The organism is Bdellovibrio bacteriovorus (assembly GCF_041888015.1).
GTDB lineage: Bacteria > Bdellovibrionota > Bdellovibrionia > Bdellovibrionales > Bdellovibrionaceae > Bdellovibrio.
On sequence record NZ_CP168968.1, the window covers coordinates 398,465 to 511,387 of the forward strand.

General features: G+C 48.9%; 112 protein-coding genes and 1 pseudogene (2 of these 113 only partly in view). 76 read left to right on the forward strand and 37 right to left on the reverse strand.

Going from position 1 to position 112,923, the window contains the following annotated elements; genetic code table 11:
• Positions 1–159, reverse strand: partial view of an ABC transporter ATP-binding protein gene (locus ACES2G_RS02005; protein WP_374001175.1) — the 5' portion only. It extends 1,308 nt beyond the left edge of the window; 159 of the gene's 1,467 nt are visible here — the first part of the coding sequence; its start codon is at positions 157–159; the stop codon falls past the left edge of the window.
• Positions 160–164: 5 nt separating this feature from the next.
• Positions 165–1,145, reverse strand: coding sequence for a BMP family ABC transporter substrate-binding protein (locus ACES2G_RS02010; RefSeq protein WP_347355983.1), 981 nt, complete (start codon positions 1,143–1,145; stop codon positions 165–167).
• Between the two features lie 260 nt (positions 1,146–1,405).
• Between ACES2G_RS02010 and ACES2G_RS02015 the strand changes: the two genes are divergently transcribed.
• A complete protein-coding gene (locus ACES2G_RS02015) occupies positions 1,406–2,122 on the forward strand; it encodes a Crp/Fnr family transcriptional regulator (RefSeq protein ID WP_374001176.1) in 717 nt (238 codons plus the stop codon).
• Between the two features lie 66 nt (positions 2,123–2,188).
• Here ACES2G_RS02015 and ACES2G_RS02020 read toward each other — a convergent pair whose 3' ends face one another.
• From ACES2G_RS02020 to ACES2G_RS02030, 3 genes are all read right to left on the reverse strand, one after another.
• The gene (locus tag ACES2G_RS02020) at positions 2,189–3,727 is read right to left on the reverse strand and encodes a phospholipase D family protein (protein WP_374001177.1); all 1,539 of its coding nucleotides are present in this window, start codon (positions 3,725–3,727) and stop codon (positions 2,189–2,191) included.
• 95 nt (positions 3,728–3,822) lie between these two features.
• Positions 3,823–5,403, reverse strand: a complete 1,581-nt coding sequence (locus ACES2G_RS02025; RefSeq protein ID WP_374001178.1) for a S8 family serine peptidase — start codon at positions 5,401–5,403, stop codon at positions 3,823–3,825.
• A gap of 206 nt (positions 5,404–5,609) precedes the next feature.
• Complete coding sequence (locus ACES2G_RS02030) at positions 5,610–6,008, reverse strand: hypothetical protein (protein ID WP_347355990.1); 399 nt, start codon at positions 6,006–6,008, stop codon at positions 5,610–5,612.
• Between the two features lie 129 nt (positions 6,009–6,137).
• Between ACES2G_RS02030 and tsaA the strand changes: the two genes are divergently transcribed.
• The 6 genes from tsaA to ACES2G_RS02060 all read left to right on the forward strand — a co-directional run bounded on the left by tsaA (position 6,138) and on the right by ACES2G_RS02060 (position 10,086).
• The gene (gene tsaA / locus ACES2G_RS02035; RefSeq protein WP_347355992.1) at positions 6,138–6,845 is read left to right on the forward strand and encodes a tRNA (N6-threonylcarbamoyladenosine(37)-N6)-methyltransferase TrmO; all 708 of its coding nucleotides are present in this window, start codon (positions 6,138–6,140) and stop codon (positions 6,843–6,845) included.
• A gap of 65 nt (positions 6,846–6,910) precedes the next feature.
• Positions 6,911–7,894: a 2-oxoglutarate and iron-dependent oxygenase domain-containing protein gene (locus tag ACES2G_RS02040; RefSeq protein WP_347355994.1), complete on the forward strand. Its 984-nt coding sequence runs from the start codon at positions 6,911–6,913 to the stop codon at positions 7,892–7,894.
• A 126-nt stretch (positions 7,895–8,020) separates the two neighbouring features.
• Complete coding sequence (locus ACES2G_RS02045) at positions 8,021–8,500, forward strand: hypothetical protein (RefSeq protein ID WP_347355995.1); 480 nt, start codon at positions 8,021–8,023, stop codon at positions 8,498–8,500.
• Positions 8,501–8,508: 8 nt separating this feature from the next.
• Positions 8,509–9,273 carry a hypothetical protein gene (locus ACES2G_RS02050; protein WP_374001182.1) on the forward strand — a complete coding sequence of 255 codons (765 nt, stop codon included), beginning with the start codon at positions 8,509–8,511 and terminating at the stop codon, positions 9,271–9,273.
• Between the two features lie 9 nt (positions 9,274–9,282).
• Positions 9,283–9,528 (forward strand): hypothetical protein, encoded by a 246-nt coding sequence (locus ACES2G_RS02055; RefSeq protein ID WP_347355997.1) that lies wholly within the window; start codon positions 9,283–9,285, stop codon positions 9,526–9,528.
• Positions 9,529–9,654: 126 nt separating this feature from the next.
• On the forward strand, positions 9,655–10,086 hold the full coding sequence (locus ACES2G_RS02060; protein ID WP_347355998.1) for a hypothetical protein: 432 nt from the start codon (positions 9,655–9,657) through the stop codon (positions 10,084–10,086).
• Between the two features lie 61 nt (positions 10,087–10,147).
• On the opposite strand, the pseudogene ACES2G_RS02065 reads toward ACES2G_RS02060, so the two are convergent.
• The 4 genes and pseudogenes from ACES2G_RS02065 to ACES2G_RS02080 all read right to left on the reverse strand — a co-directional run bounded on the left by ACES2G_RS02065 (position 10,148) and on the right by ACES2G_RS02080 (position 15,760).
• Positions 10,148–12,827 (reverse strand): annotated as a pseudogene (locus ACES2G_RS02065) (valine--tRNA ligase).
• A gap of 222 nt (positions 12,828–13,049) precedes the next feature.
• Complete coding sequence (locus tag ACES2G_RS02070) at positions 13,050–14,096, reverse strand: porin (protein ID WP_347356000.1); 1,047 nt, start codon at positions 14,094–14,096, stop codon at positions 13,050–13,052.
• A 105-nt stretch (positions 14,097–14,201) separates the two neighbouring features.
• Complete coding sequence (locus tag ACES2G_RS02075; RefSeq protein ID WP_347356002.1) at positions 14,202–14,537, reverse strand: rhodanese-like domain-containing protein; 336 nt, start codon at positions 14,535–14,537, stop codon at positions 14,202–14,204.
• A gap of 5 nt (positions 14,538–14,542) precedes the next feature.
• Positions 14,543–15,760: an MFS transporter gene (locus tag ACES2G_RS02080; RefSeq protein WP_347356004.1), complete on the reverse strand. Its 1,218-nt coding sequence runs from the start codon at positions 15,758–15,760 to the stop codon at positions 14,543–14,545.
• A gap of 29 nt (positions 15,761–15,789) precedes the next feature.
• Between ACES2G_RS02080 and ACES2G_RS02085 the strand changes: the two genes are divergently transcribed.
• On the forward strand, positions 15,790–16,944 hold the full coding sequence (locus ACES2G_RS02085; protein ID WP_374001183.1) for a hypothetical protein: 1,155 nt from the start codon (positions 15,790–15,792) through the stop codon (positions 16,942–16,944).
• On the opposite strand, the gene ACES2G_RS02090 is transcribed toward ACES2G_RS02085, so the two are convergent.
• The 4 genes from ACES2G_RS02090 to ACES2G_RS02105 form a co-directional block, all read right to left on the reverse strand.
• Entirely contained in the window at positions 16,941–17,234 is a 294-nt protein-coding gene (locus ACES2G_RS02090) for a DUF167 family protein (RefSeq protein WP_347356007.1), read from the reverse strand. The genes ACES2G_RS02085 and ACES2G_RS02090 overlap by 4 nt on opposite strands.
• 14 nt (positions 17,235–17,248) lie before the next feature.
• Positions 17,249–17,788 (reverse strand): DivIVA domain-containing protein, encoded by a 540-nt coding sequence (locus ACES2G_RS02095; RefSeq protein ID WP_374001184.1) that lies wholly within the window; start codon positions 17,786–17,788, stop codon positions 17,249–17,251.
• Between the two features lie 61 nt (positions 17,789–17,849).
• The gene (locus ACES2G_RS02100; protein ID WP_374001185.1) at positions 17,850–18,677 is read right to left on the reverse strand and encodes a pyrroline-5-carboxylate reductase family protein; all 828 of its coding nucleotides are present in this window, start codon (positions 18,675–18,677) and stop codon (positions 17,850–17,852) included.
• Between the two features lie 9 nt (positions 18,678–18,686).
• Positions 18,687–19,346 (reverse strand): YggS family pyridoxal phosphate-dependent enzyme, encoded by a 660-nt coding sequence (locus tag ACES2G_RS02105; RefSeq protein ID WP_347356011.1) that lies wholly within the window; start codon positions 19,344–19,346, stop codon positions 18,687–18,689.
• Between the two features lie 177 nt (positions 19,347–19,523).
• On the opposite strand from ACES2G_RS02105, the gene ACES2G_RS02110 reads away from it, so the two are divergent.
• Entirely contained in the window at positions 19,524–19,988 is a 465-nt protein-coding gene (locus tag ACES2G_RS02110; protein ID WP_347356013.1) for a hypothetical protein, read from the forward strand.
• Here ACES2G_RS02110 and ACES2G_RS02115 read toward each other — a convergent pair whose 3' ends face one another.
• Together ACES2G_RS02115 and ACES2G_RS02120 are read right to left on the reverse strand one after the other, a co-directional pair.
• Complete coding sequence (locus tag ACES2G_RS02115; RefSeq protein ID WP_347356015.1) at positions 19,989–20,846, reverse strand: polysaccharide deacetylase family protein; 858 nt, start codon at positions 20,844–20,846, stop codon at positions 19,989–19,991.
• Between the two features lie 74 nt (positions 20,847–20,920).
• Positions 20,921–21,496 (reverse strand): Maf family protein, encoded by a 576-nt coding sequence (locus ACES2G_RS02120; RefSeq protein ID WP_347356018.1) that lies wholly within the window; start codon positions 21,494–21,496, stop codon positions 20,921–20,923.
• A 28-nt stretch (positions 21,497–21,524) separates the two neighbouring features.
• On the opposite strand from ACES2G_RS02120, the gene ACES2G_RS02125 reads away from it, so the two are divergent.
• Genes ACES2G_RS02125 through ACES2G_RS02150 form a run of 6 tightly spaced genes read left to right on the forward strand, consistent with a single transcriptional unit; the run spans position 21,525 to position 28,310 of the window.
• On the forward strand, positions 21,525–22,433 hold the full coding sequence (locus ACES2G_RS02125) for a type II secretion system F family protein (RefSeq protein WP_347356020.1): 909 nt from the start codon (positions 21,525–21,527) through the stop codon (positions 22,431–22,433).
• Positions 22,434–22,435: 2 nt separating this feature from the next.
• Complete coding sequence (locus ACES2G_RS02130; RefSeq protein WP_347356234.1) at positions 22,436–22,783, forward strand: DUF192 domain-containing protein; 348 nt, start codon at positions 22,436–22,438, stop codon at positions 22,781–22,783.
• Between the two features lie 43 nt (positions 22,784–22,826).
• The gene (locus ACES2G_RS02135) at positions 22,827–24,440 is read left to right on the forward strand and encodes an FHA domain-containing protein (RefSeq protein WP_374001188.1); all 1,614 of its coding nucleotides are present in this window, start codon (positions 22,827–22,829) and stop codon (positions 24,438–24,440) included.
• Positions 24,440–25,582 (forward strand): FHA domain-containing protein, encoded by a 1,143-nt coding sequence (locus ACES2G_RS02140; RefSeq protein ID WP_374001189.1) that lies wholly within the window; start codon positions 24,440–24,442, stop codon positions 25,580–25,582. The genes ACES2G_RS02135 and ACES2G_RS02140 overlap by 1 nt, the downstream gene beginning before the upstream one ends.
• Positions 25,582–27,624, forward strand: a complete 2,043-nt coding sequence (locus ACES2G_RS02145) for an FHA domain-containing protein (RefSeq protein ID WP_374001190.1) — start codon at positions 25,582–25,584, stop codon at positions 27,622–27,624. The genes ACES2G_RS02140 and ACES2G_RS02145 overlap by 1 nt, the downstream gene beginning before the upstream one ends.
• An 8-nt stretch (positions 27,625–27,632) precedes the next feature.
• Positions 27,633–28,310 (forward strand): hypothetical protein, encoded by a 678-nt coding sequence (locus ACES2G_RS02150; RefSeq protein WP_347356235.1) that lies wholly within the window; start codon positions 27,633–27,635, stop codon positions 28,308–28,310.
• Here the strand turns inward: ACES2G_RS02150 and ACES2G_RS02155 are convergent.
• Entirely contained in the window at positions 28,307–30,118 is a 1,812-nt protein-coding gene (locus tag ACES2G_RS02155) for a sulfatase-like hydrolase/transferase (protein ID WP_374001191.1), read from the reverse strand. The two genes, ACES2G_RS02150 and ACES2G_RS02155, sit on opposite strands and share 4 nt — an antisense overlap.
• A 77-nt stretch (positions 30,119–30,195) precedes the next feature.
• Between ACES2G_RS02155 and ACES2G_RS02160 the strand changes: the two genes are divergently transcribed.
• Together ACES2G_RS02160 and ACES2G_RS02165 are read left to right on the forward strand one after the other, a co-directional pair.
• Positions 30,196–30,825 carry a MotA/TolQ/ExbB proton channel family protein gene (locus ACES2G_RS02160; RefSeq protein WP_347356030.1) on the forward strand — a complete coding sequence of 210 codons (630 nt, stop codon included), beginning with the start codon at positions 30,196–30,198 and terminating at the stop codon, positions 30,823–30,825.
• A 2-nt stretch (positions 30,826–30,827) separates the two neighbouring features.
• Positions 30,828–31,232: an ExbD/TolR family protein gene (locus tag ACES2G_RS02165; protein ID WP_374001192.1), complete on the forward strand. Its 405-nt coding sequence runs from the start codon at positions 30,828–30,830 to the stop codon at positions 31,230–31,232.
• A 39-nt stretch (positions 31,233–31,271) separates the two neighbouring features.
• On the opposite strand, the gene ACES2G_RS02170 is transcribed toward ACES2G_RS02165, so the two are convergent.
• On the reverse strand, positions 31,272–32,351 hold the full coding sequence (locus ACES2G_RS02170; protein WP_374001193.1) for an immunoglobulin domain-containing protein: 1,080 nt from the start codon (positions 32,349–32,351) through the stop codon (positions 31,272–31,274).
• A gap of 215 nt (positions 32,352–32,566) precedes the next feature.
• Here ACES2G_RS02170 and ACES2G_RS02175 point away from each other — a divergent pair, with 215 nt between their 5' ends.
• The 6 genes from ACES2G_RS02175 to ACES2G_RS02200 all read left to right on the forward strand — a co-directional run bounded on the left by ACES2G_RS02175 (position 32,567) and on the right by ACES2G_RS02200 (position 38,164).
• Positions 32,567–32,983, forward strand: coding sequence for a hypothetical protein (locus ACES2G_RS02175; RefSeq protein WP_347356036.1), 417 nt, complete (start codon positions 32,567–32,569; stop codon positions 32,981–32,983).
• Between the two features lie 203 nt (positions 32,984–33,186).
• Positions 33,187–33,774 carry a diacylglycerol/polyprenol kinase family protein gene (locus ACES2G_RS02180; protein ID WP_374001194.1) on the forward strand — a complete coding sequence of 196 codons (588 nt, stop codon included), beginning with the start codon at positions 33,187–33,189 and terminating at the stop codon, positions 33,772–33,774.
• 26 nt (positions 33,775–33,800) lie between these two features.
• Positions 33,801–34,658 (forward strand): CDP-diacylglycerol--serine O-phosphatidyltransferase, encoded by an 858-nt coding sequence (pssA, locus tag ACES2G_RS02185; protein WP_347356040.1) that lies wholly within the window; start codon positions 33,801–33,803, stop codon positions 34,656–34,658.
• Positions 34,642–35,649, forward strand: a complete 1,008-nt coding sequence (locus ACES2G_RS02190) for an aspartate-semialdehyde dehydrogenase (RefSeq protein WP_347356042.1) — start codon at positions 34,642–34,644, stop codon at positions 35,647–35,649. Before pssA ends, ACES2G_RS02190 begins: the two co-directional genes overlap by 17 nt.
• 56 nt (positions 35,650–35,705) lie before the next feature.
• A complete protein-coding gene (locus tag ACES2G_RS02195) occupies positions 35,706–37,073 on the forward strand; it encodes a CFI-box-CTERM domain-containing protein (protein WP_374001195.1) in 1,368 nt (455 codons plus the stop codon).
• Positions 37,070–38,164, forward strand: coding sequence for a hypothetical protein (locus ACES2G_RS02200; RefSeq protein ID WP_374001196.1), 1,095 nt, complete (start codon positions 37,070–37,072; stop codon positions 38,162–38,164). The genes ACES2G_RS02195 and ACES2G_RS02200 overlap by 4 nt, the downstream gene beginning before the upstream one ends.
• 33 nt (positions 38,165–38,197) lie before the next feature.
• Here the strand turns inward: ACES2G_RS02200 and ACES2G_RS02205 are convergent, their stop codons facing one another.
• Positions 38,198–38,455 (reverse strand): hypothetical protein, encoded by a 258-nt coding sequence (locus tag ACES2G_RS02205; protein ID WP_374001197.1) that lies wholly within the window; start codon positions 38,453–38,455, stop codon positions 38,198–38,200.
• 133 nt (positions 38,456–38,588) lie between these two features.
• Between ACES2G_RS02205 and truA the strand changes: the two genes are divergently transcribed.
• The 4 genes from truA (at position 38,589) to ACES2G_RS02225 (ending at position 40,810) form a co-directional block, all read left to right on the forward strand.
• Entirely contained in the window at positions 38,589–39,377 is a 789-nt protein-coding gene (gene truA, locus ACES2G_RS02210; RefSeq protein WP_374001198.1) for a tRNA pseudouridine(38-40) synthase TruA, read from the forward strand.
• Between the two features lie 110 nt (positions 39,378–39,487).
• Positions 39,488–39,928: a 50S ribosomal protein L13 gene (gene rplM / locus ACES2G_RS02215; protein WP_374001199.1), complete on the forward strand. Its 441-nt coding sequence runs from the start codon at positions 39,488–39,490 to the stop codon at positions 39,926–39,928.
• Between the two features lie 13 nt (positions 39,929–39,941).
• A complete protein-coding gene (rpsI, locus tag ACES2G_RS02220) occupies positions 39,942–40,340 on the forward strand; it encodes a 30S ribosomal protein S9 (protein ID WP_374001200.1) in 399 nt (132 codons plus the stop codon).
• Between the two features lie 197 nt (positions 40,341–40,537).
• Positions 40,538–40,810, forward strand: coding sequence for a hypothetical protein (locus ACES2G_RS02225; RefSeq protein ID WP_347356054.1), 273 nt, complete (start codon positions 40,538–40,540; stop codon positions 40,808–40,810).
• A 42-nt stretch (positions 40,811–40,852) separates the two neighbouring features.
• On the opposite strand, the gene ACES2G_RS02230 is transcribed toward ACES2G_RS02225, so the two are convergent.
• Positions 40,853–41,242, reverse strand: a complete 390-nt coding sequence (locus tag ACES2G_RS02230) for a hypothetical protein (RefSeq protein WP_347356056.1) — start codon at positions 41,240–41,242, stop codon at positions 40,853–40,855.
• A gap of 226 nt (positions 41,243–41,468) precedes the next feature.
• On the opposite strand from ACES2G_RS02230, the gene ACES2G_RS02235 reads away from it, so the two are divergent.
• From ACES2G_RS02235 to ACES2G_RS02245, 3 genes are all read left to right on the forward strand, one after another.
• Positions 41,469–43,298, forward strand: a complete 1,830-nt coding sequence (locus ACES2G_RS02235) for a hypothetical protein (RefSeq protein ID WP_347356236.1) — start codon at positions 41,469–41,471, stop codon at positions 43,296–43,298.
• Positions 43,299–43,309: 11 nt separating this feature from the next.
• A complete protein-coding gene (locus ACES2G_RS02240; RefSeq protein ID WP_374001201.1) occupies positions 43,310–45,613 on the forward strand; it encodes an ATP-binding protein in 2,304 nt (767 codons plus the stop codon).
• 136 nt (positions 45,614–45,749) lie between these two features.
• The gene (locus ACES2G_RS02245) at positions 45,750–46,331 is read left to right on the forward strand and encodes a hypothetical protein (RefSeq protein ID WP_347356059.1); all 582 of its coding nucleotides are present in this window, start codon (positions 45,750–45,752) and stop codon (positions 46,329–46,331) included.
• Between the two features lie 7 nt (positions 46,332–46,338).
• On the opposite strand, the gene alaS is transcribed toward ACES2G_RS02245, so the two are convergent.
• From alaS to ACES2G_RS02260, 3 genes are read right to left on the reverse strand one after another with little or no spacing between them, the layout of a single operon-like run.
• Positions 46,339–49,062 (reverse strand): alanine--tRNA ligase, encoded by a 2,724-nt coding sequence (gene alaS, locus ACES2G_RS02250; protein ID WP_347356060.1) that lies wholly within the window; start codon positions 49,060–49,062, stop codon positions 46,339–46,341.
• Entirely contained in the window at positions 49,049–49,513 is a 465-nt protein-coding gene (locus ACES2G_RS02255; RefSeq protein ID WP_374001202.1) for a regulatory protein RecX, read from the reverse strand. The genes alaS and ACES2G_RS02255 overlap by 14 nt, the downstream gene beginning before the upstream one ends.
• A gap of 23 nt (positions 49,514–49,536) precedes the next feature.
• Positions 49,537–50,697, reverse strand: a complete 1,161-nt coding sequence (locus ACES2G_RS02260; RefSeq protein WP_374001203.1) for a metallophosphoesterase — start codon at positions 50,695–50,697, stop codon at positions 49,537–49,539.
• A gap of 91 nt (positions 50,698–50,788) precedes the next feature.
• On the opposite strand from ACES2G_RS02260, the gene ACES2G_RS02265 reads away from it, so the two are divergent.
• Positions 50,789–52,477, forward strand: a complete 1,689-nt coding sequence (locus ACES2G_RS02265; RefSeq protein WP_374001204.1) for an AMP-binding protein — start codon at positions 50,789–50,791, stop codon at positions 52,475–52,477.
• A gap of 79 nt (positions 52,478–52,556) precedes the next feature.
• A complete protein-coding gene (locus ACES2G_RS02270) occupies positions 52,557–53,351 on the forward strand; it encodes a substrate-binding periplasmic protein (RefSeq protein WP_374001206.1) in 795 nt (264 codons plus the stop codon).
• Positions 53,352–53,358: 7 nt separating this feature from the next.
• Here the strand turns inward: ACES2G_RS02270 and trpS are convergent, their stop codons facing one another.
• Positions 53,359–54,354 carry a tryptophan--tRNA ligase gene (gene trpS, locus ACES2G_RS02275; RefSeq protein ID WP_347356069.1) on the reverse strand — a complete coding sequence of 332 codons (996 nt, stop codon included), beginning with the start codon at positions 54,352–54,354 and terminating at the stop codon, positions 53,359–53,361.
• Between the two features lie 358 nt (positions 54,355–54,712).
• On the opposite strand from trpS, the gene ACES2G_RS02280 reads away from it, so the two are divergent.
• From ACES2G_RS02280 to ACES2G_RS02310, 7 genes are all read left to right on the forward strand, one after another.
• Entirely contained in the window at positions 54,713–55,372 is a 660-nt protein-coding gene (locus ACES2G_RS02280) for a GNAT family N-acetyltransferase (protein WP_374001207.1), read from the forward strand.
• 57 nt (positions 55,373–55,429) lie between these two features.
• Positions 55,430–55,915, forward strand: a complete 486-nt coding sequence (locus ACES2G_RS02285; protein WP_374001208.1) for a phosphatidylglycerophosphatase A — start codon at positions 55,430–55,432, stop codon at positions 55,913–55,915.
• A gap of 1 nt (position 55,916) precedes the next feature.
• The gene (locus ACES2G_RS02290) at positions 55,917–56,402 is read left to right on the forward strand and encodes a CinA family protein (protein WP_374001209.1); all 486 of its coding nucleotides are present in this window, start codon (positions 55,917–55,919) and stop codon (positions 56,400–56,402) included.
• Between the two features lie 70 nt (positions 56,403–56,472).
• Complete coding sequence (gene recA, locus ACES2G_RS02295) at positions 56,473–57,603, forward strand: recombinase RecA (protein ID WP_347356078.1); 1,131 nt, start codon at positions 56,473–56,475, stop codon at positions 57,601–57,603.
• 222 nt (positions 57,604–57,825) lie between these two features.
• On the forward strand, positions 57,826–58,176 hold the full coding sequence (locus ACES2G_RS02300; RefSeq protein WP_347356080.1) for a DUF488 domain-containing protein: 351 nt from the start codon (positions 57,826–57,828) through the stop codon (positions 58,174–58,176).
• 171 nt (positions 58,177–58,347) lie between these two features.
• The gene (locus ACES2G_RS02305) at positions 58,348–59,091 is read left to right on the forward strand and encodes a 3D domain-containing protein (protein ID WP_374001210.1); all 744 of its coding nucleotides are present in this window, start codon (positions 58,348–58,350) and stop codon (positions 59,089–59,091) included.
• A 50-nt stretch (positions 59,092–59,141) separates the two neighbouring features.
• Positions 59,142–59,678: a DUF924 family protein gene (locus ACES2G_RS02310; RefSeq protein WP_347356084.1), complete on the forward strand. Its 537-nt coding sequence runs from the start codon at positions 59,142–59,144 to the stop codon at positions 59,676–59,678.
• Here the strand turns inward: ACES2G_RS02310 and ACES2G_RS02315 are convergent, their stop codons facing one another.
• The 3 genes from ACES2G_RS02315 to ACES2G_RS02325 all read right to left on the reverse strand — a co-directional run bounded on the left by ACES2G_RS02315 (position 59,679) and on the right by ACES2G_RS02325 (position 62,835).
• A complete protein-coding gene (locus tag ACES2G_RS02315) occupies positions 59,679–59,978 on the reverse strand; it encodes a hypothetical protein (protein ID WP_347356086.1) in 300 nt (99 codons plus the stop codon).
• Positions 59,979–60,002: 24 nt separating this feature from the next.
• Positions 60,003–62,225 (reverse strand): S8 family serine peptidase, encoded by a 2,223-nt coding sequence (locus ACES2G_RS02320; protein WP_374001212.1) that lies wholly within the window; start codon positions 62,223–62,225, stop codon positions 60,003–60,005.
• Positions 62,226–62,352: 127 nt separating this feature from the next.
• Positions 62,353–62,835, reverse strand: coding sequence for a glutathione peroxidase (locus tag ACES2G_RS02325; RefSeq protein WP_347356090.1), 483 nt, complete (start codon positions 62,833–62,835; stop codon positions 62,353–62,355).
• Positions 62,836–63,015: 180 nt separating this feature from the next.
• On the opposite strand from ACES2G_RS02325, the gene ACES2G_RS02330 reads away from it, so the two are divergent.
• Together ACES2G_RS02330 and ACES2G_RS02335 are read left to right on the forward strand one after the other, a co-directional pair.
• Positions 63,016–64,617, forward strand: a complete 1,602-nt coding sequence (locus ACES2G_RS02330) for a hypothetical protein (RefSeq protein ID WP_374001213.1) — start codon at positions 63,016–63,018, stop codon at positions 64,615–64,617.
• A 318-nt stretch (positions 64,618–64,935) separates the two neighbouring features.
• The gene (locus ACES2G_RS02335) at positions 64,936–66,150 is read left to right on the forward strand and encodes a hypothetical protein (protein ID WP_347356097.1); all 1,215 of its coding nucleotides are present in this window, start codon (positions 64,936–64,938) and stop codon (positions 66,148–66,150) included.
• Between the two features lie 12 nt (positions 66,151–66,162).
• Here the strand turns inward: ACES2G_RS02335 and ACES2G_RS02340 are convergent, their stop codons facing one another.
• Complete coding sequence (locus tag ACES2G_RS02340; RefSeq protein ID WP_347356099.1) at positions 66,163–67,350, reverse strand: aspartate kinase; 1,188 nt, start codon at positions 67,348–67,350, stop codon at positions 66,163–66,165.
• On the reverse strand, positions 67,347–68,342 hold the full coding sequence (locus tag ACES2G_RS02345; RefSeq protein WP_374001214.1) for a lytic transglycosylase domain-containing protein: 996 nt from the start codon (positions 68,340–68,342) through the stop codon (positions 67,347–67,349). The genes ACES2G_RS02340 and ACES2G_RS02345 overlap by 4 nt, the downstream gene beginning before the upstream one ends.
• Before the next feature lie 221 nt (positions 68,343–68,563).
• On the opposite strand from ACES2G_RS02345, the gene flgF reads away from it, so the two are divergent.
• The 12 genes from flgF (at position 68,564) to fliW (ending at position 78,645) form a co-directional block, all read left to right on the forward strand.
• Positions 68,564–69,379: a flagellar basal-body rod protein FlgF gene (gene flgF, locus ACES2G_RS02350; RefSeq protein ID WP_347356102.1), complete on the forward strand. Its 816-nt coding sequence runs from the start codon at positions 68,564–68,566 to the stop codon at positions 69,377–69,379.
• Between the two features lie 61 nt (positions 69,380–69,440).
• Positions 69,441–70,226 carry a flagellar basal-body rod protein FlgG gene (gene flgG / locus ACES2G_RS02355; protein WP_347356104.1) on the forward strand — a complete coding sequence of 262 codons (786 nt, stop codon included), beginning with the start codon at positions 69,441–69,443 and terminating at the stop codon, positions 70,224–70,226.
• Between the two features lie 3 nt (positions 70,227–70,229).
• Entirely contained in the window at positions 70,230–71,159 is a 930-nt protein-coding gene (gene flgA, locus ACES2G_RS02360; RefSeq protein WP_374001215.1) for a flagellar basal body P-ring formation chaperone FlgA, read from the forward strand.
• Positions 71,156–71,911 carry a flagellar basal body L-ring protein FlgH gene (locus ACES2G_RS02365; RefSeq protein ID WP_374001216.1) on the forward strand — a complete coding sequence of 252 codons (756 nt, stop codon included), beginning with the start codon at positions 71,156–71,158 and terminating at the stop codon, positions 71,909–71,911. Before flgA ends, ACES2G_RS02365 begins: the two co-directional genes overlap by 4 nt.
• Positions 71,904–72,911, forward strand: coding sequence for a flagellar basal body P-ring protein FlgI (locus ACES2G_RS02370; RefSeq protein WP_374001217.1), 1,008 nt, complete (start codon positions 71,904–71,906; stop codon positions 72,909–72,911). The genes ACES2G_RS02365 and ACES2G_RS02370 overlap by 8 nt, the downstream gene beginning before the upstream one ends.
• A gap of 308 nt (positions 72,912–73,219) precedes the next feature.
• Complete coding sequence (locus ACES2G_RS02375; RefSeq protein WP_374001218.1) at positions 73,220–74,002, forward strand: rod-binding protein; 783 nt, start codon at positions 73,220–73,222, stop codon at positions 74,000–74,002.
• A 37-nt stretch (positions 74,003–74,039) separates the two neighbouring features.
• Positions 74,040–74,369, forward strand: a complete 330-nt coding sequence (gene flgM, locus ACES2G_RS02380) for a flagellar biosynthesis anti-sigma factor FlgM (protein ID WP_347356114.1) — start codon at positions 74,040–74,042, stop codon at positions 74,367–74,369.
• Positions 74,370–74,517: 148 nt separating this feature from the next.
• Positions 74,518–75,048 carry a flagellar protein FlgN gene (locus ACES2G_RS02385; RefSeq protein WP_374001219.1) on the forward strand — a complete coding sequence of 177 codons (531 nt, stop codon included), beginning with the start codon at positions 74,518–74,520 and terminating at the stop codon, positions 75,046–75,048.
• A gap of 97 nt (positions 75,049–75,145) precedes the next feature.
• The gene (flgK, locus tag ACES2G_RS02390) at positions 75,146–76,555 is read left to right on the forward strand and encodes a flagellar hook-associated protein FlgK (RefSeq protein ID WP_347356117.1); all 1,410 of its coding nucleotides are present in this window, start codon (positions 75,146–75,148) and stop codon (positions 76,553–76,555) included.
• A gap of 3 nt (positions 76,556–76,558) precedes the next feature.
• Positions 76,559–77,641: a flagellar hook-associated protein FlgL gene (gene flgL, locus ACES2G_RS02395; protein WP_347356119.1), complete on the forward strand. Its 1,083-nt coding sequence runs from the start codon at positions 76,559–76,561 to the stop codon at positions 77,639–77,641.
• A gap of 60 nt (positions 77,642–77,701) precedes the next feature.
• Positions 77,702–77,929 (forward strand): carbon storage regulator CsrA, encoded by a 228-nt coding sequence (gene csrA, locus ACES2G_RS02400; protein WP_041869353.1) that lies wholly within the window; start codon positions 77,702–77,704, stop codon positions 77,927–77,929.
• 188 nt (positions 77,930–78,117) lie between these two features.
• On the forward strand, positions 78,118–78,645 hold the full coding sequence (fliW, locus tag ACES2G_RS02405; protein WP_374001221.1) for a flagellar assembly protein FliW: 528 nt from the start codon (positions 78,118–78,120) through the stop codon (positions 78,643–78,645).
• Between the two features lie 48 nt (positions 78,646–78,693).
• On the opposite strand, the gene ACES2G_RS02410 is transcribed toward fliW, so the two are convergent.
• Both ACES2G_RS02410 and ACES2G_RS02415 read right to left on the reverse strand, forming a co-directional pair.
• Entirely contained in the window at positions 78,694–79,620 is a 927-nt protein-coding gene (locus ACES2G_RS02410) for a hypothetical protein (RefSeq protein WP_347356122.1), read from the reverse strand.
• A gap of 91 nt (positions 79,621–79,711) precedes the next feature.
• On the reverse strand, positions 79,712–80,935 hold the full coding sequence (locus ACES2G_RS02415; protein WP_347356124.1) for a DNA recombination protein RmuC: 1,224 nt from the start codon (positions 80,933–80,935) through the stop codon (positions 79,712–79,714).
• Positions 80,936–81,052: 117 nt separating this feature from the next.
• On the opposite strand from ACES2G_RS02415, the gene menA reads away from it, so the two are divergent.
• Genes menA through ACES2G_RS02435 form a run of 4 tightly spaced genes read left to right on the forward strand, consistent with a single transcriptional unit; the run spans position 81,053 to position 84,382 of the window.
• The gene (gene menA / locus ACES2G_RS02420; RefSeq protein WP_374001222.1) at positions 81,053–81,940 is read left to right on the forward strand and encodes a 1,4-dihydroxy-2-naphthoate octaprenyltransferase; all 888 of its coding nucleotides are present in this window, start codon (positions 81,053–81,055) and stop codon (positions 81,938–81,940) included.
• Complete coding sequence (locus tag ACES2G_RS02425; RefSeq protein WP_374001223.1) at positions 81,937–82,929, forward strand: hypothetical protein; 993 nt, start codon at positions 81,937–81,939, stop codon at positions 82,927–82,929. The genes menA and ACES2G_RS02425 overlap by 4 nt, the downstream gene beginning before the upstream one ends.
• Positions 82,905–84,068, forward strand: coding sequence for an AMP-binding protein (locus ACES2G_RS02430; RefSeq protein ID WP_374001225.1), 1,164 nt, complete (start codon positions 82,905–82,907; stop codon positions 84,066–84,068). Before ACES2G_RS02425 ends, ACES2G_RS02430 begins: the two co-directional genes overlap by 25 nt.
• Positions 84,065–84,382, forward strand: coding sequence for a (2Fe-2S) ferredoxin domain-containing protein (locus ACES2G_RS02435; protein ID WP_347356132.1), 318 nt, complete (start codon positions 84,065–84,067; stop codon positions 84,380–84,382). The genes ACES2G_RS02430 and ACES2G_RS02435 overlap by 4 nt, the downstream gene beginning before the upstream one ends.
• A gap of 2 nt (positions 84,383–84,384) precedes the next feature.
• Here ACES2G_RS02435 and ACES2G_RS02440 read toward each other — a convergent pair whose 3' ends face one another.
• Positions 84,385–86,307 (reverse strand): hypothetical protein, encoded by a 1,923-nt coding sequence (locus ACES2G_RS02440; protein WP_374001226.1) that lies wholly within the window; start codon positions 86,305–86,307, stop codon positions 84,385–84,387.
• Positions 86,308–86,461: 154 nt separating this feature from the next.
• Here ACES2G_RS02440 and ACES2G_RS02445 point away from each other — a divergent pair, with 154 nt between their 5' ends.
• Complete coding sequence (locus tag ACES2G_RS02445) at positions 86,462–87,121, forward strand: hypothetical protein (protein WP_347356135.1); 660 nt, start codon at positions 86,462–86,464, stop codon at positions 87,119–87,121.
• Positions 87,122–87,135: 14 nt separating this feature from the next.
• Here the strand turns inward: ACES2G_RS02445 and ACES2G_RS02450 are convergent, their stop codons facing one another.
• The 3 genes from ACES2G_RS02450 to ACES2G_RS02460 form a co-directional block, all read right to left on the reverse strand.
• Complete coding sequence (locus ACES2G_RS02450) at positions 87,136–87,747, reverse strand: L,D-transpeptidase family protein (protein ID WP_347356137.1); 612 nt, start codon at positions 87,745–87,747, stop codon at positions 87,136–87,138.
• Positions 87,748–87,900: 153 nt separating this feature from the next.
• Complete coding sequence (locus tag ACES2G_RS02455) at positions 87,901–88,356, reverse strand: YkgJ family cysteine cluster protein (protein ID WP_347356139.1); 456 nt, start codon at positions 88,354–88,356, stop codon at positions 87,901–87,903.
• Positions 88,357–88,365: 9 nt separating this feature from the next.
• Positions 88,366–88,794: an acyl-CoA thioesterase gene (locus tag ACES2G_RS02460; protein WP_347356140.1), complete on the reverse strand. Its 429-nt coding sequence runs from the start codon at positions 88,792–88,794 to the stop codon at positions 88,366–88,368.
• Between the two features lie 92 nt (positions 88,795–88,886).
• Here ACES2G_RS02460 and ACES2G_RS02465 point away from each other — a divergent pair, with 92 nt between their 5' ends.
• The 6 genes from ACES2G_RS02465 to ACES2G_RS02490 all read left to right on the forward strand — a co-directional run bounded on the left by ACES2G_RS02465 (position 88,887) and on the right by ACES2G_RS02490 (position 94,985).
• Complete coding sequence (locus ACES2G_RS02465) at positions 88,887–89,840, forward strand: polyprenyl synthetase family protein (RefSeq protein ID WP_347356141.1); 954 nt, start codon at positions 88,887–88,889, stop codon at positions 89,838–89,840.
• Complete coding sequence (locus ACES2G_RS02470) at positions 89,840–90,907, forward strand: prenyltransferase (RefSeq protein ID WP_347356143.1); 1,068 nt, start codon at positions 89,840–89,842, stop codon at positions 90,905–90,907. The genes ACES2G_RS02465 and ACES2G_RS02470 overlap by 1 nt, the downstream gene beginning before the upstream one ends.
• On the forward strand, positions 90,889–91,641 hold the full coding sequence (locus tag ACES2G_RS02475; RefSeq protein WP_347356238.1) for a class I SAM-dependent methyltransferase: 753 nt from the start codon (positions 90,889–90,891) through the stop codon (positions 91,639–91,641). The genes ACES2G_RS02470 and ACES2G_RS02475 overlap by 19 nt, the downstream gene beginning before the upstream one ends.
• A complete protein-coding gene (locus ACES2G_RS02480) occupies positions 91,619–92,788 on the forward strand; it encodes a hypothetical protein (protein ID WP_347356145.1) in 1,170 nt (389 codons plus the stop codon). Before ACES2G_RS02475 ends, ACES2G_RS02480 begins: the two co-directional genes overlap by 23 nt.
• A 23-nt stretch (positions 92,789–92,811) precedes the next feature.
• On the forward strand, positions 92,812–93,705 hold the full coding sequence (locus tag ACES2G_RS02485) for a SpoIIE family protein phosphatase (RefSeq protein ID WP_347356147.1): 894 nt from the start codon (positions 92,812–92,814) through the stop codon (positions 93,703–93,705).
• 140 nt (positions 93,706–93,845) lie between these two features.
• Positions 93,846–94,985, forward strand: coding sequence for a citrate synthase (locus tag ACES2G_RS02490; protein WP_374001230.1), 1,140 nt, complete (start codon positions 93,846–93,848; stop codon positions 94,983–94,985).
• A 94-nt stretch (positions 94,986–95,079) separates the two neighbouring features.
• Here ACES2G_RS02490 and ACES2G_RS02495 read toward each other — a convergent pair whose 3' ends face one another.
• Positions 95,080–96,807, reverse strand: coding sequence for a hypothetical protein (locus ACES2G_RS02495; protein WP_374001231.1), 1,728 nt, complete (start codon positions 96,805–96,807; stop codon positions 95,080–95,082).
• Positions 96,808–97,051: 244 nt separating this feature from the next.
• Between ACES2G_RS02495 and ACES2G_RS02500 the strand changes: the two genes are divergently transcribed.
• On the forward strand, positions 97,052–98,569 hold the full coding sequence (locus tag ACES2G_RS02500) for a murein L,D-transpeptidase (RefSeq protein WP_374001232.1): 1,518 nt from the start codon (positions 97,052–97,054) through the stop codon (positions 98,567–98,569).
• Between the two features lie 5 nt (positions 98,570–98,574).
• Here the strand turns inward: ACES2G_RS02500 and ACES2G_RS02505 are convergent, their stop codons facing one another.
• Both ACES2G_RS02505 and ACES2G_RS02510 read right to left on the reverse strand, forming a co-directional pair.
• Positions 98,575–100,275, reverse strand: a complete 1,701-nt coding sequence (locus tag ACES2G_RS02505; RefSeq protein ID WP_374001234.1) for a hypothetical protein — start codon at positions 100,273–100,275, stop codon at positions 98,575–98,577.
• A gap of 90 nt (positions 100,276–100,365) precedes the next feature.
• On the reverse strand, positions 100,366–101,040 hold the full coding sequence (locus tag ACES2G_RS02510) for a response regulator transcription factor (RefSeq protein ID WP_347356156.1): 675 nt from the start codon (positions 101,038–101,040) through the stop codon (positions 100,366–100,368).
• A gap of 137 nt (positions 101,041–101,177) precedes the next feature.
• Here ACES2G_RS02510 and ACES2G_RS02515 point away from each other — a divergent pair, with 137 nt between their 5' ends.
• The 11 genes from ACES2G_RS02515 to ACES2G_RS02565 form a co-directional block, all read left to right on the forward strand.
• Positions 101,178–101,576, forward strand: a complete 399-nt coding sequence (locus ACES2G_RS02515; RefSeq protein WP_347356158.1) for an HIT family protein — start codon at positions 101,178–101,180, stop codon at positions 101,574–101,576.
• Positions 101,577–101,592: 16 nt separating this feature from the next.
• The gene (locus ACES2G_RS02520) at positions 101,593–102,144 is read left to right on the forward strand and encodes an inorganic diphosphatase (RefSeq protein ID WP_347356159.1); all 552 of its coding nucleotides are present in this window, start codon (positions 101,593–101,595) and stop codon (positions 102,142–102,144) included.
• Between the two features lie 2 nt (positions 102,145–102,146).
• Entirely contained in the window at positions 102,147–102,389 is a 243-nt protein-coding gene (locus ACES2G_RS02525) for a DUF1653 domain-containing protein (protein ID WP_347356161.1), read from the forward strand.
• A 9-nt stretch (positions 102,390–102,398) separates the two neighbouring features.
• Positions 102,399–103,421 carry a nitronate monooxygenase gene (locus ACES2G_RS02530; protein ID WP_347356162.1) on the forward strand — a complete coding sequence of 341 codons (1,023 nt, stop codon included), beginning with the start codon at positions 102,399–102,401 and terminating at the stop codon, positions 103,419–103,421.
• Between the two features lie 151 nt (positions 103,422–103,572).
• Positions 103,573–104,907, forward strand: coding sequence for a hypothetical protein (locus ACES2G_RS02535; RefSeq protein ID WP_347356164.1), 1,335 nt, complete (start codon positions 103,573–103,575; stop codon positions 104,905–104,907).
• A 39-nt stretch (positions 104,908–104,946) separates the two neighbouring features.
• Complete coding sequence (locus ACES2G_RS02540; RefSeq protein ID WP_374001236.1) at positions 104,947–106,032, forward strand: imelysin family protein; 1,086 nt, start codon at positions 104,947–104,949, stop codon at positions 106,030–106,032.
• Positions 106,033–106,044: 12 nt separating this feature from the next.
• A complete protein-coding gene (locus tag ACES2G_RS02545; protein ID WP_374001237.1) occupies positions 106,045–107,553 on the forward strand; it encodes a di-heme oxidoredictase family protein in 1,509 nt (502 codons plus the stop codon).
• Between the two features lie 351 nt (positions 107,554–107,904).
• Positions 107,905–109,641 (forward strand): ATP-binding protein, encoded by a 1,737-nt coding sequence (locus tag ACES2G_RS02550; RefSeq protein WP_347356168.1) that lies wholly within the window; start codon positions 107,905–107,907, stop codon positions 109,639–109,641.
• A complete protein-coding gene (locus ACES2G_RS02555; RefSeq protein WP_347356170.1) occupies positions 109,638–110,405 on the forward strand; it encodes a chemotaxis protein CheW in 768 nt (255 codons plus the stop codon). The genes ACES2G_RS02550 and ACES2G_RS02555 overlap by 4 nt, the downstream gene beginning before the upstream one ends.
• Entirely contained in the window at positions 110,402–111,964 is a 1,563-nt protein-coding gene (locus tag ACES2G_RS02560) for a chemotaxis protein CheB (RefSeq protein WP_347356172.1), read from the forward strand. The genes ACES2G_RS02555 and ACES2G_RS02560 overlap by 4 nt, the downstream gene beginning before the upstream one ends.
• An 8-nt stretch (positions 111,965–111,972) precedes the next feature.
• Positions 111,973–112,923 carry the 5' portion of an aldehyde dehydrogenase family protein gene (locus tag ACES2G_RS02565; RefSeq protein WP_374001239.1) on the forward strand. It continues 435 nt past the right edge of the window, so only the first 951 of its 1,386 coding nucleotides appear in the window; it begins with the start codon at positions 111,973–111,975; the stop codon falls past the right edge of the window.

Genomic DNA, 112,923 nt, shown 5'->3' on the forward strand with positions numbered 1-112,923 from the left:
CATCCCGAACAGGATTTTCATAGCAGTGGATTTGCCGGCGCCATTTTCACCGACAATGGCATGGATGGAGCCTCGGGCGACGGACAAGGAAATATCAGAGTTGGCGCGAACCTCGCCAAAGTATTTACTGATTCCCTTGAATTCAACTGCAGCGGTCATGAAGATTACTTTTTCTTGTAGTAGTCGGGAACTGGGATCTGGCCAGCGATAATCTTCTTTTTGATCTCTTCGACTTTTTTCTTCATGTCGGGTGTGATTAGCTTTTCGTTGTATTTATCCAGTGTGTAGTTCACGCCTTCGTTTTTAAGACCGTAGTGAACCACCCCGGCGGTGAACTTGCCCGCTTGGGTTTCTTTGATTGTGTCATAGACCGCGACATCGACAGCTTTCATCATGCTGGTCAGAATGATGCCCGGCTTGATCCAGTTTTGATTTGAATCAACACCAATGGCGAATTTCTTTTTTTCTTCTACAGCATCAAAGACGCCAGAATTGGAGGCACCGGCAGCGACAAAGATCACATCACTGCCTTTGGCGATTTGTGCCAGGGCCAGCTCTTTGGCTTTGGCGGGATTGTTCCAGGCTTCGCCGGTGACGCCGACATAGTTTTCTGTGAAGTTGATTTTAGGGTTTACGTATTTTGCCCCAGCGATATAGCCCATGGAGAATCGACGAATCAGCGGAATGTCCATGCCGCCCACAAATCCGACCGAGTTCGTTTTGGAGGCCATGGCCGCCAGCGCGCCAACGAGGAAAGATCCTTCATGTTCTTCAAAAAGCAAAGAGCGAACATTAGGTGCTTTGACATCACTGTCGACGACAGCAAATTTCACTTTTGGGAATTGCGCAGCTACTTTTTTAACAGCGTCCTGTTGCGCGAAACCAATGCCGATCACCAGATCGAAGTTTTTACGGGCAAAAGCGCGATGCAGATTTTCAATGGCATTTGTATCAGTGGCTTCGACGTATTTCAGATCGATTTTCAAATCTTGCTCTGCTTTTTTCGCTCCAAGATAAGCCGCAGAGTTAAAAGATTTATCGTCTTTACCGCCTTTATCGAGAACCAGACCGACCTTAAGAGTGTTTGCGTGAGAAAGCGTGTTGCATGACAAGATTAACAAGGTCGTAAGAATACTTTTAACCATGCGTCGGACTCCATTGAACCTCTTTTAACAGGGCGTAATCTGTGGAATAAGAGGTTGAAATTACGAAAAAATTCCAGTTTTGAGTTGGGCTGAAATTAGGGGACGTGTCTCTGTGAGTCAAGTCAAAAGCATGTCAGGATCGTCGAGGAGAGGCCGTTACAAGGTTGTTATGTCGAAATTTCAATTAGGAGGCTGTATAATACCAGTTTAGGATGGCCTCAACAAATAACCCAACGAAGAAAGCTCGGAGGTATTAGAGTATGGAATCTCAGACAATACTCAACGGCGGAGTAAACTCCCTTGGTTTTATGGGTGGTCAAAACCTAAACATTCCGAGTACTTCAAACGTTCCCTACGAAGTCATTCATCTCAAGGAAGAAGAGATGATTTTCAAAGAAGGCGAACCGGTGAAGGGTCTTTATTACGTTCAGTCAGGATGTGTTAAAGTTGTTGTTAACCGTTCACATGCACGCGGCCGCACGACGACCAACGAATATGTGACGAAGCTGGTTTCCCCAGGGGAGTACTTTGGTTACAAAGCCCTTGTGAAGGGAATTCCAACACAAAGTCATGCAAAGGCTGTAAAATCGACAGTTCTTTGGTTGTATCCGCGTGAACTTATTCAGGTGGCCATGGCGCAGGCAAGCCCGCTGATTAAGTTGCTTTTGAATCAGGCTGTGAATGATCTAGAGTCTTTTGAAACCACCAGTCAGTTGCACTATTTGGCATCTGTGCAAGAGCGCATTGCCTACCAACTGGTATTGTTGGCTGACAGATTTGGTGTGCAAACGCCAGCTGGAGTCTCTCTGAACCTGAAACTGACAAGAAATGAGTTTGCTCAACTTGCCAGCACGATCAATGAGTCTTTATCTCGTCATTTGACAGAGTTTAAAAATGAAGGCCTGATTGATTTGAATGGCAAAGAGATCATCATCAAAAACAAAGATGGTTTGATGAGAAGATCTGGAAACTTCTAGTCTGTCGAAAATCTATCTGCTGACAGAATCTTTGAACCCCGAGTTGAAGCTCGGGGTTTTTTATTTTTAAAGCCAGGATTCGGGAATGAAAATGGCACTGATGGCGGCTTTAAACCGTTTCCACCAAGTCGTTTCAGGATCTGAAAAATAAGTATGTTCCTGATTCCCTTCGCGGGTTTTCCATTCTAGCTTTTTGCTGCCGCTCAGAACCACCTCGTAGCTATCTTCGGAAAGATCTTCCATAAAACGCTCTGCAACGGCTTTGGCGAACTCGGGGCTTTCTACAACGACACCCATTTCACTGTTTAAGGTTACGGAGCGAGGATCCAAGTTCATAGAACCGACGAAAACCTTTTTTCGGTCAAAGATGAAAACCTTCCCATGCAGACCTGAACTGGAAAAACTGCCGACAATTTTCTTTTTCTTACTTTTCTTTCCACTGGGCGTGGGCTTAAGTTCAAAAAGTTTGGCTCCGTTTTTAAGCAGGTCTTTGCGATAGCCCTTATAACCAGAAAAGACGGTGGCAACATCACTGGAAGCCAGTGAATTGGTCAAGATGACGGCTTGAACTCCTCGTTCATGAAGACTGCCGAAAAAATTCACTCCCTTTTTGCCGGGGATAAAGTACGGTGATACCAGCAAAAGTTCTTTCTGGGTTTCAGCAATCAATGGAAAGAGCTGGTACGGCAGATGTTCTTCTTTGACGTCTTCGACTTTACTTAGTTTGGCCGGGGGATCAATGATGACTTCCGCTTTACCCCAGAACAGCTTCAGAGGTTCCTTGGTGAACTGACGAACTATGGGTGTGTCTTGCAGAGCCTCGGCATATCGTGTGTCTTCGGCCTCTTGGACGGCGGCTGCGACATCTTGGCGAAGAAGATCAAGGTCGGCGGAGGTTGGTTGGAAGCTATTCAGTGCAGTGATGGGATAGGCGATTTCACTGTTCCAGTAGGTGTCGAATTCCTGCGAAAGGCTTTGCACGACGGGGCCAAAGGTCCACAAGTCGAAATCACCAAAGTTCATTTCATCGCTGGCATCGAAATATTCGTTTCCGATATTTCTTCCCCCGACAATGCCGGTCTGATTATCCACGATAAAGACTTTATTGTGCATGCGGCGATTGACGGTCGAAAATCTGACAATATCAAATATCTTCCATGATCGGCTGGCGAAAGGGTTCGCCATGCGAACTTCGATGTTGGGATGTGAATCCAGAATGACCAGCATTTTTTCATAGCGGGCCTGATTCAGATCATCCAAAAGAATACGGACTCGCACGCCACGGTCCGCGGCAGTAAGAGCTGAATGAAGCATCAGGCGCCCGGTCAGATCGTTTTCCCAGATATAGTATTGTAAATCCACAGTTCTGTCGGCGACAGCGACCGAGGCCATGCGGGCAATAAAAGCCTCTAAGCCGGAGCTGAGCGGGTAAAACGCGGATTGCCCGGGGTGATCTTTTAGCTGTTTGTCGATAGCATCGCCAAGTCGAGTTGTGGGGTCTGGTGGCAGGGCGTGGGATTCTTTGCGATTTGTATTGGGAGGCAGAGTTGCACAACCCATCATCAAACCAAGAAACAGATGAATATAAAGAAATTTCTTTAACACAAAAACCCCGCAGCCTTGATAGACTACGGGGCTTTGTTTAGACACTCAAATTAATACTTTATGCAGCAGCCATAAGACTTGCTGGTGTCAGTCACCTAGAGATGAAAATTCTTTCCATTCACGGGAGTAGGACGGCAAAGTCCCGCTTCCAGTGGGCGTTGGAAGACCTCTACGGCGCCAGCTGGAATCATCGCTCTGCGAGGATAGATGGCATAGCCACCTTGAGGCATCGCCACAATCATGTCGTTCAAAAGATTTCGGCGAAGTTGCGTATTCAAAAGAATCGGATCAAAGGGAACCATCACACGAATGGCAGCCGTTGTTTGCACAGGCACACCACCACGGCCGACAACATCACGGATTTGTTCAGGCAGGGGGTTGAAGGTCACGTCCACAAAGCAGTTCGGACCAGTGGGGCCGAAACCCAAAAGATTCAAAGACAGGCCTCGTTGTTCCCAATTGTGCTTGGAGCTGACGGCATTCAGCAGATCCACACGAGTCATTCGCGGTTCGCGGGACTTTAAAAGCCCCAGGCCCGCAGCGACAATCGCGGCTGAATTGGAACTGCCACGGTATTCAGTGCCATCTTCCAGTTTCACAGAAGAAGGCGCCAAAAGATCGGGCTTGTCTCTGAAGAAGGATGTTGAAGAACGATCAGAGTCACTCGTGCCGACAGTAATTACTGTGGGATTGTCTGCGGGATTCAACAATGTTTCACCGCGTGAGTGAGAAGGCATCACCAAACCTTCACCATCAACTGTGATACGCAATTGATCACGCTGAGTGAAGTTGTTGGAACGATTTTTCACGCGCAGGAAATAAAGACCTGGCTGCAAATCCATAGAGATGATTTCGCGTGGATATTTAGAGAACCCCGGCCGAGCTTCATTGCGGTTGTCCGATTGCTTTAAGGCGCTATTTTGAATCACATTCAGCATGTCGTCGGTCAAAGCCAGATCCAGATCTTTACTGGTGCCTTCTTCAACATCGTCTTTGAAGTCATTCCAGGAAAGAACAATTTTCGCAGAGCACTTCTTGCCAGCCGCCGCCTGACAGCGCAAAGCCAGGGCATTGTTTTGATCTGGCATCTGTACCCAGTTGTCGTGACCTGTTGTGATTGGACTATTATAAGTGGTCAGCGCAAAGTTCCCCGCTGCATTCACCCAGATCACACCAGCACGCGTGGCACGATTGACTTCCGCATTGATAAAACCACCGCCATCAAAGTTGCCACCGTATTCCCAAACTTCGGAATAAAGAACCAGGTCATACTGGCGTGCAATCACATCATCGATGGCCGCTTTGAAATTGGAAAAGCCAAAAGCATTATAAAGCGTCAGCTCCGGCATCCACTGTGCGGCCTTCATATCGTTGGTCATCATGGAAATCAGAATCTGCGCCATCTTCAAGCCATGCACGACTTGCAGATTTTCAGGATTGGCAACGGGACCTGCCACATAACGAGTCCCCGCAGGCAAGGTCTTGCCGATTTCTTTTTCATACCCAAAGAAGCCTTTGTCTAGGACAGCAACCTTCAGCTTACGCCCAGGATTCTGAGCCGAGTAGAACGGAGTAAAGCCCAAAGAATTTTTCAAAGAATCAGTATTGGCAAAAGGCTTAGACGCAAAAGCTGTCGTCAGACCAAGCATCAAAGCGCAAAAAACAAAAACTTTCATAAAAGTTCCCCCTATCACCATCTTCGAAGTGCAAGAACCAGGACTTACTTCAGCCCTTAGGAATGGGGATCTCCGCTGGAATCGACCTCCAGCCAGCGGACGCGTTGACCGCTCAAAGAGCGGGCAGGCTGGCGAGGGCAGGAGCCCGTGTCGATGCAAGCGGAGATCCCCATTCCTAAGGGCGGCCAGGAAGGCCGCCGTACGCTTTACCAATAGTAGTTAGAGTAATAGTAGTAGGAATAGTAACCGTAGTTGTACGTATAGTAGGGTGTGTACCAGTTGCCGTACCAGTAAACATAGCTGTAGTAGCTGTAACCACTGTAGAAGTACCAGCTGGAAGCGCCACCGTCTTGATCAAGCTCGCTGCGCACGTTGGCTGCTTGCTCGAAAGAACCTGTTTGTGCCAAAGCCTGTGCTTGAGCGTTGCTAGTCACGGCTGTTTCAGAAGCCAGGACTGCTGTTTGATTGTTGCGGTTATCCACGCGGATCACGACAGTGCCGTTCATGGATTGGTTGGTGACGGAAGACTCGTTGTCCAGTTCACCTGCAAATGCAAAGCTTGTTGCTCCCAAAGTCAGAGCAGCTACCAAAATAAGCTGTTTCATATTTGAAGCCTCCTAATGGCTGTTTGTTTTGCCTCTTTCTTATGCTTTCAAGTGCTCATGTCATCTGAAAACAGTCTGTAATTCGAAAGTCCTTGACGCGCAATGTTCCGCAAAGGTACGGGCTAGCGTATGGAACCGATTGGCTACTTAGAGTCCTGCTTTAAAGATAAATTTGGAACGCCGCGACAGCCTGGCTTGGTAAAGCAGGCTCAGGCGCGCTTGAAGATTCGTGCGGATCTTCAGCCCGAAGAATCTTTGCAAGGGCTGGAGGGCTTCAGTCATGTGTGGCTGATCTGGGTTTTCCATCAGAACAAGGTTGCTCGCTTCCATGCGAAAGTGCATCCGCCCCGCTTGGGTGGGGAAAGTATGGGGTTGTTTGCGACTCGCACGCCTCATCGTCCAAATCCCATTGGTTTGTCTTTGGTAGAGCTGGTGAGGGTTGAAAAAGACGGTATTGTCGTTGCGGGTGCGGACCTGGTGGATGGCACACCAATCTTGGATATCAAACCCTATTTGCCGGAAGTTGAAGCGATTCCCAATGCCAAAACAGGCTGGCCTGCCGAGATTGCCAAGAACCCTATCGAAGTGACATTTGACGACAAGGCCGAGCAACTTTTACAGGAATGGCAAAGTCAGAATCCCGACAAGGCCTTGCGAGAAATTATCGAAGAGACTTTAAAATTGGACCCGCGCCCTGTGGTGTATCGTGGTTTTGAAGAGGGACAATCCCCTTATAGAAGCTCGCACGCGGTTCGTTTGTTTGATGGCGATATCCATTTCAAGTTTGAAAGCCCCACTCACGTGAGAGTGCTAGATATTCTTTTTATGCATAATTAGTTGCTGTTGCCTTTTATTTGCGCAGCAGGCTACAGTCCGAGCTGAACCAATACAAGGGAGGAATCGTGAGAACAACGGAAACTGCTTCTCATTCTGAAAACAGCACTCTTCGTAAAGTGCCAACATTGAGCCTTGCAAGTTACACCAAAGGAACTGGAGCTGAACGCTCTGAGTTCATCGACAAGCTTTTCACAGGCCTGAAAGAATACGGCTTCATCATTCTTAAAGATCACAACGTTCAAGCGGCAGATCTGCACAAAGCCTACGACATTCTTAAGAATTTCTACGCTCTTCCCACTGAAATTAAAAAATCCTATATTTCTCCAAAGGCGGGCTTCCAGCGTGGTTACACACCATTTGGTCAAGAGCACGCCAAAGATTCCCCGGTGATGGACTTGAAAGAGTTCTGGCACGTGGGCCGTGAGCTTTCTGAGGGCAGCGCTTTGAAAGCGGTTTACCCTGCCAACGTATGGCCGTCTGAATTGCCGGAATTCCAAGCTCACTTCTCCAAACTGTATGCCGCTTTGGAAGAGGCGGGCGATGTGATGTTGGAAGCATTGACGATGCCTTTGGAAGTTGAAAAAGACTTCTTTGCCAAAATGACTAAAGATGGAAACTCCATCCTGAGACTTTTGCATTATCCACCAATTCCTGAAGGTGTGGACCCTCGTTGTGTTCGCGCAGCGGCTCATGAAGACATCAACTTCATTACAATTCTTCCAGCTGCGACCGCTTCTGGCTTGCAACTGAAAGACCGTGACGGCACTTGGTTGGATATTGACTCTGAACCAGACACTTTGATCGTGGACGTCGGTGATATGTTGGCTCGTCTGACGAATGATGTTTTGCCTTCCACCACTCACCGCGTGATCAATCCGCAAGATGGTACAAATCAAAGTCGTTATTCCATGCCGTTCTTCATGCACCCGCATCCGGATGCAATGCTAAGCTGCTTGCCGTCTTGTAAAGGGACAGGCGCGAAGTACCCTGATATTACTGGTCAGGATTTCTTGATGCAGCGACTGCGTGAGATTGGCTTGCTGAAGTAAGCCCAAACTTGTCACCACAGCTGAAATGACTTCAAGAAAGGGATCTGAAAAGATCCCTTTCTTGCGTTTTGAACCTGTCGCCGAATAAAAAGAAGTCACTTCACGAATTTCACATGAGGGGGAATCATGCGATATTTGATGTTTGTGGTGATGCTTCTGGCGGTCTTATGGTCAGCGGAAGGCTATACGATGACTCCTCCTTCAGAGGGGCAAATGAGTTTCCGTATCCAGTCTTTGGGAGAGCAAGGATATGAATATTCATCTCTATGGAATCCTCTGACCCAGGTGGCTCTTTTGCGTATTGGCCTGGTGCTGTCGACGGCGGATGCAGAGCTGATCAATCAGTCCATTTCTTTCGGGACCGCCACTGAAGTTCTTTTTGAATCCAATGACCCTCAAGCCAGTAAATCCTGTCAGCAGGTCAGTCAGTGGCATTTTGAATATGAGCCCGGATTGCCCAATTATCTGATGTACGTGGCGTTGAAGGGGCCGGGCTGTGCGGTTGTGGCCAAGTACTTTGATAATCTGCAGGTTCAGTTCAAATTCCGAGGAATTTCACTGCCACAGTTTGTACCCATTGACGTCTCTGTCCATATCAGTCGATAACTGAAGGTATGAATAAGAAATCAGCTTTGTTTTTAGGTCTCATCGTCGCTATCGTTCTTATTGTCTCTTACTGCCACAGGCAAAGGGATGCGGGGCAAGAGGGGGCGGAGCTTGCGCCAGAAACTCTGGGCACTCCGGCTTCGTCGGCGTCTGATGCAAAAGCAGCGGTTAAGGCAGAGCCGCCTCCAATGGAAGCTCCGTCAGCGCCGGCAGCGACAGGCTTTTTACCGACAGAGATGGAAGATCCCCAGAAGTTTGAGCTGTATCAGCAAAAAATCAAAGAAATGGGAACTTGTCTGAATATGATCGTGAAGCCATTGGATCCTGGTGTGGAGGTGAACTTTGATACCTTCAATCAGTCTATCAATGCGGATTTGGGAGATGTCGTTACTCAGGATGAAGAGTGGGTGGCGACGGATCTTAGAACCAAAGACGGAGAGCTTCGTCGTCTGTATCTGGAACGTGTTGGTGATCCTGAGGGCTCGCGTTCACTTCAGTATTTCTCTTACGCGGCGGATGGGTCTCGCAAAGAGCTGCCACTTTCCAAAGAACAAAAAATCAATCCGTCTGAAACGTTGTTGGCCAGTCTGGAAGCTGATGGTGAAGTTGTCGGGCGTTCCATGTCGCGCAGAATTTTCTATCAAAATGGGGACGATCTTTTGTTGGTGGAAAAAAACGGGAAGATTTTTTCTTTCCAGTTGATGCACGACGGGGCGACCTACAGCTGCACGGGGGCTGATAAATCCGCGACCTTCCAATGTCAGTGTAAATAAGGGTGATCTGTGGACATTCAAGATTTGCCCTTGGATCAGTTGGATCTTTCCTTTGATGGCTGGAGTCTGGTTGCTGGCTTGCTTTTTAGCTTGATCGGCTGGTGGCTGTATCGCCAGGGGAAGTATAAAGATGAAAAGCGTTTTAAATATGTTGGTGTCGCTTTGATGGTGTATCCCTACTTTGTGCGGGGAGCTCTGATGAACTGGGCTGTGGGCTTGCTCTTGTGTGGGTATGCATATTACTGGTGGGACTAAAGGTCCCGGATGAAATGTTGAATTACGAGATGGGGCCTTTTGCTTTAGCAAAGGGCCCTTTGCTTTCTTGTTCAGGTGTCGGCTGACTTTTAAAATAGAGGTTGTCCCGCAAACAAGGAGGTTTTTATGCAGCCGTCGAATCGTTGGCGACGAGACGATTCTCGCAGAAAAGAGCCAGAAAGAGATTACGGCGAATTCATAGATGAATATGATTCGCGGACACCTCCTCCGCCTCCTCAGAACAGATATGTACGACCTCGCCGGGAATCTCAAGTTCCAGAGGACTATGCTAATTACCGGGATCGCAGCGACCCTCGATCATCAGCGGATTCGGGGGAGCTAAAACAAGCACTCTGGGATTCTTTTGAGGCTGAACGGCAGAAGAATGGTTATAGCCACTCCTATGAGGCTTCTCATCCGCAACTGGATCCTCACTTTGACCGTCATTTTGACTACCGATATGGCAGTGATGATATTGACTTCGACAGTCGGGAAGAACGGGCAGAACCACGTCGCAAACACCGTCGTCCTTCGCGTCGGGCACGCAGAGGCTACTGATTTTGGGCAAAAAAAATCCTCCGTGACGTCAATCGCGGAGGATTTGTGTTTTTTTAGGGCCTTACTGGAACCGGGTCAAAGCATCGCGCAGTGAATCCAACTGAACTTTGGATTGCGCCAACAAAGCTCGGTCTGTCGCAATGACGTCTTCGTCTGCATTTGCCACGAACTTTTCATTGGAAAGCTTGCCTGTCAGCAGACCGATATCTTTGGTCAGCTTTTCGATGGATTTGTTGATGCGTTTGATTTCCTCATCAAAGTCCACAAGGCCTTCCAATGGAATGATCACTTTCACGCTGGCATCTTTTACCACGACCGGCGCAACAGCACATTTCATCATATTGCCTTCGGCTCCGATTTCCATATTTTCAAGGCGACCCATGGTCATCAAAGCGGTGCGGTTGTTACCCAGGATCTTTTGAGTCTGATCATTGGTCACACCGAAACGCACATTCAGTTTCACCGCCGGGCTGATGCGGTTTTCACCACGAATGTTTCGGATGGCGGTGATAACTTCCTTCACGATATCAATTTCCAAAGCAGCTTGGGTCGAGCCCAGGCTTAGGAAGTCCTTATCGTTACGCACATTTGGATATTGATCGGTAATGCACGCTTCGCCTTTGATTGGCAGCTTCTGGTAGATCTCTTCAGAAATGAACGGAGTAAACGGATGTAACAGGCGGGTGATGCGATTCAGAACCTGAGCGATCACCAACTGTGTTGCAGCCTTTTCTTCAGCATTATTGCCATTTAGAATCGGTTTTGTGAATTCGATATACCAGTCACAGAACTGATTCCAGATGAACTGATAAAGCGCCATGGAAGCGTCAGAGAATCTTTCCTGCTCCATCGCTTCTTCAACTTCTTTGGTCACTTCAGCAAGCTTTGTAATGATCCACTGGTCAAACACACTGATGTGCGCCTGATTTGGCAGAGCTTTCACGCCTTCAGCAGGAACCTTGAAATCAGACAGGTTGGAAAGGGCGAAACGGGCCGCATTCCAGATCTTATTCATGAAGTTGCGATAGCCTTCCAGGCGCTGTTCACTGAATTTGAAGTCTTTTCCAGAGAACAAGTGCGCAGCAAAGGTGAAGCGCAAAGCATCGGCACCGTGCTTTTCGATCATTTCCACCGGATCAATGGAGTTACCCAAAGACTTGGACATCTTGCGACCTTGAGAATCGCGCACCAGACCGTGGATGTAGACTGTGCGGAATGGAACGTCTCTTTGGAACTCCAGACCCATCATGATCATACGAGCCACCCAGAAGAAGATGATATCGTGACCTGTCACCAGGTAGCTGGTTGGGTAGAATGTCTTCAAGGTTTCAGTTTCATTTGGCCAGCCCATTGTGGAGAACGGCCACAATGCAGAACTGAACCATGTATCCAGAACGTCGTCGTCCTGATGCAATTGGGTGCTTCCGCATTTTTCACAAGCTGTCACATCCGTTTCAGCCACTGTCTGATGGTTGCAGTCAGCACAATACCAAACCGGAATACGGTGGCCCCACCACAATTGACGGGAAATACACCAGTCTTCGATGTTATTCAGCCAGTGCAGGTAAACCTTGGTCCAAGACTCAGGCTCAAAGCGGATGGTGCCGCTTTCAACCACGCGTTTTGCCGGAGTCGCCAAGGCTTCCATTTTTACGAACCACTGTTCGGACAAGAAAGGCTCAACAACCGCGCCGGAACGAGAGCAGTGACCCACAGAGTGAACGTGAGGCTCTTCCTTTTCCAGAAGGTTCTGGGCTTTCAGATCTTCCAGAATGCGCTTGCGGGCTTCTTGAACTTTCAAGCCCTGGTAGGCACCCGCGTTTTCATTCAAATCTGCTTTTTTAGTCAGAATGTTGATGAATTCCAGATTGTGGGATTTTCCGATTTTATAGTCGTTGAAGTCGTGAGCCGGAGTGATTTTCACCACGCCCGAACCGAACGCCTGATCCACATAAGTGTCAGCGATGATTTTGATCTTTCTGTTGATCAAAGGAATCACCACATTCTTGCCAATCAAATGCTTGTAGCGTTCGTCGTCGGGGTGAACGCAAAGGGCAGAATCCCCCAGCATGGTTTCAGGGCGTGTTGTTGCCACGGTCAGGAAGCCAGAACCATCTTCCAAGGGATAGTTGATGTGATACAAAGAACCTTTGATCTGCTTGTGTTCAACTTCCAGATCCGAGATTGCCGTTTCCAGAGGACCGGACCAGTTCACCAGACGCTGACCGCGATAGATCAAACCTTTTTTGTGCAAAGACACGAAGACTTTGCGAACCGCTTTGGAAACGCCTTCATCCAATGTGAAGACAGCACGGTCCCAATCACAGGAATCGCCCAGACGGCGCATTTGGCCATAGATGCGGTTGCCGTACTGGTGTTTCCAGTCCCAAACCTTTTCCACGAATTTTTCGCGGCCCAAGTCATGGCGAGTGATGTTTTCTTTTTTTCAATTCACGTTCAACCACGGATTGAGTCGCGATCCCCGCGTGATCAGTCCCTGGCAACCACATGGTGTTGTAGCCATTCATTCTTTTCCAGCGAATCAACATGTCCTGGATCGTGTGATCCAAGGCGTGACCCATGTGCAGGAAGCCCGTGACGTTTGGGGGAGGAAGGATGATAGAAAATGGAGGTTTGGTGGATTGATCTTCGGCTTTAAAGTAGCCGTTTTTTTCCCACCATTCATATGTGCGCGATTCAACATCTGCGGGATTGTAACGATCTGATAACTGTTCTGACATTTGTAAAGACCTCTGCAGGTTTAAGGACATGAAATCCCTGAGTTTTTAACCCTTAGAGACTAACAAATTCAAGCTTTTTGGGATAGGCCAAATGAAGGAATCTGGGTCAAAGTGCCCGTGAAGGCATGGATCATGAGGAGCGGTGCGAAATAGGGGCGTAGGTTGAAATAAAAAAAGGGAGGCGTGAAAGCCTCCCTCGATCTAAGTCTATGTTGTCAGGGACTATTTCAGGAAGTCCGCCATCAAGCGAGCACCCAGAACGACCTCTTGAGAAACCGGGTCGTTGCCGCCAGCATCCAGTTCTTCTTTTTGGTAGTTGTAGGCAAGGTGGTAGCGGAAGTTTACGTCAGTGTATGGTTTGTACTCCAGAACCGCGCCGTAGCCCATGAACTTGTTGGTAACGGAAGTAGCTGCTTCCAATTTCTCTTCTGAAGAAACCACTTCAAGACGAGGTGTCCACTGCTCCCAACCAGAGTAAGCAAACTTTGCCACGATGGATGTCACAGTGTCTTTGTCGCCAGAAGCATCTTCTTTGAATTCAGACATCAGGTAATCCAAGGAAACCATAACCGGCTTAGCGTTCCACATCACGCCCGCTGCCATGAACTGATTTGTGTCGCCATCAGCAGGACCGTTCATTGTGTGATAAGACAAGTTGGTCATCAAAGACTTGTCCATGAATGCGCCTCTCCAGATCGCACCGTACATGGATTGGTTTTGATCCATTGGAGTTCCCGCTTCCTTGAACTTTTCGTTTGTGCCCAAGATGTGAACAGTCTGGTCTCCGAAAGTGAATGTTCCCTTCGCACCAGTCATATATAGAAGGTCCGCAGTTCCAAATACGCCAGCTGCCAAATTTCCATTTGGACCTTTGCGAGTGTAGAACTGAGAGGTCAAGTAAAGGTCTGCGCCGCTTGTTGCGCCTTCAAAACCACCGAATTCAGTGTTGAAGCGACCTGCTGACAGAGAGAAGTATTCAGACATTTTGTGAGTCAGGAATGCATACTCTACGGCAGTTTGCGCACTGTCAGTGTTCAGGCGAGTGGCATCCTTGTTGAAAGCCAGACGTACACGGAAGGAAAGATCATCGTTGGCTTTACCCTGATAATCCAAGCGACCTGTTTTGAAGTAGAACTTCGTGAAGTCTTTCTGAGTAGAGTCAGTGTATGTTGTGGAGTTGTAGTCAGCACGCAGATCCAAATTTAAAGAACCGGCGTGAGCGGTAGAAGCCACTGTCGTTGCAATAGCTGCGATCAAAAACTTTTTCATTGGTACATCCTTGTTTAAAGTTTTAAGTTTTGATGTAGCTAGTATGTTACAAACTGCAGGAATCAACAACAAGGCTTTAACAAAAGCCATGGCTTCTATGTCAAATTATTGCTGACGTTCTTTTAGCAGGCCTTCCATGCCACCTTTGACAAAGAAACTATTAATGAATCCGGCATCTTCAAGCTGCGTGACCACCCCGGGGCTGGATTTTTCATCCTTATCCAAAACAACAACGGCGAAGTGCGGCGGAAGGTTCTTGGACTTTACCGATTCCAACACATTGTCCATCTGACAGTGGAGACTGATATTGTCCAAATGCATCTTGGTCACACTTTTGTACCAACCGGACAGGTCCGCTTGATCAAGAATAACCAATAAAAATGGTGTGCGTGTTTGGATCAGATTGTCGAATTGAAAGTAACCAATAGAGTTGAATTCCATAGTAATTATCCTACGCGCCCGTGTTCAGGAATGAGTTTGTAAATGATAATAACGATCGCAAGTCCGGCGAAGGCCATGACTCCGGAGGCCCAGAAAGGCGCTGTGATTGCAACGGCCCCATAAAGAGCTCCGCCCAGTGCCGGGCCTAAGATGCGCCCCAAAGAAGCCATGCTTTGTGTAACTCCCATCGCAGCCCCTTGCTCTGAAGAATCCGAAAGCAGACTGATGCTTCCCAAAGTGGATGGATTGGCAAGACCGTTACCCAAAGACAGCAGTGTCATGGTGATGGCCATGCCAGTGATGGAATCCACTACCGCAATTCCGGTCAGGCCCATTGCTAAAAGCAGGATTCCCAAACGTAAGACCTTGCGCTCGCCCCATTTCGGCAATAGACGGCGTACCAAAAAACCTTGAGTGAAGATGATGATCAGTCCGATATAGGCAAAGCCGAAGCTGACCTGCTTTACATTCCACTGATATTTTTCTCCCATGAAAAGAATCAAAGTGGCTTCCATGGAAGACATCGCCAAAGAGCTGAGCAGGAATATGACCATCAGGGGGCCGACGGTTTTTCTGTTCAGATACTGCCACATAATTGAAAAGCGTTTCTTCTTGGCCGCGGATTCACTTTTTTCACTTAAGGATTCTTTTAGGAACTTGAGTCCGAACAGGAAGTTGGCAAAGCAAAGGGCTGCCACCCAGTACGAGGCAAAGGAAGTGTCAAAATGAGGTGCAGAGGAAATGTGCTGACCCCATACGGCCAAGCCTCCGCCCAATGCCGGGCCGAAGACAAAGCCCAAGCCGAAGGCGGCACCAATCAATGCCATGCCCTTGGAGCGCTCATGCTTGGGAGTGATGTCAGAGATATAAGCCGACGCCGTGGAAAGGCTGGCTCCAAAGAACCCGGCCAGAAGACGTGCGACGAACAGCCATTCCAGCGAGCGTGCCCAGGCGAACATAATGTATGAAAAGGTTTCGCCAACCAGGCAGAACAGCAAAATGGGGCGACGGCCATAGCGATCACTGAGGCGGCCCCAGAAAGGGGAGAACAAGAACTGCATGAGTGAATACACTGAAAGCAGCAAACCTGTTTCAAGGGCCGTAGCACCGAAGTTGCGGCTGAGGATAGGGAGAATCGGAATAACTACACCAAAGCCCACTAAATACAGGAAAACAGTGAAAAAGATGATCGCTAGCTGTGATTTGTTTGATGTCGCCGTCATAGGCTTGTTAATATTAGGAAGTTATGAAAATGGCAAATAATCTTCAGCGGTGGGCGATTGTCTTCCTAAGTATTTTTTCGATTTCATTGCCAGCTCTGGCTGTGGATAACTACAAGGAATTCCAACGGGATCGTTGGGATTTTGAGGCATCAGCGAATTACTTCCATTCTGAGGCCAATTATCCGTCTTCTGGCGGGGGCAGCCAGAGTTTACCCAGTGGAAATAGTTTTTCATTATTGGACTCGTCTTTTGGAACTCGTTATACCCCTAAAAAAAACTGGTCTGTTTTTGGCTGGGGAACGGTTTCCAATGCGGAAAGTAAAGATTCTGTTGCAAGTCGTGCGAACAGCTCTTTGAGCGAGGCGGCTGTTGGGTTTGATTTCCTGATGTATTCAGACATGTTCCAGTTGATTCCTGAAGTCATCGCGGTCATGCCGTTTGAGGAAGTGGATCCTGCTTCGGATACCGTGTTGAACTCCGAAGGGGTTTTTGAGGTTCGCTCCCGTTTGATCGCTCAAAAGGATTTTGGAGCCATGCGTGGCTACGGCTGGTTGGGGTTCAACTTCCGTGGCGGTGGCCGTTCGTTTCTGATGCCGTGGGGCGTGGGAGCGCAGTTCAAAATGAATCGTTTCCGTTTGGGTGGCGAATTGTTCGGATATCAGAGTGTTTCGGACGACACGACCGATGTGACAGCAGCGCTGCGCACCTCTTATATTAGCGGGGTCAATGCGGGCTCGATGAAATTCTATGGGGTGAAGCCCAATCTTATGGATTCGCAGCTTTATGCGACCTGGTTGATGACGCCAAATTGGACATTGCAGGTCAATGGTGGAACAACTCTCACTGGTTCTAATGCCGCTGCCGGTTTTCATGTGGGTGGATTTTTGCGCTACAGCTTCGACATGAGTGAGGGTTATTCAGAGCAGGAGTACGTGGCTCCGGTCGCCAATCCCGTTCCGAATTACCGTTCCAATATGTATGAAGAAAGCGAAATGAGTTCCGAGAAAAAAGTTCGCCGCTTCCAGGAGCAGCTTAATGATGGTGTGGATCAGAATCTGTTCAAACCACGCCCGACCAAGTCGAAAAAACGTCCGCGTGTTCAGCCGGATCAGTTGCAGCAGCAATTGGACGATACGGAATTCCAAATTGAATTGAAATCCAATAAGAAGCAAAGACGTCGCTAAAGTTGACGGGGAATTTTCAGAATGCCCCGGACAGTTTCTTCCGACAGGCCGCTAAGTTCGACAACCTTGTGACGGCCAGTATCGCCCTTGATCAGTAAGACATCTCTTTTCGGAATATCAAAAAGATCGGACATGAATTCAATCAGGCCTTCGTTGGCGCGGCCGTCAATGGGGGGAGCTGTGATTTTAATTTTGATTTCGCCGTTGTGGGGTCCCACAACTTCGTTTTTGGAGGCTTTGGGCTGAATGAAAAGGTGGAGTCGGACTCCACCTTTTGTTGATTCAATCATGAAAGGAACCGGAATTACTCTGCAGAAAGCGGAGAAACGTTAGGAGAGCGGCCTGCATTGCCATTTCCATTCACCATGTTGTGATTGGGAAGCTGTGCTTGAGGCATGTACTTCTCGCCTTGTTCCAGCAGGGACAGGTGAGCTTGTGCCAAAGCTTTCAGGTTGGCTTCAAACTGCATGCGCGCGCGTTTTAGATCAGTGACTTCCTGATACATTTTTTTCAAGGAATCACGAGAATCGCGAGTGATGATTTCTGCTTTCTGTTGAGCATCAGCAATAATCAACTTCGCTTCGCGGTCAGCATCCTGACGCAGGCGATCTGCCATTTGAGTGGCCGTGGCGATAGTTTCTTTCAAAACCTGATCGCGCTCTTTGTATTCCATCAAGGAAAGTTCTTTTTCGCGGATGGCTTCTTTCAGAGTGTTGCGCTCTTGAATCAGAGCTTCCATTTGTGCCGCGATCTGCTGGAGGAAATCCATAACCTCGTCAGCATCGAGTCCCATCATCTTTTTACCAAAAGACTTGTGAGCAATGTCGATAGGAGTAATTCTCATCTTGTTCCTCCTTGAACAAATATGAATTAAGGATAAAGGCCGAGTCTGTATCCGCGCAAGGTTATTTGATTTCCCGGGCCATTTCTTTGTTTCTCATCGCGGCCTTTTCAAAGCTAATGCGAAGAGCGCGTTCGATCTCGAGTTCTCTCATGGACTGAAGTCCAGCGGCCGTGACACCTTTTTTGGAGGTGACGCGAGCCTGAAGGTCTTCAACTCCTTCGCGGGCTTGTGCGGCCAGAAGGGATGCTCCCACAAATGTTTCAATAGTCATGAGGCGGGCCTCTTCGGCAGAAAAGCCATGCTCTTCAATCCAGTCCTGCCAATACATCATCATCTCAAAGACGAAACCGGTTCCGCTGGAGCAGGAGACCATCAGGGCTTCAAATTGATCTTCGTCACCGACATGGATAACGCGTCCAAGTGGGGTGAATAGGTCCTCAACCGTTGCTTCCAGCCCACCATCTTCGTCATCGTTTAATAGATAGCCAATCACGCCACGACCAATCAAGGATGGAGTGTTGGGCATCACACGAGCCAGGCGCGCACCTTGAACATAGCGTTCCAGCTTTTCCATGCGAATTCCGGCAGCAACACTGATAACGATTTTGTGTTCATCAAAGCTGCGAGTGACGGGTTCCAAAGCGTTCAAAAGATCCTGCGGTTTAATGGCAAGGATAATGATATCGCATTTTTCCACCAGTTCATCATTACTCAACACCGGGTTGATATGATAGGTCTCTGCGAGTTTGTGAAGTTTTCCTTCGGAGCGGTTGGAAGCGTAAATGTTTTTGGCAGGCAGGCCTCCTTCGATGAGACCTTTAATCATGGCTTGCGCCATATTTCCTGCCCCGAGAAAGCCGACTTTTTGCGATTTCAACAAGGGATTCATATAGTGATCCTACCCTTTGGCGGGGCGTTCGCCAAATAAAATAGTCCCGAGCCGTACGATTGTTGCGCCTTCCTCAACAGCAACAGGATAGTCGTGGCTCGTGCCCATTGACAGCTCGGTCAGTGGATGAGTTTGAAGATCCGTCATTGTTTTAAGTTGGTCACGCAGCTCGCGCAGCTCCACAAAGTAAGGACGTACCTCGGCCCCGGTTTCGGTTAACGGGGGCATGGTCATAAAGCCGAATATCCTTAAGTGGGGTAGTTGAGTCAGCGGTGTCCAGTATTCCAGGATTTTTGTCTTTGAAAAACCTTCTTTGGATTCCTCCAGTGCCAGGTTGACCTGAATCAGAATATTCTGCTGAACGCCTTTGTTTTCACACTGGCGACTGAGGGCCTGCGCCAGTTCTAGCGAATCCACCGAGTGAATAAGATGAAAAGCCCCGACCACCATCTTCGCTTTATTTTTTTGTAAATGTCCGATCAGGTGCCATTCGATATCTGGCAGATCGGCAAGAGTCTTTTGTTTTTCCAAAGCTTCCTGAACATAGTTTTCACCAAAGCGCCGCTGTCCTTTGTTGTAAAGATCGCGAATTTTATCTGCGGGCTGCAGTTTTGAGACCGCAAGCACCTGGGCCGGTTGAGCTTTCTGAATAATAGCCTTTAATTCCATGACTATTTCATAGCAGAAGCCGATTCTTTTTGTCCATATAAATACCATAGCTACTTTTTTGTTGACGATGTGTGAAATAGTGGTAGAATATGATGCATGAGACGCTCCTCCCGAAGAGCTACAACCCGGATAGATGACCCCCGACTGTTTTCTCTAAAGCAGTTCGGGGGTACGCTTTTGAAGAAGAGCCACGCGAAAACAGCGCGGCCTCTTTCTTTGAAAAAGGGGATTCATGTGGCCCTGCATTCTGAGCAGGCGCGTGACGAATGGTCTTTGAAGGCCGTGAGAAATCGGCGACTTATTCAGCGGGTCGTGAAAAGTCAGGCTAAAAAATATGAGATTTCCATTCGTGAGATTGTGACTCACGGGCAGGATTTGCACTTACTTATCAAGCTTAAAAACAGATCTTCCTTCGCGCCCTTTATTCGCGCGGTCAGTGGTATGTTAGCCTTGCTGATCACCGGATCAGGCAAGACGAGGGCGTTGAAAAAGAAATTCTGGGATTTCCGGCCATGGACGCGGATTGTGGAATTGCTGAATGAAGTCTCTGTTGCCAGCGAGGTCGGATTGATCCGGCATCTTCAGTACATTAAGGTGTTGCCGGGTCTTTTAGGAAGACCCAGCGTTCTTGAATCCTCGTGATTAGCGATTCAGTTTTGGGAAGATATTGCGGTCATCCAAAGTAACAAAGCGATAGCCTTTTTGTTCCAGCATGGTCAGCAGGCGATCCAGGCTTTGTGCGGTATTCCTGTGCACATCGTGCATCAGCAAGACACCACCTTGAGTTTTTGCCACTTCACGCATAACGTGACCGGCATAATCCCGGCGCAGGCTGTCGGGTGTTTGGCAGGTTGCGTTTTCTTTGTCGGTTACATAACCATCAGCATAAGCCCAGTCGCAGGTATCAATGTCCCAGCCTGTGATGTGATAGCCCAGTGATTCAATCAGTTCATTGGCAGAACAAGTGGAATTTCCATACGGATAACGGAAGTAAACCGGTTGGTCGAATGAACGCAACAGACGGTCCGTGGCGGAAACCTCGGATTGCGCTTTGGATGAACCCACATCGTGGAAGTTCGGGTGGCTGTAAGAATGGTTTGCGATGTGGTGACCTTCATTCACAACACGTTGAACCAGTGTCTCATTGCCTTTGATGGCACTTCCCAACATAAAGAAAGTGGCTTTGACGTTGTGAGCTTTCAGAACTTCCAAGATCAGTGGAGTTGTTGCAGGGTTGGGGCCGTCATCAAAGGTTAGTGCGATAGTTCCGCGAGTGACGGGATCAGGAAGTTGAATGGCATATTTGCACTTGTTGCGCGGCTTGAGCACATCCCAGATGCCCCAGGTATCATCATAGTCCTGCATGCGTTTCAGACCTTCTTCGGCCTGAAGTTCAATAAGTTCTTGAGCGGAAGGGGCTTGTGGCAAAACTTCCTGAGCTTGTGTGGTTGCGGCAGCCAAAGTCAGCGCTGCCAGAGCAAAAGAAACGGAACGTTTCATGAACGACCTCCGGTGGAAAATGATGAGCCACCATACCAGAGGTTTGTGCTGCTGCCCCAGAGAACTCTGAGCGTTTAAATTTTGGACAGTAGTTTTTTCACCGCTTCGACAGGCAGGCCAACGACGTTGTCGAAGGGGCCGTCGATTTTCTCGACGAAGGCTCGACCCTGGCCTTGAATTCCATAGGCTCCGGCTTTATCCATCGGTTCTCCGGTGTCAATGTAGGTCCAGATTTCAGCATCACTCAGATTTTTGAAATAAATTTTGGTCGTCTCAACATGAGACAGCTCATTGCCGGTGCTGGACTCGACCACGCACACGGCGGTGAGAACTTCATGATATTTCCCAGACAAAAGCCTGAGAATTCGGAAGGCATCCTCGCGATCCTGGGGTTTCCCCAGAGGGCCACCCCCAAAAATCACCTCTGTATCGGCTGTAAGCACGATAAAGGGCTCTGTGCGGCTGGCCTTTAGCAGAGGCAAAGCAGCCCTCGCCTTACGACGGGCAATATCTAAAATCTGCTCGTTTACATTCAGGTTTTTATTGGGAATTTCCGATATTTTAACTGGCACCACGTCGAATGAAAAACCAGCTTCACTAAGCAGCTGTTTTCGGCGCGGGGACTCTGAGGCAAGGATTAAGGGCTTCATAGGAATACTTGAACACGAAGAGGCGAAAATGGGAAGTGCAGAGTTAATGCTGATTCTGGGATTGCTGCTCGCAGGAGTTGCGGTCTTCCTATTTGTCAGTTCGATATTTGCAAGCAATTCCGACAAGCAGCAGTTGTCGTGGGCGAATAATGATGAGCCGGTGAAATCCAAAAATCCGGTAATCAACTTCTCGCGTCCGTTGGTGCATCAGTTCACTTTGCAGCACGCGATGAAGATTCGCAGTGAGTCCTATCGCAAAAAAGTCAGCAAATATATCAAAACCTCGGGCCTGTCTTCAGAGCTGAACGAGGATGAGTTCATTGGCCTTCAGCTTCTGTGGGGAATCATGTTCCCGATCTTCCTGATGATTATGAACTTCTCGTTGCAGCTGGGACTGTCTGTTCCCGTGGTGATCGGGATGGGGTTGATTGGTTTCTATCTGCCGCAGATTCACGCTAAAGGTGAAAAGAAGCGTCGTGAGCTTTCGGTGCGTGCGGATCTGCCGTTCTTTATTGATCTTCTGGCTCTCTCCGTAGAGGCCGGGTTGGATTTCTTCTCGGCGATTCAGAAGATCGTGGATAAAGCGCGCGGCACGGACAGTGTTCTGGCTGATGAGTTTTCAATTGTTTTGAAAGATATCAAAATCGGTTCCTCGAAATCTCAGGCTTTGAAAGAGATGGCGGAACGACTGGACATGAATGAGGTTACCAGCTTCGTGGCGGTCTTGGTGGATGCCGAGGCGACCGGGGCCAGTATTTCTCAGGTTTTGAAAGATCAGTCTGTGCAGATGCGTCTGGAAAGATTCGTTCGTGCGGAAAAGGCCGGAGCCCAGGCGTCCCAGTTGATTCTGCTTCCGCTGATGCTGTTTATTCTGCCAGCGGTTTTCATTGTCGTCTTTGGGCCGGTGGCAGTGTCCTTTATGTATGGTGGTAAATAGTGATGTTTAAACTGATGAACACAACCACAAATCAGACCCTGATCGCGGACTTGGAAGTGGCATCCACTTTCCTAAGTCGCGGCAAAGGGCTTTTGGGGCGGGAGGATCTTCCAGCCCATCAGGCGTTGTGGATTCATCATTGCAACAGCATTCACACGTTCTTTATGAAGTTTGCCATTGATTGTGTGTTTGTGGACAAGAACCTGAAGGTTCGGGCCATCCGCAAGGATGTGCGACCTTGGAGATTGATTTTGCCAGTGTGGGGAGCCGCATCTGTGATTGAAATGGCAGCGGGAACCGTCAGCAAAGTGAACGTCAGCGTGGGAGATCAACTTTATGTGGGCGCTTAGGATCTTGACCGGCCCGCAAGCCGGCTCAGTTGTGGAATTGAAGATGGGGAAGAACCTCATCGGTCGGGCTCCGCAATGTGATATTAAGCTTTTAAGTCCGGGTGTTTCCAAAGAACACACCGAAGTTGCAGTTTACAAAGACAAGATTGTGATTACGGATTTACGTTCCAGCAACGGCACTTACTTAAACGGTGTCCGTATGCAAAGTGGTGTGATGCGCTTGGGGGACAAGCTGGGAATTCATGATGTGATCGCAGATGTGATCCCATCGCCAGAAGCCCGTCCTCAGCGTCCGGCTCAGACTAATGCGCCAGCGCCGATGCCTTACTATGGCGGTGGGGCGGCTCCACAGATGCCACCGGCAATGCCGATGGGAATGCCGGAACAGCAGCCTATGGGGATGCCTCATGGAATGCCACAACCGATGGCGGGAATGCCGGGAATGGCTTCGCCGGGAGTGGCGCCTGCGCCAGCCTTCCAGCAGGGGGGATTCCGTGGCTTGATGGATAAGCTCAATGACTATATGGACCGCGTGGCTTTGCCAGGGGTTTATCGTCTGCCACAGTTTGTGGAAATGAAGATGGTCCTTTTGGGCTTTGTGGTTTTGTTTATCTTCTCAACGACATTGCTGTCGATGATCCCGATGGTGCAGATCACCCGGGCCAGTATTATCAATGAAAGTAAAAGACGTGCAGCCTCCATCGCTCGTACGGTGGCAACGTTGAATCAGTCGGCGTTGATCCAGAACAGCTATTCATCATTGACGACCAACGCTGCTGAGGCCGAGGACGGTGTGAAGCAGGTTCTGATTGTACAGCAGGCAGATGGAATGATTCTGGCACCAGCCTCCCGTGCGGGAACAACACCGGATCTTCCGTTTGTGCACACCGCTCGTCGGGAAATGAGACCGCAGGCTGTGGAGGTGGATTCTTCCACCATTGGTGCCAGCTTCCCCATTGGCTTGTTCGATCCGAATACGGGCGAACAGTCTGTGAAGGCGCATGCCATTGTGCTTTATGATGTGGGCAGTCTGGCTTTCGATGACGGTCGGGCCATCAGTTTGTTCATGCAGACTTTGGTGATCGCGTCTTTGTTGGGTCTTTTGATTTATTACTTTATGTATAAGCTGATCGAGTATCCGTTGGTGGCGCTCAATGCCCAGTTGGATACAGCCATGCGTGAAAAGACAGACAATACGGCTGTGGATTTCCAGTTCCCTCCTTTGCAAGCGTTGATTGGTAACATCAACAGCCTTCTGACTCGCTATATTCACGGTGACAATGACAGCGGCTCAGGGGGCGCGGGCTTTGTTAATAAAGACGGGGAAGCGGAAAATCTGGTGCAAATCGTGGGCTTCCCGTGTGTGACTATCTCTAAAGAAGGCCGCATTGTGGCCTGCAACCCATCCTTCCTGGCGGTCGCACGTGCGGAAATGGCACAACTGCAAGGGCAGCCTTACAAGGCTATTCCAGATGCGGCTCTTCAGCAGAATATTGAGGGTCTGATGCTTCGTTCGCGTGAAAACACACGTGGCATTCACACGGATCAACTGGAGTTCAGCGGACATCTTTGCATTTTAAGCTGTCAGGCCATGTGTACCGGGCCTGAAGTGGATTACTTTGTGATTACGGTATCACCAACTGAAGGAGGCTCTTGATGAGTGCAGCCCCTTCAATGAAAGATGCCTTGAAATTCGATATTGAGATCATCAAAGGGCCTCATAGCGGTGTGAAGCTTTCGTTCTCGAAGGCGTCCGTGTCGCTGGGGCGTGGTCCGGAAAATGACATTGTTCTTTCCAGCGACCCGCGCGTCAGTCGTCAGCACGCGGAAATCAAACAGCGTGGCAATGAATTTGTGCTCGTCAATCTGAGTCAGAAGAACTTCGTGATGGTCAATGGCCAGAACGTACAATCCGAGCCGTTGACCAACGATTCGGTGATTCAGATTGGTGAGACAGAAATTCTGTTCCGCGCAGAAGTGCCGGAAGTTCGTGCGACCCCAGCTCCGGTGGCGGCAACGCCGCCTCCGCCGTCCTTCCTGACGCCGAATCCGGTTCCGACGCCTGTGGCGACACCGCGTCCGCAGCAGATGCCGGCTTATCAGCAGCCTCGTCCAATGCCTTCGATGCCAAATCCGTCCATGCCTCCGGCACAGCCGATGGGTTATGGCGGGGGTTACACGCCACCGCCGTCAGGTGGTATGGGTGGGCCGACTATGGGTACAATGGCGCCGCCTCCTGTGGGTGGTGGTTTGTTGTCAAATCCGAAGGTTCGCTTCTATGGAATCGTGGCGGCGATTGGTTTTGCGGCCTGGTTCTTCCTGTTCTCGGGGGATTCCAAGCCGAAAAAAGATGCCAATGCTTTCAGAACTTCGGCTTTGTCGATGGCTGACGTGGCAGAGGCTGAAAAACGTTCGCAGGAACTGTTGACAGTAAAAAAAGAAAAGTATGATTCCATCCAGTATCGTCGTGCGCAGGAAAACTTTATCAAGGGCTTCCGCGACTTCCAGCAGGGTCAGTATGCCCGTGCGCGTGAAGCGTTCCAGGTGGTGTTGAATCTGGATCCGGATAACGAGCTGGCGAAGCGCTATTTCCATTTGTCGAAGATTAAGTTTGATGAGCTGGTGAAATTCAACATGATTCAGGGCAACCGTTACCGAGAGAAAAAGAACTGGAGAATGTGCCAGTCCAATTATTCCAACGTGATGACAATGCTTCAGCATCGGAAGGATGATCCTTCCTTTAAGGAAGCTAAACAGTATTATGAAGAATGTACTTTGAACCTGGAGGGCAGATACTAATGGCACTGCTTCGGGTTCGCCTTCGTGGCAAGACAGTTTGTGAAGTAAATTTAAGTGAAGACCGTTCTTACGTGGCAGGCCGTAAAGAGGATTGTGACATTGTGTTGCAGCCGGAAAAAGGCATTTCGCGAGAGCACTTTAAGGTCTTTAATTCCGGCGGAACCTGGAATGTGGAAGTGGTTTCCCGCTATGGAGAAGTGGTCTATAACGGCGAGCAGGTTCAGCAGTTTGCTTTAGAGCATGGCAGTCAGTTCTCCGTTCCTCCCTATGAGTTTGATTTCCTCAATACAGTGGCGGAAGCCCCGGTGTATGAGGAGCAGCAGCCCGCAGTACCGACAGGTGAAAACCTGCCGGCTTTGACGGACGCCCATGCAGAATCCTTTGAAGGCAGTGATGAAAAAACCATGATCGGTGTTGCGCCCACTGCGGCCTTCATCAAAATTGTGGACAGTCAGAACGAAGCCAAAGAAATGATCCGTCTGGATGCCGGGGATTCCTGGGTGGCAGGGCGGGATCCATCCTGTCATATTCAAATTCGTGACCAGCGGGTCAGTCGTCGGCAATTTGAAATTCGCCGGGCCGGTTCCCAGTATGTGATTCTGGATTTGGGCAGTGTGAACGGAACGCTATTAAACGGAAATCCCATTTCCTCCACGGATATGACACCGGTTAAGAGTGGTGACGCTATCAGTGTGTTGGAAAATTATCTTTATTTTGAATTGCACGATGCCAGCTTCCAAAGTCGTATGGAATTGGTCAGTGTGGCGCCACCTAATCCTTTGGTGCCGACCTCTCAGGAAAGTCTGCCGATGGAATATCAGCAGCAGTCCTATGAGATGGCTCCTTATCAAGGGGCGATGCCACCCATGCCATATCAGCAGCCGATGCAATATCCTGGAATGGGTGCCTCCATGCCAGGACAACAACCGTATCCTCAGGCCGCTGCCGGGAAGTTTGACTTCCAGAAGCACCGTCCAAAAATGATCATCGGTGCCGTGGTGCTGGTGGCCGTGGCTTATCTTTTCAGTGGCAATGAAACCAAAGCACCTCCGGCGCAACCGGGCCAGGGAATCGCCGCACCAGGCTCGCCTGCGGATCTGTTTGCGAAGTTGAAGCCTGAACAGCAGGCATTGGTTCGTCAGCGTTATAAGGATGCTAAAAACCTGTACATGCAGGGTAAGTATCAACTGGCCCAGGATGAAATCATCAAGATTCAGGAGCTGGTGCCGGACTATGAAGACATCCGTGAAATTGAGCGCTTGTCCAAAGAAGCAATTTTCATTCAGGAACAGCAACGTCGTCAGGCGGAGATTGAAAAGTCCAAGATAGAGGCGGAAGAAAAAATTCAAAAGCAGGTGGCGGAATGTCAGAAGAAGATCAATCCGATGATCACTGCTGCGGAAATCGAAGACTGCCTAAGTCCGGTGCTGCAGTTCAATCCTGAGCATCCGCGTATTATGGATCTGAAAGCCCAGGTGGACATGCTGAACGCACAACGCGAAGCCAAAGAAGCGGAGCGGGCAGCTTATCAGGGCTTGGTTTCCAGAATGAAGGGCCTTTATGATCGGGCCCAGGCTGTTCATAAAAAAGGAAAGCCATTGGATGCTATCGCTGCCTATGAAAAGGTGATTGATGCGCAATTGCCGGACCCGAATGGCTATAAAGGGCAATCCAAACGAACGATTGCTTCGATTCGTCAGATGATGAATTCGAAGACCGCGACGCTGCAGACGGAAGCAGAAAAATACTATCAGGCTCAGAACCTGAAAGGTGCGATTCAGTCTTTGCGTAAGGCCCGTTCTTTGGACCCTACCAATGATGAACTGCCAGATCGAATTGAGCGCTATGTCGGAGAGTTGCGTAAGCAGATGATGACTCTTTATCAGGAAGGTATTCTTGAAGAAAGCTTCGGGAATGTCGATGGTGGTGAGGCCAAAGCTGGCGCCAAGGATAAGTGGAAAAAGATTCTGGAAATGGATATTCCTGATGGGGAATACTACAAAAAGGCCTATATCAAGCTTAAGAAATACGGAGCCCTGTAGTCGTGAAAATGCAAGAGCGGTCCTATAGCACCAAGATTTTGCGCCCGAAACCGTTAATTCATCGTGAAGAGGATGGAAGCCTGATTGTGGTAGCCACCTCTTGGGGGCAGCCTGAACATGCCGGGCGTGCCTTGGATGAAGTGGTGAAGTATGTCAGTTCCGCCAAAGCCGACGTGGAAGTGACGTCTCCGTTTGAATTTCTGACTTGCCTGACAGATGAAGTGAACTATGTGCGCACGGGCATTCTGATTGCCAATGATCTGCTATACAGGGGCGAGAATCGCGCCGAATACTTTTCGGGTGTGGAACTGATGGCGATCTTCAAGCGAGGATCGCAGTTGGCATGGGCTCATGTGGGCTGTCCCAGTTTATTTATTCAAAGAAAAAATCAAAGATTGCAGCCCCTGTCTGTGGGACTGGATTTATCCAGTGAATCGGAGTCCTCGCAATTGCCACCTTTGCCAGCGCAGCTTTTGGGGTTGGATCCAACTTGCTATATTCATTGTGGGCATACGTCGGTGAACGAGGGGGATCGATTGGTTCTTCTGGCCAGCAGTCGTGTGGCGACCACCTTGTGGACCCGCGAAGGCAACTCTTTGGATCTGTCTTCAGTTACGACCGGGATGATTCAGGAAAACCCTGAATCACCGTTCTGGTTGGGGTTGATAGATGTGGATGCCGACTAAAGGTCTTCTACCGTCAGATTCTTATAAACCTGACTGCGCAATTTGCTGAATTCCGGAAGGCTTAACGCCAGTTCTACCCGTGAAGGGGCAAACACATTGTCACGGGATGTATCCCAAATAAGACCGGCAGCGATATTCGTGCGCTGAATTTGTTGATCCAGCATGTAGTTTTTAAACGAACGTTCAAAGCGCTTTTTCTGGGTATCGCGCGACAAACCTCGCGCATCCGCCCGAATCCAGTCAATCCACTCCAGGAACAAAGGGTCCCCGCAGTTTTTCAGGTTGTCGGTATTGATGGACTTGGCTGAAATCAAATCAAAGCAAGAATCTGAAACTTTGGCATTTTTGGTGCCCAGATTTTTTTCAGCAATGAACTGCCATGTGGACACCTTGTTTTTGCTGCCCAGGTGTTTCAATGTTTCCCAGTCTTTTTGATTCAAGGCGATCTGTGCTGTCCAGTTTAAAAGATCCAGGCTGCCGGGCTGAATCTGCAAAAGGCGTTTCAGGTCTTTCAAAAGTAAAGCTTCCTGATCCGGGCGCATCCAGCGCGAGAACGGCAGACTTAGCTTCGTGGTCCACTCTGAAGCCAAAGGGAAAAATGCAGGAAACTGATTTTTGTAAAGCAAGGATTGCAGGCGTTGCGTGGTGGGAAGAATGCTTTCCTGCAGCAGGGGCAGTGGGTTGGTTTCAAAGCGATCCACCAGTGTGTTGTACAGACGCGGTTTTTCGTCATTGATCAGCAGAACGTGATTGGAAATGGCCGCTGTTTTTAGTGGGCCGGCCTTGCGCCACAGGGCCCAGCCGGACTCCAGCAACAAGGGGCGGTCTTCAGGCCAGTTGGCATTGGGACTTTTCAGAACTTCGACCAAAGACAGCGCAGGGAATGCAGACGAGGTTTGGTCGACAATGCTTTCACCCAAAAGATGGAAGACGGTGCGACCCACATCCACCAGGCTGACATTCTGGTCAATTTTCCAATGAATGGCTTCATCGCGTTTTTGTTTTTGCGAAGGCTTGATGAACAGGGCCACCTGGGTATTTTCACCATGCAAATTCATGGTGCTAAGTTCCTTCGGGCGATCATTGCCGGTGTGTCCATTCAAACCAACAAGCAGGATTGTGGTTTTATCCCAGCGTCCACTGCTTTTCAGATCCTGAAAAAGCTCATAGAGGCTTTCATCCAATTCATCCAATTGGCTTTCAAAGCTAAGATTGCGGGTTTCGCCCAGGTCCGTAATCGTTTCTGTCGTGGTGAAAAGCAGATCCGGAATATAGATCACGCTAAAGAAGGCCATGCCAGCAGCATCCTGATGGACCCATTGTCGAAAGGCATCCGCATTTTGTTTAAAAGGACGGATTAAACTGCGGAATGACGGCACAATATTGTCGTCGAAAAGCTCAAACCCCTGATTTAAACCCGTTCGGCGAAAGACGGGAGCCCCTCCAGAAAAGAAGCTGGTGCGATAGTCCTGATCCAAAGCGACTTCGGACGCCACTTCAAATTCGGCCGCCAGACCCGGACCGCCATTGTGACGAACCTTGTGTTGATAGGGATAAAGTCCAGTCAGAAGCGAGGTCAAAGCCGGGACGGATAGGGGGGAGGGCGAAAAAGCGTGGGTGAAACGCACGGACTCTTTGCAAAGCAATTGAAAACCAGACCTCTCGGGGGCTTCTTGATTGCAATTGACGTCGCTGATGGTCAATTCATCAACGGCAATGATCAGAATGGATTTCCTGTCGTGTGTCTGGCAAGAGAGCTGGACCAAACTCAGAAGGAGCAGTGTGAGAGTTAAAATGATTTTCCGCATACCTTGACCGTATGTAATGGTTTTAGTGATAATGGATCAATAATTTTGCGCAGTCAAAGATTTGGAGGAAATCACCCATGCTCACGGAAAAAATATTTACAGTTGCCCACTTGGCGGATCAGGTCGTTTTGTGGATCTTGCTTGTTCTCAGCGTCCTGAGCATCGGCATGATTCTGGAGCGCTACTTTGCTTTGAAGAAAATTTCCGCTGAGTCTCAGCGAGTTCGCGCACGCATCAAGCTGGCGTTGCAAAGCAACAGCCTGGAAGATGTTGAAGATCTTGCGAAAGATCCGAACTCTATTGAAGGTCGCGCGGCGGGTTACGCTTTGAAACATATGAAAGATGCGGGAAGCAAAGGTCTTTCTGAAATCTTCAATACCTTCGCGTTGACCGAGCGTCCAGAGCTTGAAAAGTTCCTGGGCTTCCTGGCAACGGTCGGCTCCAATGCGCCGTATATCGGATTGTTCGGTACGGTTTTGGGTATCATGAAAGCCTTCAACGACTTGGCGACGGCTCCAGAAGCTGGTCAGCAGACCGTGATGGCGGGTATTTCCATGGCCCTTGTTGCAACGGCGGCGGGTCTGTTCGTGGCGATCCCGGCGGTAGCAGCTTACAACTATTACAGCAAACAGGTTCGCGGCGTATTCCAGAACCTGGAAAGCGTGAAAGAGTTGTGCTTGGCTTACGCTAAGAAAAAAGGTGTATAACAATGGCAATGAATAACAGCGACAATAATGAAGCCATAGCGGACATTAACGTCGTTCCGCTGGTGGATATCATCCTTGTGGTGTTGATCATCTTCATGGTGACAGCGCCCATGTTTATGAAGCCCACTATCAATGTGAATCTGCCAAAAGCAGCCAGCGGTGATCAGACTGCGCCAAGCAAGTTGAATATTGCTTTGACGGCAGACGGTCGAATCAACCTGAATGGAAGCTTTGTTTCTGAAGAAGACGTTCGCTTGAAAGCGACAGATGAAGTCGGTAAGAACGCGGATGTACAGGCAATCATTTCAGCGGATAAAGACGTGCCCCACGGAAAAGTGGTGGGCCTTCTGGACATCGTCAAAGGTGCCGGAGTTAAAAAGTTCGCAATCAGTATTGATAAAAAGTAGAAATAAAAAAAGGGCTCTTACAAAAGAGCCCTTTTTTATTTAGTTGTTATTGCTGTAGGGTTGTTGGACCCATTTACATGTATTGCCTATGAGCTTCAGTTTGTTGTTACGGCATTCAAACTGAACTTCCCCGGTATACTTCCACAACGAGTTATCCGCGTAACGATCCCCATAGTCGTAGTCATAGTTAGGATTCGTGGTTGGGACATGAACTCTTGGAATGGTCGTTCGGCAACTCATCCAGGTTTTATCCAGATACTTAAGGGCCGGAACATCATAGCTGCTCAGCTTACTGAAGCTCGGTGATGGGAACAGGGCATTGTAGCGGTCATAGCTTTGATGCAGCAGGAACTTCCCGCGAGGTCCGTCGAAGTATTCAGTGAAATAGTTGTAAGCCTGATCGTAACTGGCATTGGTATAGGTGAAGTAGCGACCAGCAGGACATCCTACGGCGGGCTCGAGAATCGTCACGCGGGCCAAATTACTTTGAACCGATTGATTGCGGGCGTCCTTGACCACAACGTGGTAGGTGCCTTCATTGTGCCAGCTGTCTGCAGAGTCTGAATAGAAGTTGTAGTGACCCATGCCATTGGTGATAGCTTGGTTGTTGTGATACCACTGAATAGTATAAGGAGAAGTTCCTCCACTGAAGGTCACTTCAAGCTGGAAGCTGCCATTTTCCATAACGCTGACGCTGCTTGGATGATTGACGATCTTAAGAGGGCCATCACCACCGCCGTTGCCTCCGCTTGAGGAGCCGCCACCGCCGATATTGATTCCTCCACCGGATGAGCCTCCTGACGAACCGCCACCACCGATGGTTACAGCTCCTCCGGAAGAACCTCCAGAGCCAGGGGCGCCACTGCCACTAGAGCCGCCGCCCAAATTAATACCGCCACTGCCGCCGGGGCGCGAACCCCAAATGGAAGAATTGCCGTTGGAACCTTTGGAGCCGGACGAAGATGAACCTTCGCCAGTTTCTTTTTCGCAGTCTGTGCCACTGCCGCAAAGAGAGTTCGGTGGCGCACAGTTTTGAAAACTCACGATGGTGAGTGAAGCGACAACAATCGCCGAAAGAACTCGAAAATTTCGAATTTTTCGCAAAATACGTCCGTTCATGTCACCATCCCCTTTAGTGCCTAGACTTAAATACGGAATAATCATGGAAAAACTAAAGCGAAAGTCTGGTTTTTTGGAGTTTTTCTCAAAACGACACAGCTAAAGTCTGGCGCTGAATTTCCGATCAAAGAACTATGTTTAAACGTCAACCGTCAGACACACAATTTCTCATTGTGACATTTGTTTTGGTGCTCTTTTTGGGGGTGCCAACCTTTATGAATTTGACGGAGGAAGACGTTGGGCTTCCCGAGTTGGCGGCGGCAGGGCGTGGACCTTCTTTGACCGGGGGGCGAACACCGGCCAGTGTGCCAGCGCTTGCAAATAAGGTTTCTTCAGCGATCTCTCATCTTGCACAGATTGACTTGCGTTGTGCGAAGAAGGCCCAGAGCCCTTTGCGGGTTGAGGGCAGCTATGTCCAATTTGAGGGTAAAAACTGTCTTCGCGATAGAACCCTTGAGATCGTCAATAAAAGCAATGGCTATACGGCCTCTGTTTTCTTAAAAGGCACTGACAAATACCAAACCGATTTGATTCAACTGCAGAAGGGCGACAACGAAATTACGATTCGTTATCATGATGGCCCAGGAAAAGCCGTTGAAGAGGTTGTGCTGGTTCATTCCAATCAAATTTAAACCATAAAATACAAACACTTAATGCGATCGGCTAGAGTAAGATCAATTAAATTGATCTTGCCTCTGTCTGCCTTTAAGTTAGCCCCCGTCCCACGATAACCGTGCGGATAGTGATGGACTTGTTGATGCTAATTGAAGGAATAACCCAACCTGTGGACTTAAAAAAACGCTCGGACATTCATTATGCTCGTAAAATTTGGCATATGTCCGGAGTCTTCGCGATGTTCCTGGCTTATGTTTATTTGCCACCTGCGGTATCCATGGCCATTCTTTTGGTCGCGTGGTCTTTGTTTGTTCCATTTGATTTCCTGCGTTTGAAATACCCAGCCTTGAATGATTGGGCAATGCATGCGTTCAAGCCGATCATGCGTCAAAGCGAAGTAAAAAAGCTGGCGGGTACCACCTTCCTTTTGAGTGGTGTTTTGATCGTGGACGTTTTGTTCCCAAGATCCATTGTTGCATTGACCTTGTTGTTCCTGGCTTTTGCGGACCCTATCGCAAGCTATTTTGGAATCTTGTATGGCAAAGATAAAATCTTTGGCCACAAATCCATTCAGGGTTTCATGGCGGCGTTCTTTGTTTGCGCTGCAGTGACTTTCATTTATTTAATCTACCACAACTATCTGATGGATCGTCTGATCGTAGTCAGTTTGTTCGCAGGTTTGGTGGGCGCTTTTGCAGAGCTGATTCCTATCGCAAAGCTTGACGACAATTTGACTCTTCCTCTGATGAGTGCGGTGGGGTTGACCATCCTGTTTTATTTCTTTGGATTTTTCTCTGCGCTAGGATAATGTCTGTCCTATTAAAGGCGGATATTATGGCTACTGAAACTCACATTGATAAAATTGACTCCGAAGACGCCAAGGCTCAGCGCTTGGCAATGTACATTTATATCCTTCCAAATCTGATGACGACAGGAAATCTGTTCTCAGGTTTCTTTGCTGTTATTCAATCCATCAAAGGCAACTATCTTTACGCAGCTTACGCGATTGTTGTGGCGGCGGTCTTTGACCAGTTGGATGGTCGTTTGGCGCGTTTGACCCGTTCCACAAGTAAGTTCGGTGCGGAATACGATTCTTTGTGTGACTTGGTCAGCTTTGGCATGGCACCGGGTGTGTTGTTGTTCTTGTGGGCTTTGCAACCATTTGGCCGTTTGGGCTGGGTGGCGTGCTTCCTGTTTGTCGCTTGCGGTGCGCTTCGTTTGGCGCGATTTAACGTTCAAGCGAACGTGGTGGAAAAGAACTACTTCCAAGGTCTGCCAATTCCGATGGCGGCTGGTATCGTGGCGTCTTCCGTTCTGGCTTTCCAGGACTTGGAGTTGGAACCACTTGGTAACTACGGTTTGTTGATTATGACGATCTTGCTGGCTTTGGTAATGGTCAGTAACTTCCGTTTCCGCAGCTTTAAGGATTTGGACTTGAAAGAGCGTTTGCCTTTCCGTTATTTGATCCTGGGCTTGGGTGTTCTTGTTGTTGTCGCACTTCGTCCTGAAGTGATGTTGTTTGTTCTCTTCATGGCTTATGCTGCTTTGGGTGCTGTTTTTGGTGTCTTCAAGCTCGGAAAAAATATCCGTAAGATCAAGCCAAGTGTTTACGCTCCGGCCTCTGTGCATGAGAGCGACCTAGTCCTCGAAGACGAGGAAGAAGAGGCAGCGAAAGATGAAAAGAAAACTTAAAGTCGGTGTTGTGGGCGCGACCGGAATGGTCGGCCAAACGTTCATGAATATCCTGGCAGAGCGCGACTTCCCTATTGCAGAGTTGCGCCCTTTTGCATCTGAAAATTCCCTGGGTAAAAAAATTGAACTGCAAGGTCAGCAATGGCCGGTGCAGGTTCTTAAAGACGGCTGCTTTGACGGTCTGGATCTGGTGTTCTTCTCTTCCGGGGATGATATTTCCGCAGAGTGGGCACCCAAGGCTGTTGCTGCCGGGGCTTTTGCGGTGGATAACTCTGCGGCTTTCCGCATGGACCCGAACACTGTTTTGATCGTTCCGGAAGTGAATGGTCATTTGGTGAACAAAGACTCTAAACCACAGATTATTGCCAATCCCAACTGCTCGACCATTCAACTGGTGGTGGCGTTAAAGCCACTTCATGAAAAGTTTGGCTTGGAAGAGGTGCGTGTTAGTACGTATCAGGCCGTCAGTGGTGCCGGTCAGGGTGGATATGATGAACTGATGGATCAAACCTCCAATCATCAAAAGGACCATGAGCCAAAAACATTCCCGCACACAATCCTGTTCAACTGCATTCCTCAAATCGGGTCTTTCAATGATCAGGGTTATTGCAGTGAAGAGGTGAAGATCATGAAAGAGACCCGTAAGATTCTGGGTCAGAATGATCTGAAGGTGTCTGCTTTCACCGTTCGTATCCCGGCATTGAATGCTCACAGTGAATCGGTCTGGGTGACCTTGAAGAAGTCTGTCGGTCACGACGAAGTGACAGCCGCTTTGCAAAGTCAGGATGGCATTGTTGTGCAGGACGAGCCGAAAAAGAGTCTTTATCCGCTAGCTCGCGATGTGTCTGGCAAAGACCCGGTTTACGTGGGTCGTATTCACCGTGATATGGAGAATCCGAACATGTGGCTGATGTGGGTGGTGTCTGACAACATCCGCAAAGGGGCGGCTCTGAATGGGATTCAGATCGCTGAAAAGATTTTCTTCGACTAAGGTCTGGGCGGGGTCCATTTTTTGACTTCCGGACCTTAGCATGGTTCGATTAAAGGATGAGACTCTTTCCATGGACGGGAATTCACAATTATAAGTCTTGGGCTCTATCCACGTTAGTGGGTGGTCTGCTTTTTTCAACTTCCAGTTTTGCGACAATCACACTGGTTTCGGCTGAGGGTGCATCACACACGGACTTTTCTGTGGCGGCGACTCCGAAGCTTTTCGCAGGCTTTGCTGGCAGTTGTACTTCCTCCGATGTTACCAAAACATGTGACAGTTGTTCCGGCGAGGCGGTCGGGGGCAGCAAGCTGTGGCCCTGCAATAAGCGTAATGCGTATCCCACTCTTCGCCTCACCATTCGTATTCAGTCCAGTAACACTTCGGTGGCGGTAACGGATGCGGTTTTTAAAATCAACGACACGACTTTCACGCCGAGTGTTTCCCCAACCATGACAGATGGTATTTTGACAGCGCAGATTCAGTGGTTTGAGCTTTGTCGCGCGATGGGCACAGACAACGAAAACTGTACCAAAAGTTTTTCCGGTGAATTTGCGCTTGGGTTCAAAACCACTTCTGATTCCACAACCACGAACGATCTTTTGACCTTCAAGGTCTATGGCCGTGCGATCACAGCAGGGCAGGATCTGGTTTATCAGGACTGCCCCGCTGAAGACTCGCAAGTGACACCGGGTTCAGGTTATTGCCATTTCTCAGTTTATCGTGGTGACGCCAAGATCTATGCAGATCAGTTGGGCCGCGCCGATGGGTACCCCGCAACGACAGCTGCGGGTATTGAATATACAGGGCCTGTGTTCTTCTTCCGTAAACAGCTGCAAGGGGAAGATGACAATACCACCATTGCGAATATCACCAATGCCTCGGACATCATGCAGTTGATTTCTCCTGAACAGGACAACCGCATTGATGGTCTGGAAAATGAAGTGCGCTATTGCATGGTGATGGCGAACCAGGATCAAACAGGAATTATCTCTTTCTATACGCCGCTGCCGGGAACCTCTGGCGGGGTGACGGCCACAGATCTGTGTGCCACGCCGTCGCAGGTTGTGGGACTTTTGGATGACAAGCACTGCTTTATTGCAACGGCGGCGTTTGGCAGTGAAATGGCTCCTGAGGTGCAAAGCTTCCGCGACTTCCGCAACAAATATTTGCTGAGCAACTCTGTCGGGACGAAGTTTGTGAAACTCTATTACAAGCACAGTCCTTTTTATGCTGGATGGATTTCTGACAATGAATTTGCCAAGACGGCCGTTCGTGCGGCTTTGTGGCCGCTGCTGTTTTTCGCCCGCTTGAGTGTGGCTTTTGGATTGTGGACGACGTTGCTTGTTTTGACTTTGGCGGGAGCTTCCGCTTACGGAATGTATCGCCGTTGGTTCCGAGTTCGTAAAGTAAGAGGTGTATTGTGAAATCCTGGCATAAGCACTTTGTCGTTTTGCTGGCGGTTTTAGCCTTCCACGCAGCAAAGGCCCAAGAAGAGTCCGCGCCGCAGGAGCCTCCTTTCGTACAAGAAGAGAGTGAATTTGAAACGCCACCACCAGCGGATGATCTTTTCACAAGTGAAGCCGAATCCGTCGAGAATGAAATTCAAAGTGCTTCACCGGAAAGCAAAAAAGAAACTGTTAATTTGAACGAACAAAGTCCGGGTGAATCGAAGGCTGAAGAAGATCTTCTGTTTGAAGAGGAAGCTTCCCCGGTTGTAGAGGAAAAACCATCTGCACCCGCAGAGCCAGCTTATGAGGTGGCTCCGGTCCAAAAGACTCCGAACGTGGAAGTGGTTCGTCGTTCAAAAAGTGGCGGAGTTGAATACATTCAGCATCCTCAGGCCGCAAAGGGTTTGATGACCATCACAAAAGATGGTGCCTATATTTACCGTGTGAAGCCTGCGGCCGGATCCAAAGAGTCCGGTACGTTCCGCGTGGGAATGATGGATCCTCCAAAAATTCAGTCTGCGGATGGTGTGACTGACTTTAGCTCTATGTATGGCAACTCTTCTCAGCCGTTGTTCATGTTTGATTATGAATGGAAGCCCTTTAACTCATTTGGCAGTTTGGGACTTCAGGGTGGGATTGGGGTTATGTACGCCACTGGGCAGGGACGCTTTATTATTCCAGACCCGCAGTTCCCGGATCAGCAGGCGAAGGAAGAATACACGTTCCTGGCTATTCCCATCAGTCTGGGGGGCATCTATCGTCTGGAGTGGGGGCATCGTCAGTGGGTGGCTCCGTACATTTCAGCGGGTGGAACTTATATTGGTATTGCTGAGATTCGCGATGACGGCAAATCCCCTTCGTTGGTGGGAACGCCGGGCGTTTATGGGGCCGGTGGATTGTTATTCAATGTTTCGGCGATGAGCCGGGATACGGCGTTTACACTGAGTTCTGAATACGGCATCAAGAATCTGTGGATTTCTTTAGAGTATCGTCAGTTGCAGACATTCACGGATGATGTGGACTTTTCGTCGGGAATCGTCGCCGCCGGTGTGACGGTGGACTACTAAAAGAAAAGGGGCCGAGGGCCCCTTTTTTATTTCTTACTTGTTAACACAAGTTGCAGTGTAGATGGTTCTAGCGTGACGGTGAGTAACTGCCTGATAGCAAGTTTGACCTTGAGTGCTGCAGTTCGCGCGAACATAAACCTGATTGTTATTGTCGTAACCCATAACGTTGTTTTCTTCACACCAGCTGATGAAATCAACGTAGAAATCGTCTGGACGGGACTGGTTAACTTGGGAAGTTTGAGCCATTGCGGAACCGGAAACCAACAGCAAAGCAGCGATCAAAGCTTTCATTTTATTCTCCTGATAAATATTGAAAATTAAGGCGTCCAGAGAAGTACGCTTTTCACCGCGGGATTGCAATGCCCCGTGAAAATTGGACAGGGTGAGGTTGCGGGACAGAAGGGAAACTGATAGGTTCCCGCGCATGACGACAAAAGTGCGCTTTACCGTTGCATACGACGGAACAGGATTCTGCGGATGGCAGAAGCAAAAACCCGAAGACCAGGTTTCGGTCGCTCAGGTTATTGAAGAGGCCTTGTCCAAGGTCTTCAATGAAAAAATCACATTATTTGCCTCGGGACGAACGGATGCCGGGGTTCATGCTCTGAATCAGGTTTGCCACTTTTCTACGCATCGCAAGATGGACCCGGCGAAGAAGTGGGACCTGTGTTGGGCTTTGAACTCTCATTTGCCACCTTCCATTGTGGCGAAGAAGGCCTGGATTGCCCCGGACGACTTTCATGCTACTTTGTCGGCCACGCATAAGACCTACCGATATCTTATAGTGAATAAGCCTCGTCCCAGCGCCCATTTAAATCGTTATGCGGACTGGATCCGCTTGCCAGTCAATATCGAACATTTGCAGGAAAGTTCAAAATATCTCTTGGGAAATCAAGACTTTAAGAGCTTCCAATCGGTCGGAACCCCGGTTCAGGACACCATTCGTGAGATCTATAAGGCGGACTGGGAGTGGCGTAAGCCCGGAGTCATGCAGTTCACGATCACGGGCAGTGGTTTCTTGAAGCAAATGGTCCGCAATATTGTGGGGACCTCATTGTTTTTGGAGCGTAAGGGACTAGACCCCTCTAAAATGCAGGAGATTATTGCGGCTCAGGACCGCATGAAAGCGGGGCCTCCGGCTCCGGCTCAGGGTCTGTACCTGATGAAGGTTTATTATCCTCAGGACCTTGACAATAGGTGTATAGAACTTTAAAACATCCCTTCCCGCAAAATAGTGTAAGAGCCCGTTGTTAAACTCAAACATATTTTTGCCGAGCAGGCAGACGGTAAAACTGACTGTTCAAAATGAAACTGGAGATTCTAATGAAGACTTTCAATGCAAAAGCAGATGAAGTTGAAAGAAAATGGTGGATTGTCGATGCCGCTGGCCAAAAAGTTGGTCGTGTAGCAACTCACGTAGCGACTATCCTTCGTGGTAAAAACAAAGCTATCTACACTCCGAACGTTGATACTGGCGACTTCGTTGTTGTTATCAACACGGACAAGATGGAGCTTTCTGGAACTAAGTGGCAGGATAAGAAGTACTACTCTCATACTCGCTTCTTCGGTTCTATGAAAGAGATGACTGCAGCTCAGGCGAAAGAGAAAGATTCTACTTTCATCATGCACGAAGCTGTTCGCGGAATGCTTCCTACAAACAAGCTTTCTCGTCACGTTATCGCGAAAATGAAGACATACACTGGTGCTGAGCATCCTCATGCAGCTCAAAAGCCGGCTCTTTATACACTCCCTTCTAAGAAATAATCGGAGATAGAACATGGCAGCAGCAGATAAATTCTACTATGCAACTGGAAGAAGAAAAACAAGCTCCGCGCGTGTTTTCTTGAAACCTGGTAAAGGTACAATCACAATCAATGGTAAAAAATCTGACGACTATTTGACTCGTATGCAGTCTCAAATGGTTATCGTTCAGCCTTTGGACCTTTTGAATCAACTTGGCAAGTTCGACGCTAAAATCACTGTTTCTGGTGGTGGTGAGTCTGGACAAGCTGGTGCGATCCGTTTGGGTATCACTCGTGCTTTGATCGCTTTCAATGCTGAGTTCAAAGGAACTCTTAAGAAAGCTGGATTCGTTACACGTGATCCTCGTATGGTTGAGCGTAAAAAATACGGTAAAGCTGGTGCACGCCGTAGATTCCAATACTCCAAGCGTTAATTTGCTCGGACTCAAGATCTTCGGATTTTGGGAATGGAAGAAAAGAGGGAGCTTTCGAGCTCCCTTTTTTTTTGTCTTTTTTGATTGTCCTACATTTGTTCTGTCATAAAGTTTAGTTTACAAATCTCTTCTAATTGTAATTTTACTCTCATTGCAAGCCTGTCATCCCGATGTTACTCCGTTTGGTAGGGGGCCATGTGAGAGCGATTATTCTGTCTGCACTGCGAACCTGTACCGGCCCAATACTTTCAGTTGTGATTTTATGGTCTATTCCTGCGAAGGCAGGCAAGGTTGAATCTGTGCAAGAGCTGCTGATGGAAACTTGTAAAAAGAAAGTAAGCTACGAGCAGGCGTTGGTTTTAGTTCATCCGCTTTATCTGACCTGCGTTCCGGGTACGAAGATAAAGGTCGTGGAAAGATGTCAGGTTAAGTGTCTGAAGCCGAACTCTGGGGCTGTGATGGGAAGATAAAAAAAGGCGCCTGTTTGCAGACGCCTTTTGAAGTTCAGCAAATTACTTTGTGCAAGACAAAGGATAGATGTTGCCGTTCGCAGCTAGGAAGCCACCGAAGGTGCCATCGTTTTCAAGACCCAGGCCCAAGAAGCCCGTGTTCACAATAACACCGTCAACTTGTGCAGACTTGTCAGTCAAAGCCATTAGGTTCAGGAAACCATTTTGGATTTGTTGTGCAACGGTGCCTTTATCCATTTGAGAGAAAAAGACAGCTGTCTTTGCACGCTCAACCAAGTTAACCACAACGAAGTCAACAGACTGATCATCAGCCAAATCAACAGTCAAAGTCACAGAGTTGTTTTCGGAAGGAACAACACATTTCATGATTGTTGTGTCCGCCATTGCGGAAGAACCCATAAGAACCAAAGCAGCCATAATAAGCTTTTTCATTAAAACCTCCTATAAGGTGATCGGGGGGAGGCTATTTCAGCGTATGAAGGCTTGCAATCCAAATGCATCGCACTATTGAGGTATGACATTAATAAAATTCCACACTTGGACGCAGATCTTACCTAGCATTTGGTCTGAGTTGCCCCTGATTTAAAGGACAGACTCGCGTTTCTTGATTACCCTATGTGTTAAGGAAAATTTGCAGAAGGAACGTTACGTGAAACTTATGCTTTCATCTTTGATCGTCATTTTCGCCTGCTCTCTTTCATTTGCTCAGGAAGCAGTGTCTCCTGCCACAGCAGCGCGTGAGGCGTCACCTCCAGTTGAGCCAAAGCCAGAGGCCTCTAAAACAGAGTCAGAATATTCCAAGCCGTTGTTCTTCTCGGTCATGGATCAAGAAGTGAAAGTTAAAAATCCAGTTGTTGAATATGATCTAAAAACTTCAAAAGGTAAGCAGATGGATATTGGCGGCGTCACTTTCAATAGTGAGTCGTTGGTGGCAAAGATGGAAGGCTCCAGTCTGGTCGTGAATTGGAACCATGATCTGGTTGCGGGCGGAGATCTTTCTGTTATCAGCCAACAGGGAAAAGAGTTGTGGAAGCAACGAGTGCAGGGAGCGGGTGCCTGGAAGTCTGCAGAATTGAGTGGCAGTAAGGCTCCGCAGTGGAAAGACGGAGAAAGATTCCGTCTCTGTCTGCGGGCGGAAGCTGGCAAAGGCTATTCCAGTATTTGTTCTCAGTGGTATGGCGTGGAGATCAAAGAGGGGCAAGCACACATCGGCGTGACAAAGTCAGAAGCCACAGCCCGCGTGATTTTCCAGAATGAAGAAAAGAAGCTGCAGGGTTCAGAAGAAGTTGCCGTTGGGGCTCCGGTTCAGTTCCTGGCAACATTGACATCAGATGCAACCTACGAATTCGTATCTGAACCCGTTGCGCCTGTTATGCGTGACATGATCGAGTCCGAGAGCGCAGGTCAGGTGACGCTGACGGGTGAATTACCGCGTCCTTTGAAGGTGGAATCTAAACTTGTGCAAGGCGAACAGTACGGCACTGTCACTCGTATCCTGGGTTTTGAAAGCACGATTGGTGCTTCCAATGACCTGTGGCAGGCGGATCTGCCGCAAAAAAATTCCCGTCTTGTGATCCCGGGAAAATCCGGTGGGGTTTTTGTTTATGGCTTGGAAATTACCGATCCTCCCAAGCAGAAAGACCGTCGCTTTATTTCTTACCGGGCCCCGAAAGGGACGTACTCTTTCCAAGATCAAATCCCTGTGCGTGACATCGAAGATAAGGTGACGACCTGGAATTTTGAGGTGCCTCAGAAGTTTGCTATGAACACAGTTCATCTTGATGTGCCGGGTGAAAAATCAAATCATAAAGCATATATGGAAATCTACCGCGCTGGCGCGGGTGAGGCGAGTCTGCGTTTGACCGGAGTGGTGACCAGTGACAGTGACTATGTGGTTCTGGGGGAAGGGCACGTTTCCTGGTGGTTTAATGATCTGTTTGACTGGCAGAACTATTATCTTTCCAAACAGCGTTGGGGAGTCAGTGCGAAGTACTTTACCTCTTTAACCAAGCTTCCGGCTGCAACAGCGGGTGGCAGTTCTGAAGATGTGAGTCTGAATGTGGCCGATGTGGATTTGCGCTATCGTCTGACTCCGGGGTTGTGGGAAAAGGATGAAACACTGGGGTTGATTATGGCGTATGAAGCCATGACCTTGGGCGACAGCAGTGTTCCCAAGATGGGTGTGGGCCTGTTCTGGGCGCGCTCAATGCCTCGTGCGATTGATTATTGGTTCTCGAAGCTGCCATTCATGAATTATCCGAAATGGGTTGATATGGAATTCATCAAGTATGTGTCTTCCATGGACAGCGATATCACGTTGGGTGATGACTATGTTTTGAACTTCCACGGAAAAGTTTTGTGGACGTCCAGCTTCTTCGGTGAAGCCGGTTTCGGTTTGAAGAACTACTACTTCGAGAAAAAATCAGACGGATCGGGAGCGAAGTTGACAACATTCTATGGAACGGTGGGGTTAGGGCTTAATTTTTAAGCTGAAGGTTGATGAAAAAGAAGCTCACCTTTGTCCATCTCTTTTTATTGAATCAACTTGTGACCACTCTGGTGCTTTTAACAGTGCTGGGGGTCTATGGGACTCACTTATTTATTCAGGAACAAAGAGCATTGCGTGAGCGCATGGAGCCCGCTTCGGTTCGCGAAGTGGAGCGTATGAATCATGACTTCGCTTCTTTAGAGGCCAACGTTCTTCGACTGAAAAGCATGGTGGAGCTGTTTGATGTTATGCCGAAGGGCACGCGCATTGATAAGTTCCGGCAGTTTGCCTCTTCCACGATTGCCACTCACAGCAGCCAGTTCAACGCCTATGTGGCCTTGGGGCCGCAACTGGCCGATGAATACTTCGGAAAAAAAGCCTATGTCTATGTCCTGCATCGGGACTTTTCCCTTTTTGCCAGCCCTCAGTACAATGAACCATCCACTTTTATTGCGGAAGTTTTTTCCGAACCTGGATATGACCGCGATCCCGATCAGCAATGGTGGTGGCTGAACGAAAAGAATCAGAACGTCAATTACTCTGATTTCTATTTCGATAAAGGTTACATGGAAAAGGTCATGTTCAGTACCACGACAGGCATTTATAAGGCTGGCAGGCTGGCGGCCGTCGTCGGGATTGATACACTCGCTGGTGATATCGCCCATCGACTGGGAAGCTTTAAGCTGGGGGAAACCGGCGGTGCCGTGATCGTTGATGAACACGGGCGCCCGGTTCTGCCTTTGATTGCCAAAGATCTTCCGTTGTTGGGCTATCGGTATCTGCGCGCTTTAAGTCAGGACGAATTCAAGTCGATGCCGAAGTTGTCGCAGAAGGTTTTCAACATCCAGGCTCAGAAACAAATTCAGGAGTTTCCCGGGGCTGACGGAAAAACCTATCTGACATATTCCAATCCCATCAAGGGCAAGTCCTGGCATCTGGTGATCTATCAGGAAAAATCGGAAGCCTATTCCGGATTGTACTTCCGTTTATTCTTCTTCGGGTTTGTGGCTCTGGTCACTTATGGTGTCTTGACTGTGATGGTCTGGATGACCGGAAACTATGTGATCAAGCAGGATAAGAAGGCACTGGCGCAGTTCCAGGAATCCCGGGACCGGGCGGAGGCCGCGACTCGTGCCAAGTCCTTGTTCCTTTCCACCATGAGTCATGAGATTCGCACACCTTTAAACGCCATGCTGGGTTCGGCGGAATTACTGAATGAAACTTCGCTGGGGTATGAACAAAAAGAGCTACTAAGTTCTTTGCAGAGTGCTGGTGAAACTCTGCTAAGCATGCTCAATAATATTCTGGATTATTCTAAATTTGAATTCGGCAGAATGCAGATGGAAAGCCGCGAGTTTTTGCTGAGCGATCTGGTGCGTGAGGTTCAGGCCCTCATTGCAACAGCGGTTTTGCGCAAGAATCTGCAGTTTGTGTTTCACCCGCCGGAATATGATCGTTGGATTGTGGGCGATTCGCTGCGCTTAAAGCAGGTCTTGATGAATCTTCTGGGGAATGCCGTGAAGTTCACAGATCGTGGGGTCATCGAGCTGACCATTCAGCCTTATCCTGCGACGGAAGACGGCCGGGAAGTGATTTTCTTTGAAGTCAAAGACACCGGCATTGGAATCGCCAAAGAAAATCTGAAGAAAGTCTTCGATGAGTTTGGTCAGGAGGACTCTTCGGTCACCCGACGCTTTGGAGGCACCGGTCTGGGTTTGAGTATTTCTCAAAGGGTGGTGCAGTCCATGGGGGGCGAGCTTTACTGTGAAAGTCGTCAGTTTGTGGGATCGCGCTTTCACTTCTCTTTGCAATTTGCCTCGCGCAAGGCGGAGCTTTGGAGCAGTCGTTTGTCTATGGATATGAGTGCGACCAAGCTCACAGTTGCGGATAATAACCCTGTGGCGTCGGACAATGGACGTCGTACGGTTCTGATTGTGGACGATATGGAGGAAAACCATACGCTGCTGAAGGCCTATATCAAGCGTCTGGATTTTGTGACCACGGACTCAGCCTACAATGGATTTGAGTGTCTGGAAATGTGGGAAAAGAATCACTATGACCTGATCTTCATGGACGTGCAGATGCCGAAGATGTCGGGATTAGATACCATTCGCAAGCTTCGGGAAATCGAAAGAGTTCGTGGGCTTCGCCGAACTCCGGTGGTGGTGATTTCGGCCAACAGCTTTACAGAGGATATTGAAAAAAGTCTGATGGCTGGTGCTGACGAGCATTGTGGCAAACCGGTGCGCAAGCAGACTGTTCTGGAGATCGTTCAGAAATATTGCTCTCAAAATGCGGAAACCGTTCAGGTCTAATATAAGCGCCTTTGTAAAAGTGAAAACTATCAAGACAGCGTTAAGTTCCTAACAGCTATTCCCGATATTACTTAGGTCTGAGCCCGGAATAGATTTTGCCTCTATTCATTTTGAAACGGGTAAAGAGGGGGAATTCATGACTAAGCGTTTGGCAGTGCTGACTGGAGCTATCTGTCTCATTGTGGGATTTCAGAATTGCAGCCAGAGTGCGCTTCAAACATCTGAGATGGCATCGATGAACGATGTGTCTGTTATCGTTCCTCCTGCGGCAGGAGGAAGCTCCTCTTCCGAGGCCAGCAAAGTCACCTACATTGAAATTCCCAATATTTCTGAAGACGGGGCGGTGTCCGCCAAAATTTCAGAAGTCAGTATGTATCGTCTGGTGATTGCGACCGAGTCTGGCAAAATCCATCTGGTGGATGACGCCAATAATATTTTGCAAGAGCGCTGTTTGGGATCTGCTAATCTGGCAGAGCTGAAGACGATTTTGAGTGGCTCATCTGTTTGTGCGGCCCCGGTGAAATCCGCAGATATTTGTGCGATGAAATACACGCCCGCGTATGCTGCTTTGTATGCGAATGAAAAGCGTGTGAATCTGGGGGAAGAAAAAGATTCCTGCGGTCGTGGCCGTCAGGATTTGTGCGGAGGACTGGCTGATGTCTTCCAGGCTTACGTCGCTCATGTCCGCGCCAATTGGGCCGACATGAGCTGCGAATAGCCGGGTCTTAAAGACCCAGCATTGATTTTACTTTACCGAAGGCTTCGTTCATCTGGGCACGATTTGGTGCCGCCCCCTGAGCGAAGTCAGGGCGACCGCCCCCTTTACCACCCATAATGCCAGCAACTTCCTTCAAAAGATCTCCGGCTTTGGTTTCAGAGGAGATCTCTTTGGAAACGCTCACGATGATCGGGTGACTGTCATCACCCTGACCAACCACAACCACGATACCAGACTGGATCTTGTTTTTCAGATGGTCAGTAACCTCTGCAAGAACCTGACGGTCATCCAAAGGAACATCTGCCAACACCAGTTTCGCAGACGCGCCAGATTTGGTTCTGAAAGTCATGGCTTTGGCAGCAAGTTCGTCAACGTTCACCTGTCCGCCTTGCAGCTTCTTCATTTCTTTTTCAAGCTGCTTCACTTGATCTTTCAGGGATTCCACACGATTTGCCAATGTGGCTGTTTCGCCAGTGGTTTCAAGATGCTTGATATAGTGCGGGCTTTTTTGGAAGCCGGCAGCAGCCAAGGCATCATCCAGGTGAGTCACAGCACTCATCATATACTTAAGGGCATGGTCCGCAGTGATGGCTTCGATACGGCGAACACCCGAGCTGACGCCCGCTTCAGAAACGACTTTGAACAGGCGGATTTCTGAAGTGTTCTTTACGTGGGTACCGCCGCAAAGCTCGCAAGAGAAATCACCCATGGTCAGAACGCGCACGTCATTGGCGTACTTTTCGCCGAACAAAGCCATCGCACCTTTTTCAAGAGCAGCCTTGTGGGACATCATCTCGGTTTTCACCGGATTGCAGCGGGCGATCTGTTCATTCACAAGATCTTCGATCTTTTTGATTTCTTCCGAAGAAACCGGTTTGTTGTGAGTGAAGTCAAAACGGGTTTTCTGGGAATCAACCAAAGAGCCGGCTTGAGTCACGTGAGTGCCCAGAACCTTGCGCAGGGCCGCGTGCAACAAGTGAGTTGCAGAGTGGTTCGCAGCGATGTTGCGTCTTTCAACGGCATCAACTCCTGTAAGAACCGTCGCGCCCACTTTGAAGGAGCCATGTTCGATTTCAACATGATGAAGAACGATATCGTCGATCTTGGTGGTGTTGCCCACGCGGGCACGGTTGGTGTCCTGCATGATATAACCCACGTCACCGGACTGGCCGCCGCCTTCGCCATAGAAAGTCGTGGCATCCAGAATCATCAAACCGGTATCACCGGTTTTCAGCTCCTGAACTTCGGCCTGACCATTGGAAAGACCCATGACTTTACCGTCACCGATGGTGCCTTCATAACCCAGGAAGGTCACAGTTTTGCCGGACTGAAGATAGTCTTTGGCAAACTTGATCATGTGCGCTTCATCAGCACCCATGGATTTACCTTTCCAGGAGGCTTTGGATTTTGCGCGGTTGTCTTCCATTTCCTTTTCAAACGCGGCTTCGTTCACTTCGACGCCTTGTTCGTTGGCGATCACGCGAGTCAAGTCCGCAGGGAAGCCGTAAGTGTCGTACATGCGGAAAACCACTTCGCCGGAAAGTTCTTTAATGCCTTTGGCTTTTGCTTTGGAAAGTTCATCCGCCAGAATTGCAGTCCCTTTATCCAAAGTGGCGATAAAGCGATCTTCTTCGTCACGGATGGTGTTGATGATGTGGTCACGGCGTGTTTTCAATTCCGGATAAACAGACCCCATACTTTCGATCAAAGCTTCCGCCATACCAGGCAAGAACGATTTGTCAGCAGAAAGCTTGCGACCGTAACGGATCGCACGTCTCATGATACGACGAAGAACATAGCCACGGCCTTCATTGGATGGCAAAGCGCCATCGGCAATCAGGAAGGACGTCGAACGGCAATGATCCGCCAATACGCGAAGAGCCGACGTTGTTTCAGCTGCCGCAGGGTTTTTAGCCAGAACTTCTTTGTCTGTGATGTATTCAACGCCACCGATTTTGCATGCCAGTTGAATCATCGGCTGGAAGAGGTCGGTGTCGTAGTTGTTAAACACACCCTGCATCGCCGCTGTCATACGCTCCAAACCGCCGCCTGTATCGACAGAAGGTTTTGGCAGGGGCGTCAGTGTGCCCGGAGGGTTTTCAAAGTACTGCATGAAGACCAGATTCCAGATTTCCACGAAACGGTCTTCACCGGCTTCGATGCCTTTGAATGGATCGGAAATAGTACCGGCTTTCGGGCCGTGATCATAGAAGATCTCAGTACAAGGACCGCAAGGACCGGTGTCACCCATTTTCCAGAAGTTGTCTTTGTCGAAGCGGAAGATGCGCTCGCGCGGAACACCTTCCTGGTTGTGCCAGATGTCGGCAGCTTCATCGTCAGAAAGGTGAACGGTCACGTAAAGCTTTTCTTTGGGGATCGCCAGTTCCTTCGTCAGGAATTCCCACGCAAAGTGAATGGCGTCTTTCTTGAAGTAATCACCGAAAGAGAAATTCCCCACCATCTCAAAGAAAGTGTGGTGACGGGCTGTGAATCCGACGTTTTCCAGATCATTGTGCTTACCACCTGCACGAACGCATTTCTGTGCAGTGACGGCGCGGCTGTAGTCTCTTTTCTCAAGACCCAGGAAGGTGTTCTTGAACTGATTCATACCGGCGTTGGCGAAAAGCAACGTGGGATCATTTTCAGGAATCAGGGAAGAGGACGGGACCACTTTGTGTCCGTTCTTCTCGAAGTATTTGATAAAGGCGTTTCTGATCTCAGAGCTTTTCATAAATAACCTTTCTTACGGTCTCAGAATCGAATCCACGGGAAGCCAGCAACCGGCCCACACGAGCTTTTTCCTCTCGGGAAAACTTGTGGTCTTCGTCGTACTTATTTTTGACAATCGCCAGCGCCTTTTCAAGCTCCAAAGCACGATCTGTCTCAACAGCGGGAAGACCTTTTTCCTTGAGGTAGTTGTTAATGTAATAGATGCCCTTGTTGCGGCGGTGAAGCATGTCGGCCAAACGATGGGCCAGGTCCACCGGGTCGCCCAACCAACGATTGTCTTTGGCGAACTCGATGGCTTCTTCGATAATATCCCCGACGTCTTCTTCGTCCGAGAACTTGTCGCGTAATTTGGTGCGCAGTTCTTTTTCGGAATGGTCCCGACGCGCGATCATGTCCATGACCTTCTTTTTGGCAGCTTGTCGGGTTTTCAGGGGATCTTTCTCTCGGGACATAGGGGAAATTAATACCCCGTTTTTTATTCCTTGCGAAGGATAATTTCAGTCAGCTCGCAATAAGTTCCCAGTCGCAACTGGGGTCCCCAATAGCCGGTGCCCTGATTGACATAGAGCTGCATGTCGCCAATGCGGTAAAGTCCCTTATTGTAGCGCTGAAAGAATACGATTAACAGGTTCCACGGGAAGAACTGTCCGCCATGGGTGTGTCCGGAAAGCTGCAAGTCCACCCCCAGCTTTTCGATGTGTTTAGCCAGCGCTGGCTGATGGGACAAAAGAACCTTAAAGCTGTCCGGTTTTAGTTGGCTTTGCACCTTCACCAGATCCGGCCCTTCTTCCTTGAAATGGTTGGCGGCGGGGTCGGGAATACCAATCATCTGCAGCTCGGCTGATCCCAGGCGAAGGGATTCGGCCTTGTTGATCAGGACCTGGAATCCGATGTCGCGGAAAGCCTGCAGACTCTTGGTGGCGTTCCAATAGTATTCATGATTTCCCGGGACATAGTAGATCCCATGTTTGGCATGAAGACCTTTGAGAATCTGAAACTCTTCGGTGTGTTTTTCAACGAAGCTATCCAGAATGTCGCCGGTAAATACGATCAAATCAGGCTTCAGCTTGTTGACCTGACTTACCAGCTTTTTGACCAGTCGAACCGGCAAGCTGGGGCTGATATGCAGATCCGTGATATGAACAATACGCAGATTTTCCAGATCAGCAGGAAGGTGGGTGAAGCGAAGAGGGACAGTCTTATTGAAAGCCCCTTTTCGCACAATCAAATGGCCCACCAGAATAAACAACACCGGAAGTCCCATCAAAGTGGTGGTGGCTTGGGAACTATACAGAGTTTCCAGAGATAAGGTGGCGATTGAAATCTTGTCCAAGAATGCAAACACATCCCTGAGAATGACCAGAGAGATCAGGAAATTGATATAGGCCATAACCGTTAAGGCCCCGTTCATAAAGCGGTCCCGCCAAGGATTGTGGTCCAGGCGTCTTTCCCGCAGAAGGAGCATAAAGCTGCCAATCACCAAAGCGAAAAGAAATGCCAGGAAGCTGACAAGCAAAGTGGTGCCCTGCCACGAAAAGTTCGTGAATCGAGTTAGCTGGTGAGAAACATAGACGAAGATCACAAGAACAAAGGTGCTGATGACAGTGCGAAAAATTCCCATAGGATTTTTTAACATGCACCCCTGCCTTTGCACAGTCCAATGTAGAAACACACGTCGGCGAGTCGAGTTGGAAGTGCTAACCTTAAAAAAATCTCTGGAGGTTTGCATGAGCTTTCGTAATGAATTTGAACAGGCGAGGGATTTTTTAATCCTGCATCGCTCGGATTATGACTATGCCTATAAAAACTTCCGTTGGCCGCGTTTGGAGGAATTCAATTGGGCCCTTGATTACTTTGACCCTATGGCCACGGGCAACAGTAAGATCGGCTTGTGGCTGGTGGATGAAGTGGGGCGGGAAAAGAAGTTCAGCTTTTCGGAACTTTCACATCGGTCTAATCAGGTCGCGAATTTTCTGCGAACATTGGGGTTGCAAAAAGGGGATTCCATCTTTCTGCTGATCGAAAATGAGGTGGCTTTGTGGGAGATCATGCTGGCAGCGATGAAGATAGGAGCGGTGCTGGTTCCCAACAATCCACTTTTGTCACAACAAGAACTGAAAGATCGTTTGGATCGCGAAAAAATCAAGATGATTGCCACCACCAAGGCCCATACTTCCAAATTTGATGTGATTTCATCCGGGGTGATTCCGGTGGTGGTCGACGGCGAGGAAGAGGGCTGGGTTCAATATGAAAATGCCTATCTGGAAAGTTCTGAATTTGAAACTCAGGAAAAAACCAAAGGGACAGACCCGTTGTTCCGTTATTTTATTTCCTCCAACGGGGTAAAACCGAAGCTGGTGGAGCACAGCCATGCCGGCTTTACGGCTGGACATCTTTCAACAATGTACTGGATTGGTTTGCGTCCTGGGGATGTGCATCTGGCCATCAACTCGACAGGATGGGCAATGCATGATTGGAACTCGTTCATAGCACCATGGAATGCCGAGGCGACGATCTTTGTGTTTAAGGAAAAACGATTCAACGCACGCCTTTTGTTGGATGCGCTTGAGGAATATCCGATCACGACATTGTGTGCGCCACCGACAGTATGGCGATTGCTGGCTCAGGAAGATCTGGAAGCCGTCGAAGTGCATCTGCGCGAAGTTGTTAGTACCAGTGAGGCATTAACTGCCGACTTGATTGGGAGGATCCATAATGCGTGGGGGCTTTTCCTGCGTGATGGCTATGGTCAGACCGAAACGGCCATACTGATTGGTGTGCCACCGGAGGAAAAAGAAAGTTTTGGCACGGCCGGGAAAGCCATGCCAGGCTTCAAAATCCTGCTGCTGGATGCGCAAGGGGCCGAGACTGAAAATGGGGAAATCTGTGTGGATATATCTGCCAGCCCTTGGGGATTGATGAGTGGATTGGACAGTTCGCAAAAATACTACCACACCGGAGATTCGGCCTATCTGGATGCGATGGGGAACTATATGTACTGTGAGCGAATTGATGGACTGTTTAAGTCTTCGGGATATCGAATCAGTCCGTTTGAGCTGGAGTTTGTCCTGAAGGATTTTCCGTCCATTCGTGAAGTGGTGGTTATTCCCAGTCCCGATGCCATTCGTGAGTCGGTGCCTAAGGCCCTGGTGTCGGTAGTAAAAGGTGTTGAGCCAACTAAGGAGTTGGCTTTGGATATTATGAACTTCGCTCGGATGCGGCTGTCTCCATTCAAACGTATTCGTCGTTTGGAATTTATGGAGATTCCCAAGAATGCGGCAGGAGAAACTTTGCGTTCTGATTTGATTCTGATGGAGCGACAGAAGCGTCAAGGCGGTGAGCGAGCGCCTTATGAATTCTGGGAAGAGGACTCTAAAATCAGTATCTCAGACACCTGGGCGCAGGAATTGCCGTAGTCTGTTTAGTAGAGTTACAATCGCGCAAGCGTTGGGTGTTTTACTGCGCTCAAGGCTTGCCCAATGTTAAGATGACAGAGTGAAACGGGCTTTTGCTATTTTATTTTTTCTTGTTTTCTGCCAGTCGGCACAAGCATCCTCCAAAGAGTGTGTCCGCCATTTTCGTCTTGGAGTAAATAGCTACAGTCCTCTGTATGAAGTTCAGTCTGATGGAACTGTCAGTGGGTTGACACATGATCTGCTTGCAGAGGTTTCTTCACGCATGGGCTGTGTGTTTTCTCAGATCCCGATGGATTCGCCGCGAATATTGGAGGATTTTAAGCGCTGGAGATTGGATATGGTGGCGTTTCTGGCTCCGCTGGATGAATTGAAGTCCGTCGGGGAGTATATTCCTTTGTATCAGGCGGCACGAAAGTTGATCGTTGCCAAAGCATCGTATGATAAAACGCGAAAGCCAGAGAACTATCTGAATGATCCCAAGGTGAAGTTTGGAAGTCAGATTGGGCCGCGCTTTTTCCTGGGAGATGAGGAAGAAAAGAAGTTGATGGGGCAAGGGCGTTTGATTGCGTTCCCTAATCCGGGGACGGCTTACAAACAATTTGTGGCAGATCGGATTCAGGCGATGTTTTCAACCCCGATTATCCATTCGCACTATCAAAAGGAAATTCCGGAGCTGACGACGAAGACGGTGGCTATTCCGGATCCCAGTCATCCTTTGACGATGGGCTTTTATTTATCGTCAAGACGGATTTCAAAGTCGGAGGCTGATAAGATCAGAAAAGTGATTCGGGAGATGAAACAAGACGGGACACTTCGTAAGATAGTGTCCCGCTATGTGGATAGTGAAGATATGATTTATTACCGGAATCTGTAGGCCGGACTTACAGACCTACACCCATCAAAGCTTTCATTTCTTTCAAGGTCTGGCGGGTTTTTTCCTGAGCTTTCAGGGAGCCCTCTTTGCAGATTTTCAAAACCGCTTGCGGGTCTTGAGCGTACTGAGCACGACGTTCACGCATTGGTGCGATGATCGTGTTCAGAACTTCAGTCAGGCGCACTTTCAAAGTGCCATCACCCAAACCGCCGCGCTGATAATGTTCTTTCAAAGCAGCGACTTCGTCTTTTCTTGGATCGAAAACATCCAGGAAGCTGAAGACCACGTTGCCTTCCACTTTGCCCGGATCTTCAATTTTAAGATGTCCCGGATCGGTGTACATCTTCTGAACTTTCTTTTTGATCACATCGGCATCGTCAGAAAGATAGATGGCATTCCCCAGGGATTTGCTCATCTTCGCTTTGCCATCAATACCGGGCAGACGGCCGGCAACGCCAGGCATGCCTTTGACCGGCTTGAAGAAATCCGTTTTGTAAACATGATTGAAACGCTGAGCGATTTCATTGGTCTGTTCGATCATTGGATTTTGATCTTCACCGGCAGGAACCAGATTGGCTTTGAATCCAAGAATGTCGGCCGCTTGGCTTACGGGATAAGTCAGGAATCCTGCAGGCAAAGATTTTTCCAGATTCTTCTGCTGGATTTCAGTTTTCACGGTTGGATTTCTTTCCAGACGTGCCACGGTCACCAGATTCATGAAGTAAGTGGTCATCTCGAACAGCTCAGGCAGTTCAGACTGAACAAAGATCGTGCTTTTTGCAGGATCAATACCGGCCGCCAGATAATCCAACGTCACCTGTAAGATATTATCGCGAACCTTTGTCGTGTCATCGTAGTTGTCAGTCAAGGCCTGAACGTCCGCGATGATGATGTATTGATCGTGCGAATCCTGAAGATCCACGCGGTTTTTAAGAGATCCAACGTAGTGACCAAGATGGAGGGGACCTGTTGGGCGGTCGCCCGTAAGAATGATTGGTTTCATAAAAAATTTATAACATTAACAGGAGAGACTGGGAACTGTTGTGTAGAAAGAAAAATAGGTCGGCCCCGAGAGTCTTAGAGGTGAAACCAAACATTTCAGTTTCCGGCGTTTGATCTACAACTGGAGAGCTATCAAGGTATCTACAAAGTAGACCAAGCCAGCCAACAGAATCATCCAACGAATCATGGGGCCTCCGTGAAGGCAGTATGCGAAAAGGACTCGGAGAAGTCGAATTGCTAATTTTGATGGAATCCATAAGTTTTTCGCACTGAGTTATTAAGGCGGAGTTGAAAGCTACTTGAAAATATTTTTGGTTGGTTTGCAGTTGAGTCTTTTTTTCAGCAGGAACTTGCTTGTTATGAGGTCAAAAAATAGGACTTTGGGTATGCAGGCCGAGTGTTTTGAGATCTATAACAATCAAAACGGGCACACGTACTCTTTCCGCCCATTTTCCATCGAACGTGATTTTGATGTCTACTCCAAGTGGATGAATCAGTCTTACGTATCGCAATGGTGGAGCTTGGCCAAATCTTCCGCTGAATTAAAAGATCACCTTGAAAAAGAACTCGCCGACAAACATCAGAATCTTTTTATCGGTTTCGTGGATGGAGTTCCGGTCAGTTATTGGGAACGCTATTGGTTGCAACAGGATATTCTGGGGCGCTTTGTGGATGCTCAGCCTTTTGATCAGGGATTGCATTTCCTAGTTGGTGAAAAAGAGTACTTGGGGCGCAAATTCACTCCATCGTTGATTGCGGCTTTCTTGAAGTTCCTTTTTCAGGATCCGCGCACGCTGCGAGTTTTTGGTGAGCCTGATATTAATAATCGCATGGTGCTTCGTTATGCCGAAGCAACCTGCTTTGAAATGCAGGGCGTGGTCGAAATGCCGGAAAGATCCTCGGCGGTGATGGTCTGCCGTCGCGAACAATTTTTCGCGAAATACTCTGTCAAGCCGGGCGAGCTGTGGAAGCCATCTTTGCGTGAGTCTGCGGGCTTTGCCCAGGAACTGCGCCTTTAGCTCTGACGCTTCTCATTCTGCATTGCAAGGCCTACGGGTCCGGCGTACCTCATCGTTATGATGACCAAATTCCTGATACAACTTGCGACTCTGTTTGGTGTGGGCCGTTTTCCTAAAGGGCCGGGCACGATGGGCACCTTGGCGACCATTCCGATTGTCATTCTTTTGAGCAAACTGGGCCCGATCTATTATATGGGGGCAGTGATTTTGCTGCTCATAGTCGGAATCGCGGCCTGCGAAGCTTATGAGCAAGCCAAAGGCGGTCATGATCACAAAGAGATCGTAATTGATGAGGTTTTAGGTTTTCTGATTACCATGGTTTGGCTGCCTTTGACATGGCAGGCCATTTTAATCGGTTTTGCTCTGTTCAGATTGCTGGACATCACAAAGCCTTTATTCATAGGATATTTAGATAAGAAGATCCAAGGAGGTCTTGGAGTGATGGTGGACGATGTGGCCGCGGGGATAATTGCGAGTCTCATCATGCAAGTTCTCTACACTCAAACCAACTGGTTGGGCGCTCAAGTGATGGTGATCAATTAAAATGTCACCTAACAACGAGAAGCTTCAAGAACTCATTCGATCCCTTCGCGACCAAAAACTCACAGTGGGTTTTGCGGAAAGTTGTACTGGAGGTGCACTTTCCGCTTTTTTAACAGAGCAACCAGGCGTGTCCGACATCTTTTTAGGCTCTGTGGTTTCTTACTCTAACGAGGCGAAGGTGGATCTTCTGGGGGTCCGTCGAGACACTCTCATGCAAGAGGGTGCGGTGAGCGAGACAGTCGCTCGTCAAATGGCGCACGGAGTGCGTCGACAGCTTAAAACTGATTGGTCTGTGGCAATCACAGGGATCGCAGGTCCGACAGGTGGAACACCGTCAAAGCCAGTGGGCACTGTATGCATTGCCATCGCTGGACCGGGTTTTGAAGACTCCAGAAAAGAACTCTTTTCAGGTGATCGCAAATCCATCCAGATGGCTTCGGTGGACTACGCAGTGGCTTGGCTGAAAGAAGTTCTCGACAAGAAATAGTAAAAGGCCCCCGGCCTGAATTTTAAACAATAAAAGTGTCGTGACAGAAGTCACGAGAGAGGGACGACAGATGGCAAACGCTACTGTAGACAACAAAGCAAACTCAGAAAAAATCAAAGCCCTTGAATTGGCTGTTTCGACTATCGAAAAGCAATTCGGTAAAGGCTCTATCATGCGTTTGGGCGCGAACGATTCTTTGGTTAAAGACGTTGAAGCGATCAGCACCGGTGCATTGAGCTTGGATATCGCTTTGGGTATCGGCGGTCTTCCAAAAGGTCGTATCTGTGAAATCTATGGACCAGAGTCCTCTGGTAAAACAACTCTTTGCTTGTCTGTAATTGCTCAAGCTCAGAAAAAAGGCGGCGTTGTTGCTTTCGTCGATGCCGAGCACGCTTTGGATATCAACTACGCTCGTAAACTGGGTGTGAACACAGAAGATCTTTTGATCTCTCAACCAGACACTGGTGAACAAGCTTTGGAAATCACTGAAACTCTTGTTCGCTCTGGCGCGATCGACGTATTGGTTGTCGACTCCGTAGCAGCCTTGGTTCCTCGTGCAGAGATCGAAGGTGACATGGGTGATTCTCACGTTGGTCTTCAAGCTCGTTTGATGTCTCAAGCTCTTCGTAAATTGACTGCGGCGATCAACCGTTCCAACACTCTTGTTATCTTCATCAACCAAATTCGTATGAAAATCGGTGTTATGTTCGGTAACCCTGAAACAACAACGGGTGGTAACGCTTTGAAATTCTACTCTTCAGTTCGTTTGGATGTACGCCGTGTGGGCGCGATCAAAAACGGTGAAGACGTGACTGGGAACCGTACTGCGGTGAAAGTTGTGAAAAATAAAATGGCTCCTCCGTTCACAAAAGTTGAATTCGACTTGATGTACGGTGAAGGTATCTCTGAAGAAGGTGACCTTCTTGACCTGGCAGTGACTGCGAACATGGTTGAAAAATCCGGTGCGTGGTTCTCTATCAATGGCGAGCGCATGGGCCAAGGCCGTGATGCTGCGAAAAACTTCCTGAAAGAACACCCAGAATACATGGTTGAACTTCGTAAGAAGATCCTTGCGGCGAACGGTATCGGCAAACTTTTGGTTGATACCAACGGCAACAACGGTGAAGACCACGAAGGTACAGAGCCAGCCATCGAAGCCGAAGATGCAGCTCCGAAAAAAGGTAAAAAAGGGAAACACTAGTCTCGCACTAGCGGCAGAGCCCGGCTACCCAGAGGAAGCTGAGGTTCGGCCCCGCCAGCAGAGCTGTAGCGACGGCAGTCGCGCAAGCTGAAGCAAATCCAAAACCCACTTCTAAAAAGAGTGGGTTTTGTTTTTTCTCCATCCCAAAAGGTACCTGCTTACTTTTGCAGAAGCTTTGCGTAAAATGATGCACAGTTTATGCGAAAGTGAGCAGGTACCTTTATGATTAAGATCAAAAGAGTCTATGAAGCTCCCAGTCGGGACGATGGTTATCGAGTGTTGGTGGATCGTTTGTGGCCACGGGGAATTAAGAAAGAAAATTTGAAATTCAGCGAATGGCCGAAAGAAATCTGCCCCAGCACGGAACTTCGCAAGGAGTTCGGACACAAGCCGGAAAAATTCTCAGAGTTTAAAACAGAATATAAGAAAGAACTGAAGGTGGCGTCGGCGCAGGATAAGTTGGCCGAGCTCGCCGAGCGTGCACAGACTCAGAACATCACTTTGTTGTATGCGGCTCGCGATGAAAAGATCAATCACGCCAATGTATTAAAAGAGATTTTGGAAAAGTTCTGATCTCTTTTTCTGGTCGTTTTGAACCTTGTGATTTTTTAATTTTTCCCCAGCGAGATTAGGGCAAATTAGTGGGTTGAGCAGGCGTTTATTTACAGTTCAGCCCAAGCGCACCTTGTTATGTCTTTTGACGTAGTTGTGAAGGAAGTGCCGTGGATTTGTTAGTATGAGCCGATGATCAAGGTGGTTTTGGGACTCTTACTAGTAATGGGCGCAAAGGCTCAGGAAGCGGGCTTCTTTGAGCCGCCTATGCCTCCGCCGTTGCCGTCGCCGGTAGAGCCGACATTTCTAAATCCAACGATCTATTATAAGCCTATTATTAAGTATGATGTGGATCGCTGTGATGATGAAACTCGCGTTGAAATGCGTTCGCCAGAGGATAAAGTTCTGACACGTTTGTGTGTGAAGGATTTTAATAACTGTGTGATGCAAGGGGCTTGCTACGTTCATGATGAAGATGGACGATTCAGGTCCTTTAATTACTATGCCCGAGGTGAAGACGGTGTGCCGCGCTTTAAAGAGGTGGACATGCGAAAATGCCCTTATGGGTATGGCATGAGGAACGTGTGTTTGGACCCTTATCACACGGTGGCGGCAGATCTCAGTATTTACAAAATGGGGGATGTTATCTTTGTGCCTCGGTTGGAAGGCCAAAAGATGCCCGATGGAACAATTCATGATGGGTTTTTTGTCGTGCGCGATGCGGGAGGAGCTATCAAGGGGCCGGGACGATTTGATTTTTATACCGGCTTTACAAGACCTTTTGTTCCTGAAAACACTTTCAATCGTCTGGGGTTTGCCAACATCAAAAACAGCTTCCCTTACCGAATGGCGACTGAAGAAGAAGCTGTCTGGGTGCGGGAGAACACCGGGTATCCCGGAACCAAGAAAGTTGTGCTGTTGCCCCCGCACCGATAAAGTCCGAATGCGTCTGGACACGGAGGCTGGCATCGGCAATGCTCGCAGCTATGAAAGCAAACACGGTTATTTCATTTTGGTTTGAAGAGATTGATCCGCAACTTTGGTTTGTGAAGGACGATGCCTTTGATCAGCTTTTGCGGGCTCGCTTTACAGCTTTGCATGAAAGCGTCTGCAAGGGGGAAACTTACTTGTGGCGGCAAACTCCTGAAGGGCGCTTGGCGGAAATCATCGTGCTGGATCAGTTTTCCCGTAATATGTTCCGTGGCACCCCGAAAGCTTTTGCCAGTGATGCTCAAGCATTGGCTTTGGCGCAGGAAGCTGTTTTGCTAGGGGACGACATGGAACTGCCGGTGCGACAGCGTGGGTTCTTGTATATGCCTTATATGCACAGCGAATCGGCTTTGATTCACGAAGAAGCGATGAAGCTGTTTGCTCAGGAAGGATTGGAGAACTCTTACAAGTTCGAGATCGCTCATAAAATCATCATCGATCAGTTTGGGCGCTATCCACATAGAAATGCCGTCATGGGGAGAGAGTCCACGACGGCAGAGTTAGAGTTTATGAAAGAACACGCGGGCTTTTAATTAAGGCCCGATATCTTCTTCCAGGTCCGCACAATGAAGGCGGCCTTGATTGACACTAATGGCTCTGATGCCGCCAGCGTCTTCAACCATCTGCAGATCGCCATCCATTGTGCCATCGCTGTTGATGGTGATAAGTTCCCGTTCGCTGCCTTTTTGGATGTCAACGATACGCTTGGTATCTTCGATCTGCTGAATCACGCTGCAACCCTGGCTGTTTACAAAAATGCGAAGCTCGCTCTCGCTGTCAGCCTGGGCTTGTACTCCCGCCAGAATCAGGGCGGCGATAAAGATCTTTTTCATGGAAACTCCTTTTTTATTTTGTTTTTATCTGTATTCCAAAGATTCCAGGCGGGACTCAAAATAGTCGGTGACTATCAAAGAACTGCCGCGAGCTTTCAGCTCCAGGATTTTATTTCTTAGTCTTTCCAGCATGGGGTCGATATTCACGTTCAGATTTTTTTGATCCAGCATCTGAGTCTGAACAATTTTTTCCAGTCTGTTTACTTCCAGCAGCAGGTCTTTTTCAAAGACGTTCAAGCCGGATTTTTTATTCATGAACTCTTCCAGCCCGACACAACGATACGCCAGTTGCGCCAACCGGCAGTCTTGGCGTTCAATGCCCAGTTTTTTACATTCGCGCCCCTCTTGAGATCGATATTGTTCAAAGATCTCCTGGGAGGGCTGTTCCTGATACGGGGCCAGAGCTGAAACGCCATTTTTGGTGAAACCCAAGCCAGGAGCAATCAGCGTGTAACCGTGAACTTCGGAAGCAAAAGCCGCAGGCAGAACTTTTCCATTTCTGTTCAGACGACGGAAGGCAATGATGTCTCCGGCTTCGGCTTGTTCCAAGGGCACTCGCTGGCACAGTGGAGAATCGACAATGTTGGCAAACTCACTGGCAAAGGTGTGGTGCAAGCCTTGGGATACGCCCGCCAGGTAAGTGGATGCGTTCCAGCAGTTAGGACCTTCGACTTTGGCATGACGGCCTTTGAGAACTTTCATTTTACCCGCAAGCAGTGCTTTTTTCAGATCGGCATAGCCTTGGGATTTGATAGGGGCTGGATCTTTTGTCACCTGTGCCGTAGCAATAAAGAGCTCTCGCACTTCGCTGGCAGTCAGCTCGGGAAGTTCGCTCCACAACTGGGCAATCAGATTGACCATGTAAGGTGTTGCCATAGAGGTGCCGGAATGCTCAATCAGACCGCCACCCAAAGAAGCGGCGTTGACTTTGACTCCCGGGGCAAGAATATCGACATTTTCTTTACCAAAGTTGCTGAAGTCAGCCATCTTGGCATTTTCGGGAGTGACTTCTTCAATCGTGCTGGCGGTCAGCGCACCGACCTTCAAGACGTTGGGATGAGTGAAGCTTGCCGGATACTGACGGTTCTTTGTGATATCCAAATCAACACCAGCGTTGCCAGAAGCGACGACAAACAGAGTGTTGGGGTTTTCTTCGATCATGGTTTTATAGGCGCGAATGCCATCACGCAGGCCCAGCAAATCCTTGTTGTCGGAAGGGAAGCCCAAGCTCATGTTGACGATACGAACCTGATGTTTCTTGATAAACTCAGACATCTTGCGAATATAGTCGGCACGAGTGTAGTCCCCGGCAAAGCCGACCAGTGCGATATTGTTCAGTCCATGACTGGCGATATGGGCGACGTGGGTTCCGTGGGATAGAGGTCGATGGTCTTTGTGCATGCCAATTGAAGACTCTGTCGGCAGACCGATATTGCGCACTTGTTCCCAACCGAAGGTGTCGTCAACCCAGCCATTGCCATCGTTGTCGATCCCATCCATCGGGTCCTGTGGGTTGTTCCACCATTTGCTGACCAGCTCTTTATGGTTGTAGTCAAATCCCGAGTCAATAATGGCGATCAGAAAACGATTTGGATTTTCCTGTTGTTTTTTCAGTACGGAAATCTCGTCAGCAGGTACGCCGGATTTCTTCAGGCTTTCTATCAGACTGTATTTTTCATAAAGAGAGAATTCACTAAGAACTTTCCCCTTTGGGTCTTTCTCAATAAAGGCGTAAGGCTTTTCATCCTGATCTTTGTAATAAAGGAAGATAGAGGAAGTCAGCTGATTGTCCTTATTTAAATAGTCTTTGCGATTCTCTCTGAAGGGCTCGGCTTGCTCGTGGTGGCCAATGTACTCTAAAACGATGGGGGCTTCTTTGGTGTAATGCCACTTACGCATCAGACGTGACTTGGTTGTTTGGCTGCCATCTTGGTCCAAGAAGGACCATTCTTCCTGGCTTTGAATCTGGCCATACTTTTCTTTTTCGATGGACAGTTCGGTGACAATCAAAAGATTCTGCGTGGATTTGGTAAAGCGCACCCAGCCGGTAAAGCGGCCTTCGATATCGAAATAACGGCGTTCCGTCAGAAAGGAATCCTGATAATAGCTTTCCTTCGACACAACACCGTTGTCGAACTTTTCAGTTTTAACGGTGACAGCGGCCCAAGCAAAGGACTGTCCCAAAATGAGACACAAGGTCGTTGCAATCAGGGATGTTCTAAATGTCTGAAAAGATCTCTTCATCATAATAAGAAGAGATAGCAACGAGGGTGCCAGAGATTCGTTTACACCACGATGCTTGCGGTGTGTGGCTCCCTGTCGAAGACTCTGACAGGGAGGTGCCATTTATTAGCTTACGGATATTCGTGGAATACTAAGCCAGTGCTTTCTTGATGTCTGCTGTCATATTCACCGGTTCTTCCTGTGGGGCGTAGCGCTTAAGCACCTGGCCATCTTTGCCAACAAGGAATTTGGTGAAATTCCATTTGATCATTTCAGTCCCCAATAATCCTGGCGCGGAAGACTTCAACCACTGATAAAGAGGATCTGCTTTGTCGCCGTTGACATCAATCTTCGCCATGACTGGGAAGGAAACTCCATAGTTGAGTTCGCAGAACTGCTGGATTTCAGAATCTGATCCGGGCTCTTGCGCGCCAAACTGATTGCACGGGAAACCCAGAATGGTGAAGCCCTGGTCTTTAAATTGGGTATAGAGTTCTTCAAGACCCTTGTATTGAGGCGTAAAGCCACACTTGCTGGCGACATTGACGATCAGGACGACTTTGTCGCGGTATTCTTCAAGGGAAGAGGGTTTTCCAGAGGCATTGGCTACAGAGAAGTTATATAGGCTTTTCATCAAGTCTCCTGTCAGTTCAGAGGTCAGAATAACTTGGATGCGAAACTGGCGCAGCTCTTTTGTATCACACTGAGGCGGTTTTTCGTTTTGATTCTGTTTTATGAGTCAGTCTTCATTAAAATATGAGAATATATCCTAACGAAGTTGTAGCAAACTGAGTTGGGGGCCGATAGGAATACTATGAGAAACTGGTATTTAAGGGGATTACTCCCTCTTATTGTTTTGGTACTTCTCGGAAGTGTGGAGGTTTCGGCCGGTACCTTCCTGGGGTGTGCTGAATGGTGTGCCAGTATTCATCTTCCCAAAACAGGTCCAGCTTCCCGCGATGAAATGCGCCGTTACGACAGTTGTGTCGTGCAGACGCAAAGAGAGGGCCGCTGTGGTAGCGGTAGTTCCAATCGTGGTTCGGGAGGACGAACCGGGGGCGGCACCTCCCGTCCGAGTCAGACTCAGCGACCCGCAGATTCCGATCAACAGCAGCAACCTCAAAGTACATCCCAAACCAATCCTTGTGGCAATCGTTGCCCGGTGAATGAATGTCTAAGTGTTAATGGCAGTGGTGGCTATATTTGCCAGTCTGAAATGCAACAAAACGGACCGGATTGCTCTGCGCAGTATTCCGAGTTGGCTCAACAGTGCTCTGAAGCTGTGGCGGCGACCTCTCATACCTGTGATGAAAAAAATGATACCGGAATGAGTGGTGTGGCCAACACAGCATCACAACTCAGTTTGATGTTTGGTCAGCAAACAGCCTCCAGCATCCAAGCGGCGTGCTCGCGAATGGCCAGTCTTTCTGCGGCGGCCAATGCGGCGGTTGCAGCCTATCGTCTGACTTGCAGTAACTCCATTAGCTCATGTCGATCTGCTTGTTCAGCGCTGGTGGACTATGTGAACAGCAATCCAACCTGCATGGTACAAGGGTTTTCGGGCGCTGCGGGAGGCAACTCCGCGATGATTGAAAGTGCGCAAGCACAAGCAGAGCGTTGTGACCGCTTTGAAAGCAAAGTTCAAGAAGCCAATCAGGCGATCGCCAACTATGCAGGCACAATGCAGAATGCCTCTCAGTGTGCAGAGAAGACTTCCGGTGACACAGCGGCTGTGCCAGAGATTTGCAAGGCTAATCCGAACTTACCGGGTTGCGCTAATACAGGTCCGGTAGATTGTACGAAGCCGGAAATGGCTTCTAATAAAGTTTGCATTTGTTCGCAGAATCCGACCGATCCGGTGTGCCTTTCTGAAAAAGGGATGAACGGAACAACTTATTCCAGTATCAACCCTTCAGCACGCTTGAATTCTTTGGGCGGAGATGTGCCCAGTGGTGATCTTCCGGGATTGCCGTCGATCTCTCATGGTAAACCAGGCTCTGGCGGAGCCGGCGAGGCTGTTGATGGCAGACAGGGAGCGGGCGCGGGAATTTCTTCTTTTGGTGGTGGAGCTGGTGGTCCTGCGGGTTCCGCCCAAGAGCGGGGGGCAGGTGAGGATTCTGATTCCAATGTGAATGCCGGTTTCTATGGCGGCGGCGGCGGTAGCTATGGTGGCGGAGCTGCAGGTACTGGCGGAGGCTATGGCGGTGGAGCCGCCGGGGCACCGGGAGTGGCTAATAGAGATGGAAAAAATGGAGGCACGGATCTGCGTCAGTTCCTGCCGGGTGGTCAGTTTGATCCGAAAGCTCGGGGGATCGCGGGTGTTTCTGGTCCCGATGGAATCACAGGGCCCCATTCCAACATTTGGAAGAAAATCCAGAATAGATATCAGGTTTTAAGTCCAACGTTGATGCCTTAGTGTCTCAGTCTGAGATAACTTATACTTTGGTAAAGTTCAGCTTAGAAAGTACCGAACAGTACCACCATGGGAATGAAGGTGCTTTTATATCAGTTCATATTTGGAGGACTTTTTTTAGTCTTCTTTATGCTTCCTTCGCAGGCTCTTGCCAATTGTGCCATTTACGGCTGTGCCGAAGGGCAGAAATGCGTCAGAGTTCATTCTTCCTCTGAAAATACCACAACAGATATATACAGATGTGAAGTGGACCGAGGATTTGTTGGTCCTCCAGGCCCAACTCGAAACAATTGTAATAACCGCTGCCCGACCAATGAATGCATGAACGTGAATGGGGGCAATGGTTGGATCTGTCGAGATGAAATGGCTGGTGGTGGAGCTGGGTGTGGTGAATACCAGCAACTACAAGAGCAGTGCAGTGCCCAGATTACGGATACGGCCTATACTTGCGATGAAAAGAATGACAGCGGGATGAGTGGGGTTGCCAATACGGCTTCACAACTTAGTTTGATGTTCGGTCAGCAAACGGCGGCAAGTATTCAAGCAGCCTGTTCTAAGATGGCCAGTCTTTCCGCTGCGGCCAATGCAGCAGTCGCGGCCTATCGTCTGACTTGCAGTAATTCAATTGGTTCTTGTCACGCTGCTTGTGATGCTTTGGTGGATTGGGTGAATAGGAATCCGACTTGTGTGCAAGCTAGTGGTGGAACAATTTCAATATCCAGTGCTGAATCACAGGCAAAGCGCTGTTCTGATTTTGAAAGCAAAGTCGCTGAGGCTAATCAGGCGATTGCGAACTTCGGCGGGACTATGCAAAACGCTTCTCAGTGTGCTTCTTTGACGTCGGGTGATTCGACGCCAGTTCCTGAAATCTGTAAGACCAATCCAAACTTGCCGGGTTGTTCGAATACAGGCCCCGTTGATTGTACGAAGCCTGAAATGGCTGGCAATAAAGTCTGCGTTTGTTCCAAGAATCCAACGGACCCAGCGTGCTTGGGTTCCAACTCTGCGGGTGGCAGTTTTGTCAGCAGCAGTTTGGATCCGGGTGCTCGCCTGACCACTAAGGGTGGTGCGGGACTAGCTGGAGATCTGCCGGGTCTGCCTCCAATTTCTCCGGGTAAGCCAGGTTCTGGTGGTGCTGGCGAAGCTGTTGATGGCAAGCAAGGTGGTGGCGCTGGATTGTCTGGTGGCGGCGGTGGTTCCGGCGGCGGAGATTCAGGTGGCGGCGGTGGAGCTGCTGAAGGCCTTGATGATGTTAAAGTGACAGCAGGTTTCTATGGCGGCGGAGGCGGCAGCTTCGGCGGTTATGGTGGTGGATCTGCAGGTGACGGTGGCGGTCGTCAGGGAGCTGGTGCGGCGGGAGCTGCGGCTGGCAAAGGTGGTCCGGATCTTAGCAAGTTCCTGCCGGGTGGGCAGTATGATCCGAAACGTGGAATTTCCGGAATGGGCGGAGCCGATGGAATCACCGGTCCTCATTCAAATATCTGGCAGAAAATTCAGAATCGTTATCGCGTGATGACGCCGACGTTGTTGCCTTAACTCAATTTAAAACTAAATCAAAGGATGGAGAGCCTCAATCACTTGCTTGCGCAGGGGGGCCTCCACCAAAACAGTCAGACTCATGGCGCTGACCAGAAGCTTCTGAGCATCTAAATTCTTTTCATTCAGACTATTCAGAACCTTTTGGGTGATTTCTGGCGACGTGGCACCCGTGCAAGTCAATGTCACTGTGGAATAGTCTATTGGCAGCAAAGTGAAATCGGAATGCTTCTGCAGTTCTTTCTTTACCGCCACCATGATTTCCTGTGGGCCTGTCAGGAAGACTTCCGTCTTGTCTAAGGAAAGTTCACAACTTAACAACTGCGGGAAAGCGATCTGATTCTGATCCAAAAGACTTTGCAATCCATGCAGAGCTTTGGCCGGATTTTTTTCTTTGCAGTGAATTCCCAAAACCAGTTCGTGCGAATTCAGGGACAGGGCTTTGCAGGATTCAAACATATTCAATCCTTTTTTGACGAGTGTGCCGTCAGAAGTTTTATTGGAAGCCGGGCCGATGTACAAAGTCACATCACGCATTTTTGCAAGTTCAACAGAGCGGTAGTGCAGAACTTTGGCGCCCCAGAACGTCATCTCCATCAGTTGATCATAGTTCAGTTCATTCAATGGACGGGCGGATTTGACAATATTGGGATCAGCGGTAAAGACAGCCGGAACATCTTTCAGAATTTCACAGCGTTCTGCTTTGAAGGCCGCTGCCATGGCAACGGCTGACGTGTCAGATCCACCTCGACCCAAAGTTGTGATTTCTTTGGTTACCGGGGACACGCCCTGAAATCCGGCCAGAATCACCACGCGATCAGTTTTAAGTGCTTCTTCCACGCGGATGGGTTTGACGTCTTTAATGAAGGCATTGACGTGGGAATCATCGGTAAAAATACCTGCCTGACTGCCAGTAAAGCTGATGGCTGAACATCCCAGATCATTCAAGGCCATACTGACCAACGACATACTGATGCGTTCACCCACGGTCAGCAGCATATCCATTTCGCGTCTTTGCGGATGAGCAGAAACCTGATTAGCAAGATCGATCAAAGAGTTCGTGGTTTTGCCCATGGCACTGACCACAACAATCAAGGAGTTATCTTTGGATTGAGCGGCAATGCGAGCGGAGACAGATCTAATTTTTTCAGGATCTGCTAAGGTGGCTCCGCCGTATTTTTGGACAATCAGGGGTTTCATTCCAATGCAACTTTCCGAGTGTTCTGATAGACGTAGGTGGAAACCATCCGTCCGGCTCCTTTAGGAACTCGGATGAAGTGTTTTTGCACCTGTCGGGGAATGTATCCCAAGTACAGCTCGGCGTTCAAATCTTTTAATGACTTTCTGGTGACTCCCAAATGATCGGCCAAAGGTTCCAGATCAGTGCCCCCGGGGACGAGGACAACGTCGTACTCTAGCGGGTCCATTTTTTCCAAGTCACGGAATCCATACAGATTTGGTGCTTTGGCAATCAACATAGCGGCCAGAATTTTAGGAACGTAATCTTGAGTCTCTTGTGGAAGAGCATCCAACTTGATGAGTGCCCAGTAATCTTTGGTGCCGTACTTCTTAATACGACGACGCAGACCACTTTCGCCCATGTTGTAGCTGGCCGCCACCAGATACCAAGAGCCGAACTCAGAGTGCAGATCCTTCAGGTAACGAATCGCAGCCAGGGTGCTCTTTTTAAGGTCTCTTCTTTCATCAAGCCACCAGCTTTTGCTCAAGCCATAGCGAGAACCTGTGGCTTCGATAAACTGCCAAGGTCCGACGGCGTCGGCATGGCTGATGGCGTTGGCTGCAAACCCACTTTCAATCATCACCATATAGGCCAGATCCGATGGCAGCCCGGCACGTTTTAGTTCTTCCTGAATGAAAGGCATGTATTTGTAAGAGCGTTGCAACCAGGTGCGGAACCATTTGTTGCCGCCTCCTTGAAAGTAGGCCACCCATTTGCTGACTTTCTTATTGTACGTCACGGGAAGATCAAAAATCAGATTGTCTGACTGGGTGTGGGTGGACTTCGCTGTCAGAGCTTTAAGTTTTTCTTTTAAGCTCAGAGCGCGGTTTTCTGGCGTTACAGCAGTCACGGCAGGAGCGACCATGGGCTTGATTGGAGCCACTGGAGCTGCTTCTGTGTTGAAGCTGTAAATAAGAGATGCAATAAAAAAGAAAGAAACCCACGTCCTCATGTAGTCAATTATGAAGCCGATTCTTTGACACTGTCGACAAAGATCTGACAATTCCCTGGCGCCATCGACGAAGGTCAATGAACGGTCAGATCGAAAAAAACTTGAGTACAGAAAAATCAATCTATTCAAAGGTCGAGCTTGGAACCTTTTTCCTAGACTAAGATCCGTCCTGTCAAAAGATGGCACACGCCTTGCTGCTCAACACAGTGGGAGGGAAGTTCATGAGTGTTAAAGGTGTCTATACAGCGCTAAGCGGTGCCATGGCTCAAAGTACCAAACTTGATACCATCGCCAATAATCTTGCTAACGTGAACACGCCAGCCTTCAAACGTGATCAGCAGCTCTTTCAGGAGTATCTGACGGCTAATGAAAAAATGCCGGAAACCACTCAAATCCCTCGTGACGTCGCTGCGATTGAAAGCTTCTATAACATGCAAGGCGGCGACAAAAGCTACGTCGACACCAAAGGCACGTTCACCGACTTCTCTCAAGGTGGGTTGAAACCTACAGGTAACAATCTGGATGTTGCTATTGATGGCAAAGGCTTCTTTGAAGTGGCCACTCCGGGCGGCGTAAAATTGACACGTGCCGGGAACTTCACCCTGGATGGCAATGGACAGCTTGTCACCAAGGATGGTCACCCGGTCCTTCGTCAGGCTGAAGCGGGTGCAGATCCTGCAGGCCGTGTGATTCGCTTTACCGGCAATGGCGCCATCAGCATCGCAGATAACGGCGATGTTTTTGAAGGAACTGAAAACCTGGGTAAGTTGTCTTTGGTTGCAGTGAACAATCCGGACTCTTTGCAAAAGACCGGAAGCTCTCTTTATAGTTTTAAGCCGAATATGGCGCCGGACCTGCAAAATATCAATAATCCCAGCGTGAAGCAGGGGTTCCTGGAAACTTCCAACGTCAATATCATTCAGGAAATGTCAGACATGATCACCACCAATCGTGTCTTTGAAAGTACGCAGAAAGCCATCAGTGCTTATGACCAGATGGCCGACAAAATGATCAATGTGGTGGGAAAAACAAACTAGTTGTTTAGGAATAGCGACTGGTTTTTGAAAATGTTTATTAAGCCAACGGAAGGATTCGTGAATGCTTAAGAGTTTGAACACAGCAGCTACAGGGATGGCAGCACAACAGACCAATATGGATGTGATTGCCAATAATATTGCCAACGTTTCAACGGCTGGCTTTAAAAGATCCCGTGCTGAGTTTGAAGACCTCATGTATCAGACTCAGAAGGAGCCAGGGACGGCTTCGGGTCTGAATGCTTATTCTCCAAATGGCGTTCAGGTGGGTTTGGGTGTGCGTACTGCAGGTGTGCAAAAGGATTTTGCCAACGGTCAGGCGCAGGTCACTAAAAATCCGTTGGATATTCAAATTGAAGGTCAGGGCTTTTTTCAGGTTCTGACCGCCGATGGTGAAACAGCCTACACCCGTGACGGGGCTTTCAAAAAGGATCCAACCGGTCGTATGGTGGACAAAAACGGCAATGTTTTGCAGCCGGAAATCACCGTTCCCCCTAATGTTTCGGGTCTTGAGATCGCGCCGACAGGTGAGGTGCGTGTGATCACGGGATTAAATGATACTCCGCAGACAATTGGTCAGATTGATGTTGTGAACTTCGTCAATCCAGCAGGTCTGAAAGCGGTGGGTAAGAACTTGTTCACACAGACTCCATCCAGTGGACAGGCAATCACTTCTCGTCCCGGCTTGAATGGCACGGGCTATCTGGCGCAAGGGCAGTTGGAATCCAGTAACGTGAATATCGTCGATGAGATGGTGAACATGATCACAGCTCAACGTGCGATGGAAACAAACTCCAAAGTGATGCAGGCGTCTGATCAGATGCTTCAATCCATCAACAATTTGAGATAATTGATGATTAAGTACTTTGTATTCTTATTTCTGGTGAGCACTCAGGCTTTTGCAAGGCCTGAGATCTCTATTCCAGCCAGCGTGGAAATCTCGCAACGAGAGATTCTGCGTCTGGGTGATATCGCCACAGTGGAAGAAGGCAGCGAGGAATTGCTGGCGGCTTTGGATGCTGTGGTTTTGCGTGAAGATGCACGTGATCTTTTGCTGAGCCAGCATTTGGAATCCAGTGAAATTCTGGCCAAGATGCGTTCGGCTTTGAACAGTCAGGAAAACTTGCGCCGCATGAATCCGCAGTTCAAAGTGCCTTCCCAAGTAAAGGTCAGCTTTGCCAGCACACCTATTTCCAAACAGGAAATTGAAAGAAAGATTCACAATGTTCTGAAGGCTCGTTGCAACGAGTGCGAGTATCAGGTCAGCGTGCAAAGCACGCCGCGTCCAGCGTCAAAGCTGTGGGATCTGGATTATACTCAGCTTTCAGCCAAGGGTGGGTTCCTTTTGCCATTGCGCGACGGGGATCAGCGACAAATTAAATGGATCTCTGGAACAATTCGCGTTTCCCGATTAACCCCGGTGACGACCCGTTTGATCTTACAAGGAGAGAGAGTTCAGGCCGAAGACCTGCGCATGTCCATGACGGATGTGACTTTTGCCAAGGACGGCAGTTTGCGCATGGAGGATATCCAGGGTCAGTTGGCCGCTCGCTCTCTTCCCGTTGGAAGCACAGTATGGGCTTCTGATCTCAAACGTGAACCGGCAGCTAAGAAGGGACAAGTCGTTAAAGCATTGCTTGGCGACGATAGTTTCGAGATCTCCGTGAATATGATGGCGGAGGACAGTGGCTTTGTCGGAGACATCATTAAAGTAAAAAATCTGGAAACACAAAAAGTACTCTCCGGTCTCGTGACTGAAAAAGGTGTGGTGAAGTTGCAATGATGAAGATGGTTTCTCTCTTCTCAGTTTTGGTTCTATCTGTATTCGCAACCGGTTGTGCGACGATGCAGGATTTTTTGACTTCCTTGGACGGACCTAAAGAGACTCCGGCTTTGAAAGACATCAACACGGCCCCACGTTTTTCTGACAATCAGAACATGGGTGTGCCCACAGACCGACAGTACAAGCGTATGACCCGCAACCGTATGGAAGAAGAATCCGATCTGGGGGCCAATGCCGGTTCCACGTGGGTGATGGAAGGTCAGGGAGCCTATCTCTTTGCACAAAACAAAATGCGCAAAGAGGGTGATTTACTGAATGTGACTTTGGATGGACCGGCCCGCAAGCAGGTTGAAACCAAAGTGTCAGTGATTAAAAAGTTGTTGAAGCAGTTGGAAGAACAACAACAGCAGCAACAGCAGGAATTGAGCAACTCTTTGGCGCAAAATGCAGGGGATGCTTCCCGGGCACCGGCTTCCGAAGCTAAAAAAGCGGAAGCACCAAAGGCTGACGAAAAAGATGAGGGCCTGGCGGATGTGCAGAACATTCCAACCCGTATTGTGGAAAAGATGGCGGACGGCAACTATCGCATCAAAGGACAGCAGCCGTTCATGATCGGCAAACGTGAATACAAGGTGATTGTGACGGGTCTGATTCGTCCAGAAGACTTTAACGATGCCGGAATCAATTCAGAAAAACTGCTTGATCCACAGTACGACGTGGTCAGCTTAAGAAAGACGAAGAGCAATGAATAAAATCATCAACTTCTTTTTGCTGTCGGCCTTGTTCTTTATGACTTTGATTGAGTCAGCTAATGCCGCTCGCCTGAAGGATATCGCCAGTATCCGTGGGGTGCGCGAGAATCAACTTATCGGTTACGGGATCGTTGTGGGCCTGAAGGGCACTGGTGACGGCAAAAATGAATTTATGAGCAAGAGCATGGTGCGCATGCTGGATAAGCTGGGCATGAAACTGGATAATGTGGATTTCTCCAGTAAAAACGTGGCAGCTGTCATTGTGACGGCGACGATGCCGGCATTTGGCAAAGCGGGTAATCCGATTGATATCACAGTCAGTGCGATCGGGGATGCCTCGTCATTGCAGGGGGGCACACTGTTGCAAACTCCGCTGCGCGCTGCGAATGAACAGGTGTATGCAGTGGCTCAGGGAAGCATTATCATCGGTGGTGACGGCAAAGACCAGCATCTGACCGCTGGGCGTGTGCCCAACGGGGCGATCATTGAGCGTGACATGACGGCGGATTTTTCTTCCAGAAAAATGTATCGTCTGACACTGATTAATCCGGATTTCACCACGGCTGCGCGTTCCGTACTTACGATTAACAAAGAACTGGGCGGTCACTACGCTTCGGCCAAGGACTCTGGAACGATCGACATCATCACTCCATTTGCCTATGAAAATCGGGGCGTGGAACTGTTGGCGACCATTGAATCCATCGAGATCAATCCGGACATGAAAGCGCGTGTGGTGGTGAATGAAAAAACCGGCACGATCGTGATTGGAGACAAAGTGAAAATCTCCAGGGTTGCAATCTCACACGGTGCGCTTTCTGTTAAAGTGGGCGATGGTAAAAAAGGATCTGAAGAAAAAGTGGCGGTTCTCGATAGCGGTGTCAGCGTCGGGGAACTGGTCCAGGCACTAAACAAACTGGGAGTCTCGCCGAAGGACCTGATTACAATACTTCAGTCCATAAAGTCAGCTGGAGCTTTGCACGGGGAACTCGAAGTTTTATGAGATTTCTGTTTCAGAATGACACAGCATTTAATACAATCAAAGTTATAGTTTCAGACACATGGATGTGTTTGAAACGCGGGGAGGGTGAGAAAGAGATCGCGAACCATGGAAGGTCAAGAGTCAAAAGTTTCTCGCAGGAAACAGGAGCAATAGGTCAGCAGAGATCACGGAGTGATCAACACGAGCCGAAGCTACACTCTCAGAATCGAGTGCAGGATGCACATGATTCTCCGACTCAACTCCCCTTTTTTTCTCTTTCAAAAAAGGTACATCCGTACCTTTTTCTTTTTTGATCTAGGAGTCTCGCAATGAGCGATGTGGGATCCTCCGGCGGCTTCAAACCAATGGGAAATCGTATGATGGGGCGACCTGAACAAAAGGCGCCCGAGCAGAAGCTGCGCGAAGTTTCTGACATGTACGAAAAACATTTTCTTCGGGAGATGATGAAGGCCATGCGCTCAACCGTCAAAGAAGGCGGATTCATTCAATCCAATCAGGCGGAAAAAATTTTCCGCGAACAGCTTGATGATCAGTACGTTGAAAAATGGGGCGAGCGTGGTGGTATTGGCCTTTCCAATATGATCTACGATCAGCTGATGAATAAGTTCGGTGTAATGATGGGAATCAAAGCTCCCGTCACAAAACCTGTCGGCCCTCTGGCGATGGATGAAAAAAGCAATTACACGGCAAAGCCCTTTCAGCACCCTGGTAAAAAACAAGCCGTATCCTACAAGTTCGATGTCGCAGGACCTTCGTCTGACACGGCGGCAGCCGGCAGTGCTGGAGCGCCGACAGGCGCGCAAGCTGGAGCAGCGGTAAAAACCCCATGGGACGGGGTTTTGCTGGGGAAGAAGAGTTTGGCGGATGATCAGACGATGGTGGAAATCGAACACGACAATGGTCTTAAAAGTCAGCTGGTTTTTAAGGGCGGACTGTCTAAAGTTTCGACAGGGGAAAAGCTGCAAGCTGGCGACACGCTTGGCTTTTTAAGTCCAGAGGCCAAAACTCTGTACTGGACAGGAACCTGGACCAGAAACTGTCTCAGAATGATTTGGTGTAACTGTCCCATTGTGATACTATTAAAAGAATAAGAGAGTGTGTTTCTACACTCTGACAGAGGAGTTCTCGATGAAGATCACGCACAATAAAGTCGGTCAAAATTTGAATCTTACAGATTCTTCCAGATCTGACAAAGCGGATGGTATCAAGAATAAAACACCAAATGCAGGTTTGGCGAAAGCAGATGCTTTGACGTCTTCCAATCTTGGTGAATCCTCACGCGTGGAGTTGTCTCCTCGTGCGCAGGAAGCAAAACGTATCAAAGAACTTGCTATGGCTGCTCCTGATGTTGACGAAGCTAAAGTTGCAAAATTCCGCGCTTTGATCGACGAAGGCAAATACAAAGTTGATGCGAAAGCCATCGCCGACAAAATGGTCGACGAACATTTGGAATTCTAGTCGGCTGATGCCGAAATAAAGTCCGCGCTCTGAAAAGAGCCCGGCAGCGACAGCAAGGAAGCTGAAGTAAAACGATTTCAATCCCGCCCCAAGTAAGCATAGCGGATCTGTCCGCCGAAGCTTCAGCAAAGGCGGAAGGATGATAAAGATGGACGCAACAATCGAAAGAGCGTTTCACAAGCTAGAATCAAATCTCGAAGAACTTACAAAAATTTATCGTTCCCTGTTGGATATCGTACGCAAAGAAAAAGAAATTCTTCTTAAAGCGGATCGCGACGCTTTGGATGAAAGCAACAAACTGAAAGAAGAGTTGCTGTTCAAACTTCGCGCGCAGGATTCTTTGCGTTCTCGTTATGCGATGGAGTTGGCAACGCTTGTTGGTGCTGACACTGAAAATCCGCGCTTGCTTGAGTTGGCGCAAAAGCTGGCGGGCACTCCAGCCGCAGATCGTCTGCGCACGCAGCATGCGGCGTTGGATATTCTGATCAAACGTATCACTGAAATTAACAAAGAAAATGAAGAGTACACAAAGTCCGCTCTGTACACTGAACGGCGCTTTGAACAATATCAAAGACACGCTTTCCGGAAAGAAAACTTACGGAGGCAAGGGCCAGGTAAAACAAGGCCCGCAAGTCGCAGGAAACTTCGTTTCGAAAGAAGCCTGAGGCCCCCGGCTTGACCGGGCAGAGCTGAAGCACCGGCTCACGCCGGCAGAGTGAAGCGCCGGAGGCGCGTAACTGAAGCAGTAAACGGAACCCACCGGAGATGAGGATAGGATGTCTAAAATCTCGGCTATGATGGATACGGGTAAGCGCTCTCTGATGAACTCTCAGACAGCGTTGCAGACGGTCGGTCATAATATCGCCAACAAGTCGACTGAGGGCTTCTCTCGCCAAAGAGTGGAGCTTCAGACGAACACGCCTATCTCGGAAGGTAATCTTCAGATCGGTATGGGGGCCCGTGCGGGTGTTGTGACCCGTGTGAACAATCCTTGGCTTGAAAAACAAATCCAAAAAGAAGGTATGAACATGGGCTTTCAGGATTCCCGCGCGGAAGGCCTGAACCGTGTTGAACAGGTGTACAACGAGCAGACCAACAAGGGTCTGAATCAGTACATGACAGATTTCTTCAACTCTTTCCGTGAACTTTCCAACAATCCAGAAAGCTTGGCGTCGCGCACGATGGTGCGTGAAACTTCGGTGGCTATGACCAAAGATTTCGGTCGCGTGGTCGGCCAGCTGAAGGCTGTGCAAGAGGATTTGGACGGTCAGGTAAAAACGACCGTGGAAGAGGTCAATCAACTTTCCAAAGAAATCGCCTCCCTGAATGAAAAGATTCAGATGATCGAAGTGCAAAATACTCCGGCCAATGACGAGCGGGATCGTCGTGATCTTTTGCTGAAAAAAATGGGCGAAAAGATCGACATTTCCTGGGCTGAGGGACGAGATGGCATGGTTACCGTCACCGCAGGTCGCACGGCGATTCTGGTGTCCGGTATCGGCTCTTCCGAATTGAAGGCTCAGCAGACAGATGCCCGCGATCGCGTGGAAGTTTTCTTCATGGGAAGTGGCAGTACATCTGCGAATATCACTGAGCAGATCTCTGGTGGTCGTATCGGCGGCGCTTTGGATGTGCGCGACCATGTGATTGAGGATCTATTGTCTCACGTGGATAAAATGGCTTACACCTTGGCCAAAGAGGTCAACTCGGCCCATATCGAGGGCTTTGATAAGACGGGGCGCAATGGTGTTTTGTTCTTTGATATGCCAGACGCTGTAAAAGGCGCTGCGGCTCAGATTGCAGTGAATAAGACGGTCTTTAATGACGTGGGTCGCATTGCAACAGCGGCGCAGGCGGGAGCTCCTGGGGATAATACCGTTGCGAACGTGATCTCGGCTTTGCAGTATCGCCAGGTCATGGACGGTGGCACCTCCACTTTGGATGATTACTACAACACGCAAGTGGGGCAGATCGGTGCGATCACCCAGCGTGCTGTGAAATCTCAAGAGTCCCAGAAAAATGTGATGTCTCAGCTGACCAACATCCGTGAAAGTATCAGCGGTGTGAGTTTGGATGAAGAGACTACAAAAATGATCGAGTTCCAGAAAACTTACGATGCGTCTGCGCGTTTGATTAAAACCGCCGACGAAATGTTTGATACAGTGTTGAATCTAAAACGGATGTAATAGATGAGAATTGCAGATAAGATGGCTTTCAATCAGGTGAACCAGAATCTGACCAAAAACAGGTCGGATATGGCTGATTTGCAAAATCAGGCTGCGACTCAAAAGCGTATCAACAAGCCTTCCGATGATCCTTTGGCTTCGGCCCGTGTTCTGACGGCACGAACCGAAGAGCGTGGAAACAATCAGTTCATCAAGAATATCAATAATGCGAAAAGCTTCCTGGAGTTCTCAGATCAGTCTTTGAGTGAGCTGAGTGAAATCCTGGTGCGTGCAAAAGAACTGGCCGTCAGTCAGTCCAATGATGCCAGCGGAAATGAAGAAAGCCGTATGGTCACGGCCTCGGAAGTTGAGCAGATCTACAACCAGTCCATCCAGATCGGTAACCGTAAGCTGGGTGAAAGATATATCTTTGGTGGGCAAAAAACCCAGACAACACCTTTTAATCAAGGTGGAGAGTACTTTGGTAACGACTCTGACATGAAGATTCAGACTCAGAAGGATGCCTTTGTGTCGATGAACCTTCCGGGCAGCAAGGTCTTCTTGGGCCGCGGCTTGGGCGGGGACGGGATCGTTCGTGCCCAGTACGAGACTCCGACAGATGTTGAGTCCCTAAAAGACTTCCAAAATCAGGAAGTTCAGCGTCAAGAGCACAATGAGCAGATCGACTCGAATTACTTGGAAACTCGCGGTCCTGCGTCAGAGCGTCGTACCAGTCGTTTGGATAAGCAGGATCCGGTGACGGGCTCCAGTGGGGTCAATGTCTTCTCGACCCTGAAGAATCTTGAGATTTCCATGCGTACCAATGACAAGGGGGGCATCCAGGAAGCCTTGGACACCCTTGATCAGGCCATTTCCCAGGTGGTTTTGGCTCGATCTGAAGTTGGGTCCAGAATTATGGCCGTCAATAATACCATGGATTCCCTGCAAAAGGCCGTGGTGGATAATAAGGTGACAGCTTCCCAGCTTGAGGATGCGGATGCTTTCCAGGTGATTTCAGATATCAATAAGACCGATAGCACCCTAAAAGCGACCCTTGAAACCTCTGGAAAGCTTATTCAGCCAAGCCTTCTTGACTTTCTCAGATAAAAATAATACCTACAGTTCCGCTTAAAACTGCCGATAACGACTGCAGCAAAAGGAGTTGTCATGCTGGTTCTCACACGGAAGTTGGGTGAAAGCATCGCTATCGATGACCACATCAAAATTAGAGTAGTACAAATCAAGGGTAAACAGGTCCGTTTAGGTATCGAAGCGCCCAAAGACACCAAAATCCACCGTGAAGAAGTTTACGTTGCGATCCAGGAACAAAATCAGCAGTCAGCGAGTGTCCCAGCAGACAAAACGCGTAGCGTTGCTAAGCTTTTAAAGCCATAGTTTGTATTTTCTTAGAAGGGGTCCCATCGGCCCCTTTTTCGCGCCCAGAGCCCTGAAGCGGCTCGTCATATCAGCTAAATTTTAATTGAGTCTCCCTAGATTTAGGTCCAGATTTATAGATGTATTCACCATCAGAGCGCCTTCGTGTGTCTAATTTATGGGTGAATCCTGAATTTTTGGGAGGATGAATGATCATTTCGACATCGCGCTTCGGCCAAGTTGAGCTGAAACAAGAAGATGTTTTGACGTTTCCAGAAGGCCTTTTAGGCTTTGCGGATTTACGCAAGTTCGTTCTCCTCGATGATCCAAATGACGAAATCTTCGCATGGTTGCAAAGCTGTGAAGCTCCTGCGATTGCTTTCCCGGTTCTTGAGCCGGAATTGTTTGCCCCTCAATACAAGGCCAACCTCACTAAAGGTGACATGGAAGCTTTGAAGCTGACGGCTCAAGATAAAGCTCGTTACTTCTCTATCGTGACAATCCCTGATGATCCTACACAAATGACGGCGAATTTGAAGGCACCGGTTGTGGTGAACATTGAAGCGCGCACAGCTCGTCAGTGTGTTCTTCAGGACAACAACCTGGCGATTCGTGAACCGATCTTCACGAAGCTGCAACAGCGTGTGGTTCAGAACCCGGCTGTGGCGATCAAAAATCAATCCACAGGCATCGACGTTGCGACGAAGCTGACTGTGATTCGCGACGCTGAACTTTAATTTCAAAAGAATCTAAAAACGAAAAAGGAGCCCGCAAGGCTCCTTTTTTTATTCCAGAGCATTGAGCTCGGCGTTTTTTTCCACCAAAGAGGCTTCCAGTTTTCGAACCTGCTGTTGCTGTTGTTCGTAGGCCCTTTGCGTTTGCATGATCTGCCGACGCAGAGAGGTTTCGGAAATTGTGGACTGATAGATGTCTTCTTGCAGATTCTGAATCTGGGAACGCATCACCAGAATTTCACTCTGCAGATCCTGTCGGTTGCTGTTGATTTCGGCCAAAGCCTGCTCGCGGTCGGCTTGAACACTGCGGGGGACATCAAGTGTCTGGGCAGATAGCAGCAGCTTTTCATTTTGCATCAGCTCCAGTTGCTGCTCTTGTTGCGACAGTAAATCATTCAGAGCCGTCAGCTGATTCTGTTGGGCGGTGATATCGTTGAAGTTGGTTTGCCAGTAGCCAAGTTGTTCCCGGGTCTGTTGAATGGCCTGTTGCTGAATACGAATATTGTCATCCATTTGATCGCGGATTGTTTGAGCCTGGCTGCTTTGTGCTTTCAATGTTTCATCAGCGCGACGATTAATATCCTGACTGAGCCGATCATAGCTGTTGAGTTCCATCATGAAGTCCTGCAGTTGCAAATTGCTTTCGCGCAGCTCATTGGCATAACTGTCGGGGGTGGGGGCTTGGGTATTTTCTTGTTGTCGGGCTTGCAGATTTGTCAGGGCTTGTCTTTGTTGTTCTAACTTGCGGTTTTCTTCCGTGAGCTGCTGTTGCAGATTCAGGGCCTCGCTGCGCAGGCGGGCTTTGGCGGCGGCAGTCACAACCACGGGCGCGCTGGCGGGGCGACGCTGCTGGATTTGTTCCACGCGCTCCACCAGTTGTGTTTGAGTGCTTTGAATGCCCTTGTAAGAGCGGACCATCCAAACAGAAGCGCCGATGATGACAACCAGGGCGAGAAGAAAAAAGCTATTTCCAGTCATGAGGCCCCTTGATCAGGCTAATTTTTCAAGGGGAGAGATTCAAATTCCAAGGGCATCTTGTGTTCACTCACAAGATGCCAAAAGGCAGCAGCTAAGCCTGCTCCAACTGCGGCAGAGACTTCTCGGTCTTGGCACCCAGGCGTTTCAGGTCCTCGACCTGATCAATCAGATTGCCGCGGCCTTCAGACACTTTCTTGATAACATCCTCATGGGCTTTTTGGGCGTCCTCCAGCTTGTTACCCAAGTGCTGAAGGTCTTTCAACAGGCCTGCGAACTTGTCGTACAGAAGGCCACCACGCTTGGCGATTTCAAGCGCATTTTTTTCCTGACGATCTTGTTTCCACAAAGCCGCTACCGTGCGCAGCGTGGCCAGCAAGGTCGTCGGGCTGACGATGGCCACGTTCTTTTCCCAAGCGTATTGGAAAAGATCGGGCTTGAGTTTGAAGGCCAACGCGAACGCAGGCTCTAGTGGCATGAACAAAATCACAAAGTCCGGGGAGATCAGCTTGTCTGCGGCGTGGTATTTTTTGTCAGAAAGACCGTCGATGTGTTTTTTCAAAGAATCAATATGCAGTTTACCCAGACGCTCTTGTTCTTCCGCGGTTTCCGCCGAAGAATACTGTTCATAAGCGATCAGGGTCATCTTAGAGTCCACAATCAGATGCTTTTCATCCGGCAAATTGACGATCACATCCGGGCGTAAGATTTGGCCATCTTCACCGCGCAGATCCATGTCGGTGCCCTGGATGATGTACTCTTCGCCCTTGCGCAGGCCGGAACGCTCCAGAATATTTTCCAGAATCAGCTCGCCCCAGTTGCCTTGGGTTTTCACTTCGCCTTTAAGGGCTTTAGTCAGGTTTTGAGTTTCTGCTGACATGACCTTGTTCAGCTCCATAAGTTTGGTCAGTTCACCACGCAGAACACCGCGCTCGGAACGCTCAGTGGAATAAGTTTCTTCCACTTTTTTCTCAAAGTCCTTGATGCGTTCTTTCAGTGGCTCCAGGACAGAGGCGATGTTTTTGTGGTTCTGGTCGGTGAACTTGGCAGATTTTTCTTCAAAGATTTTTTGCGCCATGACCTCGAACTGGGTGTTCATTCTTTGTGCCAGTTCGTCCTGCTGCTTTTTGGTTTCAGCCATCAGGGATTTTTGTTCTTGTAGGCTTTGTGACAGAAGGTCATTTTTCATCTGCGCGGCCAAAAGATCCGCCTGCATTTGCGCCAGATCCGCAGTGTTTTGAGCTTTCAGTTTGAAATAAACCAACAGTCCGGAAATCAAGGCTCCCGCAACAAATGCCAGTGCTGTCCATACGCTCATAAAACCCCCTGCGATCATCAAATTCATCCCCTTTGTGCCCTTAGAAATTCTTTTGGTCACGCGAAAAGAATCTGATACAAAGAGACTGGATTTTAACTCTTAACAATGCGATGCAAAATGACCTCTGCTGGCCAAATTAAAAGTATTCTTCTCGCTTTTCGCCCTAAAACTTTGACTGCTGCCCTGGTGCCCTGTGTGGCGGGGACGGCTTTGGTAAAGGCGATCGGCCTTTCTTGGGACGGCTGGGTTCTGTTTTATGCATTGATGGCGTCTTTCCTGATCCAGATAGGCACGAATTTGGTGAACGATGCCGTGGATTTTAAAAAGGGTGCAGATACAGAAAAGCGCATCGGTCCTCAGCGCATCACGCAAGCTGGGATTCTTTCGGCCAATCAGGTGATGCTTTTGGGGTCCTTGTGTTTCCTGCTGGCGGTGCTGTGTGGGATTCCGCTGGTTCTGAAAGGCGGCTGGGTGATTGTCGCTATCGGGATTGCCTCTGTCTTGATGGGTTATTCATACACCGCAGGCCCGTTCCCTTTGGCTTATCTGGGGTTGGGTGATTTGTTCGTGATTATTTTCTTCGGCCTGCTGGCCGTGATGGGGATTGTCTTCCTGAACACCGGCGAATGGATGGCCGAAGCCTTCGTCTTGGGTCTGCAGATCGGTCTGCATGCCACCGTTCTAATTGCGATCAACAATCTTCGCGATCATTCCGGGGATCGTCTGGTGAACAAAAAAACTTTGGCGGTGCGTTTTGGAGTGAAGTTTTCCCGTTGGGAAATTGCCGCTTTAAGCTTCCTGCCATTTGTTCTGAATCTTTACTGGTGGTTTGAGGGTTATAAGATTGCGGCAATCGTTTCTTTGCTGGCGATTCCTTTGGCCATCAAGATCACCAAGAATATTTTCAACACCGAACCCAGTCCGGCCTATAACAAGTTTCTGGGGCAGGCTGCGGTACTGCACTTGGTATTTGGTCTTCTTATCGCTCTAGGATTTGCCTTTTGATTAAAATCTTTTTCCACCCTTATTTTTTGAAGCCGATGACTGTGTTGAATGCGGTTGCAAAGCCGACGGCGCGACAGGGGGTCTTGCTTCGGGTGGAATGGAGTGACGGGCATGTGGGCTACGCGGATTTGCATCCTTGGCCTGAACTGGGTGATCTGTCATTAGCTGAGCAATTGGAAGATCTGCGTTTAGGCCGCATGACCACGCAAATCGAGCAAAGCATCTGGTTGGCTCGCCGGGATGCGGTTTTAAGAAAACAGCGTAAAAATGTTTTTGATGTGGTTGAAAAGATCCGCAATAACTTTCTGTTGTCCAACTATCAGGATCTGAAGCCGGGCTTTTTGGATGAACTCAAAAAAGAAGGTTTCACCACGGTGAAAGTAAAAATGGGTCAGGATCTGCAGCAGGAAGCCGCGGCTTTGACTCATATTGCGGCAGCAGGCCTGCGTATCCGGCTGGATTTCAATGCGTTGGGAAGCTGGCAAATCTTTGAAAAGTTTATGACGGGACTTGCTCCCTCTGTGCGTGCTTTGATCGACTATGTTGAAGATCCATTTCCTTTTGATTTTCACGCCTGGAATGAGGCACGCAAGCTGTGTAAGATCGCCTTGGACAATCAGTATGACAAGGTTCCCTGGGGAAAAATTCCGTCAGCACCTTTTGATGTGATTGTGATTAAACCCGCCAAGACGGACGTGGATAAAGCCGTGGGTTACTGTCAGAAGTGGAATCTTAAGCTGACGGTGACCAGTTATATGGATCATCCCGTTGGCGTGATCCATGCCTTGGGTGTCGCGATGGACCTCAAAAAGCAGCACGGTGATATGGTGCTCGAGGCCGGCTGTCTGACTCATCGTCTATTTCAGATGGACTCATTCTCGGCCGAGATAGGCACTCAGGGGCCTTATATTTTAAAGACCAAAGGAGTCGGTGTCGGCTTTGATTCTCTGTTGGAGGCTTTGCCGTGGCAACCAGTTCAAAGCCCTTAGATCTTTATTCTGCCGACAATGAAATTCTGCTCAACCCGCGCTGGCCCGAGGCAGACTATCAGGCTCTGTATAAATTGGCCAAAGACACGCAGGAGCTTTTGAATTTGCAAGGGCATGTGTGGATTGCGACCTCGGGTTCGACGGCACAGTCGGTTTCTGCGACCAAGCTGGTGGCGCTTTCAAAAAAGGCGTTGATGGCTTCTGCCAAGTCTGTGAATTCTCATCTGCAAAGTAATGAGCAGGATGTCTGGACTCAGGTGCTTCCCCATTTCCATGTGGGAGGCTTGGGGATTGAAATTCGTGCGGCTCTCAGCGGGGCGAAAGTGGTTTCGGCCCTCAAAGAAAGCCGTTGGGATGTGCATCACTTCTATCAGACGCTGGTAAAAGAAAAATGCACTTTGTCTGCGTTGGTTCCGACTCAAGTGTATGATCTGGTGGCGCAAGGTTATCAGGCTCCTTCCCACTTGCGAGCGATTGTTGTTGGGGGCGGGGCTTTTGAGCTGGATCTTTACAAAAAAGCGCGCGCTTTGGGTTGGCCGGTGCTTCCCAGCTATGGGATGAGCGAGACAGCCTCGCAGATTGCGACCGCCTCTTTGGAATCACTGAGCAGGACCGAGCTCCCGGCGGTGGGGCTGTTGTCCCACGCGAAAGCCCGTAAGAACGAAGAAGGTTATCTGGAAGTGTGGGCTGAATCTTTATTCAGCCTTTACGCTCAAAATACGTCCGAGGGGTCCCGTCATTGGAATCCTAAAAAAGAGGACGGCTGGTTCACAACAGAAGATCGTGGTGAGGTTATTGAGGGCGCGCTGAAAATTGAAGGCCGCAGCAAGGACTATATCAAGATCGGCGGCGAAGGCACCAATGTGGCCCGCCTGCGTTCGGTTTTGGAGTCGTGTGCCTTGCACTTAAATCCGGACTGGCCGGTGAAGATCACACTCTTGGATATGCCTTCTGACAGGCTGGGGGCAGAGGTTCACGCCATCAGTCTTTTGTCGGAAGCGGATACGCAAAAAGTTCTGCAGTTGTATTCGGAAAAAGTGCTTCCTTTCGAAAAAGCTCGTAAGATTTATTATATGTCAGAGATTCCGCGCAGTGATTTGGGTAAAATTCTGTGGGCGGAGTTGAGGAGAAAACTATGAAACGCGAAGAAAATCCCTGGTCCAAAGGCATCGTGCTTATTTGTACGAAATGCCATAAGTCCATCAGCTCCAAACTGCTTGAAGAAGAAGGCAACAGCGCTGAAAATCTGAAAATGTTCTTGAAGAAGACTTTCAAAGAGTCGGGCGATTCCTCCAAGATTCGCATTGTGACTTCCAGTTGTTTGGATGTCTGTATCGACGATACTCAGGCGGTCAGTTATGCAGGGACCGATGGCGAAACGGAAACCTTCGCGATCCACCCAGAGAAGGATCGCGAGAAGTTCCTGAAATATCTGAAAGAAAAAATTGAATAGACCTACTGGAAGACGCCGGTCCTGTCGTCACCGAAGAGTCCGGTGATACTGTTAACCAGGATGGTAAAGGAAGCTCCGGCCAATCCAGCAGTCTTGATATAAACTGCTCCGGTTGTTGAGCCCTGAGGAATGGTCATAGGAGCTTGCGAGGAGCCGAGCATCGTTGAGCAGTTTGCATCTGCATAAATCGTCGCATAGCCTCCGGGATTCAGATGAACCTGCAGAGTGGTGGCGATTTCAATGGGGGCCGTTTTGTAAATCCCCGCACCGTCAATAATACCCACAGAGATCGCTTTGCAGCCTCCCGCCGCCAGATCCATCGGAGCAATTTTAAATTGTCTTATGAGGGATTGAATCACCACCGATGGTGAAGCGCTTGTCAGGCCTTGAGCGCTGATATTGAATTTGTAGCTTCCCGGGGTCGTGGTGGCTGGACGGAAATAGACGAACCCGCCGCTTTTATTTTTGCTAATAGTAGTAGAAGACGTCGCTGTCTGACAGGCATCATCCGCGAAGAATTGCCCCAGATTTGGCTGAGAAGTGCCTAAGCTGACGTTTAAATCTGTCGTGAGGGGCAGCGCCGTGCCGTTGGAGTTCATCGTGACCACTTGATAGCGATGACAATCGCCGTTGGCGATATCACGGGGACCCCAGAATTCTAATTTAGAGACCGAGTTTTTGTCGCTGAGGTCCGCCCGGAACTCAGCAGAGGAGCTGTCATAGGTGTAGGTGTTCCCAGTGGCCGCGGCCGCTGTCACTTTGATGTTCACGAAGCTCTCGGTGTCGCCCGCACTCGGAACAAACTTCATAAAGCCTTTTAGCACGGGGTCATAGTTGGCAAATGTGTATTCAGTAGCTCGGGTCGTACACGATTCGTTGGTATAAAACTTCAAACGGGAATCTGTCGCTGTGATGTTGATTGTGCCGCCGAATTGGTCGTAGGCCTGGCTGTTGTTGTACATCTGTGAGCGCAATTGGAAAGGGTAGCAGATGTTCTTGTATATTTGTGTTGCCGTCTGGTCCATGGAAAGCCAGCGATACGTGGAGGAGGCATCAGAGCTGCGCAAAGTCACATTGATCGGAACGGGGTTGGCCGTCAAAGCAGAAGGATACGCCAAAGTGAACGTCAGCAAGCCATCAATGGGAGAGTCGGGGAAGCGATAGACGACTTCAGTGTAATCCGAGCCTGCTGGAACCTGAAAGACATCTGTGGCATTGGTGCCGTTGCTGCAGTTCTCCCAGCTCGGATAGCCAATGATCGTTGACGGAGTACCACCAGCGATACTCTGTTTGATCCTAAACGTAACAGTGCTGGTGTGAGTGGCGCGGTAACCAGAGGCGTTGTTCAGGTAAATGTGAAATGATCCGCATTGGCTGGTGCCAGCATAACCGCGAGGCCAGTTCTTATCCAGATTGATTGTTGTGGCTATAGCACTGCCACCGGTTCCACCGCCGTTGCCCGGAGAGTTCATATCCAGCAAGGTGAGTGTTTCTGTGTCGCCGATCGCTGAAAGGCCTTTGATATAGATGGCGTTGACATCGTCAGAGCCGCTATTAATGCCCCATAAGTGAAGCAGATCATTTTTCGTCAGATAGATATCAAAGCTGCCATCGGAACAATCAATGTCGTTGGTTTGGCCTGCCGACAGGGATGTGCCAGTCAGATCCGGACTGGTCGGAGCTTGATGCCAGACACTTTTGTCAAAGCTGACAAACACTGTACTGACGCGTGTATCACAGCTTCCTTGAACGCGCGCATAGTTTTGACTGTCGAAGTCCTGCTGAAATGGGTTGGTGCCCTTTAAAGTGGGTGCCGGAAGTTTTTTACCCAGTGGAGACATCTCCAACTCGGGATCTTTACATCCGACCACAAAAAGGCATGTAAACAGAAAAGCAGTGAGTTTCTTGCCAGTTACGTACTTCATGCATTTCTTTTCGACAGGCTCTTAGGACCCCTAAAGCGTCAAACTGAGATTCGACACCGTGAATGGTGGATTGTAAGGTCTTTGCATCATTTTGACCGAGCATGTCTTGAGTCTGCTCATATTCGGCGGAATAGTGAAAGCGAGGGGTCTTAATATGAAACACTTGTTGTTCTTCGTTCTGATGATGGGTTCTGTGTCTGCGCATGCCATTCCAATTCCAGATCCGGTGCCGGGCCTGATGGCGGCATTGCAGTTTTGCACTCATATTGAAGACGAGTCCGTGATCCCGGCGTGCATTCGCGCTGAAAGTTCCGCCAACTGGTTTACCAAAGAAGCTCTGCCGATTTGTATGCAGCAAAGTTTTGATGAGGATCGTGTTCGATGTTTGCAGTCTATTCAAAACAGCGACATCCGTGTTGAAGAAGTGCAAGTCTGCGAGTCCTTGACCTTTGATGATGAAAAAGCCCGTTGTCTGGCTGATATTCAAAGACCTTTTCCCTATCGCACGCGCCTGAAGGTGGATCCGACACCGGGAATGCGGGCGGCATCTCGTTTGTGTCAGTCGTTTTTTGCAGATGAAGACAAACGTCGCTGTCTTAATGAAATGAGTGCGGCCGAACTATTTACGGTCGATTCAGTGGGATTCTGTGCGGATCGTTTTTCTGATGACGAAAAGATTCAGTGTCTGGGGTTGTTGCGCAATAAGTTTATTGTCGCGGATGAAGTCAAAATCTGTGACAAGGTTTTCACCGATGAAGGCAAGTTGTCCTGCCTTCAGGGTGTGGAAAGAAAGTATCTGTTGCGCCGACCTTAATTGGAGGTCAGCGGTTATTTCGCCGGGCTGATCTTGCAAATCTCAACCAAAGTTCTTTCTTTGGTCAGGGCAAAGATCTCTTCAATCTCTGCATTGGTTACAGCCACGCATCCCAATGTCCAATCCAGCGGATGGATTTTGCTGATGCGTTCGTATTTAGCCGGATTTGAAGGCAAGCCGTGGATCATAATGTCGCCACCTGGGGAACGACCCTTGGATTTTGCATAGGCGATATCGTCTTTGTTTGGATAGTCCACGTGCAAAGATTTGGTGAACTGGCTTTGCGCGTTCTTATAGTCGATGGTGTAAATCCCTTCCGGGGTTCTGCCATCACCTTCAAACTGCTTGTGACCAATAAAATCCCATCCAAAAGCCACTGTGTAAGTTCTTAACAAAGTTTCGCCGGAAACCAGATAAAGCTGGCGGCGGTCTTTGGAAACCACGATGCGATCCACATTCAGACCTTCGCGCTTGATACGATCCACAGACTCACGGCTGCGATCCAGAAGTTTGTCTACGCGAGTGATGTCATCGCAAAACTTGTAAGAGCGATCCTTGGGATTACCCGCAAAGGCTTGAACGGAAAGAAGGCTTGCTGCCAGTAGGGGGAAGATTAGTTTTTTCATATGGCACTCTTGTACCACATTTTTCTTCTGTCAGAGGATTGCAAGTGCGGAATCTGGTGGAGAAGGAAGGTAATTCAGCATTGTCAAAGGGGTGGACAGTGCCCCCTGACAAGAGATTGTTCAAAGAGACAAAAAACGGCAAAAAAGGGGGGCTTATTTGCCCCATCCTTTTTCGCTTTCAATTTGTTCGCGGATTTGCTGCTCGATTTTTTCGGCAGGGATCACGGGTCCGCGACCGACTCCAGGGCAGAAGGCCTTCACATCCTTGGCCCACGATTTGGCATTCATCACCTCAGGCCAGAACGGCCAGGTACGGCACTGGGCAGGGCGAGCTTCATAGACGCTGCAACCTTTTCCTTTCAGGAACATGCAATCCGGATTTTTCGGATCTTCCTTAAGGTGCCAGATGCCTCCGGTCATTTCACAGTATTTGCGAGTGAAGTCACCGGTGCGCATTTTTAAATGTTTGGCGAAGCGCTGGCGATCTTCCAGGCTAAGATAAACGAAACCGTATTCGCCATGCGAGGTGCAGCACTTGCCTGAACCTGTACACTCAAAGCGAACCCCTTCGCGCCACCATTCTTTTCCGGTAAATTTAAATTCTTCCATCACGCTCCTCTAGCAACCCTGTCCGGTGGATTCCAAATAGGGCTCCAAGCGAGATTTCATCAAAGTTGGCAAAGCTGTCTTTTGTTTGGTTTTTCCGTCGAGCACGGCGTGAACCATGGTCACCACAGCGTTGGTTTTGTCGTTGCGGCTAAAGACGTATTTCATTTTAAAGGAAGTTTCACCAAAGCTCGCCACACAAACTTGAATGTCATAGGTTTCGCCGGGAACAAAGGGAGCCAGGTAGTTGGCTTCCGTATGGCGCAAGGGAATAATCAGCTCGCGACTGCCAAACCATTCATTCCAGGTGTAGCCCGCTTCGATGATAAACTGCTCAAAAGCGTCGTGGGCAAGACCGAAAATATTTCCGAAAAACATGATCCCCGCAGGATCAGCTTCCCTGAAGGTGATGGTCTTCTTTGTGTGAAAGACTTTATTCATAATGTCTCGGACTTTACGGCCTTTGATCCCTTGACAGCAAGCAGATAAATCGCGAAGTTAGCGGGATTAGTCGCCCTCTTGAGGAGTTAAAATTGCAACGCAGCGTCATTGATCTGAAAGTCTATGATTCAAAGGATTTCCCGGCCTATTTGCCGAAGCTGAACAAGCTTTACGATGATCTCTTTTCTGGCGGGAAAGGCTTTCGTGCAAAACTAATTCGTATGATGTCGGCTCACTTGGGTATCGAACCTAAGACTGAGCTGCTTCTGTCTCAGACGATCGAATTCATCCACAATGCTTCGTTGTTGCATGATGATTTGATCGACCGCTCTCATCTTCGTCGCGGTAAAACGGCGGCGTGGATGAAGTACACTCCTGAATACGCGGTTCTTGCCGGGGATTATTTGTTGGCGCGAGTGATGGTGAATCTTTCCGGTCATGGAAACATCAAGCTGGTTCAATACACCGCCGAAGTGATTTCCGATCTGCTGGAAGGCGAGTGGTTGCAGGATTCTGTTGTCGGTGATTTCTTTGTGACTATCGAACAGTTGGATCGCATCCACAACCTGAAAACTGCCAGCTTGTTTAAGTGGTGTATCCGTGCGCCGTTCATCGCGCAGGAAAGATACGACGAAGAACTGCACAACATTCTTTCCGAGATGGGAACGTTGTTGGGTCAGTTGTTCCAGCGCAGTGATGACCTTCTGGATTACGACATCCGCAATGATGAAGGCAAAGCGATCCTGGGTGATTTGAAATCCGGCTATCTGAACTCTTTCGGGGCGTTTATGTGCCAAGGGGCCACTCGCCACGAAATTGATCACATCGTAAAAAGCAAAAATCTGGAACAGTTCTATGCCAATGTGGGCGGCAAAGCCCGCTTTGATCAAAAGCTTCTTGAGTTCGACGAAATCAACAAGGGCCTGATCAAAATGTACGATCACCATTTGGAGCGTTTGAAAACCTTCCTGAAGCCCGGTGAGGAAAAACTGATCGATCAGCTTCGTCCGTTGACAGAGATTCTGTACTGGAGAAGGAAACCTTAGTGAGCGAATTGATCACGCTTTCCAAAAAGAATCCCGAGTTCGAATCTTATTTGCTGGGGACGTTTTCAAAGACTCAAAGAGCGTTGCCGCAGCAGACGCTGAATGTGAATTCAGCTTCTGAAACGGTGACGTTCAAGGTGTTGTCCCTGAATGAAATTCCCAAACCATCTTTGTGGATGGCGATTGCGCAGATTTACAAAGTTCGCAGCTTTCTTCTTATTTTCCTGCCGCTGTTTTTGATCATGACCAAAAACGTGGATGATCACACCATGCAAGATCCTGTGACAACAGCGATTGCCACAGTGGGTGTTTTGCTGGCGTTCATCGCGATCAATCTGCGCAATGATTATATGGACCACATGAAGGGCGTGGATCGCGTCCTTGAACGCAGTGGCAGCCGTGCTATTCAAAGCGGCTGGGTGACGGCGGCGCAGGTGAAAAGCCTTTCCACCGTCTTTTTGGTGCTGGCAATTTTGTGTGCGATTCCGCTGATCTTTGCATTCCCCGAGCTGGCCGGAATTATTGGTGGCAGTCTGGGAATTGGTTTGTGGGCTCAGTTTAAAAAACAGAACTCTTTTAAGTACCGTATCGGCGGGGAGCTGGCACTGTTTGTGATGCTGGGACCGTTGTTGACGGTGGGCTTTCAGATGTCCATGGGGGTTCCCGCGGATATCGAAAGCTTCTGGTTGGGATGTGTTTGGGGCTGGTTGATTCTGTTCATGGTTCATTTGCGTAACTTCATGAATATCTTCCCCAGCAGTCAGGCGGGCTTTACCAATACAGTGAATTGGCTGGGTTTTGACAATGCCCGCAGGTTGATCGCCGCGTGGTGGATTCTGTTTGTGATCTTCAATCTGGTTTATCACCTGTTGTATGCCGGATTCTATTGGGGCTTGTATCTGACGGCAGTTTTGGTATTTGCATCAGCGGGCTTTATCAAGAAGCTAAAAAATATTTCCAGTCCCATCGGCAGCGATATGAAGGCTGTTTTCCGTTCTGGTTTCTATTTATTCCTGTTGGCCATCGGCATGTGGGTTTTTGAGTGTCTATGGTATCTGTTCCGCTAGGCGGTCCTCGTATATGCGTCAGGGCCGACCAAGCTGGCCTTGAAAAAGCTAAGGTGTGGGCGGCCTTCCTGCAAGCGCCGCTCAATCCGGAAAGTCCTGAAAATTACTTTTTTCATTTCTTCGTCGAAGGTGATCGCGTGTTTGTGCGCGATCTGGAAAAGCGCCTGCTTGAAATCGATTTCGATAAAAATCATCTGGATTACGAGCGCAAAGGTCATCGCGGCAAGAACGAACTGATTGCCAAAGCCTTGGGTGTTGGCAAAGGGGCTCGCCGTATTTTGGATCTGTCCGTAGGGATGGGAATCGACAGTGTGTTCCTGACGCAACTTGGTTTTGCGGTGACTGGGGTTGAGCGTTCTCCGGTTCTTTATGCTCTTTTGTCGGAAGCTTTCGCACGCACGAAGAAAGAGTATTTGAAGTCCTACCATTTGCATTTTAGTGATGCGCTGGAATTCTTGAAAAAGAACAAAGGCTTGCTTGAAATTGATTCTATTTATTTTGATCCGATGTATCCGCACAAGAAAAAGTCCGCGCTTCCCAAGCAGGAGATGGTTGTGTTCAGGGATCTGGTCGGACATGACGAAGACGCTGCCTTGGTTTTGCAAGAGGCCCTGACTTGGCCAGTGCAAAGAGTGGTGGTGAAGCGCCCAATGCAGGCGGAAGAACTGCTGCCGGGAGTTCGTCATTCCTATGAAGGAAAGGTGGTTCGCTATGATACTTATGTGGTTGGGTAGTTTTGTCCTGATGTTGGCCGGGATGGTTTATTCCCAGCAGCTTTTGGCAAAGCTGCTTTCCGGCGTGCAGAAAAGTTTTCTGGACAAGGGACTTGAGACCGGCTTGAGCGCGATGTTTGCGCGTGCTTTGAGTATTGTCGTGTTAGAGGTTTCACCGCAAAAATCCCTGTTCTCGGGATTGGCTCTTTTGAACTTGCGTGTTCTGCCTGCGCGTCCGAGCGCTTTGGTGATGTGTTTAAGTACTTTGGGTGTCTGGTGGATCTTGATTCTGGGCTCGTTGTTCATGAGTTTTAACGGCTACTTTCTTCTGGGGATTGCCGGACTGTTGTGCCTGACTGTTTTTATCGGTGTCAAAACTCGCGATGTCTTGTTGTTCGTGGGGGCTGTCGGGTTGTTCCTTGTTGGGGGCGAAAGCATGCTTCGCAATTCCAGCGTGATTCAAACGATCTTGGGACAAAGTGAACTTGCTTTCTTCCTGGCAGATGGTCGTTTCCCGACTGTGGTGGCATTCTTTATGCTGGCGGCGGTACTAAGTCTTGTGGTGCAGATTGAATTCTGGTCGTTGGCTTTGGCGTTGAGCTTGCTTTTGACCAACACCATCGCTTTCAACGGAGCCTTGGGCTTGGTGGCCGGGGAGCGTGTTGGGCGCCTGATCTTTTTCTGGTGGCAAAGCCGGTCTTTGAATCAACAATGCCGTCGTATGGCTTCGCAGTTTGCGGGGGTGTCCGTGATTGGTGTCATTGTCGGTCTTTTGCTGGCAGGTGAAGTCAGAACTTTCCTGGAATTGGGATTCACTTCCGGGCTGGCATCTTTCCAGGAAAAAAGTTTGCAGTTTGTGCTGCTGTTTGCATTGATTTTGGCTCTGCAGTGGGTGGCTCAGATGATCTGGGGGCATTTCGGCGGGCAGGCCCCGGTAGATGAAATGCAGGATTCAAAATATTTTGGTTCTCACTGGAAGGCCTGGGGATTGTTGTCAGCGCCGATGATGGTTTGGGCACGTGAAAAAGTCCACAAAAGACACAGCGAGATCCGCTATCACCTGCAAGGATTAGGAACCTTGAAAGAGGGGCAAGTCCCGGCACCGATTCAGGCTCGACTAAAGGCCGAAGAAGAACAGTTGAATATGTTCCTCCACGACTGGCCGTAAAAAAGAATTTAAGATAAGCCGTCATGGCAAAAGAACAAGACGAACTTAAAGAGCGAATTTCAGAACTTGAACACGAACTGGCGGTCAAAGAAGCCGAGCTTCACCGCTATCGTCTGGAGCTGGGCAAAGCCAACGGCGCGTTGGAGAAGATGATTGTTCAGGTCAGTCAGGAGCTGAAGCTGGCGCAAAGTCTGCAAAAGTTTTTGTCTCCGACAGAGCTTCCCAATGTTCAGGGGTTTGAGTTCAGTACCAAGTTTTTGCCGGGCACCCGTTCGGGTGGTGACTACTTCGATATTTTCGAGCACGAAGACAAGTTGAAGTTTGGAATTTTGATTTCCAGTGCCAGTGGCTATTCTCTGTCGTCGCTCTTGCTGTCCATGATCATCAAAATCTCTTCTCAGATCGAAGCTCGTCGTGGGTTGGAGGCACACAAGGTTGTGGCGCTTCTGGCCAAGGAAGTGGTTCCTAGTATCCAGAATGAGGATAAGGCCAGTGTCTTTTATGGCATTGTAGATCGCCGCAGTTTTGAGATGCAGTATTGTTCCATCGGTAATATCGACGGTTTCATGCAGGTGTACGGTCAGGACGGCTTGGCAGAGCTGCTTCCGACAGGCCCGAGCTTAAGCAAAGAATTTAACACGGAGCCTCAAAGCCGGGTGATCCAGTTGAATCCACGGGATCGTCTGATTCTGGCGACCGAAGGGCTGAAGATGTCGCAGAACTCTCTGGGTGTGAACTGGGGTGGACATGGGATTTCCGAGGCGATTTCTCGGGCCCCAAAGCAAGGGGTTCACGAACTGCGTAATGAGATTCTTTATGCCAACGAAAAGTACTCTGGCAAGTCCGACCCGGTTCGAGATCAGACCTTGATCGTCACCGAGGTTAAAGACCGTGTGATCAAACTAGCCTCCCGCTAGAACCTGATTTTTACTACGTTTTCAGTCGCGTTGTTTATGCGACTTTGGGGCGGGAACTCCGTGACAACTTGTCAAAACTCTTGATAAGTCTACAATGTTTAAAAAAAAGAAGTATTTGATAAGTCAGAAAGGAAACTGCGATGGCTGAAGTAAATATTTATGAAGGCGCCTTGGACAAGGGTTTGGAAGGCGTTGTTGCATGTACGACGAAAGTATCTTTTATCGTCGGTGATTCTCTTAATTTCCGTGGTTACACGATCGATGATCTAGCTGCGAACTCCACTTTTGAGGAAGTAACTTATCTTCTTTGGAACGACAAACTTCCAAACGCTCAAGAGCTGGCGGCTTTCTCCACTCAACTTCATAATGAAATGGCTTTGAGCCCTGATTTCATCAAAGTTTTGAAAGCAATCCCGACGAACGTTCACCCAATGGGTTGGTTGCGTACAGCTGTTTCTTTGATGGCTCACTGGGATGCGGATGCTAACGACAACGGCGCTGATGCAAACTTGCGCAAGTCTGTTCGTTTGACTGCAAAAATGGGAACTCTTCTTTGTGCATTCGATGCAATCCGCAAAGGTCAAGAGCCTGTAACTCCAAAAACAGACAAATCCATCGCTTGGAACATGATGTACATGTTGGGCGGTGGTAAAGAGCCTAAAGCTGAACACGTAAAAGTGATGGACACTTGCCTGATCCTTCACGCTGACCATGAGTTGAACTGCTCTGCATTCGCGACTCGCGTAACGGCTTCTTCTTTGTCTGATCTTCACTCTGCAATCGTTTCTGCGATTGGCGCGTTGAAAGGTCCTTTGCACGGTGGTGCGAACGAACAGGTTATCCTGATGCTGCAAAAAATCGGCAATATGGAAAAAGCTCAGCAGTTCGTTAAGGATGCTTTGGCGGCGAAAGAAAAAGTTATGGGTATCGGTCACCGCGTTTACAAAAACGGCGACCCTCGTGCTCGTATCTTGCGTGGCATGTCTGACAAGTTGACTAAAGAAGCTGGTATCCACCACATGTACGAAATGTCGACTTTGATTGACGATACAATGTTCAACGAAAAAGGTTTGATGCCGAACGTGGACTTCTACTCTGCAACGGTTTACTTCTCTATGGGTATCGCGACTGATTTGTTCACACCAATCTTCGCGGCATCTCGTATTTCCGGCTGGTGCGCTCATGCTTTCGAGCAGTACGCAAATAACCGTATCTACCGTCCTCGTGGCAAATGGGCTGGCAAAGAGGGTCTGAAATGGACTCCAGCCAACCAACGCTAAGGTACGGCCTTACTTTTGGTGGCGCACTTGCGCTATAAAAATAAAAACCCACACTTTCAAAGGTGTGGGTTTTTTATTTTCGGCATCTATAGTCCTATTCGCATTTATCCAAAGCTTTTGGTGTCTGCTCTTGTACCGCCTGTTTGCAGCTTTCAGGAATCGCGGTTTTGCTCAGTTGTGCCAGTTGCAGGGCGCGGAACAGGCCTGACGAGTGTACGTCCGATGCCGTGGTGCCAGCTTGCAAGCTTGGAGCCTCCTCCAAAGATGCAAACATACAGCCATAGTTGGATTTTCCGTTTACGCTGTTTTGCATATTAGCCAGAACCTTGCCGGCGATCACGTCAGCAAAGTCTTCTTCCATAAATTTGGTGTTGCCTTGCTTGCCAGCCAGACAGGATTTTTGCGAGTAGTAGCTTTGACTGAACTTTGAAACCAGATGGCCGAACTCATGAGCCAGAATTGCCACTCCATAGGAAGGCTTTTTCACAGACAACCAGCTTGCTTTGATTCCCGTGTCGATCGTGTGGGTGGCATCTGAAATATTCAGATCCACCAGATGGAAACAGTTGGTTGGTTTCTTAGTGCTGGTCATGGAAAGAATGGTGGCCAGGGTGAAGGTCCCCGCCGTATCCAGATTTTTCAGGTCGTTGACGGCATCTTTGGAATCTGCAGCCATATCCTTCAGGCTCTGCGCCCAGAACTTCACGGCCTTATCGTTGGTCATAGGACTATAAACCACAGCCTTTTGCACAACACTATAAGTCGGATCCTGAGCACTCAAAAGCGACAGAACCTGCTTGCGAACCTGTTCGGTCGTTGCTTTGAAGGCGGTTACTTCGCTTTCTTGCGGGTACAGGTTCATGGCCTTCGTCATTTCTTTTTCACAGATACCAAGCATTTGTGCTTTTTCAGATTCAAGATCCTTCAGTTGTTCCTGCAAGTTTGCTTTGGTGTAGATCTGCTTCATTTCTTCCAGGCCCAGATTGATTTGTTGGGTGATATTGCTTTTCTCGTCCATGACGGCATCAATCATACGCAGAGCAAAGCTGTTATCTGCCAAACCTTCAAGTTCGTCCATTTCGACGACTTCACCATTGAGGAATCTTTGCAAGGTGCCGGTTTTCATATTCAGAATGCGGCCTTTGGCGGCTTTGTTGACCTTTTCTTCCAGCTCCAGGATCTTGCTGATTTCAAGCTTTGTGGCCTCGGTCAGGCTTTTTCCTGCATAGATGGAGGTGAAATAAGCGGAAGCTCCTCTGACCTGTCGTAAGGAGGCGGCCTTGATAAAGGCTTCATTTGCCAACAGACCAATAATGGTTTTTTGGGTTTCACCGGCATCCGGGTGAACCATCACATAGATGGCTTTAATCAAACGGGCCTGGTCGTCCGCAATTTCCACTTTGTCGAATTCGGCTTCTTTCCCAGAGATAAATGACAAAGTGGCATTTGACTGCTGAACCCGGGCGTTGACAGTCTCCAGAACTCGGGGGGCTAGGTTCTCATCATAATATTTTTTCAAAGCGTCGCTGGATTTTTCCGCATCTGCCAACAGCTTTGGCAAAGACAACTCGGTATTAGCGGCGCACAAGTCCTGATAGCAACGTTGGGCGACATTCAGATTGGAAGTGTCAGAGGTTGATGACGTGCCACCAGTTTTGTTGGCATCATCAATTTGTTTCTGAGAAGTCGTGCCTTCTTCAGCAGCTGGCTTGGTGCGAGCTGTATGAATGCTGGCGCCGTCGATCTTTTCCTTCTTACAGGCGCTCAGAGTTGCGCAGGATGCAATCATACCCAAAGTCAGCATTGTTTTTGACCATCTCATTTTGAGACCTCCCAAAAAAGTTCAACAGGTGTAGATCTTTTGTGCGACCAGTTCGCATTAGATCTCTTGCGGCAGCAAGATTCCTGTCACATTTGGTAAGGAGCAAACACGAAGCCAGAAAAGTGTCCAATTGCAGACATTGGGTTTAGTTTTGGAAATATTCCGGGCAGAGGCCCAGTCTGACTCTAACATTGCAGACCGTTTATGGCCAAAATTTAGATAAGGAAGAACATGAGGAGGGGTTATGGAGTTGATACGTCTCATGGCTTTCTGGGTTGTTCTGAGCCTGTCCCTGTTTGCAAATGCACAGACTCAAAAGGAGTACTTGACCGTTGTAGATAGAATATCCTTGTTGGATCTGCGCGAGGCGATGATTCGATCCGGAGACCACGGTGTGAATGTAAAGAGCTACTGGAGTGATTCCATGGAGGCTGCTTACCTTCAGGATCCTGCCAGCTCAGGCCTGAAATCCCAGGCCAATTTGAATTACCTGCGTCTGCTTCGGGATGTTTCTTCAGGAGTGGTGGACCCGGCGCTGGTGGGAGTGGATGTCAAACTGACTCGCAAGGTTTTCCCCACCGTCCAGGAGCTGGAGGCTAAACTGATCGCCGCAAACTATCGTCCTTGGGAAGTCTTGGAATCTATGTCACCTCAGTCGCCGCAATATCTGGCATTGCGGGACAGTTTGCGAAAGATGGATCGCGCTTGTCAGGCGGGGGAATGGACGGCGCTTCCTAAGGTGAAAAAGACAATGAAGCTGGGAAGTAAAGATCCGATTTTGATCCCACTGAAAACCCGCATGGCCCAGTTGGGTTATCCGATGAACAGCCTGGATGATTCATTCGATGACAAGGTGGTGCTGGCCGTGAACGATATCCAGTGGAACTTGCGCTTTAAACCGGACAGCAAGATTTCTCCCGGTGGCAAGACTTGGAAGTATCTAAATGTTTCCTGTCAGGATCGCATGCGCCAAATTCGTCTGGATATGGAAAAGCTGCGCTGGTTCCCGCAATATTTTGAAGATCGCTATGTCTTCGTAAATCTGGCGATGTCCTATTTCAGTCTGGTGGATAAAACCGGGGGCAGTCTTTATACCATGAGCTTCCGCACGATCAACGGACGTCCTGAAAGAAAATCACCGACAATGAAAGACAAGATCGTCTATTTGGTGATTAATCCTTTCTGGGTGGTGCCACCGACGATCTTCCGGGAAGATAAGGTGGAGGAGATCAAAAATCTGTGGCCGTGGGAAATCCGCCAGTATTTTGAAAGTCGCAATTATGAAGTCTGGAATAAATCCTTCACCCAGCAGCTCGATCCAGCCAGCATTGACTGGTACAACATGGACCCAAGCCAGGATGCCAATATCTACATTCGTCAAAGACCGCACCGAATGAATGCCTTGGGATCTTTGAAGTTCATGATGACAAATTCTTATGCGATTTATTTGCATGACACCAATCAAAGAGAACTTTTTGTGGAACCCCACAGACTTCTTAGCTCCGGATGCGTAAGAGTTGAAAAACCTGTGGACCTCGCTGAATACCTGATGCGGGGAACGGCCTGGGATCGTTCGACTATTGAAAGATACATGGCCAAACCTGGCGAGGTTCTGGACAACGACACTCGTGTGCAGTTGAAGCAGGCTATGCCGGTTTATATGGTCTTTTTGACGTCGCAGCAGAGCTCAGACGGTGTGCTGAGATTTGCAGAGGATTCTTATAAGCAAGGCACCCGCCTGCTACGCCTGGGTGCCTGGTAGCTGTGCTAGCGACTGGATGGAATCACTGTCGGTGTGATTGTCGTTGTGGAGTTGGTAATCGGAGTCGGGACGAGGGTTGAGCCGTAGCTTCCGGTGTAAATGGAAGTTCCGGTTCCCAGCGTTCCGCCGATATAGCTGGTGGTTCCGCCGTACTGAACCTGTTGAATGCGAGCCATCAGGCTGTAGAGCTCTTGCTGCAGTGAAGACACGGTCTGATATTTTTGCACCATCTGTTGTTGATACTGCTGCTGGTATTGCAACTGTATCTGCATCATCTGCTGCTGTAAAGCCAACGACGAAGAATCATACCCCATCATACCGCCCATGCCCATCATGCCGGTCATGCCACTCATTAGGCCGCCATAACCCATCATAGAACCATAGTTCCCCATCATACCGCCATAGCCGGTAAGGCCGCCGACCATCCCGCTCATCATGTTGTTCCCCATCATCGAGCCGTAGCCCATCATATTTCCATATCCCATCATATTACCCATGCCACCATAACTACCATAGCCTTGCATTCCGCCGTACATGCCGTTCATCCCCCACGGAGACATGCCACCCATAAACATACCGCCTCCCATGTTGTTGCCCATCATGCCTGACGGATAACCAAAGGCGCCGCCCGCAGAGCCGTACATTCCGCCCATGCCATAAGCACCCATCATACCCATCGGTCCATTCATGTTGCCTGTGCCGCCCATGGTGCTGCCGCAACCGAATGTGCCTTGTCCTGTTCCGCCGCTGACAGCGCCGTAAAGACCTGCCATCAAGTAAGGATAGCCATAAGAAAGGGCCGGATATGATTGCGTCGGCCAGCCTGCATTGGAATTGTATTCGGCAACCATTTGATTTTGCTTGTAACCCATATAAGAGGCGAAGAGTCCGGTTCCGACATTGGCAATCACATTGGCCCAGTCAGTTTGGGGGCGTTGCGAATTGCTGCCACTGCCTTGCTGCATACACTCGATACAGATGTCACCTTCGGTCTGAGCCAGCCCGTCTCGACGGGCCTCCAAAGCGTCTTGTTTGGCGTCTTTCAGATCTTCTTTGGCGCGGGCGATAGTGTCTTCAAGTCCTTCAATTTCCCTCTGTATTTTTTCGGATTGGGAGTACTGTTTGCGATAGTCGGTCAGGCCCTTTTTGCAGGTTGTGGCATCCTGACGACCACCGTCTGCTTCTTTGAATTTTACATTGGTGCAAACAGAACCGCTAACTGAGCCGCTTTTTCCCTGATCACAGTACTGCTTCCATTCGGTGACCGTGAAACCATGAACCGAGATCATATTGGCGTTGGGAACGGAGCTTTCACCTTCTTGGCCTTCAGCGATGAACTCCTGATTTTCGGATTGCATACCGCGATACTCTTCGCAGCGGCGAGAGTTTTCCATGTGTTCAAAGATGAAATCAGCATAGTCGCTGGCAATTGATTTTTCGACATTCTGTTTGGTGCGGGTCAAAGTGCGGTCTATTTTTTTCTTCTCGGATTTTTTGGATTTCAGTTGCTGTTGAGCTTCCTGAATTTCGGCTTGGATTTCTTTGGTGGTGTCATCCGTGCTGGTGGCGCCATTGCCAGCTTTCATTTCGGTGGAGCAGTTTTGCATTCCGCCATACATGCCGGTTCCCCACATGGAAACCTGGGCTGGGGAAACTAGTGGAGTCAGCATCAGAAGGAAAGTGGTTGAAAGAAGTTTTTTAAACATACGCCCGCCTTTGAATCTTATGCTAGCGGGCAAGTATTGAGTGACTATGGAGTTAGGACCTTGTGATCAGAATGAGATGGACAGATAAAACTAAATGGCTTTTTCCAGACGATAACCCTGGCCATAGACAGAGTTGATCTTCACCGCCGTGACCCCGTTTTTTTGCAGCTTGGAACGAATGTGGCTGATATGGGAATCCACCGTGCGGTCGTAGATTTCTTCTCCAGAAGCCAGTCGTTCAATTAATTGTTCGCGGGTGACAATCGTTTCAGGATGCTCAAAGAAAGCTGTCAGAATTTCAAACTCGCGACGGTTCAGATTGATCAAAGACTCACCATTTTTCAGGACCTGCTGGTTTTTAATCAAAGTCAGTCCGCCAAAACGCACCAGATCCAAAGAGGGCTTGTTGTCAGCAAGTTGGTTGCGGATACGGGCCGTCAGTTCGCGCTGGCTGAAGGGTTTGCGAACATAGTCGTTGGCTCCCTGATCGAATCCTTGAATCACACTTTCTTCGTCCGTACGTGCAGTCAAAAAGACCACGGGATTCTTAAGTCCTTCTGTTCGCAGCCATTGGCAGAAATCAAGACCGCTGCCATCGGGCAAATTGATATCCAGCAAAAACATATCGGCTTGGCTGATTTTGCTTTGGCGTTTGGCGTCGGCAATGGATTGGACCCAATCGACTTTGTAATTTTCCAGTTCAAGTTGCAACTGAACAGCCTTGCCAATCACGGGATCATCTTCGAGTAAGAAAATTGTGTTCATAAGCTCCAGCCTACCATAGGGTTTATCTCAGACCGACTTCTATTCTTAATGGGGAGTGTTGAACAATTGTGGAGGACTGGCCAAACGTCTCAGATTAAGGCATGATTTTTCTGTTCTGATAATTTGAAGGAGAACTCATGGCTTCCGTATTCACTAAAATCATTTCTGGCGAATTGCCTTGTTATAAAATCTATGAAGATGATCGCGTTCTTTCTTTCCTGGCTTTGGATCAGGTTAATTTGGGTCACACGCTGGTCATCAGCAAAGAAGAGATCAATCATTGGACCGAAGTTCCCGCGGAGACCTATGCGCATCTTCATAAAGTATCCCAGAAAATCGGCAAAGCCATTCTGAAGGCCGCAGGGTCGCCACGCGTGGGCCAGATGGTGGCAGGCTTTGAGGTGCCTCATTATCACTTGCACCTGATCCCGGCGTGGTCCATTCCGGATCTGGATTTTAAAAGGGCGCAACGTCGCTCTGAGGCGGAGATGAAGCAGATTCAGTCTGAAATTATCAAGCATCTGGAAAGTCTTTAATTTCGTTGGAGGTCCTATGAATCCTTGGCATGACATCAGTCCTGGTGAAAAAGCTCCGCAGATTGTGACGGCTTTGATTGAAATCCCTCAAGGGTCTAAAACTAAGTTTGAATTGGATAAGGCTTCAGGTTTGTTGAAAGTGGATCGGGTGCTTTATAGCTCGGTCCATTACCCGGCAAACTATGGATTCATTCCCCGCAGCTATTGCGGTGACAACGACCCATTGGACATTTTGGTATTGGGGCAGGCCGAGGTCTTTCCTCTTTCTTTGATGCGAGCGCGCCCGGTGGGTTGTATGCGCATGATTGATCAAGGGGAATCTGACGACAAAGTGATTGCCGTCCATGAAGATGATCCCGAGATGGCTCATGTGCAAACGATCAAGGATCTGGCACCTCATCAGTTGAAAGAAATCAGAAATTTCTTTGAGATCTATAAAGGCCTGGAAAACAAGAAAGTCGAAGTGGAAGGTTTCCTGGATTTGCCGGAAACGCTGAAGATCATCAACGAGTCCTTTGATCTGTATGAAAAGGAAAAAGCCAAGCTTCTGAAAGAGGCGGGAAGATAGAAATGCAGAACACTCAGCCTAAGACGGAGATCATTCCCGGAGCCATCTATCAGCATTACAAAGGCAGACTCTATCGGGTCATCGGCCTTGGTCATCACAGCGAAACGCTGGAAGATGTGGTTTTGTATGAATCTCTCTATGACAATCCAGTGGGCCGATTGTGGAGTCGTCCCGCTCATATGTGGAATGAGCTGGTGGACGTTAATGGTGAAAAGGTGCCGCGTTTTAAGTTCATGTTTAAATAGGAGCTTTCCATGGAATGGACACTGACACCAACACCGCTCATCCAAGGGCCCATGGCTGGTGGGTTCACAACAGCGGAGTTGGTCTCTGAAGTGTCCGAACATGGCGGGTTGGGATCTATCGGTGCGGGCTATATGTCTCCGGATTCCTTACGGCTGCTGATTCGGGCGGTGAAGGCTCGAACGAAAAAACCTTTTTCAGTAAATCTGTTTATTCCCACACACCCTCAAATTGATCCGCTTCAGGTCGCCAGAATGAAAACGTGGCTGACGCCTTACTATCGCGAGCTGGGTCTTTCCGATGTGCCTGAGCTGAACTTTGACCCCACGCTATTTGAAAAACAATGGGATGTGGTTGTGCAGGAAAGAGTGCCGGCGTTCAGTTTTACGTTCGGTACTTTGAGCCCTGAGCAAATGGCAACTTTGAAGTCTCAAGATGTTTATGTCATGGGAACGGCCACAACATTGGCGGAAGCTCTTGTGCTGCAAAAGCAGGGTTGTGATGCCGTCGTGGCGCAAGGGGCGGAGGCTGGCGGGCATCGAGGATCTTTTATCGGAGATTCTTTTGAAATGATCCCCGTGGAGGAGCTAGTCAGCGTATTGTCTTCCATCTTAAAGATCCCGGTGATTGCAGCAGGGGGTATTTACAGTCGTTCTGGATTTGAAAGAATGATGAAGGCTGGCGCTTCTGCCATCCAGGTGGGTACGGCCTTTTTGGTCTGTCACGAAAGTGGTGCTTCCAAGGAATATAAGCAGGCATTGCTGTCAGCAAGCCCGGAGCAGTCTGAAATGATCAAGGTGTTCACAGGTCGGTGGGCCCGAGGGCTGACTAATAGATTTGCTCAAGAAATGAAGATCCATGAGCAGGAAACTCCGGATTATCCGCTTCAGCATTGGCTGACGACCCCACTTCGCAGAAGAGCCCAAGAGTTGGGACAGACCGATTTTCAGTCGCTTTGGGCGGGCCAAGGATTGGGGGCTTTGGAAGCCTGTTCGGTCCAAGAGTTCATGAAGAAAATGGCCACCCCAGTCTGAGAGATCCATGAGTTTCCACATCATTTCCCCTTGTTATCAATAAGTTTTCATCTGGCATTCAGATCCTTCTCAGTTATCGAGAAATCTTAACGCGCCCCTTTACCTTTCTAGGGCGCAGGCCTACAAACGGGCCTCACGGAGATCTTGATAAATGAAATGGGCCCTATCTATCCTTTTTGCTCTTTCTTCCGCAGCTCACGCTCAGGGAGTTTCCACTACAACCACGACGACAACGACCACCACTGTGGTTCAGCCTGCGTCTGAAAAAACGGAAGAGACTCCTGCGGAGGTGACACAAACTGCCCCGGTGCCGGAAGTGAAAAAAGACTTCCCGCAGTTTGAGTTTACTTCTTACGGTTATATCTCTTTCAGTCAGCGCGAGACTTTTAAAACGGTCCAGAATCTGGAGCCTATCGTTCGTCGTTCCATGGATCTGGCAGAGTTCGCCTTTGAAGGTGAATACCTCCTGAATGACAGCGCTAAAGTGGAATTTGAAGTTGAAATTGAACACGGTGGCGTGGGTACGACGGTCGAGTTCGATCCTTTTGAAGAGTTCGGTGAGTTTGAGCAGGAAATCGAAAAAGGTGGCGAGATTGTTCTTAAGGAGATCGTTTACAAAAAAGATTTCAAGAAAACCAACACTGCATTGAAAATCGGTAAGTTCCCATTGTTCATTTCTTTGGGTACAGTGCTGAGCAAACCGCACCGTTACCCAACCATTCTGGCATCCGACCTTGAATCCCGCATGATCCCATTGGGCTGGACTGAAACAGGTGTTTCTGTTGAACAGAAATATCGTGGGTTCACAGGGCGTCTATCTTTGGTGAACGGTCTGAACTCGGAATTCTTCCGTACCTATTCATGGGTGGGCGGCGGATATCAGCGCCACTTTGAAAATATGAATGCCGACAATCTTGCGACGGTTGCAAGCTTGGAGTGGGGCAGTGTTGCGAAAGGAAAAGGCGTGGCGATCGCTCAGTACGTGGGCGATACAACGGACAACCGCTACAAGGTGGATAAACTGAAAGTTCCTGGTGAGGTCAGAATCACGACTGTGATGGGGAACTATAAATGGAATGGTTTGGGAATTGCGGCTGAGTACATTGAGGGCTCTTTGACTAATGCAGATAAAGTGTCCGCGGCCAATGCCACTTTGGGTGGTCTTGCCAAGCCAAAAGCATTTGCCCCATTGGGTTCCAAGGCCCGTTTGGAAAGTGTGCAGCTTTCTTATGACTGGGAAGCTCCGGGTTTGGTGTTCTATGTGAAAGCAGAGCACGTAAATACGTTTGCAGATGTTAAAGGCAATATCACAAAGAATCCACGTTACGATGTCAGCCGTCGTTCCGGTGGTTTCATGTGGATGTGGGACACGGCGGCCTTCATGAAGGTTCAGTACTCTCGGGACAAAACCGAGCTGCAAGGTTTGCCGGAAACTTATCAGGCGAACGTGGCCTTTGGTTTCGATTTGTCCGCTTTTGAAAAATAGATTTTAGATTTTTATAAACAACCATAAGGAGACTTATAAATGAAAGCTCTTAAACTGATGGTGGCAGCTTTGGCTTTTGCTGGTGTTACAGCACAAGCGGCTTCCAACAAAGAAATTATCAATCACGTTTCTTATAACGTGATTCTTGCGACGTACAATGATCTGGCTGCAAAAACTGCCGAATTGTCCCAAGCAGTTGACGTTTTGGCGGCCAATGTAAATCAGGAAAATCTGGATAAAGCTCAAGCCGCTTGGCGTGCAGCTCGTATTCCTTGGGAAAGTTCTGAATCATTCTTGTTTGGTCCGGTGGACTCTTTGGGTATTGATCCATTGCTTGATACTTGGCCATTGAACAAGTTGGATCTTGATGCGGTGATGAATTCCAACCGCGCGATCACAACTGATTTGGTACGTGGTTTGGGTACAAACCTTCAGGGCTTCCATACTCTTGAGTACCTTTTGTTTGGTGATGGTAAAACCAGCAACACAAAACCAGTGTCTGCTTTGACTGCAAAACAACTTCAGTACTTGCAGGCTTCCGCTCAATTGTTGGCAGAACACACTGCAGAGTTGGCTCATGCTTGGACTACAAACTATGATCCGGAAAACCCAAAAGCTCCGGGTTATGTGAAAGTTATCAGCACGCCGGGCATGAACAATGAATTCTACTCTTCTGAAAGAGCCGTTATGGAAGAATTCGTTCAAGGTATGATGGGTATCGTGGACGAAGTTGCCAATGGTAAAATGTCTGACCCAATGGGTGCGGATATCGGTTCTGCAAATATGGCGTTGGTGGAATCTCCATTTGCATGGAACTCTTTGAATGACTTCACTCACAATATCCGTTCTGTTTACAGCATTTACACTGGTCACTACAAACAAACCAAAGGCCCTGGCGTAAAAGCTTTGGTTGAAAAAGTGGATGTGGCGTTGGCCGCTCGTGTTGAATCTGACATCCTGAACTGCATGCAGTTGATCCAGGCGATCAGCCCAGCTAACGGTGGTGACTTCGGTCAGGCCATCCTTACAAAAGATGGTCGTGCGCGTACTCAGACTGCGATTGAAGCGCTGAATGCTCTTCATGCACTTTTGGAATCTGAAGTTCTTCCAACTCTAGATATGTAGTCGGGAAAATATATGAAGGCTTGGATTGTTTTATCTGTATTGAATCTTATGGCAGGAGCGGCGATCGCCGCTCCACAAGTTGACATGGATTATGTGCACGCAGAGAAGTCCGGAGGGGATACAACCGTATTCTTCAAAGGGCAATCAATCTGGGCCTTCCGTAACCCGGCTGCAAATTTGTCTGAAGAAGAGATCGCCCGTCATCTGACTGGCGATGCTCTTTTTGAGAGAAATTTCTCTGATGATGCCAGTCGTTTTGATCATGGCTTGGGGCCTGTTTATAACAACACCAGCTGCAATGCCTGCCACTCCAAAGATGGTCGGGGTGCTTTGCCCGTGGTCCCTTTCAACAAAGAGTGGGTTTTGCTTCGTCAGAATGAAGCTGTCTTCCTGCGCATCAGTATTGAGGACGGTGTAAAGCGTCCGAAGACCCAGGAAAATCATTGGGGAGCTCCGGTCCCGGTTCCAGGTTTTTCAGACCAGTTGTTCCACTTGGGGTCGTTGGGTGTTCGTGAAGATCTTCCAGGCACAGGTCAGGCGCAAGTATGGATGAAATACGATAAAACCACATTCACTTATCCAGACGGTGAGACAGCAGAATTACGCAAGCCGGTTTTCAAAGTCACCGGGGCGTATGACGAATATTTTGATTCCGTGACTGGCGAGACAAAAAGTCGTCTTTACGAAAAAGACGTGAAGATGGGGGCTCGTATTGGAACTCCGATGATCGGTCTTGGATTGCTTGAGGCGATCAAGGAATCCGACATTCTGGCATTGGCGGCTCGGGACCTTTCTGCGGAAGGTGTCAGCGGTAAAGCCAACTACGTCTTCGATATTGAAAAAAGCATGGCGGGTGATCCGTATCCGGTGTCCATGGGGCGCTTTGGATTGAAAAACAATACTCCCTCCGTCTTGCATCAGTCATTAGGTGCTTTGCGTGGTGATATCGGTGTGACGAACTATGCATTCCCTGCTGAAAGTATCGCAGGAACCCCGCTGCTGGAGGCTTTCAACAGCGGTCGCCAACCAAGTCAGGCTTTGGAGGCCAGTGCTCAGGTGGCCAACGATCTGGTGTTCTATTCCCAGACTTTGGCAGTTCCAGCGCGTCGTGGGGCGACAGAAGCTGAGGTGATTCGTGGTGCGGGCATCTTCCATCAGGTCAGCTGCACAACTTGCCATCAACCAAGCTTCACAACGGGTGAACATCCGATCCCGGCCTTTGCGAATCAAAAAATCTATCCATATACCGATATGCTTTTGCACGATATGGGTGAAGGCCTTGCGGATGGACGTCAGGATTTCGAGGCTGATGGCCGTGAGTGGAAGACTCGTCCACTGTGGGGTATGGGGCATACTCAGACGATCAATCCACGTGCCGGATTCCTGCATGATGGTCGGGCCCGCACTTTGGAAGAAGCTATTTTGTGGCACGGTGGAGAGGCCGAGTACTCCAAGACTCGCTTTACTCAACTTCCCAAAACGGATCGCGCCGCTTTGATTCAGTTCATCAAGTCGTTGTAATAACTTGATTCACTTTGAACTGAGGAAGTGAAAACTGGACCTCGGAAAAGTGGCAAATCACAGTGTGACCATAGTACCATGAATACAAGCTTCTATTGGGGCTGGTAAGGAGGTGATGCTTATGGTTAAACACGTAGACATAACCAAGGCGGAGGTGGCGTCCTCTTAGGACGACAGGACCTTCGCCGAGGATTCGAAAGAATCTATTAACAAGAGCGACCGAAAGGTCGCTCTTCCTTTTTCAGAGGCCGGTTTATATTCGTTAAAATAAGGCCTCGGACCTAAGATAAATCCCTGAAATGCCGATAAAATTCTGGAAACCTCTTAAGCAGAAAGCGGGCCTTCCCAGAAATGGCAGATGATACAAATGAACTAGATCCATTACAGCAGGAAGGCGCTGTCTTCATCGATTTTGAGCAAGTCGAAGAAGTTTCTCGTGCTTTTTTTGAGGAGTCCAAAGAGATCCTCGAAGATCTTGATTCCCTGATTCTGAAGCTGGAAGCCAATCCGCAAGATCAGGATCAACTCAATATTCTTTTTCGTAAGATACACACATTGAAAGGCAGCGTGGGTGCAGTTCCAGGAGGGCAGCTTCTGGGCTCTCTGTCGCATGAGTTTGAAGCTCTGCTAACGCGAATCAAGCGCGAATCCCGTCCAGTCACCAAGGACTGTGTGGATATATTCCTGAAGAGTTCGCGCATTCTTAAAGTGCTGGCGCAAAGCTTGCGTGAAAAAAGAGAAGTTTATCCCGAAGAGCTCAGTGAAGCGATTGAGGTGATTTCTTCTTACGGCAGTTTCAATTTTGAAAATGAAACCCCTGCAAACCTGCCTCGTTATCGTGAGCCTGCGCTTGCCACAAACCCCAGCGATGATGCGGGTGTTTGGTTGTCCACTCGTCAGTTGAATGAGTTCCTGCGGTTGTCCGGGGAACTGCTGGTCCTGAAAAACTTTTTCCAAATGATGAATCAGACGGTGAACTTCCGTGTTCAGCCGGAGGTCTTTGAACGACGCCAAGGGGATTTTGCCCAGAATCTGGGAAAGATTTGTGATCAATTTCAAAATCAGGTCCAAATTGTGCGCAAAGAAAAGGCCAGTGACAGTTTGCAAGCCTTGCCGGTGCTGGTTCGCCAGGCCTCCACAGAGCTCAACAAAAATGTGCATCTGGAAGTTGTGGGTTCGGAGCTTTTGATCGACAAGGGGCTGGGCCGGGATCTTTACGAATGCCTTGTCCATTTGATCAGAAATTCCATAGATCACGGGATCGAAGATCAGTTTGAACGGGCTTTGCAGGGTAAAAACTCCATCGGAACGTTGCATTTGCAGCTGCTGGATAAAGGCGGCTCGGTGCATGCGATTTTTAAGGATGATGGCAAGGGTTTGGACCAAGAACGCATTCTGCAGCGGGCGATCAAAAACGCTTTAGTGACCCCCGAGGCGGCAGAGCATCTTTCGGAAGACGAAATTTATAAATTTATCTTCCAGGCTGGCTTTTCCACCAAAGACAAGGTGACCACGATTTCCGGGCGTGGGGTGGGCATGGATGTGGTGCAGGCTATTGTTGAAAAATATAATGGCAGAATCACAGTTGAAAACCATCCGGGCTTGGGAGCGACTTTCCATCTGGAACTTCCGATTCCTCAACACATCATGGTTGAAAGTGCTTTGCTGTGTGTTTGGGGTGACTATCAGTTCGCGGTGCCGCTGTCATCGGTGGCTCATATTACTTCCTGTGAAGAACTGAAAATGAATACGGTTCAACATCTTCGCTACTGTCAGTTCAGCGGACTGACGGTGCCGTTTATGAACTACGATGAACTTCTGAATCTGAATTTAAAAATATCTGACGAGGCGGTTCGCCGCTCCTCTGCGGTGTTCATTCGTGTGAAAGATCAGGTTCTGGCTTTGATCGTGGATCGCATCGAGGCTCAGACGGATCTTGTTGTAAAATCTTTTGGTAATCTGATCCGGGAACAAAAGGGCTTTAAAGGAATTTCCATCCTGGCGGATGAAAAGGTCACCTATATCGTGGACCCGGAAAAGATGTTTGCCTTGCTGGCATTGTCTGAGGAACAGAGGGAGGCCGCATGAGCGATTTCTTTGGTGATGATTTCACGGCCGAACTTAAATCCTATTTCTTGGATAGTTTGATTAAGGAAATCGACAAGTTTTCAGACTTGGTTGATGAAAATCTCTGGCGTCGCATTCGCGGCGAGGTCGCCGAACAGACCCGCAGTTGGGCCGTGGATGCGCGAACCAATGAGTTCGAGCATTTGGCTTTGTGGCTGGAAGGCTTTGATCAAAAGTCCGAACATATTCAAGGTATCAGCGAACTGCTGAAAGCCCTGAAAACCTTAAAAGCCTATGCGGAAGCTCTGTTGCTGGAAAAATGTGACAGTGAGGATCTGGCGACACGTTTTGCCCTGAATTCCCAGAATCTGCGTGAGGTGCTTCTTTTGCACTGCCGATCGGGCCAGCAGGAATTTGCAATTCCCATTTTGAGTGTGATTGAGATCAGTCCGCGCTTGCCCTTGTACAGTCTGCCGGATCGCCAAAACGGGATTCTCGGGGTTGTTCCCTTCCGTGGAGAGGCCGTGCCGGTTGTGAACCTGCAGGATCATGGCTTTGTGGCGGTTGATTCTGACAGTCGCTTTTATGTGATCTGTGAGCAGAAGGGCGTGCGTTTTTCATTGCAAGTGACCGGCACTGAAGACCTGATCAGCCTGAAAGAAGCGGAACTACAGAATATTGAAAACCATCCCGACATGATGTCTGCCGACTTTATTCGCCAGTTTTTTATCAAAGACTCGCGCAGTATTATGGTGCTGGATCTTGAAAAACTGGTGGCAGCATGAATACTCACTATTTGTTTCCCGGAAAAATTGCAGCTTTTCGTGAGGAAACAGTCATTTCAACTCTTTTAGGCTCTTGCGTGGCGGTGGCCTTGCACGACCCAACCACGCGTGTTGGTGGTTTAAATCACTATCTGCTTTCTGACGGGGCTCCGGATGATAACGTCAACACCCGCTACGGGGTTCACGCGATTCCCTTATTGATCGAAGAGTGTGTTCGATTGGGGGCCAATCGCAGCAAGCTGCAGGCAAAAATTTATGGCGGTGGAAACGTCATCAGTGTGGCGCAAATCGGTGACGGTATCGGTAAGCGTAATATCGAGTTTGCAGAAAAAGCTCTGCGTGACCTGGGGATTCCCATCCTTGAACGAAACGTGGCCGGTGAATCGGCCCGGACGATCAAGGTGAATACGGCGACCTTTGAGGTCTTGCATAATTCGTCATCTCAGTCCGGCAGTGTTGATAAGCCTGTGGACTTGTCAGGTTTCCGCCCTTTGGCAGCCGCCAAGAATGTGAAAGTGTTGGTGGTGGATGATTCAGCGACCGTGCGAACCCTGTTCACGAACATGTTCACCAAAAGCGGTCTTGAGGTCGTTGGAGCAGCGGCTGATGCTTATCAGGCCCGGGAATTGATTCTGTCCAAGAAGCCGGATGTTTTAACTTTGGATATCGAGATGCCGAAAATGTCCGGCGTGATGTTTTTGGAAAAACTGATGAAGCATCATCCGATTCCGGTGGTGATGGTTTCCTCTTTGGCCAGCACTGGGGAAGCGGCGATGAAGTCGCTAGAACTAGGAGCTGTCGAGTTTGTGCATAAGCCGTCACAGTTTGATCCGGCAGTTTTGAAGGATCTTGCCGGAATGCTCGTGGAAAAAGTGCGAGCAGCAGCGTCGGTGAATATCTTGAAAAAACTTAAAGAGGCTCCGGCACCTCAAGCGATTAAAGCCGCGACTCTTTCAACGGCGCCAAGAAAGAAGGCGGCCGAGTTGAAAGTGATTGTCCTTGGGGGCAATGCCGGAAGTGCGGATTCTCTTGAAAAATTTGTGAAAGGTTTGGCCGCGGATACTCCGCCGGTTGTGGTGGCGTGTAGCACTGTCGCCAACTTTGTCACGGCGTTTATCAGTAAGTTGAAGACGGGTTCCAAAGTCACCCCGGTGGTTGCCAAAGATGGCGATTTCTTGCGTATGGGACATGTGTATTTCATTCCTGCTGAACATCACGGGAAAGTGGTGTCACGTCCGCAAGGGCCGATGATAAATATCATGAAGGGGGCTCCGGTTGCATCGCAGCTTCCATCCAGCACCGTATTGTTCCAGTCTGCGTCGCAGGCCTATTCAAAGGGTGTTTATGCCGTGTTGCTGGGGGGATTCGGTGCGGATGGTGTTGACGGTCTGGTGGAAGTCCAAAAAGCAGGTGGCGCCACTGTGGTGCAACACCCCGACGAAGCTCAATTTCCTTACGCTCCTCAGAAAGCCATTGAATTGGGAGTGGCGGATGAGATACTCAATGCCGACATGTTGGCGCATCATCTGATGCAGTATCGAAATCAAAACTTGTATTAGGATCTTCGTTGGAACTGCAAAACTTTATCGGAGGAACTTTCGTTCCTTCCGACAGTCAAAAAAAAATTGCAAAGTATTCTCCCTTTGACGGGCAACTGCTGGCGGAAGTCACGGCATCAGATGCCATGGATGTCATCAAAGCCATTCAAAATGCAAAGAAAGCGATGCCCGCATTTAAAGATCTTCCCCGTGAAGAACGGGCTTTATTGCTCGGCAAGATGGCTCAGGCCTTGGAAGACAAAGCCTCTGACTATGCTTACCAAGAGGCTTTGCATCAGGGATTGTCACAAAGTTTTGTTCTTGAGAACTCCGTCAAGGTCGCAATTCAGATTCTGCGTCAGACGGCAGAATCTTTGAAACAGGAGCTTCCCACGCAAATGCTGGTGCAGCCAGTGGGACTGGTCGGGATCATCGCGTCCTGGTCCTTGTCTCTGCGTTTGATTACGGAACGTCTGGCTCCGGCCCTGGCGGCGGGCAATGTTTGTTTGGTCAAGGTTTCCGAAAAATCACCGATCACAGCAAAAATTCTGGCAGAGATTTTACAAGCAGCCGCAGTTCCTGCGGGTGTTGTGAACATTCTGCAAGGTGATGCTGAAGTGGGTAAGGTGATTGCCGGGCATCCGAGCATTCACGCAGTCACGGCCGTTGGTAAAACCAGCACGGTGGAAAGTATCGCGAAGGCAGGGCTTTCCCAGTTTAAAAAAGTTCAGTTGTCTGGAAGTGTAAAAAACGCCGCGATTGTTCTGGCGGGAGCTGATTTTGCCAATCACATGGATGAAATCCTGCGCTCGTTCCTGATTGGACAAGGGCAGCTGTGTTGGAATACTTCACGCTTGTTTATTCTGGAATCTTTCCAGAAAGAGTTTATGGAAGCCCTCAAAGCGTCTTTGGATAAGTTAGAACCGCTGAAAGATCCATCTGGCTCTTCACCCTGGACCCCTTTGATTTCCGCAGAGGCG

Bases quoted from the DNA above. Each gene is read 5' to 3' on its own strand.
- ACES2G_RS02165 (WP_374001192.1), top strand. From the start codon at position 30,828: ATGGCAATGAATAACAGCGACAATAATGAAGCCATAGCGGACATTAAC.
- ACES2G_RS02085 (WP_374001183.1), top strand. From the start codon at position 15,790: ATGGCAAATAATCTTCAGCGGTGGGCGATTGTCTTCCTAAGTATTTTT.
- ACES2G_RS02180 (WP_374001194.1), top strand. From the start codon at position 33,187: ATGTCCGGAGTCTTCGCGATGTTCCTGGCTTATGTTTATTTGCCACCT.
- ACES2G_RS02075 (WP_347356002.1), bottom strand. From the start codon at position 14,537: ATGGAATTCAACTCTATTGGTTACTTTCAATTCGACAATCTGATCCAA.
- ACES2G_RS02235 (WP_347356236.1), top strand. From the start codon at position 41,469: ATGCTTTCATCTTTGATCGTCATTTTCGCCTGCTCTCTTTCATTTGCT.
- ACES2G_RS02195 (WP_374001195.1), top strand. From the start codon at position 35,706: ATGAGACTCTTTCCATGGACGGGAATTCACAATTATAAGTCTTGGGCT.
- ACES2G_RS02330 (WP_374001213.1), top strand. From the start codon at position 63,016: ATGAGAAACTGGTATTTAAGGGGATTACTCCCTCTTATTGTTTTGGTA.
- ACES2G_RS02125 (WP_347356020.1), top strand. From the start codon at position 21,525: ATGGGAAGTGCAGAGTTAATGCTGATTCTGGGATTGCTGCTCGCAGGA.
- trpS (WP_347356069.1), bottom strand. From the start codon at position 54,354: ATGAAACCAATCATTCTTACGGGCGACCGCCCAACAGGTCCCCTCCAT.
- ACES2G_RS02340 (WP_347356099.1), bottom strand. From the start codon at position 67,350: ATGAAACCCCTGATTGTCCAAAAATACGGCGGAGCCACCTTAGCAGAT.
- menA (WP_374001222.1), top strand. From the start codon at position 81,053: ATGACCTCTGCTGGCCAAATTAAAAGTATTCTTCTCGCTTTTCGCCCT.
- ACES2G_RS02170 (WP_374001193.1), bottom strand. From the start codon at position 32,351: ATGAACGGACGTATTTTGCGAAAAATTCGAAATTTTCGAGTTCTTTCG.
- ACES2G_RS02455 (WP_347356139.1), bottom strand. From the start codon at position 88,356: ATGGAAGAATTTAAATTTACCGGAAAAGAATGGTGGCGCGAAGGGGTT.
- ACES2G_RS02555 (WP_347356170.1), top strand. From the start codon at position 109,638: ATGAGCGATTTCTTTGGTGATGATTTCACGGCCGAACTTAAATCCTAT.
- ACES2G_RS02245 (WP_347356059.1), top strand. From the start codon at position 45,750: ATGACTAAGCGTTTGGCAGTGCTGACTGGAGCTATCTGTCTCATTGTG.
- ACES2G_RS02460 (WP_347356140.1), bottom strand. From the start codon at position 88,794: ATGAATAAAGTCTTTCACACAAAGAAGACCATCACCTTCAGGGAAGCT.
- truA (WP_374001198.1), top strand. From the start codon at position 38,589: ATGACGACAAAAGTGCGCTTTACCGTTGCATACGACGGAACAGGATTC.
- ACES2G_RS02115 (WP_347356015.1), bottom strand. From the start codon at position 20,846: ATGAAACGTTCCGTTTCTTTTGCTCTGGCAGCGCTGACTTTGGCTGCC.
- ACES2G_RS02260 (WP_374001203.1), bottom strand. From the start codon at position 50,697: ATGTTAAAAAATCCTATGGGAATTTTTCGCACTGTCATCAGCACCTTT.
- ACES2G_RS02375 (WP_374001218.1), top strand. From the start codon at position 73,220: ATGAGCGATGTGGGATCCTCCGGCGGCTTCAAACCAATGGGAAATCGT.
- ACES2G_RS02365 (WP_374001216.1), top strand. From the start codon at position 71,156: ATGATGAAGATGGTTTCTCTCTTCTCAGTTTTGGTTCTATCTGTATTC.
- ACES2G_RS02120 (WP_347356018.1), bottom strand. From the start codon at position 21,496: ATGAAGCCCTTAATCCTTGCCTCAGAGTCCCCGCGCCGAAAACAGCTG.
- pssA (WP_347356040.1), top strand. From the start codon at position 33,801: ATGGCTACTGAAACTCACATTGATAAAATTGACTCCGAAGACGCCAAG.
- alaS (WP_347356060.1), bottom strand. From the start codon at position 49,062: ATGAAAAGCTCTGAGATCAGAAACGCCTTTATCAAATACTTCGAGAAG.
- ACES2G_RS02530 (WP_347356162.1), top strand. From the start codon at position 102,399: ATGGAATGGACACTGACACCAACACCGCTCATCCAAGGGCCCATGGCT.
- ACES2G_RS02135 (WP_374001188.1), top strand. From the start codon at position 22,827: ATGGGGAAGAACCTCATCGGTCGGGCTCCGCAATGTGATATTAAGCTT.
- recA (WP_347356078.1), top strand. From the start codon at position 56,473: ATGGCAAACGCTACTGTAGACAACAAAGCAAACTCAGAAAAAATCAAA.
- ACES2G_RS02025 (WP_374001178.1), bottom strand. From the start codon at position 5,403: ATGAAAGTTTTTGTTTTTTGCGCTTTGATGCTTGGTCTGACGACAGCT.
- ACES2G_RS02105 (WP_347356011.1), bottom strand. From the start codon at position 19,346: ATGGAATTAAAGGCTATTATTCAGAAAGCTCAACCGGCCCAGGTGCTT.
- ACES2G_RS02560 (WP_347356172.1), top strand. From the start codon at position 110,402: ATGAATACTCACTATTTGTTTCCCGGAAAAATTGCAGCTTTTCGTGAG.
- ACES2G_RS02290 (WP_374001209.1), top strand. From the start codon at position 55,917: ATGTCACCTAACAACGAGAAGCTTCAAGAACTCATTCGATCCCTTCGC.
- ACES2G_RS02435 (WP_347356132.1), top strand. From the start codon at position 84,065: ATGAAACGCGAAGAAAATCCCTGGTCCAAAGGCATCGTGCTTATTTGT.
- flgF (WP_347356102.1), top strand. From the start codon at position 68,564: ATGAGTGTTAAAGGTGTCTATACAGCGCTAAGCGGTGCCATGGCTCAA.
- ACES2G_RS02415 (WP_347356124.1), bottom strand. From the start codon at position 80,935: ATGAGCGTATGGACAGCACTGGCATTTGTTGCGGGAGCCTTGATTTCC.
- ACES2G_RS02045 (WP_347355995.1), top strand. From the start codon at position 8,021: ATGCGATATTTGATGTTTGTGGTGATGCTTCTGGCGGTCTTATGGTCA.
- ACES2G_RS02265 (WP_374001204.1), top strand. From the start codon at position 50,789: ATGAGCTTTCGTAATGAATTTGAACAGGCGAGGGATTTTTTAATCCTG.
- ACES2G_RS02050 (WP_374001182.1), top strand. From the start codon at position 8,509: ATGAATAAGAAATCAGCTTTGTTTTTAGGTCTCATCGTCGCTATCGTT.
- ACES2G_RS02010 (WP_347355983.1), bottom strand. From the start codon at position 1,145: ATGGTTAAAAGTATTCTTACGACCTTGTTAATCTTGTCATGCAACACG.
- ACES2G_RS02440 (WP_374001226.1), bottom strand. From the start codon at position 86,307: ATGAAGTACGTAACTGGCAAGAAACTCACTGCTTTTCTGTTTACATGC.
- ACES2G_RS02520 (WP_347356159.1), top strand. From the start codon at position 101,593: ATGAATCCTTGGCATGACATCAGTCCTGGTGAAAAAGCTCCGCAGATT.
- ACES2G_RS02140 (WP_374001189.1), top strand. From the start codon at position 24,440: ATGAGTGCAGCCCCTTCAATGAAAGATGCCTTGAAATTCGATATTGAG.
- ACES2G_RS02305 (WP_374001210.1), top strand. From the start codon at position 58,348: ATGATCAAGGTGGTTTTGGGACTCTTACTAGTAATGGGCGCAAAGGCT.
- flgM (WP_347356114.1), top strand. From the start codon at position 74,040: ATGAAGATCACGCACAATAAAGTCGGTCAAAATTTGAATCTTACAGAT.
- ACES2G_RS02545 (WP_374001237.1), top strand. From the start codon at position 106,045: ATGAAGGCTTGGATTGTTTTATCTGTATTGAATCTTATGGCAGGAGCG.
- ACES2G_RS02060 (WP_347355998.1), top strand. From the start codon at position 9,655: ATGCAGCCGTCGAATCGTTGGCGACGAGACGATTCTCGCAGAAAAGAG.
- ACES2G_RS02370 (WP_374001217.1), top strand. From the start codon at position 71,904: ATGAATAAAATCATCAACTTCTTTTTGCTGTCGGCCTTGTTCTTTATG.
- ACES2G_RS02230 (WP_347356056.1), bottom strand. From the start codon at position 41,242: ATGAAAAAGCTTATTATGGCTGCTTTGGTTCTTATGGGTTCTTCCGCA.
- ACES2G_RS02500 (WP_374001232.1), top strand. From the start codon at position 97,052: ATGGAGTTGATACGTCTCATGGCTTTCTGGGTTGTTCTGAGCCTGTCC.
- ACES2G_RS02175 (WP_347356036.1), top strand. From the start codon at position 32,567: ATGAATTTGACGGAGGAAGACGTTGGGCTTCCCGAGTTGGCGGCGGCA.
- ACES2G_RS02505 (WP_374001234.1), bottom strand. From the start codon at position 100,275: ATGTTTAAAAAACTTCTTTCAACCACTTTCCTTCTGATGCTGACTCCA.
- ACES2G_RS02280 (WP_374001207.1), top strand. From the start codon at position 54,713: ATGAGGTCAAAAAATAGGACTTTGGGTATGCAGGCCGAGTGTTTTGAG.
- ACES2G_RS02490 (WP_374001230.1), top strand. From the start codon at position 93,846: ATGGCTGAAGTAAATATTTATGAAGGCGCCTTGGACAAGGGTTTGGAA.
- ACES2G_RS02540 (WP_374001236.1), top strand. From the start codon at position 104,947: ATGAAAGCTCTTAAACTGATGGTGGCAGCTTTGGCTTTTGCTGGTGTT.
- ACES2G_RS02515 (WP_347356158.1), top strand. From the start codon at position 101,178: ATGGCTTCCGTATTCACTAAAATCATTTCTGGCGAATTGCCTTGTTAT.
- ACES2G_RS02130 (WP_347356234.1), top strand. From the start codon at position 22,436: ATGTTTAAACTGATGAACACAACCACAAATCAGACCCTGATCGCGGAC.
- ACES2G_RS02300 (WP_347356080.1), top strand. From the start codon at position 57,826: ATGATTAAGATCAAAAGAGTCTATGAAGCTCCCAGTCGGGACGATGGT.
- flgA (WP_374001215.1), top strand. From the start codon at position 70,230: ATGATTAAGTACTTTGTATTCTTATTTCTGGTGAGCACTCAGGCTTTT.
- ACES2G_RS02495 (WP_374001231.1), bottom strand. From the start codon at position 96,807: ATGAGATGGTCAAAAACAATGCTGACTTTGGGTATGATTGCATCCTGC.
- ACES2G_RS02100 (WP_374001185.1), bottom strand. From the start codon at position 18,677: ATGAATCCCTTGTTGAAATCGCAAAAAGTCGGCTTTCTCGGGGCAGGA.
- flgG (WP_347356104.1), top strand. From the start codon at position 69,441: ATGCTTAAGAGTTTGAACACAGCAGCTACAGGGATGGCAGCACAACAG.
- ACES2G_RS02030 (WP_347355990.1), bottom strand. From the start codon at position 6,008: ATGAAACAGCTTATTTTGGTAGCTGCTCTGACTTTGGGAGCAACAAGC.
- ACES2G_RS02550 (WP_347356168.1), top strand. From the start codon at position 107,905: ATGGCAGATGATACAAATGAACTAGATCCATTACAGCAGGAAGGCGCT.
- ACES2G_RS02240 (WP_374001201.1), top strand. From the start codon at position 43,310: ATGAAAAAGAAGCTCACCTTTGTCCATCTCTTTTTATTGAATCAACTT.
- ACES2G_RS02485 (WP_347356147.1), top strand. From the start codon at position 92,812: ATGGCAAAAGAACAAGACGAACTTAAAGAGCGAATTTCAGAACTTGAA.
- tsaA (WP_347355992.1), top strand. From the start codon at position 6,138: ATGGAACCGATTGGCTACTTAGAGTCCTGCTTTAAAGATAAATTTGGA.
- ACES2G_RS02205 (WP_374001197.1), bottom strand. From the start codon at position 38,455: ATGAAAGCTTTGATCGCTGCTTTGCTGTTGGTTTCCGGTTCCGCAATG.
- ACES2G_RS02345 (WP_374001214.1), bottom strand. From the start codon at position 68,342: ATGAGGACGTGGGTTTCTTTCTTTTTTATTGCATCTCTTATTTACAGC.
- flgL (WP_347356119.1), top strand. From the start codon at position 76,559: ATGAGAATTGCAGATAAGATGGCTTTCAATCAGGTGAACCAGAATCTG.
- ACES2G_RS02315 (WP_347356086.1), bottom strand. From the start codon at position 59,978: ATGAAAAAGATCTTTATCGCCGCCCTGATTCTGGCGGGAGTACAAGCC.
- ACES2G_RS02255 (WP_374001202.1), bottom strand. From the start codon at position 49,513: ATGTCCCGAGAGAAAGATCCCCTGAAAACCCGACAAGCTGCCAAAAAG.
- ACES2G_RS02155 (WP_374001191.1), bottom strand. From the start codon at position 30,118: ATGCGGAAAATCATTTTAACTCTCACACTGCTCCTTCTGAGTTTGGTC.
- ACES2G_RS02385 (WP_374001219.1), top strand. From the start codon at position 74,518: ATGGACGCAACAATCGAAAGAGCGTTTCACAAGCTAGAATCAAATCTC.
- ACES2G_RS02475 (WP_347356238.1), top strand. From the start codon at position 90,889: ATGGTATCTGTTCCGCTAGGCGGTCCTCGTATATGCGTCAGGGCCGAC.
- rplM (WP_374001199.1), top strand. From the start codon at position 39,488: ATGAAGACTTTCAATGCAAAAGCAGATGAAGTTGAAAGAAAATGGTGG.
- ACES2G_RS02320 (WP_374001212.1), bottom strand. From the start codon at position 62,225: ATGATGAAGAGATCTTTTCAGACATTTAGAACATCCCTGATTGCAACG.
- fliW (WP_374001221.1), top strand. From the start codon at position 78,118: ATGATCATTTCGACATCGCGCTTCGGCCAAGTTGAGCTGAAACAAGAA.
- ACES2G_RS02335 (WP_347356097.1), top strand. From the start codon at position 64,936: ATGAACGTGAATGGGGGCAATGGTTGGATCTGTCGAGATGAAATGGCT.
- ACES2G_RS02160 (WP_347356030.1), top strand. From the start codon at position 30,196: ATGCTCACGGAAAAAATATTTACAGTTGCCCACTTGGCGGATCAGGTC.
- ACES2G_RS02480 (WP_347356145.1), top strand. From the start codon at position 91,619: ATGATACTTATGTGGTTGGGTAGTTTTGTCCTGATGTTGGCCGGGATG.
- ACES2G_RS02285 (WP_374001208.1), top strand. From the start codon at position 55,430: ATGATGACCAAATTCCTGATACAACTTGCGACTCTGTTTGGTGTGGGC.
- ACES2G_RS02510 (WP_347356156.1), bottom strand. From the start codon at position 101,040: ATGAACACAATTTTCTTACTCGAAGATGATCCCGTGATTGGCAAGGCT.
- ACES2G_RS02080 (WP_347356004.1), bottom strand. From the start codon at position 15,760: ATGACGGCGACATCAAACAAATCACAGCTAGCGATCATCTTTTTCACT.
- ACES2G_RS02450 (WP_347356137.1), bottom strand. From the start codon at position 87,747: ATGAAAAAACTAATCTTCCCCCTACTGGCAGCAAGCCTTCTTTCCGTT.
- ACES2G_RS02145 (WP_374001190.1), top strand. From the start codon at position 25,582: ATGGCACTGCTTCGGGTTCGCCTTCGTGGCAAGACAGTTTGTGAAGTA.
- flgK (WP_347356117.1), top strand. From the start codon at position 75,146: ATGTCTAAAATCTCGGCTATGATGGATACGGGTAAGCGCTCTCTGATG.
- ACES2G_RS02410 (WP_347356122.1), bottom strand. From the start codon at position 79,620: ATGACTGGAAATAGCTTTTTTCTTCTCGCCCTGGTTGTCATCATCGGC.
- ACES2G_RS02190 (WP_347356042.1), top strand. From the start codon at position 34,642: ATGAAAAGAAAACTTAAAGTCGGTGTTGTGGGCGCGACCGGAATGGTC.
- ACES2G_RS02525 (WP_347356161.1), top strand. From the start codon at position 102,147: ATGCAGAACACTCAGCCTAAGACGGAGATCATTCCCGGAGCCATCTAT.
- ACES2G_RS02150 (WP_347356235.1), top strand. From the start codon at position 27,633: ATGCAAGAGCGGTCCTATAGCACCAAGATTTTGCGCCCGAAACCGTTA.
- ACES2G_RS02310 (WP_347356084.1), top strand. From the start codon at position 59,142: ATGAAAGCAAACACGGTTATTTCATTTTGGTTTGAAGAGATTGATCCG.
- ACES2G_RS02445 (WP_347356135.1), top strand. From the start codon at position 86,462: ATGAAACACTTGTTGTTCTTCGTTCTGATGATGGGTTCTGTGTCTGCG.
- ACES2G_RS02015 (WP_374001176.1), top strand. From the start codon at position 1,406: ATGGAATCTCAGACAATACTCAACGGCGGAGTAAACTCCCTTGGTTTT.
- ACES2G_RS02095 (WP_374001184.1), bottom strand. From the start codon at position 17,788: ATGAGAATTACTCCTATCGACATTGCTCACAAGTCTTTTGGTAAAAAG.
- rpsI (WP_374001200.1), top strand. From the start codon at position 39,942: ATGGCAGCAGCAGATAAATTCTACTATGCAACTGGAAGAAGAAAAACA.
- ACES2G_RS02535 (WP_347356164.1), top strand. From the start codon at position 103,573: ATGAAATGGGCCCTATCTATCCTTTTTGCTCTTTCTTCCGCAGCTCAC.
- ACES2G_RS02325 (WP_347356090.1), bottom strand. From the start codon at position 62,835: ATGAAAAGCCTATATAACTTCTCTGTAGCCAATGCCTCTGGAAAACCC.
- csrA (WP_041869353.1), top strand. From the start codon at position 77,702: ATGCTGGTTCTCACACGGAAGTTGGGTGAAAGCATCGCTATCGATGAC.
- ACES2G_RS02070 (WP_347356000.1), bottom strand. From the start codon at position 14,096: ATGAAAAAGTTTTTGATCGCAGCTATTGCAACGACAGTGGCTTCTACC.
- ACES2G_RS02090 (WP_347356007.1), bottom strand. From the start codon at position 17,234: ATGATTGAATCAACAAAAGGTGGAGTCCGACTCCACCTTTTCATTCAG.